The sequence below is a fragment of the Christiangramia aestuarii genome (assembly GCF_009735585.1).
In the GTDB taxonomy this organism is placed as follows: Bacteria; Bacteroidota; Bacteroidia; order Flavobacteriales; family Flavobacteriaceae; genus Christiangramia; species Christiangramia aestuarii.
Genome location: NZ_VJVW01000001.1, coordinates 1 through 115,343, shown reverse-complemented (window position 1 = coordinate 115,343; position 115,343 = coordinate 1). Strand labels below are relative to the sequence as shown.

The 115,343-nt window shown below is 41.4% G+C and carries 94 protein-coding genes (1 of these 94 running past the window's edge); 51 read left to right on the top strand and 43 right to left on the bottom strand.

The genetic code is table 11. The annotated features are described in order from the left end of the window. The 4 genes from FLP08_RS00465 to thrC all read left to right on the top strand — a co-directional run. Positions 1–561 carry the 3' portion of a magnesium chelatase gene (locus FLP08_RS00465; protein WP_156272928.1) on the top strand. 903 nt of this gene lie to the left of the window's left edge, so the window shows 561 of its 1,464 coding nt (coding positions 904–1,464); its start codon lies off the left edge, out of view; it ends in the stop codon at positions 559–561. A 331-nt stretch (positions 562–892) separates the two neighbouring features. Continuing rightward, positions 893–3,340, top strand: a complete 2,448-nt coding sequence (thrA, locus tag FLP08_RS00460; RefSeq protein ID WP_156272926.1) for a bifunctional aspartate kinase/homoserine dehydrogenase I — start codon at positions 893–895, stop codon at positions 3,338–3,340. Between the two features lie 4 nt (positions 3,341–3,344). Further along, entirely contained in the window at positions 3,345–4,265 is a 921-nt protein-coding gene (locus FLP08_RS00455) for a homoserine kinase (protein ID WP_156272924.1), read from the top strand. A 77-nt stretch (positions 4,266–4,342) separates the two neighbouring features. Further along, entirely contained in the window at positions 4,343–5,638 is a 1,296-nt protein-coding gene (thrC, locus tag FLP08_RS00450) for a threonine synthase (protein ID WP_156272922.1), read from the top strand. Positions 5,639–5,644: 6 nt separating this feature from the next. Here thrC and FLP08_RS00445 read toward each other — a convergent pair whose 3' ends face one another. From FLP08_RS00445 to proC, 7 genes are all read right to left on the bottom strand, one after another. Beyond that, the gene (locus FLP08_RS00445; protein ID WP_156272920.1) at positions 5,645–7,135 is read right to left on the bottom strand and encodes a S10 family peptidase; all 1,491 of its coding nucleotides are present in this window, start codon (positions 7,133–7,135) and stop codon (positions 5,645–5,647) included. 27 nt (positions 7,136–7,162) lie between these two features. After that, entirely contained in the window at positions 7,163–8,833 is a 1,671-nt protein-coding gene (locus FLP08_RS00440) for an ABC1 kinase family protein (protein ID WP_156272918.1), read from the bottom strand. 48 nt (positions 8,834–8,881) lie between these two features. Further along, the gene (locus FLP08_RS00435) at positions 8,882–10,885 is read right to left on the bottom strand and encodes a monovalent cation:proton antiporter family protein (protein WP_156272916.1); all 2,004 of its coding nucleotides are present in this window, start codon (positions 10,883–10,885) and stop codon (positions 8,882–8,884) included. Between the two features lie 120 nt (positions 10,886–11,005). Then, positions 11,006–12,877: a M61 family metallopeptidase gene (locus tag FLP08_RS00430; RefSeq protein WP_156272914.1), complete on the bottom strand. Its 1,872-nt coding sequence runs from the start codon at positions 12,875–12,877 to the stop codon at positions 11,006–11,008. Positions 12,878–12,980: 103 nt separating this feature from the next. Further along, a complete protein-coding gene (locus FLP08_RS00425; protein WP_156272912.1) occupies positions 12,981–14,180 on the bottom strand; it encodes a glutamate-5-semialdehyde dehydrogenase in 1,200 nt (399 codons plus the stop codon). A gap of 35 nt (positions 14,181–14,215) precedes the next feature. Further along, the gene (gene proB, locus FLP08_RS00420) at positions 14,216–14,989 is read right to left on the bottom strand and encodes a glutamate 5-kinase (protein WP_156272910.1); all 774 of its coding nucleotides are present in this window, start codon (positions 14,987–14,989) and stop codon (positions 14,216–14,218) included. Positions 14,990–15,030: 41 nt separating this feature from the next. Continuing rightward, positions 15,031–15,837, bottom strand: coding sequence for a pyrroline-5-carboxylate reductase (proC, locus tag FLP08_RS00415; protein WP_156272908.1), 807 nt, complete (start codon positions 15,835–15,837; stop codon positions 15,031–15,033). 614 nt (positions 15,838–16,451) lie between these two features. Between proC and FLP08_RS00410 the strand changes: the two genes are divergently transcribed. The 4 genes from FLP08_RS00410 (at position 16,452) to FLP08_RS00395 (ending at position 23,498) form a co-directional block, all read left to right on the top strand. Beyond that, positions 16,452–20,117: a CheR family methyltransferase gene (locus FLP08_RS00410; RefSeq protein ID WP_156272906.1), complete on the top strand. Its 3,666-nt coding sequence runs from the start codon at positions 16,452–16,454 to the stop codon at positions 20,115–20,117. Positions 20,118–20,120: 3 nt separating this feature from the next. After that, on the top strand, positions 20,121–22,331 hold the full coding sequence (locus tag FLP08_RS00405) for an ATP-binding protein (protein ID WP_156272904.1): 2,211 nt from the start codon (positions 20,121–20,123) through the stop codon (positions 22,329–22,331). A gap of 68 nt (positions 22,332–22,399) precedes the next feature. Further along, positions 22,400–22,966, top strand: a complete 567-nt coding sequence (locus FLP08_RS00400) for a response regulator (RefSeq protein ID WP_156272902.1) — start codon at positions 22,400–22,402, stop codon at positions 22,964–22,966. Further along, positions 22,941–23,498: a biliverdin-producing heme oxygenase gene (locus tag FLP08_RS00395; RefSeq protein ID WP_238388422.1), complete on the top strand. Its 558-nt coding sequence runs from the start codon at positions 22,941–22,943 to the stop codon at positions 23,496–23,498. Before FLP08_RS00400 ends, FLP08_RS00395 begins: the two co-directional genes overlap by 26 nt. Here FLP08_RS00395 and FLP08_RS00390 read toward each other — a convergent pair. Beyond that, positions 23,495–24,067: a pseudouridine synthase gene (locus FLP08_RS00390; RefSeq protein WP_156272900.1), complete on the bottom strand. Its 573-nt coding sequence runs from the start codon at positions 24,065–24,067 to the stop codon at positions 23,495–23,497. The genes FLP08_RS00395 and FLP08_RS00390 overlap by 4 nt on opposite strands. Before the next feature lie 58 nt (positions 24,068–24,125). Then, positions 24,126–26,276 carry a M3 family metallopeptidase gene (locus FLP08_RS00385; protein WP_156272898.1) on the bottom strand — a complete coding sequence of 717 codons (2,151 nt, stop codon included), beginning with the start codon at positions 26,274–26,276 and terminating at the stop codon, positions 24,126–24,128. A 440-nt stretch (positions 26,277–26,716) separates the two neighbouring features. Here FLP08_RS00385 and wrbA point away from each other — a divergent pair, with 440 nt between their 5' ends. Then, the gene (gene wrbA / locus FLP08_RS00380) at positions 26,717–27,319 is read left to right on the top strand and encodes an NAD(P)H:quinone oxidoreductase (RefSeq protein ID WP_156272896.1); all 603 of its coding nucleotides are present in this window, start codon (positions 26,717–26,719) and stop codon (positions 27,317–27,319) included. Between the two features lie 27 nt (positions 27,320–27,346). Here wrbA and FLP08_RS00375 read toward each other — a convergent pair whose 3' ends face one another. Then, the gene (locus FLP08_RS00375; protein WP_156272894.1) at positions 27,347–28,393 is read right to left on the bottom strand and encodes a helix-turn-helix transcriptional regulator; all 1,047 of its coding nucleotides are present in this window, start codon (positions 28,391–28,393) and stop codon (positions 27,347–27,349) included. Positions 28,394–28,697: 304 nt separating this feature from the next. Here FLP08_RS00375 and FLP08_RS16450 point away from each other — a divergent pair, with 304 nt between their 5' ends. Beyond that, positions 28,698–33,710 carry a GEVED domain-containing protein gene (locus tag FLP08_RS16450; protein WP_156272893.1) on the top strand — a complete coding sequence of 1,671 codons (5,013 nt, stop codon included), beginning with the start codon at positions 28,698–28,700 and terminating at the stop codon, positions 33,708–33,710. Positions 33,711–34,078: 368 nt separating this feature from the next. After that, positions 34,079–36,895 carry a MopE-related protein gene (locus FLP08_RS00365; RefSeq protein WP_156272891.1) on the top strand — a complete coding sequence of 939 codons (2,817 nt, stop codon included), beginning with the start codon at positions 34,079–34,081 and terminating at the stop codon, positions 36,893–36,895. Between the two features lie 59 nt (positions 36,896–36,954). Here FLP08_RS00365 and FLP08_RS00360 read toward each other — a convergent pair whose 3' ends face one another. Both FLP08_RS00360 and FLP08_RS00355 read right to left on the bottom strand, forming a co-directional pair. Continuing rightward, positions 36,955–39,513: an ABC transporter permease gene (locus FLP08_RS00360; RefSeq protein WP_238388421.1), complete on the bottom strand. Its 2,559-nt coding sequence runs from the start codon at positions 39,511–39,513 to the stop codon at positions 36,955–36,957. Between the two features lie 2 nt (positions 39,514–39,515). Continuing rightward, entirely contained in the window at positions 39,516–40,196 is a 681-nt protein-coding gene (locus tag FLP08_RS00355) for an ABC transporter ATP-binding protein (RefSeq protein ID WP_156272889.1), read from the bottom strand. Positions 40,197–40,267: 71 nt separating this feature from the next. Here FLP08_RS00355 and FLP08_RS00350 point away from each other — a divergent pair, with 71 nt between their 5' ends. Continuing rightward, entirely contained in the window at positions 40,268–40,951 is a 684-nt protein-coding gene (locus FLP08_RS00350; RefSeq protein WP_156272887.1) for an arylesterase, read from the top strand. A 57-nt stretch (positions 40,952–41,008) separates the two neighbouring features. On the opposite strand, the gene FLP08_RS00345 is transcribed toward FLP08_RS00350, so the two are convergent. The 6 genes from FLP08_RS00345 to FLP08_RS00320 form a co-directional block, all read right to left on the bottom strand. Further along, complete coding sequence (locus FLP08_RS00345) at positions 41,009–42,331, bottom strand: DUF5723 family protein (RefSeq protein WP_156272885.1); 1,323 nt, start codon at positions 42,329–42,331, stop codon at positions 41,009–41,011. Between the two features lie 86 nt (positions 42,332–42,417). Continuing rightward, positions 42,418–42,822 (bottom strand): hypothetical protein, encoded by a 405-nt coding sequence (locus FLP08_RS00340; protein ID WP_156272883.1) that lies wholly within the window; start codon positions 42,820–42,822, stop codon positions 42,418–42,420. After that, entirely contained in the window at positions 42,819–43,313 is a 495-nt protein-coding gene (locus FLP08_RS00335) for a hypothetical protein (RefSeq protein WP_156272881.1), read from the bottom strand. Before FLP08_RS00335 ends, FLP08_RS00340 begins: the two co-directional genes overlap by 4 nt. Positions 43,314–43,498: 185 nt before the next feature. Next, complete coding sequence (locus tag FLP08_RS00330) at positions 43,499–45,163, bottom strand: dipeptidyl-peptidase 3 family protein (RefSeq protein ID WP_156272879.1); 1,665 nt, start codon at positions 45,161–45,163, stop codon at positions 43,499–43,501. A 99-nt stretch (positions 45,164–45,262) separates the two neighbouring features. After that, on the bottom strand, positions 45,263–45,739 hold the full coding sequence (locus FLP08_RS00325; RefSeq protein WP_156272877.1) for an META domain-containing protein: 477 nt from the start codon (positions 45,737–45,739) through the stop codon (positions 45,263–45,265). 117 nt (positions 45,740–45,856) lie between these two features. Then, positions 45,857–46,264 carry a DUF2541 family protein gene (locus FLP08_RS00320; protein ID WP_156272875.1) on the bottom strand — a complete coding sequence of 136 codons (408 nt, stop codon included), beginning with the start codon at positions 46,262–46,264 and terminating at the stop codon, positions 45,857–45,859. 265 nt (positions 46,265–46,529) lie between these two features. Here FLP08_RS00320 and FLP08_RS00315 point away from each other — a divergent pair, with 265 nt between their 5' ends. Genes FLP08_RS00315 through FLP08_RS00300 form a run of 4 tightly spaced genes read left to right on the top strand, consistent with a single transcriptional unit; the run spans position 46,530 to position 51,608 of the window. Further along, on the top strand, positions 46,530–47,216 hold the full coding sequence (locus FLP08_RS00315) for a TetR family transcriptional regulator (protein WP_162430861.1): 687 nt from the start codon (positions 46,530–46,532) through the stop codon (positions 47,214–47,216). Further along, a complete protein-coding gene (locus FLP08_RS00310) occupies positions 47,206–48,867 on the top strand; it encodes a peptidase domain-containing ABC transporter (RefSeq protein WP_156272873.1) in 1,662 nt (553 codons plus the stop codon). The genes FLP08_RS00315 and FLP08_RS00310 overlap by 11 nt, the downstream gene beginning before the upstream one ends. Positions 48,868–48,870: 3 nt before the next feature. Further along, a complete protein-coding gene (locus FLP08_RS00305) occupies positions 48,871–50,223 on the top strand; it encodes an HlyD family secretion protein (RefSeq protein WP_156272871.1) in 1,353 nt (450 codons plus the stop codon). Next, on the top strand, positions 50,220–51,608 hold the full coding sequence (locus tag FLP08_RS00300; RefSeq protein WP_156272869.1) for a TolC family protein: 1,389 nt from the start codon (positions 50,220–50,222) through the stop codon (positions 51,606–51,608). Before FLP08_RS00305 ends, FLP08_RS00300 begins: the two co-directional genes overlap by 4 nt. 66 nt (positions 51,609–51,674) lie before the next feature. Here the strand turns inward: FLP08_RS00300 and FLP08_RS00295 are convergent, their stop codons facing one another. Continuing rightward, positions 51,675–52,016 (bottom strand): rhodanese-like domain-containing protein, encoded by a 342-nt coding sequence (locus FLP08_RS00295; protein WP_156272867.1) that lies wholly within the window; start codon positions 52,014–52,016, stop codon positions 51,675–51,677. Positions 52,017–52,134: 118 nt separating this feature from the next. Between FLP08_RS00295 and FLP08_RS00290 the strand changes: the two genes are divergently transcribed. Next, complete coding sequence (locus FLP08_RS00290) at positions 52,135–52,722, top strand: class I SAM-dependent methyltransferase (RefSeq protein ID WP_156272865.1); 588 nt, start codon at positions 52,135–52,137, stop codon at positions 52,720–52,722. A gap of 44 nt (positions 52,723–52,766) precedes the next feature. Here FLP08_RS00290 and FLP08_RS00285 read toward each other — a convergent pair whose 3' ends face one another. Continuing rightward, a complete protein-coding gene (locus FLP08_RS00285) occupies positions 52,767–54,173 on the bottom strand; it encodes an MBL fold metallo-hydrolase (RefSeq protein ID WP_156272863.1) in 1,407 nt (468 codons plus the stop codon). A gap of 259 nt (positions 54,174–54,432) precedes the next feature. Here FLP08_RS00285 and FLP08_RS00280 point away from each other — a divergent pair, with 259 nt between their 5' ends. Together FLP08_RS00280 and FLP08_RS00275 are read left to right on the top strand one after the other, a co-directional pair. Continuing rightward, positions 54,433–55,050: a TlpA disulfide reductase family protein gene (locus FLP08_RS00280; RefSeq protein WP_156272861.1), complete on the top strand. Its 618-nt coding sequence runs from the start codon at positions 54,433–54,435 to the stop codon at positions 55,048–55,050. A 16-nt stretch (positions 55,051–55,066) separates the two neighbouring features. Beyond that, positions 55,067–55,672: a thioredoxin family protein gene (locus tag FLP08_RS00275; RefSeq protein WP_156272859.1), complete on the top strand. Its 606-nt coding sequence runs from the start codon at positions 55,067–55,069 to the stop codon at positions 55,670–55,672. A 112-nt stretch (positions 55,673–55,784) separates the two neighbouring features. Here FLP08_RS00275 and FLP08_RS00270 read toward each other — a convergent pair whose 3' ends face one another. Both FLP08_RS00270 and FLP08_RS00265 read right to left on the bottom strand, forming a co-directional pair. Further along, positions 55,785–57,164 (bottom strand): S41 family peptidase, encoded by a 1,380-nt coding sequence (locus FLP08_RS00270; RefSeq protein WP_156272857.1) that lies wholly within the window; start codon positions 57,162–57,164, stop codon positions 55,785–55,787. 163 nt (positions 57,165–57,327) lie between these two features. Continuing rightward, the gene (locus FLP08_RS00265) at positions 57,328–59,043 is read right to left on the bottom strand and encodes an amidohydrolase (protein WP_156272855.1); all 1,716 of its coding nucleotides are present in this window, start codon (positions 59,041–59,043) and stop codon (positions 57,328–57,330) included. 574 nt (positions 59,044–59,617) lie between these two features. Between FLP08_RS00265 and FLP08_RS00260 the strand changes: the two genes are divergently transcribed. From FLP08_RS00260 to FLP08_RS00240, 5 genes are all read left to right on the top strand, one after another. Next, positions 59,618–62,617: a SusC/RagA family TonB-linked outer membrane protein gene (locus tag FLP08_RS00260; protein WP_156272853.1), complete on the top strand. Its 3,000-nt coding sequence runs from the start codon at positions 59,618–59,620 to the stop codon at positions 62,615–62,617. A 9-nt stretch (positions 62,618–62,626) separates the two neighbouring features. Further along, the gene (locus FLP08_RS00255; protein ID WP_156272851.1) at positions 62,627–63,967 is read left to right on the top strand and encodes a RagB/SusD family nutrient uptake outer membrane protein; all 1,341 of its coding nucleotides are present in this window, start codon (positions 62,627–62,629) and stop codon (positions 63,965–63,967) included. Positions 63,968–64,106: 139 nt separating this feature from the next. Continuing rightward, entirely contained in the window at positions 64,107–65,054 is a 948-nt protein-coding gene (locus FLP08_RS00250; RefSeq protein WP_156272849.1) for an isoaspartyl peptidase/L-asparaginase family protein, read from the top strand. Between the two features lie 26 nt (positions 65,055–65,080). After that, on the top strand, positions 65,081–65,983 hold the full coding sequence (locus FLP08_RS00245) for a cyanophycinase (RefSeq protein WP_238388420.1): 903 nt from the start codon (positions 65,081–65,083) through the stop codon (positions 65,981–65,983). Between the two features lie 4 nt (positions 65,984–65,987). After that, positions 65,988–67,376: a YfcC family protein gene (locus FLP08_RS00240; RefSeq protein WP_156272847.1), complete on the top strand. Its 1,389-nt coding sequence runs from the start codon at positions 65,988–65,990 to the stop codon at positions 67,374–67,376. Here the strand turns inward: FLP08_RS00240 and FLP08_RS00235 are convergent. After that, positions 67,358–67,921 (bottom strand): dihydrofolate reductase family protein, encoded by a 564-nt coding sequence (locus FLP08_RS00235; protein ID WP_156272845.1) that lies wholly within the window; start codon positions 67,919–67,921, stop codon positions 67,358–67,360. The two genes, FLP08_RS00240 and FLP08_RS00235, sit on opposite strands and share 19 nt — an antisense overlap. Positions 67,922–67,964: 43 nt before the next feature. Next, positions 67,965–68,813, bottom strand: coding sequence for a TolB family protein (locus FLP08_RS00230; protein WP_156272843.1), 849 nt, complete (start codon positions 68,811–68,813; stop codon positions 67,965–67,967). Between the two features lie 189 nt (positions 68,814–69,002). Here FLP08_RS00230 and FLP08_RS00225 point away from each other — a divergent pair, with 189 nt between their 5' ends. Together FLP08_RS00225 and FLP08_RS00220 are read left to right on the top strand one after the other, a co-directional pair. Beyond that, positions 69,003–69,149 carry a hypothetical protein gene (locus FLP08_RS00225; protein ID WP_156272841.1) on the top strand — a complete coding sequence of 49 codons (147 nt, stop codon included), beginning with the start codon at positions 69,003–69,005 and terminating at the stop codon, positions 69,147–69,149. 27 nt (positions 69,150–69,176) lie between these two features. After that, positions 69,177–70,454: a protoporphyrinogen/coproporphyrinogen oxidase gene (locus tag FLP08_RS00220; protein WP_156272839.1), complete on the top strand. Its 1,278-nt coding sequence runs from the start codon at positions 69,177–69,179 to the stop codon at positions 70,452–70,454. A gap of 7 nt (positions 70,455–70,461) precedes the next feature. Here the strand turns inward: FLP08_RS00220 and FLP08_RS00215 are convergent, their stop codons facing one another. Further along, positions 70,462–70,725, bottom strand: coding sequence for a hypothetical protein (locus FLP08_RS00215; RefSeq protein WP_156272837.1), 264 nt, complete (start codon positions 70,723–70,725; stop codon positions 70,462–70,464). Positions 70,726–70,828: 103 nt separating this feature from the next. Here FLP08_RS00215 and FLP08_RS00210 point away from each other — a divergent pair, with 103 nt between their 5' ends. The 3 genes from FLP08_RS00210 to FLP08_RS00200 are packed head-to-tail and all read left to right on the top strand — an operon-like array spanning position 70,829 to position 72,240. Further along, positions 70,829–71,347 carry a DUF2975 domain-containing protein gene (locus FLP08_RS00210; protein ID WP_156272835.1) on the top strand — a complete coding sequence of 173 codons (519 nt, stop codon included), beginning with the start codon at positions 70,829–70,831 and terminating at the stop codon, positions 71,345–71,347. Positions 71,348–71,350: 3 nt separating this feature from the next. Then, complete coding sequence (locus FLP08_RS00205; RefSeq protein ID WP_156272833.1) at positions 71,351–71,554, top strand: helix-turn-helix domain-containing protein; 204 nt, start codon at positions 71,351–71,353, stop codon at positions 71,552–71,554. Between the two features lie 11 nt (positions 71,555–71,565). Further along, positions 71,566–72,240 (top strand): DUF6624 domain-containing protein, encoded by a 675-nt coding sequence (locus tag FLP08_RS00200; RefSeq protein ID WP_156272831.1) that lies wholly within the window; start codon positions 71,566–71,568, stop codon positions 72,238–72,240. A 28-nt stretch (positions 72,241–72,268) separates the two neighbouring features. Here the strand turns inward: FLP08_RS00200 and FLP08_RS00195 are convergent, their stop codons facing one another. From FLP08_RS00195 to FLP08_RS00175, 5 genes are all read right to left on the bottom strand, one after another. Next, positions 72,269–73,252, bottom strand: a complete 984-nt coding sequence (locus FLP08_RS00195) for an NADP-dependent oxidoreductase (RefSeq protein ID WP_156272829.1) — start codon at positions 73,250–73,252, stop codon at positions 72,269–72,271. A 263-nt stretch (positions 73,253–73,515) separates the two neighbouring features. Further along, positions 73,516–73,689 carry a Lacal_2735 family protein gene (locus FLP08_RS00190; protein WP_156272827.1) on the bottom strand — a complete coding sequence of 58 codons (174 nt, stop codon included), beginning with the start codon at positions 73,687–73,689 and terminating at the stop codon, positions 73,516–73,518. Between the two features lie 190 nt (positions 73,690–73,879). Beyond that, positions 73,880–74,557 (bottom strand): type 1 glutamine amidotransferase domain-containing protein, encoded by a 678-nt coding sequence (locus FLP08_RS00185; protein ID WP_156274275.1) that lies wholly within the window; start codon positions 74,555–74,557, stop codon positions 73,880–73,882. Positions 74,558–74,714: 157 nt separating this feature from the next. After that, complete coding sequence (locus FLP08_RS00180) at positions 74,715–75,713, bottom strand: NADP-dependent oxidoreductase (RefSeq protein ID WP_238388419.1); 999 nt, start codon at positions 75,711–75,713, stop codon at positions 74,715–74,717. Positions 75,714–75,718: 5 nt separating this feature from the next. After that, positions 75,719–76,303 (bottom strand): TetR/AcrR family transcriptional regulator, encoded by a 585-nt coding sequence (locus FLP08_RS00175; RefSeq protein ID WP_156272822.1) that lies wholly within the window; start codon positions 76,301–76,303, stop codon positions 75,719–75,721. Between the two features lie 445 nt (positions 76,304–76,748). Between FLP08_RS00175 and FLP08_RS00170 the strand changes: the two genes are divergently transcribed. Both FLP08_RS00170 and FLP08_RS00165 read left to right on the top strand, forming a co-directional pair. Then, positions 76,749–79,379, top strand: coding sequence for a PAS domain-containing sensor histidine kinase (locus FLP08_RS00170; RefSeq protein WP_156272820.1), 2,631 nt, complete (start codon positions 76,749–76,751; stop codon positions 79,377–79,379). Between the two features lies 1 nt (position 79,380). Next, complete coding sequence (locus FLP08_RS00165; RefSeq protein ID WP_156272819.1) at positions 79,381–79,755, top strand: response regulator transcription factor; 375 nt, start codon at positions 79,381–79,383, stop codon at positions 79,753–79,755. Between the two features lie 39 nt (positions 79,756–79,794). On the opposite strand, the gene FLP08_RS00160 is transcribed toward FLP08_RS00165, so the two are convergent. Both FLP08_RS00160 and FLP08_RS00155 read right to left on the bottom strand, forming a co-directional pair. Beyond that, entirely contained in the window at positions 79,795–80,145 is a 351-nt protein-coding gene (locus tag FLP08_RS00160; protein WP_156272818.1) for a DUF2200 domain-containing protein, read from the bottom strand. Next, on the bottom strand, positions 80,142–80,591 hold the full coding sequence (locus FLP08_RS00155) for a hypothetical protein (RefSeq protein WP_156272816.1): 450 nt from the start codon (positions 80,589–80,591) through the stop codon (positions 80,142–80,144). The genes FLP08_RS00160 and FLP08_RS00155 overlap by 4 nt, the downstream gene beginning before the upstream one ends. 142 nt (positions 80,592–80,733) lie before the next feature. On the opposite strand from FLP08_RS00155, the gene FLP08_RS00150 reads away from it, so the two are divergent. Further along, complete coding sequence (locus tag FLP08_RS00150; RefSeq protein WP_156272814.1) at positions 80,734–81,498, top strand: hypothetical protein; 765 nt, start codon at positions 80,734–80,736, stop codon at positions 81,496–81,498. A gap of 120 nt (positions 81,499–81,618) precedes the next feature. Here the strand turns inward: FLP08_RS00150 and ppsA are convergent, their stop codons facing one another. Next, on the bottom strand, positions 81,619–84,063 hold the full coding sequence (gene ppsA, locus FLP08_RS00145) for a phosphoenolpyruvate synthase (protein WP_156272812.1): 2,445 nt from the start codon (positions 84,061–84,063) through the stop codon (positions 81,619–81,621). 595 nt (positions 84,064–84,658) lie between these two features. Further along, on the bottom strand, positions 84,659–86,521 hold the full coding sequence (locus FLP08_RS00140; protein ID WP_156272810.1) for a PLP-dependent aminotransferase family protein: 1,863 nt from the start codon (positions 86,519–86,521) through the stop codon (positions 84,659–84,661). Positions 86,522–86,816: 295 nt separating this feature from the next. Between FLP08_RS00140 and FLP08_RS00135 the strand changes: the two genes are divergently transcribed. Further along, the gene (locus tag FLP08_RS00135; protein ID WP_162430859.1) at positions 86,817–87,905 is read left to right on the top strand and encodes a ScyD/ScyE family protein; all 1,089 of its coding nucleotides are present in this window, start codon (positions 86,817–86,819) and stop codon (positions 87,903–87,905) included. A 175-nt stretch (positions 87,906–88,080) separates the two neighbouring features. Here FLP08_RS00135 and FLP08_RS00130 read toward each other — a convergent pair whose 3' ends face one another. Both FLP08_RS00130 and FLP08_RS00125 read right to left on the bottom strand, forming a co-directional pair. Beyond that, positions 88,081–88,740, bottom strand: coding sequence for a hypothetical protein (locus FLP08_RS00130; RefSeq protein WP_156272806.1), 660 nt, complete (start codon positions 88,738–88,740; stop codon positions 88,081–88,083). 46 nt (positions 88,741–88,786) lie between these two features. Further along, positions 88,787–89,143: a hypothetical protein gene (locus FLP08_RS00125; protein WP_156272804.1), complete on the bottom strand. Its 357-nt coding sequence runs from the start codon at positions 89,141–89,143 to the stop codon at positions 88,787–88,789. Between the two features lie 468 nt (positions 89,144–89,611). Here FLP08_RS00125 and FLP08_RS00120 point away from each other — a divergent pair, with 468 nt between their 5' ends. The 18 genes from FLP08_RS00120 (at position 89,612) to FLP08_RS00035 (ending at position 107,561) form a co-directional block, all read left to right on the top strand. Then, a complete protein-coding gene (locus FLP08_RS00120) occupies positions 89,612–90,988 on the top strand; it encodes an MFS transporter (RefSeq protein WP_156272802.1) in 1,377 nt (458 codons plus the stop codon). A 236-nt stretch (positions 90,989–91,224) separates the two neighbouring features. Beyond that, a complete protein-coding gene (locus tag FLP08_RS00115) occupies positions 91,225–91,446 on the top strand; it encodes a CDGSH iron-sulfur domain-containing protein (RefSeq protein WP_156272800.1) in 222 nt (73 codons plus the stop codon). Between the two features lie 93 nt (positions 91,447–91,539). Then, a complete protein-coding gene (locus FLP08_RS00110; RefSeq protein WP_156272798.1) occupies positions 91,540–92,004 on the top strand; it encodes a (2Fe-2S)-binding protein in 465 nt (154 codons plus the stop codon). Between the two features lie 26 nt (positions 92,005–92,030). Then, positions 92,031–94,307: a xanthine dehydrogenase family protein molybdopterin-binding subunit gene (locus tag FLP08_RS00105; RefSeq protein ID WP_156272796.1), complete on the top strand. Its 2,277-nt coding sequence runs from the start codon at positions 92,031–92,033 to the stop codon at positions 94,305–94,307. A gap of 15 nt (positions 94,308–94,322) precedes the next feature. Next, entirely contained in the window at positions 94,323–94,661 is a 339-nt protein-coding gene (locus tag FLP08_RS00100) for a winged helix-turn-helix domain-containing protein (protein WP_156272794.1), read from the top strand. 73 nt (positions 94,662–94,734) lie between these two features. Next, complete coding sequence (locus FLP08_RS00095) at positions 94,735–95,889, top strand: cysteine desulfurase family protein (protein WP_156272792.1); 1,155 nt, start codon at positions 94,735–94,737, stop codon at positions 95,887–95,889. Next, entirely contained in the window at positions 95,886–97,049 is a 1,164-nt protein-coding gene (locus tag FLP08_RS00090) for an XdhC family protein (RefSeq protein WP_156272790.1), read from the top strand. The genes FLP08_RS00095 and FLP08_RS00090 overlap by 4 nt, the downstream gene beginning before the upstream one ends. 63 nt (positions 97,050–97,112) lie before the next feature. After that, positions 97,113–97,736 carry a nucleotidyltransferase family protein gene (locus FLP08_RS00085; RefSeq protein WP_238388418.1) on the top strand — a complete coding sequence of 208 codons (624 nt, stop codon included), beginning with the start codon at positions 97,113–97,115 and terminating at the stop codon, positions 97,734–97,736. After that, positions 97,733–97,969 carry a MoaD/ThiS family protein gene (locus tag FLP08_RS00080; RefSeq protein WP_156272784.1) on the top strand — a complete coding sequence of 79 codons (237 nt, stop codon included), beginning with the start codon at positions 97,733–97,735 and terminating at the stop codon, positions 97,967–97,969. The genes FLP08_RS00085 and FLP08_RS00080 overlap by 4 nt, the downstream gene beginning before the upstream one ends. Continuing rightward, the gene (locus FLP08_RS00075; protein WP_156272782.1) at positions 97,969–98,979 is read left to right on the top strand and encodes a HesA/MoeB/ThiF family protein; all 1,011 of its coding nucleotides are present in this window, start codon (positions 97,969–97,971) and stop codon (positions 98,977–98,979) included. Before FLP08_RS00080 ends, FLP08_RS00075 begins: the two co-directional genes overlap by 1 nt. A gap of 151 nt (positions 98,980–99,130) precedes the next feature. Further along, positions 99,131–99,574 carry a molybdenum cofactor biosynthesis protein MoaE gene (locus tag FLP08_RS00070; protein ID WP_156272780.1) on the top strand — a complete coding sequence of 148 codons (444 nt, stop codon included), beginning with the start codon at positions 99,131–99,133 and terminating at the stop codon, positions 99,572–99,574. Then, complete coding sequence (gene moaCB, locus FLP08_RS00065) at positions 99,575–100,471, top strand: bifunctional molybdenum cofactor biosynthesis protein MoaC/MoaB (RefSeq protein ID WP_156272778.1); 897 nt, start codon at positions 99,575–99,577, stop codon at positions 100,469–100,471. Continuing rightward, positions 100,464–101,456, top strand: coding sequence for a GTP 3',8-cyclase MoaA (gene moaA / locus FLP08_RS00060; protein ID WP_156272776.1), 993 nt, complete (start codon positions 100,464–100,466; stop codon positions 101,454–101,456). Before moaCB ends, moaA begins: the two co-directional genes overlap by 8 nt. Continuing rightward, positions 101,456–102,622 carry a molybdopterin molybdotransferase MoeA gene (locus tag FLP08_RS00055; protein WP_156272774.1) on the top strand — a complete coding sequence of 389 codons (1,167 nt, stop codon included), beginning with the start codon at positions 101,456–101,458 and terminating at the stop codon, positions 102,620–102,622. Before moaA ends, FLP08_RS00055 begins: the two co-directional genes overlap by 1 nt. A 1-nt stretch (position 102,623) precedes the next feature. Next, on the top strand, positions 102,624–103,379 hold the full coding sequence (locus tag FLP08_RS00050; RefSeq protein WP_156272772.1) for a sulfite exporter TauE/SafE family protein: 756 nt from the start codon (positions 102,624–102,626) through the stop codon (positions 103,377–103,379). A 154-nt stretch (positions 103,380–103,533) separates the two neighbouring features. Continuing rightward, positions 103,534–104,334 (top strand): 2Fe-2S iron-sulfur cluster-binding protein, encoded by an 801-nt coding sequence (locus tag FLP08_RS00045; protein WP_156272770.1) that lies wholly within the window; start codon positions 103,534–103,536, stop codon positions 104,332–104,334. A gap of 30 nt (positions 104,335–104,364) precedes the next feature. After that, positions 104,365–105,351 (top strand): FAD binding domain-containing protein, encoded by a 987-nt coding sequence (locus tag FLP08_RS00040; RefSeq protein WP_156272768.1) that lies wholly within the window; start codon positions 104,365–104,367, stop codon positions 105,349–105,351. A 26-nt stretch (positions 105,352–105,377) separates the two neighbouring features. Beyond that, on the top strand, positions 105,378–107,561 hold the full coding sequence (locus tag FLP08_RS00035; RefSeq protein WP_156272766.1) for a xanthine dehydrogenase family protein molybdopterin-binding subunit: 2,184 nt from the start codon (positions 105,378–105,380) through the stop codon (positions 107,559–107,561). Positions 107,562–107,621: 60 nt separating this feature from the next. On the opposite strand, the gene FLP08_RS00030 is transcribed toward FLP08_RS00035, so the two are convergent. The 7 genes from FLP08_RS00030 to FLP08_RS16320 all read right to left on the bottom strand — a co-directional run. Further along, positions 107,622–107,990: a hypothetical protein gene (locus FLP08_RS00030; RefSeq protein ID WP_238388417.1), complete on the bottom strand. Its 369-nt coding sequence runs from the start codon at positions 107,988–107,990 to the stop codon at positions 107,622–107,624. Between the two features lie 16 nt (positions 107,991–108,006). After that, positions 108,007–108,642, bottom strand: coding sequence for an NAD(P)-dependent oxidoreductase (locus FLP08_RS00025; RefSeq protein ID WP_156272764.1), 636 nt, complete (start codon positions 108,640–108,642; stop codon positions 108,007–108,009). Between the two features lie 250 nt (positions 108,643–108,892). Further along, positions 108,893–109,429, bottom strand: coding sequence for a hypothetical protein (locus tag FLP08_RS00020; RefSeq protein WP_156272762.1), 537 nt, complete (start codon positions 109,427–109,429; stop codon positions 108,893–108,895). A gap of 198 nt (positions 109,430–109,627) precedes the next feature. Then, positions 109,628–111,580: a helix-turn-helix domain-containing protein gene (locus tag FLP08_RS00015; RefSeq protein WP_156272760.1), complete on the bottom strand. Its 1,953-nt coding sequence runs from the start codon at positions 111,578–111,580 to the stop codon at positions 109,628–109,630. A 394-nt stretch (positions 111,581–111,974) separates the two neighbouring features. Next, complete coding sequence (locus tag FLP08_RS00010; RefSeq protein WP_156272758.1) at positions 111,975–112,388, bottom strand: VOC family protein; 414 nt, start codon at positions 112,386–112,388, stop codon at positions 111,975–111,977. A 148-nt stretch (positions 112,389–112,536) separates the two neighbouring features. After that, positions 112,537–112,932: a VOC family protein gene (locus FLP08_RS00005; RefSeq protein WP_156272756.1), complete on the bottom strand. Its 396-nt coding sequence runs from the start codon at positions 112,930–112,932 to the stop codon at positions 112,537–112,539. A 393-nt stretch (positions 112,933–113,325) separates the two neighbouring features. Then, positions 113,326–115,343, bottom strand: a 2,018-nt coding sequence (locus FLP08_RS16320; protein ID WP_162430857.1) for a T9SS type A sorting domain-containing protein, incomplete at its 5' end; no start/stop codon positions are given.

Genomic DNA, 115,343 nt, shown 5'->3' with positions numbered 1-115,343 from the left:
CATAAAAGTGGGGTGAGTGCGAGGATGAGCATTACCGCTTTCGAAAATTTACTGAGTACAGCCGAACGAAGGGCTATTAAGAATGGGGAAGAAGATACCTTGCTGAGATTTGGTGATTTTCTGGGAGTGATACCATCCATCACCGGTAAGGTAGAGCTTGTTTATGAAGGCGAGCAGGAGGGTGCCGCATTTGTGGCGCTACAATTGATCGGGGATGCGGTAAAATCTCTGTTCCCTAATTATTTCCCTAAGATCGAAAAATTACAAAAGCCCGATGCCACCACTCCTTACGACGACCTGGTAGAGTGGTTCTTTGAGAGTTCCGGTTTTGAACTGCCAGACGATCTTCCCGATTCCGAATACAAGGAAAAACTGGATTCGATTAAACCGCTGAATGAGCTCATCGACAAATATCAGCCGGAGCTTGAAGCCAGGGATAAATATTTCATGAAGGAGTTCTTGCTTTGGGCACTTGTTGAGTTTAAGAAACTGAGCAAGCAACGATTTTCTAAAGGCCTGCAGTTTAAGGATCTTTATGGAAGCTATATAAGCGGATTATAAATTAAAATTATTAATCTATTAATAAACAGCCCGATAAATTCAATTATCGGGCTGTTTTATTGATATTTATTGCCAGATCAATAAATTTTTAGCCTAATATTCGAAAAAGTTTTGCCGGTAATTTAATTTGAATAACTTTAAAAAAGTTTTCAGTCAAAATCGTGAAAGGACTTCAAAAAAATATCATTACAGCTGCCGGAAATATTTCTTTCCGCATGACTGCTATGGTAATCACGATTACAGGGATTACCCCGTTGGGGGTCTAGCTATATAATTTCCGTCCGTACACCTGTATTTTAAATTCATATAAACTTTTTAAACAATTTCAGTTATGTATATCCTGAAATTTGGTGGCTCTTCTTTAGCCACTTCAGACCGAATAAAACTTGTTGCGCAGATAGTTCAGGAACACCTCAAAAAAGATGCGGTTATTTCCGTTTTTTCAGCATTTGGAGGCGTTACCAACGATCTTCTTTTAATGGCCGAACTGGCGGCAAAAGAAGATCTTAGCTATAAGGAGATCCTTGAGAAAAATGAAAAACGTCATTTGGAGGTCATCCGTGAACTAATTCCAGTGACCGCTCAAAGCGCAATTCTAAGTAAGGTGAAGAATCAGTTCAACCGGCTGGAAACCCTATATGAAGGGGTTTACCTTTTAAATGAACTTTCAGATAAAACCCGGCATGTGGTTTCAGGGTTCGGGGAAATTCTAAGTTCGCTCATCATTGCAGAATATTTTAAAAGTCTTAAACTCGACAGCCTGTTTACAGATTCCCGGGAACTTATTGTGTGTAAAAATTCCAACGAGAAAGTGCTGGTTAACTATGAGCTCACCAATAATAATCTGAAGGATTTTTTTGCCCAAAACAAAGCCGATTTCTATATAGTTCCGGGGTTCGTGGCTAAGAACGAACAGGGAGTTCCCAGTACCCTGGGTAGGGGCGGTTCAGATTTTACCGCGGCTATCATTGCAGGTGCTCTAGACCTGGATAAGGTCCTTATTTATACCGATGTGAACGGAATGTTCACGGCTAATCCCAATCTGGTTCCGCATGCCTATTCACTAAAGGATATTTCTTATGAAGAAGCGATGGAACTATCACATTTCGGGGCCAAGGTCCTTTATCCTCCTACCTTGCAGCCTCTTCTAGACAAAAATATCGAGATTCATATTAAGAATACTTTCGAGCCAGATCAACCCGGGACAGTGGTCTCTAAATCAAGCCAGAAGAACTTTCGCTGGGTTACGGGTATCACCCATATAGATTCCATCAGGCTGCTGAATATTGAAGGGAGTGGCATGGTAGGGATTCCTGGATTTTCCAAGCGCTTTTTCGAGGTCCTGTTCCTGGAACATATAAACGTGGTTTTGATCACCCAGGCTTCTTCAGAACACAGTATATGTATTGCGGTGAAGGCCGATGAGGCTGAAAAAGCCAAGGAAGCTCTGGACGAAGCTTTCCAGGCCGAGATAGCTTTTAAAAAGATAAAACCGGTGGAAATAGAAGACAATGTTTCTATCATCGCGCTGGTAGGCGACAGGATGAAAAGTCATCATGGCTTGAGTGGAAAGATGTTCAGCGCCCTGGGAAATAATAACATTAATATTAGGGCCATAGCTCAAGGATCTTCTGAAAGAAATATTTCCGCCGTGATCGCCAAAAAAGATGTCACCAAAGCATTAAACACTCTCCACGAACAATTTTTTGAAGTACCCTCAAAAGAACTGAACCTGTTCATTACCGGCGTGGGTAATGTGGGAAGTAAACTCATAGACCAGTTAAAGAAACAGGAATCCTATCTGCTGGAAAAGCTTAGGTTAAAAGTTCGGGTACTTGGGCTTTCCAATTCTCGTAAAATGTATTTCAATGAAGATGGTATAGACCTGGCCAACTGGAAAGATCTTCTGGACAAGGGTGAAAAGGCCAATAAAGAAGAGTTTTTCAGCAGGGTGAAAAAGTACAATTTGCGCAACAGTATTTTTGTGGATAATACGGCAAGTCCTGAAATTTCAGAATGGTACAAGGAATATTTGGCAAATTCTATTGCGGTAGTTACCTGTAATAAGATCGCCTGCGCAGATGCTTATGAGAATTACGAAAACCTGCAGAACCTGGCTCGCGAATACGGTGCTTCATTTTTGTATGAGACTAATGTAGGAGCAGGTCTGCCTATTATAGATACTTTACAAAATCTTGTGGCTTCGGGGGATCGAATCAGGAAAATACAGGCAGTACTTTCCGGAAGCCTGAATTTTGTTTTCAATAATTATAACGCTTCAGAACCATTCTATAAGGTGGTGGAAAAGGCCATGGAAGAAGGTTATACTGAACCCGACCCTAAGATCGATCTTAGCGGGGTAGATGTTGCCAGGAAGATCCTTATCCTGGCCAGGGAAACTGGAAGCAAGCTGGAACTTAATGATATTGAACGTGAAGACTTTCTTTCCCAGGAAAGTCTGAATTCAAAAAATAACGAGGAGTTCTTTGAGCTGCTTGAAAAGGATGAAGCACATTTTCAGCAAATTTATAAGGAAGCTGAAGAGAATGATTGCGAACTTAAGTATGTGGCACAGCTGGAAGAAGGTAAAGCTAAAGTCGGGCTTCAAAAAGTGGATGCCCAGCATCCTTTTGCCAATCTAAGCGGTAGCGATAATATAGTCCTTTTCTATACAGACAGGTATGCTGAACAACCTCTCATTGTGAAGGGAGCCGGAGCAGGTGCCGAGGTGACAGCCTCAGGTATTTTTGCCGACATCATAAGAATAGGAAAAAAATAGGCTCATGGATGAAATGAAAGTTTTTGCACCGGCCACTGTGGCTAATCTTTCCTGTGGCTTCGATGTGCTGGGTTGCTGCCTGGATACAGTGGGAGACGAAATGAAAATCAGTAAAAATGATCTCGGGCAGGTCAGGATCACAAAAATTACCGGGCAGGACCTGCCCATGGAAGCCGATAACAACGTGGCGGGGGTAGCAGTAAAAGCGCTTCTGAAAGATCTAAAGTCTGGCCAGGGATTCGATATCGAGATAGATAAAAGAATAAAACCTGGTAGCGGAATTGGTAGCAGTGCAGCCAGTTCTGCCGGTGCGGTTTTCGCGGTAAATAGATTACTTGGGGAGCCCTATACCAGCAAGGAGCTTATTTCTTTCGCCATGCAGGGGGAGTTTCTGGCCAGCGGCAATGCCCATGCAGATAATGTGGCTCCGGCTCTCCTTGGCGGCTTTAGCCTGGTGAGGAGTTACTGTCCCCTGGAAGTGCTTAGCCTGCCAGTGCCTTCAGAATTAAGAATGGTGGTCTTGCACCCGCTCATCGAAATTAAGACCAGGGATTCCCGGTCTATCATTAAACAGAATATCAGCCTGAAATCTGCTATCAACCAGTGGGGTAATCTGGGTGCACTGGTAAGCGCCCTTTATACTGAGGATTACGATCTCCTTGGCAGAAGTTTAAAGGATGAGATCGTTGAACCTGTACGTTCTATACTCATTCCTTACTTTAATGAGCTTGATAAACTCAGTAAGAAGAATGGAGCCCTGGGCTTTGGCATTTCAGGTTCCGGCCCTTCGGTTTTCGCCTTGTGTCGGGGAGATGAGAATGCAGAAAATGTAAAAGCCGCCATACAGGACTATTATTCCAAAAAAGAAATAAATTTTGAACTTCACCTCTCAGGTATCAATAAATCTGGCGTCAGGATTATATAAGGGAACTAAATCTCAATTCAATAATTAAAATATCTTGAAACAGGTTTTCACGGTGATACGCAAATTAGAAATACGAAATGAAATATTTCAGTCTTAATAAAAGGAAACATACCAGCAATTTTGAAGATGCAGTAGTAAGAGGGCTGGCGCCAGATAAAGGATTGTATTTCCCGGAAAGGATCGCCCGGCTACCAGATTCATTTTTTGCAAACCTGGATAAAATGGACAAGTATGAGATCGCTTTTCAGGCAATAAAAGAATATGTGGGGGAGGAGATCCCTACCTCTGAGTTGCAAAAGATCATAGAGGAAACCCTCGATTTCGACTTCCCGATAACGCCTGTCGAAAATAATGTGGCAAGCCTAGAATTGTTTCATGGTCCCACCCTGGCCTTTAAGGATGTAGGGGCAAGATTCATGGCCGGGAGTTTAGGCTACTTTATCAAAAAAGGGAATTTAGGTAAGATCACCGTTCTGGTAGCTACGTCTGGCGATACAGGCGGAGCCGTGGCGAATGGATTTCTGGGAGTAGAGGGAATAGATGTAATGATCCTCTATCCTAAAGGAAAGGTGAGCGAGATACAAGAAAAGCAACTTACTACCCTGGGCAAGAATATTACCGCGATAGAGGTGAACGGGTTTTTTGATGACTGCCAGGCCATGGTCAAAAAAGCATTTTTAGATGAAGAGATCACCGGGCAGAGAAAACTTACCTCGGCAAATTCTATCAATCTTGCCCGGTGGTTACCCCAAATGTTCTATTACTTTCTCGCCTATCAGCAACTAATGGAAAAAGAGCAGGAACTGGTATTTTCGGTGCCGAGCGGAAATTTTGGAAATATTTGTGCCGGCATGCTGGCCAGGGAAATGGGGTTACCCATAGATCATTTCGTTGCAGCCAATAATGCTAACGATACGGTCGTGGATTATATGAAAACCAGGGAGTATAAGTCAAAACCTAGTGTGCCCACCATCTCCAATGCCATGGATGTCGGCGATCCCAGTAACTTTATTAGGGTGCTGGAGCTTTTTAACCGGGAGTATACTTCTTTGGAAAAAGCCTTATCTGCCTATACTTATGATGATAGAACTACAAGGAAAGCCATCGAAAAGGTATATTCAGAAAGCGGATACATTATGGACCCGCATGGAGCCGTGGGATATCTGGGATTGAAAGAATACCTGGAGAAGGAGAAGAATGCTTTCGGAGTCTTTCTGGAGACTGCTCATCCGGTAAAATTCCTGGATACGGTAGAAGAGGTGATAGGAGATAAAGTGGAAATTCCGCCGGCCATCCAGAGCCTGTTTAATAAAAAGAAAAAATCCCTCCAGATCGATAATTATGAAGATCTAAAGGGATTCCTTTTGAGTTAGTTATTATTAATATTTGGCGGGCTCATTTTCCTTAGGCAGGCTGTTCGCAATGAATTCCCTTAAGTCATCATTGGCTTTCTTAAGATCTTCACTGCGCAGGTACATCATGTGGCCGCTGCGGTAACCTTTGAAGCTCAAACGGTCTTTCATTTTTCCGCTTGGGTCAAGCTGCCACATCGAATATTTGGCGTTAAAATAGGTAGTAGCACCATCAAAATAACCTGACTGTATCATCACATCAAGATTTTTATTTTGTGCCATGGCCTGTCTTAGATTCTCTCCGGTATTATTACCACTTCGGTCCCACGGATGAACCGGGCCGAACATATTGTATTTTAGATCGGTCTTGAAATTAAGTTCTTCTCTTATATAATGGTTTATAGCCGGGGTAAAGGAATGCAGCCACGAGGTAAGTTCCACATTATAGTCGGGATTATCTCCGGCCTCTTTTGCATCCAGGCCTCTGTATCTTGAGTCCAGGCGTCCAACGGTAAAACCACCTTCTTCTCTTAGCAGGTCTTTCCAGAAATACCTGAAAGGCACCTCCAGGTTGTTCTGAAGGATCACTTTTTTATCTATTCCGGAATAGTAAGACATTTTTTCAGCGATCTCCTGTTTTTTTGAGTCTTCCATAAAACCTCCTTTTACTAAGGCAGGCAGGAGTTCGTTAACGGTATATTCTTCCACCTCGGGGAGCAACTCCTCAAGGTCCTTTTTTTGTAACTCGGCAGGAAGCGCGTTATGATACCATGCGGCCGCTGCGAAATAAGGAAGCCTGTTCGCTACTTCAACCGGGCCTTCGCGATCCAGCCCTATCTCTGTTGGAGAAACCAGGATCACCCCATTAAGATACATCCACTGGCTGTTCTGTAATTCCAGGGCAAGTCCTGAAACCCTTGTGGTACCATAACTTTCACCAATAAGATACTTTGGAGACAACCACCTGTTCTTTCTAGTCACAAAGGTATTTATCCATTCCGCAAGGTATTTGATATCTGCGTTTACCCCGAAGAACTTTTCGCGGTCCACTTTGCCTTCTTCATTTGGGATGGCTCTGGAATAACCTGTGTTAACAGGGTTCACAAATACGATATCGGCAACATCAAGAATAGAGTGGGGATTGTCCTTGATTCCGTATGGCTGAACAGGGAAACCTTCATCATCGATCTTCAGGACCCTCGGGCCGGTATAGGCAATATGCATCCAAACCGAAGCCGAACCGGGGCCTCCATTAAAGGAAATTACCAGGGGCCGATTTTCGGTGTTTTTTACCCCATTACGGGTGTAGTAAGTATAAAAAAGGCTGGCAATTGGTTCCCGATCTTCGTTCCATAATGGCATAGTACCGGTTTCGGCAGTGTAGTCTACAGATTTCCCATTAATATTCACTGAATGCTGCGTGGTAACCGTAGTATCCATTGGGATCTCGATCTGTTGAGCATTTAAATTAAGAAGGGGAATCAATCCAAGGATAAATAATAAGGAGAATTTCTTCATTCTATTTTGGTTATTCTGGGTTTGAAATTAATTTTTATTGTTGAGGTTTTCGTCCCTGAAAATGATCACATAGCTGAGGACGATGGCACCTGCCGCGGCCAGAAGAAAGAACAGCATCGCAAGGCCTGGATAGCCGAAAATAGTGAAATCTGAAGGTACCTGCATAAGCATGGCGGCACCAACGATCATGGCCGCGATGATAAGGCCCAGGGTAATCCTGTTGGCTACCTTCTGGAAGCCGTCAGTTACCCGTTTTTCGTCTATGGCATCTATCTTTATCTTAAGCTCATTATTGGCCAGGTTTTCTGAAATACGGTTCATACGCTCCGGCATCTTTTCAATAAAATGCTTGGATTCTATAAGCGTTCCGAAGAAATTTTCCGGTTTCAGTTCTTCAAGCATCTTTTTGCGCATGATCTCATGCACATTTCTCTGGATGGCCGCCCGTAGGTCGAATTCAGGATCGAGCATAGCCACGATCTGGTCCAGGTTAAGAAGTATCTTTCCGAGAATGTTGATCTCTACCGGGAGTTTGATATGGGTGGTTACCGCAAGCCTGTTAAGCTGAATAAGTATCCTTCCAGTTTGCAGATCTTTGGCGCGACTATTCTCACTTTCCATGATCACGTCGCTAACGGTTTTTGCAAACTGTTTTTTCTGGGAATCCTCGTTAAGCTCACTTATCTTAAGAAGTACCTGAGCGGTTTTCTCTCCATTACTACGGCTAATGGCTAGTAGTAATTCTATTAGATTCTCTTGTAATTGTGGAGTGAACCTCGCCACCATTCCAAGGTCGATGAGGGCGATCTTATTGCTCTCAGTGAATTTGATATTGCCGGGATGAGGATCTGCGTGGGCAAAACCATCATTGATAATCTGCTGCAGATAAGCTTCCACCAGGTCTTCGACAAGTTCAGAAAAGTCGTTTTCCATCTGACGGAGTGGTGAAAGAGAGGTGATCTTTTTACCACCTACAAACTCCATGGTGAGCACCCTGGTCTTGCTGTAATCATCTACCGGGGCAGGGATAAGCAAATGTTCGTATTGCTTTAGATTCTTTTTAAGGGTCTTGAGGTTCTGGGCTTCTTTTTTATAATCCAGCTCGTTAATAAGAATTCTCCTGAGCTCTGCAAATACTTCATCTACCGCATAGGTCTGGGCAGTTTCCAGGTGTTTTACAGCCATTGCCGTCATTTCATCCAGAGTTTCCAGGTCTTCCATGAACTGTTTTACGATACCGGGCCTTTGAACCTTTACCGCTACGGGTTTTCCTGAATTAAGTTCGGCCCTGTGTACCTGACCAATCGATGCACTGGCCAGTGGTTTTTCTTCGAAGACCTTAAAAGCTTTAGATATCTTGGTTCCCAGTTCTTCCTCGATGATCTCTTTGATTTCTTCGAAAGGGACCGGGGTTACATTGTCCTGAAGATTTGCCAGTGCCTGTAGGTATTCGTCTGGTAGTAGATCTGGACGGGTAGAAAGCAGCTGCCCAAGTTTTATATAGGTTGGTCCCATCGCTTTCAGGTCTTCTACAAGTTCATCTGGCGTCTGGTCGAACTGGTGCTCTTTATCCTCCTCGGAAAGTCCACCCTCGAATGCCACAGAACTGGTCTGGCGGAACAGATCACTGTTCCAGTATTTCAGCATAAAACGAATGAACTTATAATATCTTCTGATCTTATCTGGCGTATTGCTCATTAATCACGATAAATGGTTAGGGTTCTAAAATTAAAAAATTAAGCGACACTAAAAGGTAAGCTGGTTGTTTAAATGATTTATATTATTAGGATGCCCAAAAACATATAATAGGTCACCTTGCTGTATGATGGTGTCTGGCGCTATCTCTGTAAGATACCTGCGATCGCGGTGAATGGCCAGGACTGTCACCCTGAAATTCTTTCCAATACCCGATTCCTGGATCGTTTTTCCTACGATCTGGCGGTTATCCCGCTGAACTTTTAGAGTAACGATCTCCCGGTTCGGAATGTTCAGGTGCTGCAGGGCAGGGGAGTGCGGACTTTTTTTCATCGATGTCAGCATCTCATAATCTGATGATCGTATCTGGTTGATGAATTCCTGGATCTCATCGAAGGGGACAAGGTATTTTTTTAGCACCCTGGTAAAAATCTCAATGGAGGTTTCAAACTCCTCAGGCACTACCTCGTCTGCACCCAGTCGCATGGCGTCTTCCATGTCTTTAACATACTTGGTCCTTACGATTACGGTAGCGGTCTGGGTAAATTGCCTCACCGTGGTGAGCATTTTACGGGTGGCATCCACATCTGAAATAGCGATCACGATTACCCTGGCTTCCTGCACATGTGCATGTTTGAGTATGGTCGCCTGGGTTGCATCCCCAAAAATTATAGGCTCGTTATTCTTCTTAGCCTTTTCAAAACTCTCAGGGCTGGTGTCTATGATCACATAAGGGATTTCGGCCTTTCGTGCAGCCTTGGCAATATTGCTACCGTTAATTCCGTAGCCGATAAGGATAAGGTGGTCGTGCAGGTTTTCTTCAGAAAACTCTTCCTCTGCCTGTGAGCTCTTTTTGATGTTTTCCAGCCTTCTTCTTACCTGGGAGGGGATTGGAGCTTTTAAAAGAGTGTAGGTGATCTTTGGTGCGGCAGAAATCAGGAATGGGGTTATACCCATGGTGATGATCGAGATTGCCAGGAAATATTGGTAAACATTCTCTGGAATGATCCCATTTTCTTTTCCTACTCCAGAAAGTAATAGCGAGAATTCTCCCACTTGGAACAGGCTGAAAAGAGCCAGAAACACGGTCCTGGGTGGATATCTCAGGATCACTACGGTGCCTCCCACCACGAGCATTTTTAATAATATAACTCCAATAACCAGCAGGATGATATTCAGAATATTACTGATGAAAAATTCTAAGTTCAATAAGGTTCCTACCGAAATAAAGAAAAAACTTATAAAGATCTCCCGGAAAGGCAGCACGTTCGCCGTTGCCTGGTGGCTGTAATCTGATTCAGAAATAATAAGGCCAGCGAAAAAGGCTCCCAAAGCAAGGGAAAGGCCGACCGTTGAGGTTAGCCAGGCCACGCTAAAGCAGAAAACCACCACCGTTAATATGAATAGTTCCTGGTTCTTGGTTTTAACTACCCAGCCAAAGATCTTCGGCGCGACATAGCGGGCAAGGATATAAACGATCACCAGGACCAGTAAGATCTTTATGGCCATAATTGCTATCGTGGACAAAATGTTTGGGGTTTCCCCGGCTAGAAGCGGGGTAAATAGCATCATTGGAACTACAATGATATCCTGGAAAATAAGTATCCCCAGACCTATCTTGCCATGTGGAGTGGAGATCTCGCCTTTTTCCTGGAGCAATTTGAGCACAATCGCGGTACTACTCAAACTAAAAAGGAAACCCAGGAAAATAGAGGTGTTTAGCGGAAGCCCAAGAAAACTCGAAATACCTGCAGTGATAAGAATGGTCCCGCCTACCTGCAGGCCTCCACCTAGGAATATGATCTTTTTTATTGAGGCCAGACCCTTCAGGGAAAGCTCGATCCCGATCACGAACAGTAAAAATATGATCCCAATCTCCGAAAGCAATTCTACTTCGTGCTGTGAACTTATAAGATTAAAGGCATGTGGGCCCGCAATGATTCCTGCAATAAGAAATCCTAGTATAGCCGGTAGTTTCAAGCGGGTAAACGCCAGGATTATCACGATAGATAATCCTAAAATTATAACTATATCCTGAAGGATAGGGATTTCCATAGACTGGTTGGTTTTTACTGATTTTAAAGATAATAAGTTAAGTAAGCTTTAGAACATCTGAATATAAAAAAAGCGGCAGGATTTCCTGCCGCTTTAATATTATAATAACTATCGAAGCTCTTAGCCTTTCAACCAGGCGTTGCGAAGCTCGATCTGATCTGAATCTGCATTTTGCATTTCGGCATATGTTTTTTCCATAGCCTGTGGTGTGGAAACCTTTCCTTCCAGTTTGATCTCTTCCCCATCTCTTTTCACGGTCATGCTGATATCATCGCCTTCTTCCCAGCCCTGGCTGGCCATGATAAGATCGTAAACATTCTGGATGGTATATTCGGTACCGTTCACAGATTTCAGGGTGTCACCACCTTTGACTCCAAAATCCTGTAAGAAAGAATTCAGCTCGATATTCGGGCGGAAAATGATTTCCATGGTTTGCTGGTTAGCCGTAATATAAGGAGTTTGACCTTTGATGAAGAAACCTACCTCGGTCATTACTTCTTTCTCTTCCAGCCCTACTTTAGCGAAAAATTCATCATAAGGAATCGGGGTAGGACCGCTTACATAAGTATCGAAGAATTCCTGAATCTCAGGATAAGTAAGCTCTACGATCACCGGGATAAGCTCATCATCATTAAAAGGTTTATCTTTCCCGTACTTCGCATTCAGCTTTTTCATAAGATCAAGTATCCCCATTTTGCCTCCGCTGAGCTCTCTTAAACGGATATCCAGAGCCATCCCGATAAGTGCACCCTTCTGATAAACGTTGTAATAACTATCCTTATACTCATCTTCAAGGATGTTCTTGCTCATTACTGTAAATGGTACAGTATCATCAAATCTTTTAGAAGTGTTGATCTTCTCAACCATCCTGTTATAGAATTCCTGGTTGTTGATAAGTCCCTGGTTCACCTGGAAAAGGTTAGCGAAATATTCGGTAACCCCTTCATACATCCATAGGTGTTGCGACATTTTAGGATCGTTATAATCAAAATAATGAACTTCGTTAGAGTGAATACCAAGAGGGGTTATAATATGGAAGAATTCGTGAGACACGATATCGGTCATACTTTTATCCAGCGCACTGGCTTCCATGGATTCTGGCATAACCACCACAGTAGAGGTGTGGTGCTCCAGAGCTCCAAAGTTACCGGCATTACCTTCGCCTGGAGAATCTGAAAGGTAGACCAGGATGGCATATTTATCTGTGCTGTTAATATCACCAAGGAATTTTTTCTGAGCGCGGATCATTTTCTCCATTCCCGGTTTCAAGCTTTCTGCCGAATGCTTTTCGTTTGGAGAGTAAACGCTAAGCAGTACCTGCATGTCCTGTACCATGAAACTGGTGGTGTCTGGGCTTGAGTACATGATCGGGTTGTCTATCACCTCGAAATACCTGTCCAGGTTATATACATCGGTTTTTGTTCCTTTTTCTCCGTCTATAGTGTTATCTACAGTAAGGGCAGTACCCGCGATAAGATCTGCCGGCCTTTCGATTTCCAGGCGGAATTCCTTTTCTTTCATTTTATCGAAATAGCCCACGAAACCATGAAGGTTCAATAAGAAATTCTCATCCTTCAGAATGTTGGTTCCGGCCATGGAGTAAACTCCTCCTTCATTTTCCCAGTCGAAAGAATCGTTCACCTGGTACATTACCTTATCCAGGTCCTTGGCGTTGGCAATGGTGTAACTATTATCGTCCAGCTTGGTAACGGGCATTTCATTGCCTTTATAATCCAGGGCCTTGAAACCTTCGGTGAACTTACCGTAATTATCTTCAGAATAAGTGCCGGGAACGGTCTTTGGAATATTGAAAGTTGTGCTTTCTACGGTAAATTTGTCTGGGTCTACAGTGACCCAAACTTTATCATTTTCTACATCAACCAGGTTGATGCTGGCTACTACCGGCTGTTCCGGGGCGGGTGTGGTTACATTTTGAGTTTTACAGGCGAACAGCATTGAGGCTGCTGCCACTCCTAAAATCATTTTTTTCATACAATAATGGTCTTTAGTGATATTAGACAACATTTAATTTAAAATGTTACAAATAAAAAAGGCGCCCCGAAGAACGCCTTTAAATTTATATAAAATTAAATGATTATACTCTCACATGGCCTTCACCAAGCACATAATATTTATTGGTCACCAATTGTTTTAGTCCAAGTGGTCCTCTATGGTGAAGTTTGTCTGTAGAAATCGCCAGTTCGGCTCCAACTCCCATTTGTCCACCATCGGTGAAACGGGTAGATGCATTATGGTATACAGCGGCACTGTCTACCTGCTCCATAAAGGTTAGTGCCTCATCTTTATCTTTAGTGATAATAGAAGCAGAATGTCCTCCGGAATATTTATTAATCTTATCGATGGCCGCGTCTAATCCGGCTATTGCGCCTATCACGATCTTCATCGCAAGAAATTCCTCATACCAGGTATCTTCTGAAGGAACTTTTTCCAGGTCTGGTAGTACTTTGGAAACATCTTCGTCTACAAGAACATTTACCGCATTATCCTTGAATAGCTGGTAAAGCTCTTTGACCTTGGCATCAAAATTAGCAATATTTTTATCAACTAATACCTTATCCAGTGCATTACAACCAGAGATCTTGTCAATCTTGGCATTCAGCATTACTTTTTTAGCTACTTCAAAATCGGCATTTTTAGAAACATATAGGAAATTGTTTCCTCTACCACTAACCAGTACTGCACCGGTAGCGTGCTCTTTTACAAATCCGATCAGTCTTTCCCCACCACGTGGAACTATAAGGTCTAATTGTACCGGTGGATTTTTAAGGAATTCCTGAGTCTCATTTCTGTCCATATGTAGTAACTCGATCCAGTCCTTTTCCAAGCCGTTCTCCTTTAGGGCCTCGTGCCAGCACTCCTCAAGGATCTTATTACTGTTAATTGCTTCCTTACCACCTTTCAGATAGATCTTGTTATTGGCTTTAAAAGCAAGAACCGCGGCCTCGATAGTTACATCTGGTCTGGATTCATATATGATAAGAATATTTCCAAAAGGAGCGGTCTTATTGGTAATGTCAAGACCTGTATCCAACTTACGGTGTTCTATTACCTGGCCAACCGGATCATCCTGTTCCATAACTTCTCTTACAGAACGAATCATATCATCTACTTTCTTATCATCTACTACCAACCTGTCGTATAAAGCCTGGTCGTCTCTGCTAAAAGCATCCTGATCTTTCTTATTAGCGGCAATAATTTCTTCTCGTCTTTTGTCCAGGATATTCATCATGGACTTAAGTACGTTATTTTTGGTTTCAGATTTTATCAACTTCATTTTCTTCGTTTCTTTAGTTTGTTAATTATGTTTTCTTAAGAGGTAAATTTGGTACCTACTGGTTTTCCTGCCATAATATCCAGAATCACATCTTCACGTTTACCATTAGCGATATAAGTGGTAATGTTCTTGGAAGCAGTTCCCTTGGCGATCTTGATCTTGGATTCCATACCACCCCGGCCTTCGCCTTCACCTTTGTCTGACTCCTGAACGTATTTTTCAACATTCTCATCAACCTGAACCTTATTCAGTTTTTCTGAATCGTCATCTTCAGGATGGCCGGTATAAAGCCCGTCGGTATCACTAAGAATGATCAGCTTTTCAGCTCCAATAAGTTCAGCAACCAGGCTTGCCAGTTCGTCATTATCAGAGAACATAGACATGGTCACCGAAACGGCGTCATCTTCGTTCGCGATAGGAATGATCCCTTCAGAAAGCAGGGATTCATAACAATTGATCATGTTCTCACGATGGATTCCCGGGCTAAAATCACGCTTAGTAGCTAGCACCTGGGCACATCTCATTCCGTAATCGTGGAAGATACTATAGTAATGTCTCATCATACGTGGTTGACCTACTGATGAGTATACCTGTCTACGTTTACTATCGTCCTCAATACTAATTTCACCAAGGATCTCTTTTCCTGCGATTGCAGAACCTGATGAAACAAGTACTACCAGTATGTCTTCTTCATACAAGGTAGCGATCTGTCTAACCAGGCTTTTAAGCACAGGTCCTAAAATTCTATTGTCTTTATTGGTCATTACATTAGTACCGACCTTTACAACAATTCTTCTTTTATTATCCATTTTAGAGTGTTTATCTAATTATTGAATATTATTGAATAGGCTTATTTTTCTTCTCCAAGTTCTACTGCGCGATCAAAAGCGGCATAAGCTGCTTCCTTGATCAATTCCTTCACGTTATTATCGTCCATGGAATCAAGGGCTGCCCGGGTGGTTCCTCCTTTAGAGGCTACACGGTCCATCCAGGTGTCTGGAGAAAGATCGTTCTGGTTGAAAAGTTCTACGGCTCCTTCAAAGGTCTGACTTACCAGCACCTTAGAATCGTTCTTGGAGAATCCCATTTTACGTGCTGCTTCCAGCATAGAGTTCATAAAATAGAACACATAAGCTGGTCCACTACCAGAAATTCCGGTAGAAGCATCTATATAATTTTCGTTTTCAACGTGAATGGATTCACCGGTAGTGTCCAGAAGGTTGCGCACCATTAATAGTTCTACCCTGGAAACTTCTTTAGATTCGGTATAAGAGGTAACTCCTTTTCCTACCTGGGCGGGAAGGTTAGGCATAGCTCTTACAACTTTTCTTACTCCAAGGCCTTCCTGGATCTTACCTATAGTTACACCGGCCATTAAGGATACAAAGATCTGTTCCTTATTGACCATAGATTTCATTTCTTCAAAAAGATCATCACAGTGGTAGGGTTTAACAGCTACGAATACCATATCTGCCTGGGGCAGGCAATCTTCCAGAGATTCATATACGTCGAAATGGTCAAGATCTCTCAACCTTGCGATCACATCTGCAGATTTATCGAAAACCATAAGGTTTCTTCGATTAAGCATCGCAGATTGCGCCATTCCTTCGGCATAAGTTAATCCCATGTTTCCTGCTCCAATAACTAGTGTCTTCATTTTTGTTTTTTTGGTTCAAATTGGTTTGGCCTTGTGCCAAATGATTCTCGCCCTTAATTGGACAAAGACCGTGCGACAAAGCCAAAACGATTAGTTAGCACTTATTTTGGACCAATAATTTAGCTTGAAATTGTGGAAGCTTTCATTAAGAAAAACATAAATTCCTCTAAAATATCTTAAACAGAAAGCTTTTTTAGGCTTCTATTACTTAAACATTAGATTGAATCTTTATCAGGTTGATGAATTTAATGATCTGAAATTGAGGATACCATATTCCCGGATTTTTGAAGAATTTTAAGGAAAAAGATGAAATCTTAAAATATTGTTATTTATAATTTAAGTTTCTTAATAAATCTAAATCTTTGCAGAAATGGCAAATCTCTGTAATTATGTCAGGTTTTACAGATTTGCAGAGATAGAATGATTTTAAGTAAGTTAATTTTTGGCACGAATTTCCCTCTACTGAAGTCGAAATGACGGAATCCCTAGAAAATGCTGCTATTTGTCGCAATATTTGTTCGAAAAGTAGTATTGTTTCCGGCAGAAATTATTTATAATTATCGATTCCCAATAGTCTGTTAGATTATTGCAGTAATAACCTACTACTCAGATTAATGAAAAGTACCAAAGAGAGTTCTACAGCTGAGTCTGTACACCAAGAAAATGTTGACCAAACCAGGATTATAGCAGTTGGCGCCAGTGCCGGTGGACTGGAGGCCCTTAAGGCCTTTTTCAAAAATATTCCTGCCGGTGATAACAATGCCTACGTAGTGATCCAGCATTTATCTCCCGATTATAAAAGTATGATGGGGGAACTTCTTAAAAAGAATACCAGGTTACCCATTGTCCAGATCACCGATAAGATGGAGGTGAAGCCTGGACATGTTTATTTAATCCCACCCGCCAATAACCTTATACTGGATGGGAATACCCTTAAACTTACCGAAAAGCCCAATAACCAGACACTGAACCTTCCTATAGATATGTTCTTTGAATCTATGGCAGAGCAGCGCAGAGGTAAGTCTATAGGTATAGTGCTTAGTGGTACAGGTAGTGATGGTACAAGAGGAGTAAGGGCGATCAAAGAGAATGACGGAATGGTGATGGTACAGGAGCCAACCGAGGCTAAATTTGATGGGATGCCTAAAAGCGCCATCAATACCGGGTTGGTAGATTACATACTTCCTGTGGAAAAAATGGGTGAAGAATTGAAGGAATTTATTTCGGCACCGCCGATCTTTCACTTTGAAGATGGTGATGTAAAATATGACGAAAAGGAACTTAACAAGATCCTTAACTATATAGATGAGAAGGCAGGCCTTGATTTCAGGGAATATAAATATGCTACCCTGGCCAGGAGAATTGCCAGAAGGGTGAATATCTGCAAGTGTAAGAACCTTAGTGAATATTACGAATTTCTAAAATCTGATGAAGAAGAGGTAGAGATACTTTACCGGGAATTCCTTATCGGGGTTACCAAATTCTTCAGAGACGAAAAGGTTTGGGAAAAACTCAAGAAAGATGTTTTTCCTAAAATGATCAGTGAAAAAGAAAACGGGGATACCCTTAAGGTATGGGATGTTGGATGTAGTACCGGTGAAGAGGCTTATTCTTTTGCCATGTGCCTGCATGAAGAAATGGAAAATCAGGAAAAGGATCTGGAGATCAAGATCTTCGCTACAGATATTTCCCAACCACACCTGGATATTGGTAGTAAAGGGATCTATCCTGAAAGTATCGTGGCAGATGTTTCCAAAGACCTACTTTTAAAATATTTTTTAAGTAAAACAAACTCTTACCAGGTTTCTGAAAAACTGAGAAGAGCCGTTATATTTTCGAAACACAATATTATCAAGAACCCACCTTTCAGTAATATGGATATGGTGGTGTGTAGAAATCTTTTGATCTATTTCCAGAACAGTATCCAGAAGAAAGCGATGAACATGCTGCATTACGCCCTTAAAAAGGACGGAGTTCTGGTACTTGGTACCAGTGAAAGTGTGCAGAGCCACAAGGAGAACTTTGCCGAAATAGACAGGAGATGGAAGATTTTTAAAAACATTATGCCCAGCACGCGTATCAAGAATGGCATTAGCCATGCTGCGGCTAGCGGCGGCATGAATGCCAGCCTGCTGGAAAACAAGGCAGAAACCGAAAGGACCAGGTATAGGTCTAGCCATGCCAATCCTATCAAGCAAAAGCTTCAGAACGAGCTAAATGAAACCATCCTCGAACAATTCGGGGGAGCTTCGGTTTTTGTAGATTCAGATTATAATATACTTCAGGCGGTTGGTGAATTCAGAAAATATGCCAACTTGCCTACCAGCGGTTTTTCTATAAACTTGCTGGACATGCTTGGGAACGACCTTAAATATATTGTTCAGAGTACCTTTAATAAGGCTTATAAGGATAAGAAAAGGGTTGTTTATCGCGATATAGTGATCAATAAGAATGGTAACAAGATTGGTGCAGATATCGTGATCAAGCCATTCACCGACCACAGCCTGGAAGGGGAAACCAATTATGTGATCACCTTTATTGAAAAGGAACTCAATTTTGAGGAGGCCGAAGAGGTGGCAAAAATTAGCCCTTCTAACCAGACCAAAGAATATGTAGCCAGCCTGGAAAATGAGCTGAAGCGCACTAAAGAAGATCTGCAGACCTCGCTGGAGGAGATCGAAACCAGCAACGAGGAACTTCAGGCAGCGAACGAAGAGCTACTCGCCTCGAACGAGGAGCTGCAAAGTACCAATGAGGAGCTGCAGAGCGTTAACGAGGAAATCAACACGGTAAATGCAGAGAATATTCAGAAGATGGACGACCTGGCTGCTTTGAACGCAGACATGAACAACCTTCTGAAAAGTACCGATATTGGGGTGATCTTCCTGGATTCAGAATTCAAGATCAGGAAATTCACACCGGCGATCAAGAAACATTTCAGCCTTATTAATGGAGACATTGGAAGGCCCATAGATAATTTCACCAATAGTTTTGGTCTTACAAGGAAGAGAAGCTTTATAGACAGGTGTCAGAAAGTGCTTGAGACAGGAAGGATCCTGGAAAAACATATAGTTTCCAGGGAAGGCAAGAACTATTTGCAGCGTATTAGTCCTTACATGGATTCCAATAACAAGATCAATGGCGTGGTGATCTCCTTTATAGATATTGAAAGTATACAGAAATCGAAGGAGAAACTTATTGCCAGTGAAAAGAGGTTTAAATCTTTCTATGAGGATGATCCGGTGCTTCACGTAAGCGTGGATCCAAAGAGCCTGAAGATCGTGCAATGTAACCGTAAAGCAGTACAAAAGCTTGGTTATGATAATAAGGAAGACCTTATTGGTAAACCTATCCACGAGTTATTCGACAGGGATTCGCAATTAAAGGCGATGAAGCTAAAAAGCAATATTGAGAAATCTGGTGAGCTTATCAACCTTGAACAGAAAATGGTCACCAAGAAAGGCAGGATCCTGCCGGTGATCTTGAATGCTACCGCAGAGAAGGATGAGCACGATGAGATCCTTACCATCAGGTATACCTGCGTGGATATTTCGGCACTTAAGACCGCACAGGAGCAGTTAAGGGAGCAGAAGAACGACCTTGAGCGCGCAAACCGTGACCTGGAGCAGTTCGTTTCCATCTGTTCTCATGACCTTCAGGAGCCACTGGCTACCATTAAATTTGGTAGTGACGTACTCGGGAAGATGTACGCCAGCCAGCTGGACGAAAAGGGAGAGAATTATATCAAGTATATCAAGAACGCTTCAGACAGGCTTTCGGCACAGATACGTGCCTTGCTGGAGCATTCCAGGATTGGTAAGAACGGGGAAAAGACCCTGGTGGATACCAAGGAGATCGTTGAGGTTGTGAAGTATGACCTGGGTAAGAGTATCAAGGATACCAATGCCAAGATACATACTGGCGCACTTCCAAAACTTAAAGGTTATGAAGTCGAGCTAAGGTTATTATTCCAGAACCTTATTAGCAACGCTATAAAATATGTGCCTAAAGACAGGTCTCCGGAGATAAGGATCTCGGCTTACAAGGAAGACCAGTACTGGGTGTTCTCGATCATGGATAACGGTGTTGGAATTTCCCAGGAAGATCAGCGCAATATTTTCACTATTTTCAATAGAGTCCCCGGAAATGAAGATATGGATGGAACCGGAGTTGGGCTCGCTCATGTAGAAAAGATCGTACTCTTGCATGAGGGAAGTATCTGGGTAGATTCACAGGAAGGGGTGGGGAGTACCTTCTATTTCAAATTAAAAGCAGAATAATAGATGCCCCAAACCAGTTATCCCGATAAAGTAGACATCTCCAATTGCGATAAAGAACCTATTCATATCATTGGTAAGTCCCAGGCTCATGGAGTGATAGTGGCATGTGATAAGAATTCACTTGAGATCACCCAGATAGGTGAGAACGCGGGTGAATTCTTCGGAATAGCATATGAGGAATTGCTTGGTAAACCAATTAGTTATCTGGTGCCGGAAAGCTTTTCTTCTACGCTTAAAGGGCTTGACACCTTCAGGCAAATGCCAGAAGTGAGCCAGGTAGAGATCAATAATATTCAGTTTATCGCGATTCCCCATATTTCTGGGGAAAGCCTTATCATAGACTTTGAACCGGCCAAAGAGACCAGGAATGCATTCAAATATCAAAGGGAGCTTTCAAACATTCTGAACAATCTTTCGGCTTCAAAGACACCGGAAGATCTTTGTGCAGATGCGGCAAGGATCACGAGGAAGATCTTCGGCTATGATCGGGTAATGGTCTATAAGTTCGACGAGGAATGGAATGGCGAGGTCATCGCCGAAGAAAAGGACGATAAATTTGAAAGCTGGCTGGGATTGCATTATCCTGCCAGTGATATCCCGAAACAATCCCGGGAACTCTTTTTAAAACATAAAGTAAGGATCATTGGGGATGTTAATTACAACCCGGTACCTATCGTTCCGGAAATTTCTCCTATCAACGGGGAACCACTGGACCTTTCAAGGTCTGAACTTCGGGGAGTTTCTCCCATACATATAGAATACCTGCAGAATATGAAGGTAGGTGCTTCTTTAACCGCTGCGCTTATCAGTAATGGTAAGTTATGGGGATTACTGGCCTGTCACCACTATTCTGCGAAGATCATCGATTATTACCACAGGCAGACCTGTGAATTCCTTACCCAGATCTTTTCCAACGAACTGAGTCTTAAGGAGACCAACAGGTATATTAATAAGCTTGAAGAATGGGGCAAGATCAGGGACGACCTGGTCAACCAAATCGAGGTAGACGGAAAGATCAAAAAAGGGCTTACCGATAAAAAGGTCCTTTTTACCGAGCTGATGGATTGTGAAGGAGGAGCATTGTTCCTGAATGGAAAACTGCGCGTAATTGGAAAAACTCCTTCAAAAGAGCAGGTGAAAAGCCTGTGTCTGGATTTCCTGGCTCAGCGTGAGGAGACGGTTTATTTTACCAAAAGCCTTTCTAAATTCTATCCGCCGGCCATTGAATATATCGATACTGCCTCAGGAATATTAAGCATCAAGCTGGGAAGAAGCAATAAGGATTTTCTTTTATGGTTCAGGCCGGAGGTGATCCAGAAAGTGAACTGGGGAGGAAACCCGGATAAGAAGGCCAGTTACGATGAGGAAAAGCAAAGGATCGCTCCAAGGAAATCCTTTGAAAAGTGGACCCAGGAATTAACCGGGGTTTCCAATGCCTGGATGGATTACCAGATTAGTGCTGCCGATGCCATCAGGGAAAGTTTAAGCAGTATCATTCTCGAAAAGCAGAAGCTGAAGATCGATAAACTGAACCGTCAGCTAATGGAAGCCCATGATGAACTGGAATTGTTCAGCCAGGGGCTGTCGCACGATCTTAAAGCACCACTTAGGGGAATAAATGGTTATGCTCATATCCTTAAGGAAGATCACTTCCACAGCCTTGAAAAATCTGGGCAGAAGGCCGTGGATACCATTCTAAGCTCTACCGAAGAAATGGGGGAGCTGATAGATAATATACTTTCATTCGCCGGGGTTTCCGGTGAGAGTATCAACAAGAATATTTTCTCGGTAAATCACCTGCTGGAAGACATCCTGGAAACCATTAATATGGATTCAAATTACCCCAGGACTTCTATAGAACTGGACAAAGACCTGCCGCGAATGATGGCCGATAAAAGGATGATCACCCAGGTGTGGTCTAACCTTATTACCAACGCTCTTAAATATTCTGAAAAGGAAGAAAAACCGGTTATAAAAATAGGATCTACCGTCATTGATAACAGGACAACCTATTATGTTAGCGATAACGGCATTGGTTTCGATCCAAAATACAGCGAAGAGATCTTCGAGCTGTTTTCAAGATTTTCCGGAGATAATTTTAAGGGAACCGGGATGGGACTTGCCATCGTGAAAAAGATCATAGAAAAGCATAACGGAAAGATCTGGGCAGAAAGCGAAAAGGGCATGGGCTCTACCTTCTATTTTTATGTTTAACAATCAAAAATTGTGAGTTAGGAGCCTTTGTAATACTTTCGTATACCTTTTTAACTTTCGTTAATCTAATGATCAATACATCTCTCAGAATATTATTAGTAGAGGACCATGAGACCGATGCTGACCTTATCCAAAGACAGATAAAAAAAGTAGTGAAGTCACCAGAGATCGAGGTGACAGATAATCTTGATGACTGTAAGGAAATCCTGTTGAATTTTGCGCCAGATGTGGTGCTTTCAGATTATAATTTACCTAATTGTACCGGCCTTGATGTAATGCACCTGGTAAAGGAGCATGACGAGAATATCGCTTTTATCTTTATCACGGGTACCATCAACGATGAGGAATTGGCCGCCAATACCATTCTGAACGGAGCTTCTGGCTATATTCTGAAAAAGCACATGAATTATCTTTCAGAAAAACTGGAGCCATTATTAAAAAAGGTGGTTATCAACATGGTGGCGCGCGACGATCTGAGAGAGCGTATCCGCAATAATAAGATCACGGTGAACCAGATCTATGATTACCTGGACAAGATCAATGCAGATAATGCTGAACACCAGCAGAACATCGAGAAGATCAAGAATGCCATAAATCAATTTAAGATAGATGATGAAGATACTAACCAGGCTTAGAGAAGAAACGGCTGAATTGCATAAGGCGCTGGAAGGAGAAAACCTGGCAAATAAGATCATGGACCATTCTATAAGCCGGGAAGAATACCGCAATCTGCTTTTTCAGAATTATATCGCCTATAAAAAGGCGGAAACAGAGATCGCAAAATACCTGCCCGTAAAAACTGAAAAAACTGCCAAGCTCAGCACCGATCTTGAAGTTTTAGGAGTGAAAGACCAGGGACCAGTTCTTGATTTCTCCTGTAACAATGAAGCTGAAGCTATCGGCGCGGCCTACGTGATAGAAGGATCTGCAATGGGTGGGCTGCTGATTGGGAAAGAGATCAAGGATTGTGATTCGCTTACCGGATTGCCAGACCAGGTTTTCTTTAGCGGAACCCGGGACAGTATGAAAGGCTGGAACGAATATCTTAAATTTTTACGATCACGCGAATTTACCGATGCTGAAATAGATGCTGCTGCCTCTAAGGCCAAAGAAACATTTTTATTGTTTGAGCGCGCCTTCCAGGTAGAACTTAGCGGTACTGTTTAAAGGTCGACCTTAGTTAATTCCCGTACTTCACCGGCATCCATATTTTCAAGTTCTTCATTTCCTATTCTAACTCTTACCAGTCGTAAGGTAGGAAAGCCTACTGCTGCGGTCATTTTCTTGACCTGGCGGAATTTACCTTCCGTAAGGCTAATGCTTATCCAGCTGGTAGGGCCATGGCGTTCATCCCTTATTTTTTTTGCCCTTTCAGGAAATACAGGTCTGTCTGCAAGTTCTTTCACCTTGCATTCCAGGGTTTGATAAGCCTTACCGTAAATACTTATTTCGACTCCTTTCTGTAATTTATTTATCGCTTCCCCGGTGATCCTGCCATCTACCTGCACGTAATATTCTTTTTCGCTATTCCCGGCAGTTATCTTAGTGCTCAGCTTTCCATTGGTGGTTAACAATAGCAGGCCTTCAGAATCTTTATCCAGTCTGCCCACAGCCATAACCCCATCAGGAAAATCGTAAAGTTCTCCCAGCAATTTAAACTTACCGGCATTTTTTTGATTGGTCACGAACTGGCTTAAATATCCGTAAGGTTTATAGATCTTGTAATGTCTGTGCATGGGCCGAAAATAAAAAATGCCCTGAAAATTCAGGGCATTTTAGTGAGGTATTTAAGATCTACTCAATATCTTTTTCCGGAACTGGGAATCCGCGATCCCGCATCAGGGCGTCGATCTCTGCATCCCTTCCGCGGAACTTTCTATAGGCTTCTGCCGGGTCCATTGCGTTTCTAGGAGCAAAGAGGTATTTCACTAGTTTGCGGGCCACCTCTTTATCATAAAAACCACCAGGAGCTTCTTTAAAAGCTTCTGCAGCATCTGAAGTAAGCACATCTGCCCACAAATATCCATAGTAACCAGTGGCATAGCCTTCGCCTGAAAATACATGTCCAAAATGTGGGGTACGGTGACGCATTACGATCTCCTCTGGCATATTGAGTTCCTTAAAGGTTTCCCTTTCAAAACTATCGGGATCTATTTTAGAAGGATCGGTAGTATGGAATTTCATATCCATAATGGCCGAGGCCAGGAATTCGGTAGTTGCAAAGCCCTGGTTGAAGGTGGATGCCTTTTTGATCTTTTTCACCAGTTCGTCAGGGATCACTTCATCGGTCTTATAATGTCTCAGGAACTGGTTGATCACCTTATCTGTAGATAACCATCTTTCCAGTAACTGCGACTGGAATTCGGTGTAATCGCGAACCCCGCTATTTAGGGCAGGATATTCAATGTCTGCAGAAAGGAAATGCAGGGCATGTCCAAATTCATGGAAAAAGGTCTCTGCATCATCCCATGAAACCAGTACAGGTTCTCCCGGCGCCGGTTCGATGAAATTGGAATTGTTGGAGGCCAGCACCGGTTTTTCACCTTCCAGTTCAGAATAACTGCGATAGGTGGTCGCCCAGGCACCAGATCTTTTTCCCTGTCTCGCGTAAGGATCAAGATACCACAGCCCAACGATCTCTCCGGTATTCTTATCGAATACTTCCCATACCTTCACATCTTCATGGAAGACAGGTACGCTACCTTCCTCAACGGGTTTAAATTCAAAATTGAACAATTCCCCGGCAGTAAAGAAAAGGGCTTCAGTTAGATTTCCTAATTCCAGGTATTGTTTTACCTCTTCACTATCCAGGTCATACTTCTCTTTTCTTACCTTTTCAGCATAGAACCTGTAATCCCAGGGTTTTATAGTAATATCGGCTCCCTCGGCATTTGCGATCTCCTGCATGTCCTTAACCTCTTCTTCCACACGGGCAAGAGCTGCAGGCCAGACCTTCATCATCAGGTCCATCGCGTTCTCCGGATTTTTCGCCATCCTGTTCTGAAGTCTCCACTGTGCATAATTGTCATAACCCAGCAATTCCACTCTCTCATCGCGCAATTCGAGGATCTTTTTAACGATCTCGTTATTATCGTATTCATCGCCGTTGTCTCCACGAGAATAGTAGTTGTTCCAAACCTTTTCTCTTAATTCCCTTTCTGTGGAATAGGTAAGGAAAGGATCCATGGAAGATCTCGTATTGGTAACAGCATATTTTCCCTCCTTACCGCGCTCGGCCGCCGCCTGGGCTGCCGACTTTATATAAGATTCGGGAAGTCCGCCCAGCTGATCCTCATCAAGATAGATCACATAATTTTCCTCATCTGCAAGCACATTGCTGGAAAATTTGGTGTAAAGGGCTGAAAGTTCCTTGTTGATCTCAGCATACCGCTCCTTGGCTTCCTTATCAAGGTTGGCGCCCTGCATGGCAAAATCTTCATAGATAAGCTCCAGGGTTCTTTGTTTTGCTGCGGAAAGTGGTTCTTTTTGTGAATTCTCGTATACGGTCTTTATTCTTTGAAACAGTTTTTCATTCTGGTTTATTTTAGACTGGAATTCCGAAATTTCTGGAGCTAGCTCTTTTTGTACTTCCCTGAATTCGGGAGTTGAAATATTGCTGCTGTAGATGCCATAATAGGTGAAGGCACGATCCAGTTCTTCTCCCGCCAGTTCTAAAGGGATGATGGTATTTTCAAAGTTTGGAGCTTCCGGATTGCTGGTTATTTTTTCAATATCGGCCAGGTGAAGTTCCATTCCTTTTCTTATCGCAGGTTTTACCAGGTCTACTTTCATTTTGTCGAAAGCAGGAACACCTTCGTAAGGTCCAGTCCATTCAGCTAATAAGGGGTTATCCATAGATTTTTTTTCATTTTCCTGAGCATTGGCATAGCCTACGATCGTAACTAATGCAAAGACGCTCAGGCCTCTTTTTATTTTAGGGTTCATTAAATTTGGTTTTTTGATAATGGGCCTGAATATACGAACTATTCAGGGTTTTTCCATGAAGTTGGAAATTGAAAATAACACCTGTTGAAACCAATTTTCTACAGGAAGTTTTAAAAGAAAAAAATGAAAATCTGGCGTATTGGTTGGCTAATTCAAATCGAGCGAAAGCGCCCCAGGTTGTTAGAAAAGTCCATAAAGGATTGCTCCTAAAAACCGTTCATTAAATTGATCGATGAACAACAACACCAGATTTTCATTTATTGATGAATCGATACAGTTAAATTACTGAATTGTAATGCAGTAGGTAAGGGGATAAATACCCTTTTTTAAATTTTTCCATGGTAATATTTATTTCACCTCTGATATTCTTCAATAAAAATTAGAAAAATTTTAATGAATGTTCGATTTTAATCTTCTTATATTGAAGAAAAACAACCAAAATGGGAAAAAAATTAAATTTAGCGATCATTTACTATAGCGCAACCGGCACCAACCACCAAATGGCAGAATGGGCCAGGGAAGCTGCGGAAGATGAGGATGTAGAAGTTCGGTTTAAAAAGATCAGGGAAACAGCACCTGATTCAGCGATCGAACAAAATGACAAATGGAAAAAACACCTCGAGGCCACCAAAGATATTCCGGTAGCAGAGCAGGATGATCTTGATTGGGCACATGCCATCATATTCAGCTCTCCAACCCGATATGGAAACCTTAGTTCACAATTCAAATCCTTTATAGACGCAACCGGACCGCTGTGGAGCAAGGGGAAATTGGTGAATAAAGTGGTAAGTGCTATGACCAGCGCGCAAAACGCACATGGAGGACAGGAATCAACCTTGCTGTCCCTTTATAAATCTATGTTTCACTGGGGAGCAATAGTGGCTGCTCCTGGATATACAGATGAGATCATGTTTAAGATGGGTGGTAATCCTTACGGGGTAAGCGTTAGTGCCGGTGGTGAAGAACTGAATGATAACAGCAAAAAGGCTATTCACCATCAGGTAAAAAGGACCATCGAAATAGCAAAAAAGCTTAATTCTTAAAATTTGAATTTTCTTCTAAAAGGCGGATTATTTTTCCGCCTTATCCTCTTTTAATTTTTGACTGATCGGTTTTCTGGAAAGGACCTTACGAGGTGAGATACCATACTTTTCCTTGAATATCTTAGAAAAATAACTTCGGCTGGAAAGTCCCAGTTCATACACTACCTCGCTCACGTTTTTATTGCCTGTGGAGAGGATGTTCAGGGCCCTGGTAAGGCGTATATCCCTTATATACTCATTAACCGTTTTGCCGAAGATCACCTGGAAGCCTTCCTGAAGTTTATTGGTGTTCACGCCGGCGATTTTAGACAGGTCATTCACAGTGCCGGTATTGGAAATGTTGGCATCAATATATTCCACGGCGGTTTCTATTGCTTTCATGTCTTTATCCTTAAGGCGCTTTTTGTCCTGGTTCTCATCGTTCCTTTTAAAACGTGTAAGCATAAAGCTGAGTATCTCCAGAGCTTTCGCTCCTATGAAATTGATACGAGGAAAACCGGTAACCTCAGTATTTCTTATTTCCTTAATGCTTTCGGCCGTTCTCAGGCTGAAGCTGGCCCTTTCAGAGATCCTTTTAGTAGCTTCAGTATCGCTGAAAAGTTCATAAAAAATAGGTTCCAGTTCCTTCAGGTCAAAAGAGAAATATTGCTGAAACTTTAATCGGTCGATCTCCAGGTAACAAATAACTACCTCTTTTTCTTCCGGAATGAGTAGATTATGAGTTTCTGAGTCTTTGGGAGCAGCGATCAAATATTCGTGCTCATGGACGGTTTCCCGTTCCTCGAACTGTCCAAAACTACTGTCTATCTTTCCTTCCACACAATATAGGAACCTAATGGGCCTTACCTGCAGGTGGGAAAGTCTCAGCTGAGTATCATCCTTGAATTTTACATGGTAGGTGTGAAGTCCTATCCCGTTGGGAAAATTTATCACCTTAATGTTGCCTTCTCCTTTTGAGGCAGGAATATTAAGGTTAAACTCTCCAAGGTGTTCGGTATAAATGGTGCCAAAATGGTTGGCTAGTTCAGGTATAATGTCATCTACATCATTTAGATCTAAATGGTAGGTATTCATCTTCTGGTCGATTAATTGGTGTTAAACCTCATAAAAATACGGTTAGCTCTAAACTTTTGCATAAAAAGGAGAGTTAAACTTATACTAAATCAAAAAATTTAGCTGTAACCGGAGAAGGTTCTGCCGGATTAAGGGAAAACCCTTATAGAGAATTCCAATAATTGAATATATATTGTTTATCATTAATCTGCTTTCCCGGCTAGGGGTTACCCTTACCTGAAATTATCCCTTTTTCTACCGCAAGGTTTGTTGCTTTAAAACCTTTACCACGAAAATTTTTCTGACTGATTAAAAACCTGGCCATATGAATTCTTTTTACTCTTTTTTCCGTATTAGCCCCCAAAAACTATTAGTCCTAATTTTTTATTTTGTTGGATTAGGATTGTTTGCACAAGCTCCGATAAATTTAAATGCTCCGGGTTCTCAAATTTCGGATGAAATTAATGTTGGGCCACCAAATAATTTACCCATTTTAAAAATGGCTAAAAGGGCTCGCCCTTTTATACTGAATCCTGAAATAAAAAATCATTCGAGATTATCTGTAGGTGATGAAATTCAATTAGGATTGTTTAAAAATAAAAACTTCACTGCTGTTATAGAAAAAAAGAGCACAGATGTAAATGGCGTTACAAGCCTAACTTTAAAATTAATAAATTATAAGTATGCCTATGCCATCATTAGTATTTCTGAGGATTCATACTTTGTTACCGTTGATATACCAACCTTGGATGAAAAATATGCTACTAGAAAAAAACGAAACAGTCAGGAAGCATATTTGATCGAAATTGATGTAGAGAATATTGAAGACCAGAAATGCGGAAATACAGGATTTGATTATAAGACTTCAATAAAATCTAGTGAAAAAATTCAGGATTTTCAAAAACTGGTAGATCCAACGGAAACCTGCCTTACCCTACCCAATACTTCCGATCCCGCTATTATTGATGTCTTGGTTGTTTATACTCCGGCAGCTAAAGCCTGGGCCGACTCAAATGATGGAGGTATAGATATCACCATCGCATCTGCCATCACTCAAGCCAACGAAATTTCTACTAATAATTCACTTGGAATTCTTTTTCAACTGGTTCATTCTACTCAAGTAGATTATACAGAAGTTAGTGCAGGTACAGATCTTAGTGCTCTACGAAGTAGTACAGATACAGGTCCGAACTCGATAAATGAGGTACATGATTTACGTAAAACATATAATGCTGATCTAGTATCTATGTTTACTGATTTGACCGGGGATGGTATTGGTGGTATTGCCAACCTATGTACTTCACGTTATGGTCAACCTCAAAAAGGCTTCTCTAATGTTAAAGTTAGAAATGCAAATTCTATATATACTTTTATCCATGAACTTTCACATAATATGGGGGCAGATCATTATTATGAACAAGCTTCTTTTCCCGGGCCTACCAATTGGATTGATTGGCCCGAAAATACCTGGTCTAGTGGTTATAGGGATCAGGAAACTGGTACAGCAGGAGGAGATTTTAGAACCATCATGACCTATTCCGATGGTCTACCTGGGCCCGTTATACCCTTTTTATCAGATCCATCCATAACTTATACAGGTACTCCAGAAAGTGATGACCCTGAGGGTGATCTGATTGGTGATCCAGTTAAAGCAGACAATGCCCGTACTTTATTAGAAATGAAGCATGAGGTTTCTAGATATAGTGATGCTATTCAATATTGTTTGGCCGGAGAACAGCAACTTGTTGGTCAAAACGTAGACTACATTTCTAATGTGTCCATGGGAGATATAAATCATAGTTCAATCGGAAGTTTTTATTCCGATCTTTCTTCTTTGGCAACTTGTATAGATCCTGGGGATACCCAAACCTTAACAGCTGTTATAGTTGGTGCTTCTTCCTCAGCTTATTTGGCAGTATGGATAGACTGGAACAATGATAAAATTTTCGACTCAAGTGAGTTGGAATATCACTCCGATCCAGGTATTGCTGAACATTCCGTTAATATTACTGCACCATTAGGCTACTCTGCCGGGGAAAAACGTATGAGAATTCGTTATTATAAAACGAGTTCGGGCAGCGATCCAGAATGGATTCCAGGTAACCTAGACCCCTGCGGATTTTTTGCCATAGGTGAGGTAGAAGATTATACCATTCAGTTAGGGGAAGGAATTCCCTGCGATAGTAATTCCATTCCACAAAACTTAACCGCGCAGGATATAAGCGAAAGTGGGGCTACCATTTCCTGGAATCCCGAATCTGGAGTGGACTATTATGAACTTCAATATCGGGAATTAGGAGAAACTAATTGGACTACGATTTCAAATATTGTATTCCCCTTTCAACAAATAACTGGATTAAATGATACAACAGACTATGAGGTTCAGGTGCGAAGTATTTGTTCTGAAACTCCTACCGCTTATTCAAGTATCTTGCAATTCACTACAGATATTAGTTATTGTGATGCAGGAGCAACCAGTACCCAATTTGAAAAAATCTCGAATGTTAGTTTTAATACCATAAATAATACATTTTCATCTACCTCTGGTTATGAAGATTTCACCAATAGTATTACAGATGTTGAATTGGGAGCTACCTATAATTTTTCAGCTTCTTTCGATGGTCAATCATATTCATCGGATCAAGTACTGGTATGGATTGACTTTAATCAGGATGGGGATTTTGTAGATGTTGGAGAAGAGGTATTAGTAACCTCTCTTAAAGTCTCTCCCTGGGAGGGTAGTATAACCATACCTGCGACAGCATCACTTGGTAAAACTACGATGCGAATAAGGCTGCATGATGCTAGTGATGGTCCAAATACCACACCTTGTGGAGATTCAACCTATGGCCAGGTCGAAGATTATTCTGTTAATCTTGTTGAGCCGACACCGTGTACGGCAGGTGAAATACCAACAAATTTTGTTGTTTCAAGTATAAATGGAATAATTGTAACTACTTGGTGGGATACACAAACAGGAATTGACTACTACGAACTTCGATATAGACCAGTAGGCGATTCTCAGTGGGTATCTGTGTCAAACCTATTAGAGCCGTCTTATGAGATTAAAAATCTTGATGAACTTACAGAGTATGAAGCACAAATAAGATCGATATGCTCTGGGAGTCCCTCTGCATTCAGTAGCACTTTAACTTTCACTACAGGTATTCTAGAATATTGTGATTCAAGTATAGGATCGGCAGAGAATGTTTATATAAGCAGAGTTGAGTTCAATACTTTGAATAATTCCTCAACGAATGAAAATGGCGGATATTCAGATTTCACCAATTTGGAGACGAGTGTGCAAATAGGGAATACTTATACCTTAACAATTGAAAGAGAGACTACCACCAATTCAGGTTTAAGTTATGGCGTTTATATTGATTTTAATCGAAATGGTGTTTTTGATTTACCGGATGAGCAAGTTGTGGCAGAAGTAATTGCTTCAAATCCATACTCTTTAGATATATTGATTCCGCAGGATGCGGTTACCGGTAAAAGATTAATGCGGGTAAGTGGAATAAACGCTGCGGGGGTTCCGCAACCCTGTGGAGTGTATAGTAATTATTCTGGCGAGGTAGAAGACTATACTGTAAATCTAATCGAGTCTTGCGAAACTCCTACTCTTTATTATACGGACAGTGATGGAGATAGCTTTGGGGATATTAATGACTTAGGTACTTCTTTCTGCAGCGATCCCGGTGAAGGCTGGAGTCCTAACAATACTGATTGTAATGATGATAATTTTGAAATAAATCCGAATACAGTTTGGTATCTGGATCTGGATAGTGATGGCTTTGGAATTAATGAATCACAAACAAATGTTGTAAGCTGTGAACAACCGCAGGGAAGTTATTCTTTAACAGCTGGGGATAATTGTCCTAATACCGCAAATCCAGATCAATCTGATATTGATGAAGATTTACTTGGTGATGTTTGTGACAATTGTCCTGAAATTTCAAATTTTAATCAACTTGATGATGATCAGGATGGTGTAGGAAATTCTTGTGACCTCTGTCCTGGATYTGATGATCTTGCTGATGCCGATGGGGATGGTGTACCTGATGGCTGTGATGATTGTCCAAATGATGGTAACAAAACCGATSCTGGTACTTGTGGTTGTGGTGTATCAGATACTGATAGTGATGGTGATGGTATTCCAGATTGTAATGACCTCTGTCCTGGATCTGATGATCTTKCTGATRCCGATGGAGATAGTATCCCTGACGGCTGTGATATATGTTTAGGCTTTGATGATAGAATCGACACAGATGGAGATAGTGTACCTGATGGTTGTGATAACTGTCCAGCAGATGCCAATCCAACTCAGGCTGATGCCGATGGGGATGGAATTGGGGATGTTTGTGATACTACAGAGGAAACCGACTCAGATCAAGATGGTATCTTAGATGATCAAGATAATTGCATCAATACTCCTAATCCTTCACAGGAAGATTTTGATGGTGATGGATTTGGTGACGCATGCGATACAGATGATGATAATGATGGGGTCTTGGATGAGGACGATTGTGATCCCTTAAATGTTAATGTTGGTGCGGCGACTGTTACTTACTACGTAGATAATGATTTTGACGGCTACGGTGATCAAAATGATGCGGGAGAAAAATACTGTATAGATCCAGGATTCGGTTTTAGCCTGAATAATTCCGATTGTAATGACTCAGAAGATACAATTTATCCTGGAGCTTTTGAGGTTCGTGGAGATGGTATAGATCAAGATTGTGATGGGGAGGATACTCCTTTGGATTGTATCGGTACCGATGTTTTGAACATTATGGAAGTATGTTCAGATAAGGAAAATATGAGTCGTTGGCTAGTCAATAACCCTGCCTCCTGTACTGTTCTAATAAACTGGCAGGTTAGGAAGTATAAAAATGCTGATGGTATAGGCTCTTTCTTTGCTTTACCAGGAGATAACTATTTCTATAGCCCCAATAATCCTAAGGGAATAACCCAGGTTGTTATTTATTGGAAAGATAGTAAAGGAAAAGAGAAAAAGAGAACCATGACATCTACTGGCTGTTACACAAAATCAACTTTATCATTATCCTCTACATCCTATCAGTTAACGGTTTCGCCGAATCCCTTAGAGCCAGATGGGTTATGGTTGAAATTCTCTGATAGAGGAATTGATGAATTATTTACTATACGTGTATATGATCTTTATGGTCGTCAATTAGATACGATAAAGCTTGAAGTGAGTAAAGATGGAGGTGAGTATTATTGGCCTCTGGATCATAGCGGTTGGGAACAGGGAGTATATGTTCTAAGAGCAAAAAGTGAATCACAGGAATATCAAATAAAGCTATTGAAGTAGCAATCTGGATTAATAATCATAGCCTAATCTTTATTGATTGGGCTATGATTATAAAAATAACTATATCCTTTTTAAGTAATAGCGGAGTTTTTGATCTGCGAAAACTGTTTAACTAATAATTCCTTTTTGAATTATCCTTTTTGATATTCCTCTTTTCCATGAATACCAAATTATAATTCTGGTTATTAAGCCTTTAGGATTCTGATGAATTTACTGTATAAAAACTTGAATAAAGCGTAAACTTCTATATATCAGATAAATAGGGTGTTTTCCCCCTTGATTGCTAAGAAGTTATAATTTATATTACAGCATATTATTTTATCCCTAAACGTTTGAACTTAACTGTAATTAATTAAAAAATAATCGTCATGGGGAAACTTTACAAATTTTTAATTTTTTTTTCGATCCTACTAATTCCGCTATTAGGTTTCGAGTTAAATGCACAGGCAACATATACCGTTACGAGCACGGAAGATTTTCCAGATTTTGACCTGGAAGATAATCTCTGTGCAGATGTAAATGGAAATTGTACCCTTAGAGCTGCGATCGAAAATGCTAATAAAACGAAAGAGCCGGATAATATTTTTTTCAATATTCCTGGAGAAGGAATTAAAACTATTTCTTTGGTGGAGAATTTACCTCCTATTACGGAAACTATTTTATTGGATGCAACTACTCAGCCAGGGTATACCTGGTCCACTCCTAAGATCGTTTTGAGTGGTAAGAACCTTGAATTGATAAAATGGGATCAAGACCAGCCCAGGGAATTAATTCCTCAGGGTTTCCTTCTTACAGGTAACAGTTCTGGTAGTTCGATAAAAGGTTTTGTAATCGGAGGATTCGGATTATTAATTGAAGATAATAATGGTGAAGTAGCTGAATATTATCTGGGAATTGGAATTCAGGCCGTTAATTCCGGAAGTCATACCATTCAATCAAATTTTATTGGAGTTCAAGCAGATGGCTTAACTCCATTCCAAAATGCGTTTGGGATTATATTTGGTAGTGAAGATGGTTTCAATGACTCTCAGAACAATCTCATTGGAGGAAATAACCCGGATGAAGCTAACGTGGTTGGTGGTAGCTGGCGAACCAGTATTTTCTTTGGTTATAAAAGCGGTGAAAGCGAGGTTCGGGGAAATTATGTAGGAATTGGTATTGATGGAATTACTACTCTTAATAATCGGACGGGAATCGGAGTATCATATCCTTCTTATAATAATATTATTGATGGAAATTTAATTTCCGGGAATAATGTTGGCTTACATATAATTGGGAAAAACAATACGGTTATCAATAACGTTGTGGGGCTGAACAAAACTAAAGATTTAGCAGTGCCGAATTTATACGGTATAGGAATTACTAATACAAATAATATAATTGGAGAAGCTGGAAGCAAAAACCTTATTTCTGGTAATGATGTAGCTATTCACTTATATTCGGAATCGATTAATTCCCCAGCAGAAAATAATTTGATCCAATACAACTTTATAGGGACTGATGAAGATGGTATCTTTAGTATTCCGAATAGAGAAGGCCTTGAGATCTATGGACGGGGATGTTATAATAACCGAATATCAGATAATGTAATTTCCGGTAATTCAGGTAATGGTATTAATATCTGGAATCAAGCTAATAATAATTTCATCGTAAGTAACTATATAGGATTAAATATTGGGAAGGATGCGCTTGGGAATAAGCAATCAGGTATTCGAATTGACGGATATGATAATAAAATAGGTGGCGAGTCACCTGATGAACAGAACTACATTGCTTATAATGCCAAAGCGATATCCATGGTAAATTCGATTAAAGTGACTAATAATCAAATTTCACAGAACAGTGTTTTTAATAATGGATTTGGTATAGATCTCGGTGAGGATAATATAACCGAAAACGATATTAGGGATGCTGATGATGGCCCTAACAATCTTCAAAATTATCCTGATCTCATTGTAGCCGATTTTTCTTCAAATCTTATGAATATTGAATTGAAATTTGAAAGCGATCCGGCCTACTCAGCATACCCAATTAAAATTCAGTTGTTTAAAAGTGACGGAAACAGGCAGGGCAAAAAATATATTGGTGAATTTCAATTAAACGAATCTGATCTTCCTAAAGGTAAAAAATCATTAGTTAAAAGCTTTGAACTTATGGCGGATCATCAATTAAATTCAGGAGATCTAATCCTCTCCACCGCAACCGATGCTAATGGCAACACTTCAGAATTTAGTGCTGAAATCGCTGTCACGGGGAGTGAAGCCTGTATACCTGAAGTATTTTATGCCGATGTTGATGGCGACGGACTTGGAGACCTGGCTAATAGCATTCAGGAATGTTCTGCTCCTGAAGGTTTTGTTTCAAATTCCGACGATTGTGACGATACAGATGCGGAAATAGGCGCTTTGGAAGTCTGGTATTTAGATAGCGATACCGATGGCTATGGAGATCCTTCAATTTCGATTGAAGATTGTTTACAGCCAAATGGTTATGTCAGGGATAATACCGATTGTGATGATTCTAATTCTTTGGTTTTTCCTGGTGCTTTGGATGATTCTGTAGACGGAATTGATCAGGATTGTGATGGAACAGACGGACCTATTTCCGCTTGTCAGGGTAGCGATCAACTTCAGGTATCTGAAGTCTGTTCAACTAATTCGAACGTTTATTGGGAAATCACTAACCTATCCAGTTGTAATGTTGATGGTAGATGGGAATTAAGAAAATCTTCTTCAACAGGAGCATCATCCGGCAGTTTCTCACTAACACCGGCAGAAAGTATCGAAGTTGTTAGTGGCACCATTAGTAAAGGTAAAACCCAAATCGTAGTATATTGGAATGATAGCAATGGTTTGGAAACAAGTATAAGTCAGAATGCTTCTGGAATTGAATGTTCTGGGGCAAAGACCATTTTAAGCACTGCTACTTCAGACCTTATTATTTCTCCAAATCCTATTGCTGATGATAGAATTAGATTGTTTTTTACTCAACCTATTTCAGCAGGAATTCTTGAAGTGAAAATCTACTCAACTTCGGGTAACATGGTCTATCAGGAAAGTAGGGAGGTTCCAGCACCAACAAATGAAATAACGGTGGAGATTGATCATTCTTCTTGGCTAGAAGGAGTTTACATATTAAACGCTGAAATAAACGGGGTCAATCACCAAATTCAGTTTATAAAATAGAGGCTTAACTTTTTATTACTTAACTGAAAGCTTGGTCAATATTGACCAGGCTTTTATTATTAACTCATTTGCTTCCTCAAAACAACCAGCGGCGGACTCATGATCACACCCAAGCTGTTTCCAAGGCCTATCCCCATGACCAGGAGAATTATTCCGGGCAGCAGGACCAGGAAGGGCACCCAGGATGGGACAAAGCTTGTTTCAAAAACGAAATAGCCTAAAAGCTGGCTGCTTATTAGGGATAATAAAATTCCCGACAATGCGCCTAATATTCCCAGGTAGAGGTATTCAAGGGCAAGGATCTTCAAGATCTGTTCACTTTTGGCTCCCAGGGTTCGCAGGAGAACGCTTTCTCTTATCCGTTGATATTTACTGGTACGCACAGCACCTATTAAGACAATTATACCTGTAAGTATACTGAAGAAGGCCATAAAGTTAATAAGCCAGGAGATTTTGTTGAGAATCTTTTCTATTAGAGTCAATACCTGGCGCAGATCAATGATGGTAAGATTAGGGAAGCTCTGTACCAGGCTTTGCTGCAACAGCGCAGAGGTTTTCTCGTTGGGCACCTTGGTAGTGAGTACGCGAAATTGTGGTGCCTCTTCCAGTACGCCGGTAGGGAACACAATGGAAAAATTAAGTTGCATCCTACTCCAGTCCACCGCCCTGATGCTTTGCACCACAGTGTTCAGTAAAACTCCCTGCACATTAAAACTTACCTCGTCACCCACCTTAACCTGGGCGTCTTCAGCAAAATTATTGCTTACCGAAATGGGAACAGGTCCGGTCCCTGGATTTGAAGCTGTCCATTCTCCCTCTTCCAATACTTCTGATGAGATTAGGCTATCCCGGTAGGTGGTCCTGAATTCATGTTGCAGGATCCAGCCGTTTACTTGGGAAGTAGAATCTTCCCTGATCTCTGAAACAGGCCTTCCTTTCAGGCTTTCCACCCGCATACTTACGATCGGGATATTTTCCAGGACCGGTAATTCCTGTTCTTTAATGGTTTCGGCTACTGCTAGCTGTTGATCTGTTTGAACATCCAGCAGGATCATATTAGGGCTTTTAGCCTGTTCGTCCAGTGATGCCTGGGCTAGCAATAGGTCTTTGGTAAAATATAGGGTGCTAATAAGGAAAGTACCTATCCCAATAGCGAGGACGAGGATCAAAGTCTGGTTCTGTGGCCTAAAAAGATTTAATAGGCTCTGCCGCGGAATAAAACCCCAGCTGTTCGGGAAATATTTTTTGATCGCCTTCATAAAGAGGTTAGCAACCCCGGCAAGTAGGGAAAAACTAATGATGATCCCCAGCACGAAAAATATGGAGTATTTCCAGTCTTCCAGAAGCCAGAAGGCGAATAGGAAAATAAACAAAAAGATACCGGCCAATACCAGGAATCCCGAGAGACCGGTTCTTCTGCTTTCATTGTCCTGCGCCCTGAGGGTATGTAAGGGAGAGACATAAAGGGTGCCCATAAGTGGATACAGGGCAAATAGTACAGACATTAGAATTCCCAGTAAGATTCCCAAAAAAATAACCCTGAAATCGAATGAAATTTGTACATCTACCGGCAGGATATCCTCAAGTAATAACGGGAATAATTGCTGCAGGCCAAGCCCCAAAAGGGTTCCGGCTATACCGCCGATAAGGCCTATCATCGCAATTTGGATAAGGTAGATAAGAAAACTTTGCTTTTTTGTGGCCCCCAGACACTTAAGAACCGCAATTGAGCGAAGTTTCTCTTTGATATATATATGGATGGCGCTGGCAATACCTATACAGCCAAGAAGCAGGGCAATGAAAGCTACCAGGTTCAGGAATTTCCCGAAATTCTCATAACGTCTTCCCAGGCGCTCGCTGGTAGATTTATGGGTGTCCAGGTCGGCTTTGTTTGCGTCAAGGACGGGATCCAGTTTTTGGTCAAATTTCTCAAGGTCCAATCCCGGCTCTGCGGTGAAATAATAGTTGTAGCCTATCCGGCTTCCTACCTGAACAAGGCCCGTTTTTTCAATAAATGAATGTGGGATAATAACCGGTGGGGCTATAGAACTGAAAAGCGAAGAGCTTCCCGGAACCGATTTCAAGGCCCCTGCAACCGGAAGGGTCACTTTACCTATTTTGATCTCATCTCCAGGTACAATACCTAGTTGCAGCATTACCGTGGCATCCAGCAAGGCAGCACCTTTCTGCTGGTAATCCCTTGCTGCAGCCGCAGGTTCGGTTTCTATCTCTCCATAAAATGGAAAATTTCCTTCAATGCCGCGAACCCTTACCAGTTTTGTTACTTCTTTCCCGGGAAATGCTGCCATGGAAGCAAAACTGATCTCGCGGGCATCCGGACCGCCAAGGGAATCCATGATGGATAAAACCTTTTCGTTGGGTTCCTGATCACTGTCTATGATATAATCTGCACCCATCAGGGATTTTGACTGAAGGGCTATATTTTCTTTCAGATTGTTGCTGAAGGATTGAATGGAGACTACCGCGGCGATCCCTAATACAATGGAGGCCATGAAAAGGGCCAGTTTCTTGCTGCTGGCCTTCCCATCCCGGATGGCCATTTTTAAAAGCCAGCCAGTACCTGCCTTTGAAGAGTTTCGAGAATTAGTATCTGGCATGTTTAAACATTTAGGGTTTCCATAACTTTACCACCTTTCAGCCTTAAAATGCGCTGTGTCTTCCTGGCCAGTTCCATATCATGGGTAACAATAACCAGGGTAGTACCAGATTCTTCATTTAATTCGATAAGCAGCTCGACCACTTTTTTTCCGGTTTCTTCATCCAGGTTTCCTGTGGGCTCGTCGGCAAAGAGTATTTCCGGGCGGTTGCTAAAGGCACGGGCAAGAGCAACACGTTGCTGTTCGCCACCAGACAGTTGAGAAGGGTAGTGGTGTATCCTGTCTCCCAGGCCAACCTTCTCCAAAAGGACCTTAGCCTCCTTAACTGCATTTTTATCTCCTCTCAATTCCAGGGGGACCGAAACATTTTCTAGGGCAGTAAGCGTCGGGATAAGCTGGAAATCCTGGAAAACGAAACCTACTTTCTTATTCCTCAAGATTGCCCGCTGGTCTTCGTTAAGTCCATTAATAAGAGTCCCACAAAGTTCGATGCTACCCGAATCCGGCTGGTCCAGGCCGGCACACAGTCCTAAAAGCGTGGTTTTCCCACTGCCCGAAGGCCCCACTATGGCAAAAGTTTCTCTTTCCTGAATATCAAAACTGATATCCTCCAGCACTGTAAGTTCCTTGGAACCGCTGTGGTAGCTTTTCTTCAGGTTTTGAACGCTTAATATTTTTGCCATCTTATTACTTTTAGGTTTCTTTATCAATACAAACAAAATAAAGAAATGATTTCAATAAAATCTACTGAACCATGAGAAGCTTCACATTGTTTTTATCATTGTTTATGTTCCTGTTCCTTACTTCCTGTGCGAATTCTTCGAAAAAAGAAGAAGCTGAAGAAAACACCCAGGATACGGCTACCAATGAAGTTGGAGAAAAGAAAAAAGTGATTCTTTTCTTTGGGGACAGCCTAACCGCCGGTTATGGCCTGGAACAGGAAGAAGCTTTCCCGGCCATCATTCAGGAGAAAATAGACTCTTTAGGATTTTCCTACCAGGTGGTGAATGCCGGCCTGAGCGGTGAAACAACCTCTGGGGGTAAAAACAGAATAGACTGGGTGCTTAAACAAAACGTGGATATTTTTATACTGGAGCTTGGAGCCAATGATGGTTTACGCGGTATTCCTTTGGAAGAAACCAGGAATAATTTGCAGGAGATCATTGATTTTGTAAGAAAGAAGAACCCGGATATCGAGATCATCCTAGCAGGCATGCAGATCCCACCGAATATGGGGCAGGATTATACCACCGAGTTCAGGAATATCTTCCCGGAACTTGCTGAAAAAAATGATGTACACCTGGTACCATTTCTACTTGAGGGTGTAGCCGGCGATCCTGAACTCAACCAGGAAGATGGCATACATCCAACTGCAGAAGGACAGGAGATTTTGGCCAATAATGTATGGCAGGTACTGGATGATATTGTAAAAAAATAAAAGGCACCTGTAGAAGATGCCTTTTCTGGTGAATATTAGCAAACCAAAGGATGAGTTTTACTGGTAAATGGGCACTTTAAGTCCAAAATATAAATCCGTGGTCTTACTGGAATCAGACAAAAGATTGGTGATTAGCGATGCTGAGCCCACGGTTAGTGGCCCAATCCTGAACCCCGCGCCGGCAGACAAGCCATTATGCTGCCGTATCCCAACCGGCAGGTAAAAACTAAAGATCCTGGTTTCAAACCTTGGCGTTAAGGTTATGGTATTTATAAGCCTGTTCGAGGCTTCCTTATCGCTTGCGATCATTGAGAAGGAACCATTCAAACTTAAATAAACACGCCGGGTGAAATTATAATCTGCCACGAAGTGTATGGCAGTGGGTAGGTTTATCTTACTGGTAATAACCTGCTCGGTTCCCTCGTAATTTTCTTCCAGGTCATTTTCAATAGAATTATTATTAAAATTATCGGTATCTACGCTATTATTCATATCATATGTAGTAAGCGTGGTCTCATCGTAGGAGATTTTTCCAAGGTCGGTTATGGAAAGACCTAATTTGAATTTATACTTATTATCTTTTTTCGACAGGGAATCCAGGCCGCTATCATTCCTGTATTCATAGGTGAAACCAATGTCTCCACCAAAACCGGAAGTTGTATTTTCGAAGTCTATCTCATTTGTATCAAAACCAGTAGACATACCATAGTTCAATGTTCCCGTGGTAGATAAAAGATGATTGGCGGCATCATAGTTGCCACTCAATTGCGGAGTATCTGCGAAGACCGTACCAGCTCCCAGAAGATATTTCAGGGTGATACCCCCTTTAAGGAAATGGGTTTCTTTATCCAGAAGGATTCTCCCGTAAGTAAGACCGAATTCTCCCCAGGCATGCACGGTGCCTGTAAAATCTCTCATTTCAAAATCAAAATCTTCCGAATCATCGAAGTCATCAGAAAGACTTTCGTAAAGTGTACCATTGATGCTGTTTAAGTTAAGGAATGTCCGCACCCGGGTAGTAATCCCTAAACTATGCTTTGGAGACAGGTTGAACATAAAGGAAGGACCCAGTATATCCACATTCAGGAAGAAATTGTTGTCTTGTTCAGGATATTTCTGCAGGTACTCATCAAAATTAAAACCATCATCAAAATCACTAATACTTGAAAAGTCTATCGCAAAATAATCACTTCCGCCGAAAACGCTAATGGAGTTGATATTGATATCGGTACGCATTCTGCTATCCACTACCGAGGAGGGATTTAAGATTATACCGTGCACCCCGCTGTAATTGTCTATACTATGCCCAATATAGGACTGGGCGTTTGCGCTTAGACTTCCCACAATGAGCAGCAAACAAACAAAAAGTACCTTCTTCATTATCTGATTATTAAACTTTTATAAATTTAACTATCAGGGAAAGGGAAGTAAATACCCAGCGCAGGGTATATTTGTAGATCAGATTATCAGTTTTTGAATAAAGCAGGGATTTTTCCTAGCTGAAAAATTCCGCAAACAGCAGCCAGGGAGATTGCTGCCGTTGTTCCCAGGCTTCCGCCAAAACCTTCAAAAAAGGTCCCGGTAACCAAAAAAATAAAAGAAAAGAAGAGGCCGGCCACACCAATGATCCAGTACTTTTTGATGATTCTGGAACTGGCCATACCGATGAACGATGCTCCCATGGCTATTACCGGGATCGTATTAGTAAGTTCCGCATTCAAAAGCTCAGGAAAAAAATGGAAGAAGGCGGCGGTTAACACCGAAACTCCTGCTGAGGCCATTACACCTCCCAATTGTAATCTATTGTTCAAATAGAATGTGAGCAGGGCAAATAAAATTCCTGATATTAATATGACCGTAATATCTATCATGAGGCCAGGTAAATTAGTAAGGAAACCAGGCAAACTCCACCAAAGGCTATGCTTCCCAGTTTACCGCCAAAACCATTTAGGGTACTTTTTGAGATTACCAGCAGCAAACCGCTAAACAAACCTGCGGCCATTATAAAACCATAACCTCCTGCGACCAGCGGAGAGGTCATTCCAGCAAAGGCCCCGCAGTAAACGGCTACAGGAAGTTCCCGGAGTATATCAGATCTTCGGTTAATGAAAGGTAGGAATGAACTAAATAAGCCTGTTATTCCCGCAGCAAGTACCACTCCGATGTCTAAACTCACATTAAGCCAGTAAGTAACAAGTGCACCAATTCCGGTAAATATTACCAGGATGAGATCTTCGAATTTCAATTCGCTTTTTTCAGATTTGAAATTGGCCGCATAGAATAGGGCCACAAGGAATAGGATCGTCACCAGCAAAAAAACGGAGATAGGAGTAGGCCAGTTTTCCAGAATGGCTATCCCCAAGAAAGAAAGGTGTAGGAGCAGCAATATGCTTACCGGGATCTTTTTAATGAAACTTCGCAGAACTGTTTGTTAATTTTAGGATACTAAATGCCCTGCAAAAATGGGTCAAAATTATGGGAATACCTGAAAGAAAAGTTCTTTCTGTTGGGAAAGAAAAAGGCCGGGAAAGATTCCCGGCCTATGTTTTACAGGCCTAAAACAGAGGTGCCCTGCTCAAAGACTATATCCACTGGAATATTCTTTTCTGATAGCTTATCCAGGGAGGTTTGCAGATCGGCGTCGATCTGTCCAGATTCATTTAATAATCTGCCCGTGCCTTCATAATCGCCATCACCCTGCAAAACCAGGATGTCGTTAGAAAGCGCATCTATGGCTTCCCTGAACCTTGCTTCATCAACTTTATATAATCCTTCTCCGTTTTGAGTGAAAGCACCTTTGTCCCTGAAATAATTAAACCTTACCATATTCGCCTTTCCGTGAGCACTGGAAGCGCCAAAACGAATGGAGCGGAAAATACTTGCCAGGAAGGTTACATAATAATCTTTTAGTTCCACATCTTTCAATTCACCTTTGTCATGAAGCTTGGTGATCATATAGATCCCCAGAACGTCTGCCTTTCCTTCTTCCAGGGCGCCGGCATGTTCTTTAAGAGCTTCTCTCACGGTACCTTTCCCGTTAATCGTATTCTTTATCCCCAGGCCATGGGCTACCTCATGAAACATGGTATTGGCAAAAAAGGCATTAAAACTTATATTTTTCCGCTGTTCCGGTACAATCAGGTTTTCAGAAATAGGGATCAGGATCTTGTCATATTTAGCCTTCATGGCATTTTTTAATTGCAGCCTGCGACTACCATATTCGGCCTGTACCTTTTCATCATTAGGCAGGTTAATGGCAATGGTCTTACTGCCTGCATTGCAATCGCCGGCATAATAGACCACGTCGTAAGCGTTCAGATCCGATTCGGTTCCCGGGCTGTCCTTTTTGTATTTGGCATCTACCGGAAGTTCTGACTGTAGCATCGGCAGGAAAGAAACATACCTGGCCAGGCGCTCGCTCCATTCTTTATCTTTAATAAGCACATAAGATTCGTAGGCTGCTTTGAAACCGAAAAGGCGGTCTTCATAGGTCTCTATAGGGCCGGTGACCATGTCTATGGAATTGTTCTTCATTTGCATCCAGGCCACATCACTTTCATAATATTTATCACTAAGGAAAGCCTCGGCTCTCAGGTTAAGATATTTTTTGAAACCGGGATCTTCCGCCATTTCTGCCGCTTGTTTGAGGAGGTCTGAAGCTTTTTTCAGCTTTTCCGGAAACATTTCGTGATACCAGACTGCTTTAAGTTTCGAGTTTTCATCCCGGCGAATGAAGGTGTAGAGACTTTGCTTGTTTTCTAAATCGGCATTATTGAACCCCTCTTTGGTCATGTCTGCCGGGTAAAAGTTCGCCGCCTGTGGTTTTGGGCCATATTCTTTTATAAATGGTTCAAGGTTGTTCAGCCTGTCCCAGGGCCCGTAATTAATATTCACATATTCCGAAGTCATATCCTGAAGTTTAGGCATCAGGCTATCCTGCCCGCCAAAAGCCTGGTACCAGAACAGGTCATCTGTGATTTTGGCTACTTCGATAAGCAGGGGAATCATTTTTTTCTGATTTTCAGAAAGGCCTGAGAGGTCGCTTTCTAACCTGACCTCTGCGTACTGGTTTACCAGTTTGCTGATGTCCTTATCATCGCTTACCATTGAGGTATCCTTAGATTCAGGTTTGTTATCTTCTTGTTTATTATCCTTACAGCTGCCAAGGACCAGGAGACAAAGTAGTAATAAAGAGATGCTGAGTTTATTCATATTGTTGGTTTTTAATTAAGTAGATATAAAATTAAACTTTTCTACTTAACTATTTTTATGAATTCACTCAGGCTGAAAAAGATAAAAATGAATGGCTTTCTAATCTTCCTGCACCCTCTGCAAACGCATCACTGCCATATCGCCGGTAATTAAATTCAGGGTTTGCCCACGGTCTGTAACCGAATAGGTATTTACCCTTTGCAAGGTTTTCATAAAGGATTCTTCCCCGGTCATATCAGGACACATTTTTTTGGTGAGAGCGATGGCCTCGTCCAGGATAAACTCCTTGCCTTCAATGCTCACCTTTCCACTAAAATTATTACAACCAGTAGTTCCGGAGATCTGCCCCTTATCTGCATCAATGATCAGGCTTGGCTTAATTCTGGGAAAAAGGGAATCCATTGGTTTAGGCATGGCCGCTAAATAATTCACTTCCCAGCGACCATTAATAAGCTTTGCTTTTTGTGATGAGGTCATAAGCTTTTGTTCTTCTTTAGGTTTTGATTCCCCGTTTTCCTTACAGGAAAAAGAAATGAGCCCGGCAAGGAGAAGGCCAATGATGAATAAACTTTTCATTCGGTATGATTTAGATATTATGGTAATTTACAGTAATTGGACCAGATTCAATGAGCCTTGTGATTTTCCTGAAAATTTCGGAATTTCTTAAATTTACCAGGTTTTTTTCTTCATTAATTAATCTTCATCCCGGTCTTTCTTACCCAGGATTTCCACCTTCGCCCTTTTTGTAAGTACCACGTTGCCCTTGGAATCATAATCAAGTTCGATGCGCTTCACCTTGTCATCCTTGTCTGGAACTGCAAATGCAGTAGAAGACATGCCTTTGGTAAGTATACCCACGCCGCGAGCGTCATATTCTTTTTCCTTCCCGCCTTCCATGACGATCTTTATTTTTTTTAATTGAACGGTACCCTGGACACATTTGATTTTGATCTTATCTACGGTTCGTTCGTTTCCGGTAAGGGTCACCTTGTCTGTTTCTCCCTTAAAAGCCACATTCTTTTCAGCCAGTTTTTTCCAGTTATCGTTCTGGGCAATTCCTGAAAAGCCGGTTAAGAATATTAAAATGATTAGATATTTCATAATGTACAAGTTTGAATGATATGATGTAAGTGTCTTAAAAATAGTCAATTAAGCTGGATGAATGCTCCTGATTAATTCAGGTTTAACTAAAAAAAAGAAAAGTCTTCTTGTTGAGGATTTTGAAGTTTTAGACGGGTCAAATATTTTTTAAATGTTTGATATACAGAGCTAAGAGGCTTTAAAATACTTTTACAAGAGTTAATTAACTGCTAAAATTTGAAATAGTGATAGTAATACTATTAGTTTTGTTGGAAATACTATTACTGTGGACCAGGTTTTTAAGAATGTAAAGATTTCCGTGAATACCGAGTTGTACCTCAAGGATCCGGAGTCTACTCCCTTAGGGAAAAATATTATCGGGCAGGGGATCCTGCTTATCGATAAGGTAGGCTTCGAAAAGTTTACCTTTAAAAAATTAGGAGCAGAGATAAACTCAAACGAAAGCTCAATTTACAGGTATTTTGAGAATAAGCATAAATACTTGCTTTACATTACCAACTGGTTCTGGGGCTGGAAGGAACTTCAGCTAACCATGATGACCCTCGGAATAAACGACCCATTCAAAAAACTGCTGAAAGGCATTGAGGTCATGGCTCATCCGGTAGTCGAAGATATGAGATTTAAACATATCAACGAGGTGGCCCTGAACAATATCATTATCAATGAATCTTCAAAATCTTATCTAACCAAAAAGGTAGACGAAGAGAACAAGCACGGCCATTTTGTTATCTATAAAAGGCTGGTTTCCCGTATTAGTGAGATGATAAGCGCAGTAGATCCAGGTTATGAATATCCTTTCAGCCTGGCCACGACCATTATTGATGGTTCCATCCACCAGCATTTTATAAACCAGCATTTTTCGTCTATTACAGACCAAAGAGCCGAAAACTCTCCGGCCGGATATTTCGAAAATATGGTTTCTAACTTATTAAAAAAGACAAATGAAAGATAAATTATCTCCTTTCCAAAGATTTGTAGGCCTCCTGAAACTTGAGCGAAAGGATTTCCTCCAGATATTCTATTATGCCATTTTTGCGGGATTGGTAAGCCTTTCGGTACCACTTGGTATCCAGGCGATCGTAAACCTTATGCAGGGTGCCAGGATATCTACGAGCTGGTTCGTGCTGGTGATCGTGGTTACCCTGGGTGTTGGCTTCGTGGGGATCTTACAGTTAATGCAGATAAGGATTCTTGAAAATGTACAGCAAAAGATATTTACCCGAGCTTCCTTCGAATTTACCTACCGGTTTCCTAAGATCAGGACACGTGAACTAAAGAACTTTTATCCGCCAGAACTGGCCAACAGGTTTTTTGATGTGCTTATCATACAGAAAGGCCTTTCCAAAGTGATCATTGATTTTCCGGCAGCCCTGGTACAGGTGTTTTTTGGTCTTATCCTGCTATCATTATACCATCCATTTTTTATAATCTATGGTATCCTGTTAGTAGTGATCATGTACATAGGTTTTAAGATCACCGGGAAAAAAGGACTTGACGCCAGTATGGAAGAATCGAAATACAAATACCGGATAGCACACTGGATACAAGAAGTAGCGCGTACCCTCATTAGTTTTAAAATTTCAGGCCGTACAAACCTGGCCATTAATAAAAACGATCGCATGCTTAGCGATTATCTTGATGCGAGGGAATCTCATTTCCAGGTTCTACGCATACAATTCGTGCAACTTATCATATTTAAAGTACTTGTAACAGCAGGACTTCTGGCCATTGGTGGAATACTTGTTCTAAATCAACAAATGAACATCGGGCAATTCGTTGCGGCAGAGATCATCATTCTTTTGATCATCGGTTCGGTTGAGAAAATCATCCTGGGAGTAGAATCGTTTTACGATATTCTGACTTCTTTGGAAAAAATGGGGCAGGTAGTAGATAAGGAACTGGAAGATCAAACTGGAGAAGAGCCCTTTGAAATGGGTGAACCCCTTACTATCGAACTTAACGGGGTGCAATACCATGGTTTTGATGGAAAGAAAATCATCAAGAGCCTTGAACTCCGTATAAACCCCGGAGATAAGATCCTATTAAAAGGAGAGAATGGTGCCGGGAAATCTACTCTCTTAAAGCTGATCGCTGGTCTTATTCAGCCTAGTGTGGGCGAAATCTTTATCAATGATATTTCCATAGAGACCATTAAACTGAGTCACTATCGCTCCATGATCGGTCAGTCTATAAGCGAAGAGTCTCCCTTTGAAGGTAGCATCCTTGAGAATATTACTTTGGGAGATGAGCAGATCCCAAAACAGGATATACAATGGGCTTTAGAAAAGACCGGACTTATAGATTTTGTGAAAAAACAGCCTAAAGGTTTGAATACCATGATCTATCCGGAGGGGATTCAAATGCCTTATTCAGTCTCCAAGAAGATCATTCTTGCTCGTGGGATCGTTAAGAAACCATCTATACTCATCCTGAACGATCCATTAGATCAACTGGATGATGATGAAGAAAGCAGGATCCTGGAATTTCTTTTCAGTGAAGAGAATAGTTGGACTATCGTAGTGGCCAGCAAGGATCCAAAATGGGAAAAATACTGTAACCGCCTTTTGAGAATTGAGAAGGGCAAGATCAAATCTAAAGACTAGGAAATGCTGAATATAACTAGAAATAGCCTGCACGAGAAGGTAGACCTGAGGCAATATGAATCGGGCAAGAAAGTTTTTGCGGAAAGAAACCAGAAATATTTCAACCGTTTTTTAATTGTTTTCGCTGTTATCCTGGTGATCGTGCTTTTTCTTCCATGGACCCAGACCGTGGCCGGGAAAGGTTATGTTACGACCTTGACTCCAGACCAGCGCCCGCAAACCATACAATCTCCAATCCCCGGAAGGATAGAGAAATGGTACATTCGGGAGGGTGATTTCGTGGAAAAGGGAGATACTTTACTACATATTTCGGAGATCAAAAGCGAATATTTTGATCCTAAGCTGGTAGATAGGACGGGTGACCAGATAAGGGTCAAGGAAAGTTCACAGAAGTCTTACGAAGAAAAAATAAGGTTTCTTACCAATCAGGTAGGCGCCCTGCAGCAGGAAAAAGAGCTGAAAATAGACCAGGCTAAGAACAAGTTGAAACAGAGCAGGTTAAAATACCGCAGTGACAGTATAGATCTGCAGGCTGCAGAGACCAATCTGGAGATCGCCAGGTCTCAGTTTAACCGGGCACAAACCCTGAACGAGGAAGGCCTGAAGTCTACGCAGGATCTGGAAAATGCTCGCTTGAAACTACAGGAAGCCCAGGCCAAGAAAGTAGCTCAGGAGAACAAGCTGCTGGCTTCTGAAAACGAGATCATCAATGCCGAGATAGAGCTGAACAGGATACAGGCAGAGTATGCTGAAAAGATCTCCAAAACCCAGAGTGAAAGGTCTACCGCAGAGAGTTCCATGTTTCAAAACCAGGCAGATATCAGTAAGCTGGAAACCTCTTATTCTAATTATGAAACCCGGCGGGACATGTATTTTATACGTGCCCCTCAATCTGGATATATAAACAAGGCCATAAAGGCCGGGATAGGAGAGAGCTTTAAAGAGGGCGAACCCCTGGTGAGCATCATGCCGGCGAATTATGAACTTGCCGTAGAAACTTATGTAGACCCGATCGATATGCCGCTTTTGCATGTGGGAGAAAGTGTAAGGGTACAATTTGATGGCTGGCCTGCGATCGTTTTTAGCGGATGGCCAAACAGTTCTTACGGTACTTTTGGTGCTAGGATCGTGGCTATAGAGAATTTTATAAGCCCTAACGGAAAATACCGTGTATTGCTGGCTCCAGACGAGGAAGACCATGAATGGCCTACCGAGATCAAGATCGGTTCTGGTGCTTCCACATTAGCCTTGCTGGAAGATGTTCCAATCTGGTACGAACTCTGGCGACAGCTAAATGGCTTCCCACCAAATTATTATACTCCCGAAGAATCAGGAAATATGGCAGAGAAGAAATGAGAAGAATAGAATTATTCATATTACTGTTTTGTCTTCAGCCGGTTTTCGTTTTAGCTCAGGATAGTTTACGCCTGGATTTTAACGAGTACATGGCAATTGTCAAGAAGTACCATCCGCTAGTAAAACAGGCTGGGCTGGTGACCGAAGAGGGTGATTTCAAGCTAATGAAAGCCCGTGGAAATTTTGATCCCAAGGTCGAGGCAGACCTTTCTGAAAAGGAATATAAGTCTACCGAATATTATAACCTGTTCAATGCGGCCTTTAAGATACCTACCTATTACGGGCTGGAGCTGAACGCAAAATATGAATCGAATTCCGGAACTTACCTGAATCCGCAGAATACCGTGCCGGAGGACGGACTTTATTCTGCCGGAATTTCTCTGGATATCACAAACGGGTTATTCCTTAGCGAGCGGATGTCTGCCTTAAAACAGGCCAAAATATATCGGGATCAGTCAGTCGTGAAAAGGGATATCATGACCGCAGAGGTTCTTTACCAGGCTGCCTTAACCTATTTCGAATGGTATACTGCTTTCCAGGAGTATGCCCTTTATAACAGCTTTGTAAACAATGCTGAATTTCGGTTGATATCGGTTAAGAAGCAATTTGCAGCGGGGGATAAACCTGCGGTAGATACTCTTGAGGCCAATATTGCCTATGAGAATCGTCAGGTGCAATTGCAGCTGGCTGAACTTGACTACCGGAAGGCCAGTCTTAAACTTGCCAATTTTCTCTGGACAGAGAATAATGTTCCCCTGGAGTTAACCGGACAGGTGATTCCTGTAGAGAATTTGCTTGAACAGGTGAACGAGCTATGGCTGGAAGATGAGCTTGCTGCTACCGAAAATGTGACCGATAATCCGAAACTGAGGTTTTTGAGGTATGACCTCGATATGCTGGAAGTTGAGAAAAGGCTCAAGGCTAACAGGCTCTTGCCAGATTTGGATCTTACTTATAATTTCCTGACGGAACAACCCGAGGAATGGCAGCAATTGAATAGGGATGATTATAAGTTCGGTATCAAATTCAGCCTGCCGCTTTTTATGAGAAAAGAGCGTGGAGAACTGCAGATCGCTAAGCTAGCGCTTGAGAATTCGCGATATGAACTTATGAACTCGATACAGGAAATCTCAAATAAATTGCAAATCCTGGAAACCGAAATAATCTCCTACCGTGACCAGCGGGAAAAGATTCGAAAACTGGCCAGTGACTATGGGCTTTTAGTACAGGCAGAACAGCGAAAGTTCGAACTGGGGGATAGTTCTCTTTTCCTGGTAAATAACCGTGAAAATTCATTCATTTCGGCAAGGATGAAAGAGATCGAGATCACAATTAAATTCCTAAAAAGCCGGGCAGAGCTGAAAAAGCTGACAGCAACCTTCTAAGCCTTAACATTAGGCTCGAGATTTATGAGTTGGTCTTTTCAGCAAATAATAGGCTTTGATCTATTTTTAATAATTTGAAAATCCACCTTTCAGGTCATAGGTCTTCTCAAAACCCATTTTTTTCATCATACTGGCGGCATTTCTGCTTCGCCCTCCTGAGTGGCAATAAACGTAAACCGGTTCACATTTGTCCAGTTTTTCCAGACCAGCCCTGAATTGCTGCTGGTTGAAGAAATCCAGGTTTACAGCATTTTGCATCGCACCCTGTTTAAATTCCCGTGGAGTGCGAACATCAATCAACTGAACTTTATTTGAGTTTATGGCGGTTTTGAATTCTTCAGCAGACAGCAATTGAATGTTATCATCCTGCTGAGAACTCGTACCAAATATTGTGCTTAATAGAGACATTAGGAGAATAATTTGTTTCATGCGATAAAAGTATGGATCAATTTAGAGTTGGAAAGTAACCTTGGTTACCGAATGATAGTGGCGAATTTAATTTAACTTGGGATCATATTCAAAACAAATGGAATTTCAGCAGACTTTGGATCTTTTTGGGGATGTGGATATCTACGTGATAGATCAGATCCTGAAAGGCCGGTATAAAAAGGATGATAAGATCCTGGATGCCGGCTGCGGAAGTGGTCGCAACCTAAAATGGTTCTATAAGAACGGATTCAAAATAAGCGGGATAGATCTTGATGAAAAAAGACTAGGAATTGCACGAAATCTATATCCTGATGCTGCCTCAAATTTTATAAAGGGAGAGCTTGGGAACTTACCATATCCTGAAAACGAGTTTGATCATATTCTCTGCTGTGCAGTGCTTCATTTTGCTGAAAATAAAGATCATTTTTTACAAATGTTCTCTGAGCTTATCAGGGTTTTGAAGCCAGGAGGAAGTCTTCTTATCAGGGTAGCTTCAGATATTGGCCTGGATGGAGAAAAGCCCAATGTTCAGGATCCTGTGAACGATAGAAAAGCTGGTTTTTATATCACCCGCGATCTGATTTCAGAATTGATGGAAATCCATCAGCTTGATCTCCTGGAACCGGTGAAGACTACCAATGTACAGGATATCCGGGCGATGACTACGCTTGTTTTCCGGAAATAAAAAAGGCGACATTTCTGCCGCCTTTGAATCTATTGAGTTTTGTATTATTTCAAGGTTGAAGGACATACATAATCGGTGGTTTCAACTCCTGCCTCTTTCATGGCTTTGAATCCGCCCTGTACATCAACCAGGTTGTGTATTCCACGGCTCTTCAGGATCGAGGCCGCGATCATACTTCGGTAACCACCTGCGCAGTGTACGTAGAAAGTTTCATCTTCAGGATACTCTGCTAAATGCTCGTTGATCTCAGAAAGAGAGGTATGCTTAGCATCCTTCACATGTTCTGCCTGCCATTCTCCGGGTTTACGTACGTCGAATACAGGAGCATCTTTAGCTTCCTCCTTAAATTCTGAAGCAGGTATGGATCGCACTGAGTCTGTTTCTTTCCCGGCTTTCTCCCAGGATTCGAAACCGCCTTCCAGGTATCCAAGCGTATTGTCAAAACCTACTCGTGAAAGTCGGGTGATCGCTTCTTCTATCCGGACTTCGTTGCCAATGAGCAGGATAGGCTGCTGCACATCCTTAATAAGATCACCCACCCATGGGGCGAAACTTCCATCAAGGCCAATAAAGATCGAGCCTGGAATGTGAACTTTGGCAAACTCAGACTGGTGCCTGATGTCCAGCATGACCGCCCCGGTTTCGTTCGCGGCTGTTTCAAAAGCCTCAGGGCCTAGCGCGCTATGCCCGGTTTTCATTACCTCTTCAATATCCTTATAACCCTCCTTGTTCAGCTTAACGTTCATAGGGAAATAGGCCGGGGGAGGAAGAAGACCGTCGGTCACTTCTTTCACGAATTCCTCTTTGGTCATATCTGCCCTCAGGGCATAGTTCATCTTTTTCTGGTTACCCAGTGTATCCACGGTTTCCTTCATCATGTTCTTTCCACAGGCTGAACCTGCGCCATGTGCCGGGTAAACGGTAATGTCATCTGCCAGGGGCATGATCTTGTTGCGAAGACTGTCAAAAAGAATGCCTGCAAGTTCATCTTGGGTCATGCTGGCCGCCTTCTGGGCAAGGTCAGGACGTCCCACATCGCCGAGGAATAATGTATCTCCCGTAAACAGGGCATGATCCTTTCCGTCCTTATCTTTCAGTAAGTAGGTAGTGCTCTCCATGGTATGCCCTGGAGTGTGCAATGCTACAAAAGTGAGCTCTCCAAGTTTGAATTCCTGCCCATCTTCAGCAATAATAGCTTTAAAATTCGGGTTGGCGTTTGGTCCATAGATTATGGGTGCTCCGGTCTTTTCAGAAAGTGTCACGTGGCCCGAAACAAAATCGGCGTGAAAATGGGTTTCGAAGATATACTTGATCTTTGCCCCGGCTTCGGTGGCCTTGTCGATATAAGGCTGGACTTCACGAAGCGGATCGATGATCGCTACTTCTCCATTACTTTCGATATAATATGCGCCCTGAGCCAGGCAACCGGTATAGATTTGTTCAATTTTCATAAGCTTCAATTTTCCCTGATCCAAATATGCAGATCAGAATGATGACTACAAAAGTAGGCCATGACATTTTATCAAAAAGTAACAAATATCACATTTCTGGAAGTTTTCTAGCAATCATAAGGCCTGGAATGTGAAATTTAAATTCGTTCCTACCTGGATTTTAGTCTTAAGAAAACTGATTTCCTTAACCTGGCTGGTATTTTTTGAAATTTATTAGAGCCTGATAATTAAATTATTGCGTAAATTCAATCCGCTTTAAATGGATCAAAACATGAACTTCAGGATTAGCGAAAAGATCTTCAGTAATTATCTCAGTTTTCTAATCGGAAGCTTCAGTCTTTTGGCTATCCTGGCCTGTAAGGAAAATAAGGATAGGGGACAGGAAGATATTTCCGCGGAGCTTTCAGAAGAATCCAAAGCTAACAGAAAATGGCCTGAACCCTCTTCAACGATGGAAGGAATAGCCATTTATGAGAATTTTGAAGACCTGGAACCTGTTTTTCACCTGGAAAACGACACTACTTATGTGATCAATTTCTGGGCGACCTGGTGCAAACCCTGCATCAAGGAACTGCCTTATTTTGAAGCGGTCGACTCCATCTATTCAGATAAAAAACTGAAAGTAGTATTGGTAAGCCTTGATTTTCCGAAGCAAATAGAGGATAAGCTTGTGCCGTTCGTGAGAGAAAAGAAACTGAACTCAAAGGTGTTGGTTTTGCTGGATGGCAAGTACAATAACTGGATCGATAAGGTTTCAGAAGACTGGAGCGGGGCGATCCCGGCAACTTATATTTACAAGGGAGAGCAGACTAAACTGATAGGCACGTCCTTCGAGAACCTGGCGCAAATAGAGAAAGAGATCAAGGAATTTTTATAACATAAAACATAAGATTATGAGCAAGTTAATTTTAGTCCTGGCAGGAATTTTATTCTTTGCAATGGCCCAACCCATCAATGGCATTGAAATAGGGGACAAGGCACCCGATTTTAAATTGAAGAATATCGATGGCAGGGAATACAAATTTGATAATATAAAGGATGCCAACGGGAACGAACCGAAAGGCTACATCGTGGTTTTTACCTGCAATACCTGTCCTTACGCCATTGCGAACGAACAACGCCTTATAGACCTTCATAATAATTATGCTCCTAAAGGGTACCCGGTAGTGGCCATTCAGCCAAATGATCCAGCGGTGCAGCCAGGAGATAGTTTCCAGGCCATGAAAGAGAATGCGCAAGAAAAAGGCTTTCCTTTCTTATATCTCCTAGATGAAGGGCAGGAAATTTACCCAAAATATGGAGCTACCCGCACCCCGGAGATCTTTTTAGTAGATGCCAACCGAATATTAAGGTACCATGGCGCCATAGATGATAGTGTACGCGATGAGGATGGTGTAGAGCAGAAATTCGTGGAAGATGCAATAGAGGCCATGGAAAATGGAAAACAGCCGGAGCCGTCAACTACGAAGGCAGTAGGCTGCAGTATCAAGACAGCTTAAACATTCAATATATATTAAAAGGGCTAACGGCATTGCTGTTAGCTTTTTTTATTTTGGATTATCCAGGCGAAATTTTCAATATTAAAATCCTAAGTCGGAACTGATATTAGTTTTACTCATTTTGAAGTTTCTGTAGCAATCCGTTTAAAATTTCATCATTTTCATCAAGCAGATAATCCTTGATAAATATATCTGGAATTACTCCTTCTTCAGCGGTGCTTCCGTTAACCCGGATGATCCTTCCCTTGGATACCTGAACAGTGGTCCCGGTATTTGGTAACTGGAAATAGAACACCGAGGCGTAAAGTGATGGATAATCACCGGTTTCCTCGCCCACAATGGTTCCAAAATCATAATCCTGGATCTGTGCAGCAGTAACTGCAGATTGGGAATGTGATTGCCTGTTAATTAATACAAAAACATCACCTTTAAAGCGCTTAGCTTCTGGTTGAGGCTTAAAGGCTTCAAATTTATAAGGATAGATCTCATCATTTTTATGAACTAAAACCTCTCTCCAGAAAGGCTGCGTGGTATCCCTTTCCTTCCGAACCTGGTCTTTTAGCAACTGACTTGACTTCAGGCTAAAATTAGATGTCCAAAGGAAGGGTCTATCGGCAATATAAGAAACAAGGTAATCGCTGAAGGAATCGTCACCTCCGGCATTGTTCCTTAAATCGATGATCAAATTCTCAATTTCAGCCTCCTGTATACGCGTAAAAGAAGAGTCAATAAAAGATTGGTAGATTTCAGTATCACCTCCAAAGTTGCCGGGATTTAAAAATGCCGTAGATCCTAGAAAACGAAGTTCCATTTTTGAGCTTAGTATCTCTTCGCGCTTCATTTCATAGTCTTCGATCGCTTCTATTGCTGACAAATTTAAAGTTTTCCGTTCGCCATTGCTGAGTACCTCAATCTTGAAATTATCCTTTTCGCCAAATACCTGCCAGTAATATCGGGGAAAGGAAAACATCTCTAACTTGGCATTTTTGAAGTAGGTTCTTTCAGCTGAAATTTGCGGATAGATTTTAGTTAAAATCTCTTGTATGGGAACATCATCAATAGCTACAACCTGAGTACCCGGAGATATAGTTTGATTGGACCAGTTCTTTCTTACCAGCGTCCTGTCACCTTCAATAGCGAGTTCCAATGGAAATAGCTTACCGCCGGCGGAAGCGAATTCTATATAAGACTGGCCCGGGAATCCTATTTCAGTATGACCATTTTGTGCAGAGGAAGTAAGCTGCTGCAGTATGGTCGTAGCTTCCAGAAGGCTTAATGAATCTTTGTTAATGGATGTTTTTAAATGATTATGTACATCGTCATATTGGGCTTCCGGGGTATACGCAAATAGGTTATAATGTGATTCCTTTAATGCTTTATATAGATAATCAAGATCCTGAATTACTTCGGTCTTTGAAAACATCTTTGAGGACTGTGCTGAAAGCTGAAGCGAAAATGCAAGGCATATCAGTAACAGGTTTCTTTTTATCATGATACCAGGTTTATAGTCACAAGATAATGACGATGTTTTAAATAAGCTGTTGCAAAAAGAATTAGCTTCCTGGAGCTGCTTTCCTGGACTAATGATACATTTTGATAATTATCGAATTTTTCCAAAAGAAGATCGAAGGATTTTTTTTTGATAAGAACTTTTGCTAGTACAGTGATTGCTCTCTTTTATAAACCGATTTCCCCTCTTTGATCGTTTCCAGCACCAGGATATCCTTGATGTTTTCAGGATCTACCTTTAATGGATTTTGATCCAGGATGACCATGTCTGCCAACTTTCCTTTTTCTAGTGTCCCCTTTTTATCTTCTTCAAAATGCTGGTAACCGCTCCAGGCTGTAATCGCCTTTATAGCCTCATAAGGTGTAAGCCTTTCTTTTTCGCCAATTACGGCTCCAGATCTTGAGGTACGATCCACCGCAGTCCAGACTACTCGCATTAAATTGGGTAAAGCTACCGGGGCGTCGGAATGTATGGTCACTTTCATTCCCTTGTTCAAAGCGGTACGCATCGGGCTAATTTTGTTCCCAAGAGAATCCCCAATGATCTGCTTATGCCAGTCTCCCCAGTAAAAAGTATGTAAAGGAAAAAGAGAACCAATGACCCTCATTTCACTGAAATCTTCCAGCTGGTCTTCCCGAACGTATTGACCGTGTATCAACACAAAACGCCTGTCTTCGTTCCCGTATTCTTGAAGTAGGGGTTTTAAAGTTCTTATCATTTGATCCATGGCGGCATCTCCGTTGGCATGCGTGAGAGTTTGCCAGTTATTTTGTAATGCCTTTCGATAAATATCGGTCACCTCTTCATCATTGGGGATCGCGGGATATCCTGAATAATCTTTTGCGGCTCCGTCTGGTGGAAGCAGGTAGGGCTGGGTTCTCCAGGCAGTTCTTCCCTGTGGGGAACCATCCAGGGTTAACTTCATTCCGCCAAATCTAAAATGATTATTATAAGTTTTAGAATACCAGTCGGTGGAAAGGTATTTGTCTGCCATGATGTAATCTACATAACTCACCACATCAAGTTTTAGTTTACCGGCTTCAGCCAGGCTCATTAGTTGATCGGCATTTTGCATGGTCCTTCCTTCCTGGGCTGTGGTATAACCATAGGATAGAGCCATCTCCTGGCCGGCATCGAAAAAGCGTTGTGCAGCCTCAGGTGTCGCTGGCATGAGGGCGACCATCATATTAGGAATTGCAGCCAGTTCTTCCAGTACGCCATTGGGCTCATTTGATCCTTGCATGTGCCTGATTATTCCTCCCTCTGGATCTTCAGTTTCAGAAGTAATTCCTAATTCTTCAAGACCTTTAGAATTAACAACTGCAAAATGGCCGGAAATATGGATAATCATTATCGGGAATTCAGTCGTGACCTTGTCCAGGTCCTCCTTAGTGGGAAATCGCTTTTCATCTATTACCGAATCGTCGAAGCCCATCCCGAATATCCATCCAGTCAATTTTCGGTTTTCAGGAGTGTTCCAGGCTCTAAGTTCTTCAATCATCGACGGAATATTATCGGCTTTCCCATCAGGTGACGGCAGTAGGTTTACACCAATTGCCTGGGTCGCGAAATTGCTAAAATGAGCGTGTCCGTCGATCAAACCAGGTAATAGTGTTTTTCCTTTAAGATCTACTTCAGAATAATCGTCTCCTGCCTGTTTTTTCGCTTCTTCGAGACTACCCACAAAAAGAATCTTGCCATCGGCTTCTACTAAAGCTTCAGCATAATCAGGATTTTCCCCGGCCATTGTGAGGATATCGCCACCATAATAAATAGTAGTTTGTGAGTTTGTTGTTTGCGCAATGACCATTGAGGCAAAAAAATAGAGCGGAACAAGTAAATAGGATCTTAAGATGTGCATAGCTTGAGAATTTGCGGGAGGGCTTTAAGTTTCTGAAAAACAACTATTTGAAAATACGAAAATTTTTGCATTATTTCATTTTCGCGATTTCTCGGTAAAACGATCTTTCAGAATATAATTTTCTAAGCTTTTGGGAAGATCCTTATTTAAAATTTTGATTATTAAGAATATTTTATACTTTTATGAACAGTTAAAAACCAAATTAGCTTGAAAAGCAGTTTTTCAATATCGGTAATTAAATGTAAGCCTTTTACACTTCTTGGGCTGCAGCCGATATTTGATTGCTAGAACCCTTTCCCGAATTTTATCGCTTTAAGATCGGTTCAATTTCTTGAGACCGGATTATAATTTCAATTTTTCTAATTTAATTATAAGCCATGTTCAATTTTAATTCCTTTAAATATTTTATCTGCTGTAAACCATTGACCTTAATGGGACTTCAGCCGATATTCGATTGCTAGACAATTTCATTTTTTAAAACCACCTTACTGTTTTTTTGGAGATCTACTATAACTCTTCTAGAAAAACGGCAGGGGCAGTAGATTCCTATTAGTATTAATCAATTAAACTAAAAATGAAATTTTCTAAACAATTTTTTATATACCTCATTTTCTTTAGCTGCGTCGCCACGGGCTTTGCACAGAGAAATATTACCGGTACTGTTACTGCTGAAGATACCGGGGAACCATTACTGGGCGCGAATGTTCTTGTTCCAGAATCAAGCATGGGGGTTGTGACCGATTTTGATGGTAATTTTGCCATAGATGTACCTGAAGGCACAGAAGCCCTGGAAGTATCCTTTGTGGGGTACCAGTCTAAAACCATAACTCTTACCGATGCTACTTCCTACCAGGTGAGTCTATCGGCAGACCAGACCCTGGATGAGGTGGTCATCGTTGGTTATGGAACCCAGGAAGAAAAGGATGTTAGTAGTAGTATCCAGACCATAGATACCGAAGAGATAGGAAAAACACCGGCAGCGAGTTTCGAATCGGCCCTGCAGGGACAGACTCCTGGGGTGAATATTTCTTCATCTTCCGCAACACCGGGAGCTGCCATTAATGTGAATATCAGGGGAGTTTCTTCCATCTCTGCAAGTAGCCAGCCGCTATTCATTGTAGATGGTGTGCCACTTGTTTCCAGGAATAATTCAGCTTTGAATAGTAATATTCAGCCAACAAACCCTTTGGCAGATATTAACCCAAATGATATTAAAACCATTACCATTTTAAAAGATGCCGCCGCGGCTTCTATCTACGGTTCGCGTGGTGCTAACGGGGTGGTTTTGATCACTACTAAAAGAGGTAAATCGGGAAGGACTTTGGTAAATGTTGGTTATTATACCGGTTTTTCTACCATTACCAATACTCCTGATCTTGTAGGTCCGAACCGTTTCAAGGAATTCTTTAATACGGCTGCGGAATTCGACGGGCTGGGGGAAGATTATTTCGACTGGATCGATACGTCCAACGGTGTTAGTACCAATATCTATGACGAGATCTTCAGGACAGGGATCACACAGAATGTAGACGTGAGTGCTCGTGGAGGTTCAGATAAGACTCGTTTTTTCATTAGTGGAAACTATTTTAATCAGAAAGGTATACAGATTGGGCAGGAGTTCGATCGTTTAAGTACGAGACTTAACCTGGATCATGATATAAATGATAAAGTAAAGATCGGAACCACCATGTTCGTGAATCGCAGTGTACATGACCGTACGATCAACGAAAATGACGAATACGGGGTGATCATCAATGCTCAGGGTTGGGATCCAACTGCTCCTATCCGAGATGAGAATGGAGAATATACCAATCCTTTTAGTTACAATACCTGGTGGCCGCTGGAAAACCCGGTTTTAATTGCTGAAGAATACATCAATGATTCCCGCAGTACCCGTTTCCAGGCTTCCGCTTTTGCTGAATGGGAAATAACTGACGGCCTTACTTTTAAATCTATGTTCTCTTCAGATTATTCCAATTTTGTAGAGGAATCCTTTGTTCCGGCGGGAACAAATAAGTCTGATGACGGAGAGGCTATTTTCGCTACTTATGAAGAAACTACCTGGCAGTTAGAAAATACCCTGAATTATAACAGGACTTTCGCTGAAAAGCATGACCTGGACCTGTTGGCGGGATGGACCCTGCAGGAAACCAAGGCCCAGTTCTCAGACCAGGCAGGGGTAGGTTTTGCTACAAATAACACCACAAGTATTTCTGCGGCGAGTACAATTATCAATAGTACTTCCGGGAAGAACCAGTTCGGTTTACAGTCATTCTTTGGAAGAGCTAACTACTCTTTTGATAATCGATATATTTTCGCTTTTACCCTTAGAGCCGACGGTTCTTCACGGTTTGGGGAAGATAACCAGTACGGCTATTTCCCTTCAGGATCTGTTGCCTGGAGAGTGAATGAAGAAGATTTCTTTGATTCGGAATCTGTTTCAAATTTCAAGATCAGAGGAAGTTACGGGATCACCGGAAACCAGGAAATATCATCTAACTGGGTAGGAACTTATTCTTTAACTGCTGGTTATAACAATAGGCCAGGGATCGCACCGGCCAGGCTTGAAAATTCCGACCTGGGCTGGGAAAAGACGAAACAGCTAAACATCGGGCTGGATCTTGGTTTCTTCGACCAGAGACTTCGTATCACAGCCGATTATTTTAACAAGCAAACCGAAGATCTGCTGCTGAGTGCAGGAGTATCTGGGTTAACAGGATTCAGCAGTGTCTTTCAGAATATTGGAGAGATCGAGAATAACGGATTTGAATTCAGTCTGAATGCAAATGTTATCCAGGGTGAGGATTTTAACTGGAATTCAGGTTTCAATTTCTCTCTTCTGAATAATGAGATAAAAACCCTGCTCAACAACAACGAGATCGTGGGAAGAAACCATATTCTTAGCGAAGGGGAATCGGTAAGTACTTTATTCCTGATAAAATATGAAGGCGTAGATCCTCAAACCGGGGATGCTTTGTTCGAAGATTTGAACAACGATGGGGTGATAGACTTTGATGATCGCCAGGTTGTAGGCAGCGCATTACCCGATTATTTTGGTGGATGGTTAAATACAGTTTCTTATAAAAATTTCAGTTTAACGGCGAATGTGCAGTTCTCTGGGGGTAACAAGATCTTTAACCAGAGTAGACATGCCTATGAGAATTTCGGATTTACCAGAAGTGGAATTCCATATGGAAACATCAGCGAAAGAGTTTATGATAATTACTGGAGAGAGCCGGGACAGCAAACAGATGTGCCGAGGCCTTCCACAGAATCTGGACAATTGCAGAGGTTTAGCACACAATTCCTGGAAGACGGTGATTTCATCAGGTTGAGAACTTTGAGGCTGGAGTATGACCTGCCGGGTGATTTTGTAGATAGCCTGGGGATGGGAAGACTTAACTTCTATGTTCAGGGTCAGAACCTGGTTACCATCACAGATTATTTAGGTTTCGATCCTGAAGTATCTACGAATACTTCTAACCAAACAGACCTAAACATTTTACAGGGTGAAGATTTTGGTACCCTGGGACAGGCCCGTACCATCACCATTGGATTAAATGCTTCATTTTAAAAAACGATTATGAAAAGAATAAATAAAATATTAGCAATAACTCTACTCCTGGGATTAAGTGTTGGGTGTAGTGATGTTCTGGAAGTTGAACTGGACGACGAAATTCGTTCTACCGAGGCGATCAATGATGCGATATCATTACAATCTGCCGTAACGGGACTATATAGTGTAGCCCAGTCTGGCACCTATTATGGAGGTGAATTTATCATGGCCCAGGATCTAACCGGTGGAATTGCAGACGCTACGGGATTCCGTGAAAGATTCGCGCAACTTGATAACGCCCAGGTTCCTGCTTCCAGTATTTACCTGGAAAGTGCCTGGGTAGATGCCTATGCGCTTGTAAATTCAAGTAACCTGATCCTCGAAAAGATCGAAGAGCTGCAGTTAGACGATCCCGAGTCAATGGGTGCTGCGCATTTTTTCAGAGCCTTAGGACTTTTCGATGCTCTAAGACAATTCGGAGAATACAGAAATATGAGTTCTGAATTCGGGGTTCCGGTTTTTACAGAGTATGTAGATAACAGCACTGCCCTGGGAATTGGAAGATCATCGGTTGCTGAATCTTACAATCAGATCATTTCAGATCTCGAGACTGCAGAATCGCTTATGGAATATACCGGGGAAAGATTCCTTGTTTCCAAAGCCACTGCGGAAGCACTGCTGGCAAGAGTTCATTTGTATGCAGGAAATTACGAGGAAGCAGAAGCTTATGCCACCCTGGTGCTGGACAATCCTGACTATAGACTAAATGACGATTATAACGAGATCTATGAAAATGAAGGCTCTGATGAGGCCATCTGGGAATTGCAATTCACTGAAACCGATGGAAATAATCTTACTGAATATTTTTCAGTTTCTCCGCCGGAAGTATCGGCAAGTTATGAAGACTTTTATGCTGATATAGCTGCAGATGATGACCCAAGAGGAGATCTTTACTACGATGATGGTCGGGTTGTTTTCGTAGATAAATATGGAGTTAATGATGCCACCGTAGATGGTAATACCATCATGTTCAGGCTTTCTGAAATTTACCTTATAAGGGCTGAAGCTCGCGCAAGACAGGGTAACCTGGACCTTGCGTTGGAAGATCTTAATATGGTAAGGACGAGGTCTCTTCCTTCCATGCCAATAGAGGCTGAAGACGTAGCAGATTTTGAATCATTTGTAGATGTTCTGCTAGAAGAAAGGGCACGTGAACTTGCTTTTGAAGGTCATCGCTGGTTTGATATCGTAAGACTGGGAAGAGCTGAGGAAGTTTTAGGGATAGAGTCTTTCAGGACCGTATATCCAATTCCGCAAAGGGAGATCACCATCTCTGGAGGAACCCTGGTTCAGAATCCAGGTTACTAGTTGTAAGTGTTTGATTGATTAGTGGTCTTAGCTGGGAGTTCGTGTTTGAATTACTGCCAAACTCCCAGTCCTGGACCATTTGATCTATTGCTAACTTTTGGCAGAATCTCTTCTGCAGTTTAATCAATTATTGAATTTAATGACAAAGAATAAAAAATATACCCTTTGCATTCATGGGGGTGCGGGGGTCATAGAAAAGTCCAATCTTTCAGAAAAGGAAAAAGCCCTTATTCTGAATGATCTGGATAAAAGCCTCAAGGCCGGAGAAAAGATACTGGCCGGTGGAGGCTCGGCTATAGAGGCTGTACAGGAAGCGGTAGTAGCCCTGGAAAACAGTCATCACTTCAATGCGGGCAAAGGAGCCGTGTACTCCAGGAACGGCAAGCACCTCCTGGAAGCTTCGATTATGGATGGCTCCAATCTTAAGGCCGGAGCTCTGGCGAACAGTGAACGCATTAAGAATCCTATTAGGTTCGCCAAAACGCTGCTGGACCGGGACGATATAATCATGATCGCCGGGAAGGAAGCCGATGAGCTTGCAGAAAGCCTGGAACACGAAATGGTAGAGAATTCATGGTTTGATACTCCTTTCAGGGAGCAGCAATGGAAACAGGCAAAAGCCTTAAAATCTGATGAAACCTTCCTGGACCATTCTAATTTTAAAAAAGGAACTGTAGGCGCTGTGGCGATGGACAGTCACGGGAATCTCGCGGCAGCTACATCTACCGGAGGCATGACCAATAAGATGGAAGGCCGCATAGGTGATTCTGCGATCATTGGCAGTGGTACCTACGCCCAGAACAGGACCTGCGCCGTTTCCTGCACGGGGATCGGGGAATTCTTTATCAGGGCCACGGTCGCTTCTTATGTTTCGAATTTGATGGAATTCGCCGGCCTGAGCCTGGAAGAAGCTTCAGAAAAAGCTATTCATGAACATCATGGAAAGCTTGGAGGTGACGGCGGTTTGATCGCGGTTGATTCTGAAGGAAGAGTGGCCATGCCTTATAACTCTGCAGGGATGTACCGTGGGGTGCTTACAGAAAAGGAAAAAAATATTTACATATGGAATGAAGAGGAAAAGCTTTAATTTTCCTCTTTTCTTATTGAAAAACTATGAAATTATTAAGATTTACAGGATTGCTGCTTATTACGATTATGGCCTTATCCTGCGATGATAAAAAAAAGACTGATGAAATTTTCCAGGATATTGAAGCGACTACTGCTTCTAAAAATTTAAATGAGGGAAAACTCTTTATTATTGGTGGAGGAAAGCGTCCTCCAGAACTCGTTCAAAAGCTTATTGATGTTAGCGATTTGAAAGAATCCAATTATATAGTTATCCTGCCCATGGCCAGTGCTGAACCCGATTCGGCAGTCTATTATGCGGCCCAACAATTCACCGAGCTTGGGATAGAAAAAGACAGGATCAAAGGCTTTAATTTTGAAAAGAACAGGCAGAACGTAGAGCAGCTCGATTCGCTTTCAAAAGCCGGGCTTATATATATTTCCGGAGGGGACCAGAACAGGTTTATGGAGGTTGTACTCAATTCTCCAATTGCAGATGCAATTAAATCGGCTTACCGCAATGGAGCAACCATTGCCGGGACCAGTGCCGGGGCGGCGGTGATGAGCAAAAAAATGATCACAGGAGACGAATTCAAACATACTGAATACACCGGAGATTTCAGAACTATAGAGTCTGAAAATATTGAATTAAAAGAAGGCCTGGGGCTGCTGGAAAATGCCATTGTAGACCAGCATTTTATTCAGCGAATGCGTATGAACAGGCTTATAAGTACTGCTATTGAAAATCCTGAAGAAATTTCCATAGGAATAGATGAATCTACGGCGATCCTGGTAGAAGGGGACAGCGTAGAGGTTCTTGGGGTTTCACAGGTAATCGTGCTTAAAAATAAGGATGAAAATAAAACGGTAAAGAACGGATTATTGGGAACAAGAGGTCTTGACCTGAGCGTGATCCTACCGGGAGAAAAATTCTCATTGATCAACAAGTAGCCTTATGAGCAAAACAAGAAAATTCCCTGATACCATTGCGATCATATTAGGCATCTCACTGGTCTTTATCATTCTTACCTGGATCATTCCGGCCGGAGAATTTGAGCGGGAAATCGTGGATGGTACCGAAATGATCGTCGCAGGATCCTATGAAAAGCTAGAAGCGAATCCGCAGGGGATAGGCGCATTTTTAAGTGCGCCTATCAAAGGATTTATTTCAGCTGCTTTTGTGATAGGATTTGTTTTTCTTGTAGGTGGAGCATTTTCCCTGATCAATGCTACCGGGGCTATTAATGCCGGATTGTTTAACGTAATAAAATTTGCAGAAAGAAATCCCCAGTATAAACACTGGATCGTACCCATACTTACGGTCTTGTTCTCACTCGCCGGGGCTACCTTTGGGATGAGCGAGGAAATACTTGTTTTTGTATTGATCACCATCCCACTGGCAAATGCACTTGGATACGATGCCATTATAGGAGCGGGGATTCCGGTAATTGGAACCGGAGTTGGTTTTGCTGGTGCCATCACCAATCCTTTCACCATTGGCATTGCCCAGGGAATTGCCCAGGTGCCTTTATTTGGCGGAATGGAATACCGCCTGGTCGTATGGGTTGTACTAACCCTTATTGCTGCAATAGCCTTATACAGATACTCCCGAAAGATCGAAAAAGATCCAAAGAACAGCCTGCTTGCAGGGATGGATATTAAAATGGATGAATCCCTTAAAATGACTGATTTTCCAGAATTGAACAACAGGCGTAAGATCATTCTTTATGGCCTGTTGTTTACCCTGGGATTACTTATCTATGGAGTGAACACTTATGGCTGGTATATCAATGAGATCGCAGCTCTTTTTATAGGTCTTTCTATTTTTGCTGCTGTGGTCTACCGGATTTCAGTTTCAAGGGCTATCGAGGCCTTTGTAGATGGAGCTAAGGATATGATGAAGGCAGCGCTTATTATTGGGCTGGCCAAGGGTCTTTTGATCATTGCTGAAGATGGGCTGATCATAGATACCATGTTACATTCTGTTGCCAGTATTGCCGTGGATACTCCAAAGTATTTATCAGCGGGCTTGATGTTTCTCTTCCAATGTAGCCTTAATTTCTTTATTCCCTCTGGATCTGGCCAGGCGGCGCTTACCATGCCCATTATGGCTCCCTTAAGCGATGTACTTGGAATTGGCCGTCAGATAGCCGTGCTCGCTTTTCAAATGGGGGATGGGCTTACCAATATAATAGTTCCAACCAGCGGAGTGACCATGGGAGTATTATCTATTGCAAAGATTCCTTATAACACCTGGCTTAAGTGGGCATTTCCTATTGTGCTAATTCTTATCCTGGTTTCCATGCTTTTATTGCTGCCACCGCTTTATCTATTTGAATGGTAAGATTCTTTAATTTTAGTTCTTTTCCTTCGGAAATGGTTCTGAACCACCTGCTCCAGGAATATCCTGGTCGAAATACATTCAAAATCCAATTTTTTCGGGAGGTCCTGAAAAAGGCGAATACCATCACCCAGTAAAACTGGGATGATTGTAATGCAAATTTCTTCAATAAGATCCTCCTTCAGAAAGCTTTGGATGGTCTTTCCACCGTCTATATATAGATCATTGTACCCTTTCGCATGAATATCCTTCAACACTTTTTTCAGGGGACCATTAAGGATTTCGACCTTACCTTCAAGTGAGTCTGGAACTTCAGTAAGGCTATGGCTTAACACGTAAACCGGTTTCTGGTAAGGCCAATCCATATCGAAGCCACATACGGTTTCAAAGGTATTTCGGCCCATCATGATGGCATCAATGCCCGCCATGAATTCAGAATATCCCATATCTGTTTGATCCGGGTTGGGGATGGAATGCAGCCAGTCTATGCCGCCATTCTTATCGGCGATGTATCCGTCCAGGCTGGTGGCGATAAATACTTTATTCATGGTATTAGAAGTTCTATTAATTGTAGGAATAAGCCAGATCTAACTACTTTTTAAATATTCTTGGGTCTCCGTCGAAAGCATTATCCTGGGTAAGCCTGGAAGTCCTTTTCGTCTTCAAATTATAAGAATAGATCTCCCAGTTTCCATCCATGTTACTCCCAAAGTAAATATTATTGCCATCTGCTGAAAATCTTGCAATAAGTTCCGTAGCGGCGGAGTTGGTGATATTGGTAAGTTTTCCTGAATGAAGGTCCATGATCAAAATGTCCTGGTTCTTAGCTTCGAATTTATCTGAACTAAAAACAAGTAATCGACCATCTGGAGATATTTCCCCACGCTCATCATTAGAATCGAAATTGGTTAAAAGACTCAGGCTTTTTGTTTCCAGATTTAATTGATAGACATCATTATTTCCCCTCGCGTTATTGGTGAAAATGAGCTTTTTCCCATCATAATTCCAGCTTTGATACCGCGATGTTCCTTCCAGTTCCTCGGTAAGGTTAGTAGTTTCATCTTTTTCAGGATCATAAAGGGATATATCCTTCTGGCAACTGTATAATTGCAAGTTTGAGGTGGGGGAGTACAACACATTCTTATCATCAAGTGAACAATTCTTCGGCTGAGGTATCTCCCATTCTTCACCAGTGGAAATTTTCAGCCTTATTCTTGAGATCTCATCTTTCTGTCTCAAAAATGAAATTTGGTCTTCAGTAATCCAAACCGGACTCCATTCTTCAAATTCGCTTTTTGTCAACTGATCCAGCTCGCTTCCATCACCATTCATCATAAATATATCGGAATTCCCATTTCGCGAGGATGAAAACAATAAGCGTTCCTGAGATTGTTGGTTTAATAGGAATAGTGCAATACTAATTAGAATGAATTTTCTCATCTATAGAATTTTAAAATTCTTCACTGGTCAAATGCAGGTTAATGAGTTGGTAGGAATTCTCAAGTTAATCAATTTAACCGAAAGTTTTTTTCTTGTTTGCTGGGAATCAGGGCTGTTAATTATATTTTAATTGTTTAATCTATATGAATAAATATTAAACAAAATAGTATCTTTAAAAGAAAAAAGATTATGGACACTTATCACAAAAATACCAGGGAAAGTTTCGTTTTGGCCGATATGCATTACGATGGGGTCTATTTTGATGCCAAGATCCTGAAATCATTGAAGAATAAAGTGACGAACCAGATCATAGACCAGGAAGAAAAGAAGGCTTAAAGTTCAAAACCAGTTTAAAGAGGTTTAATGGATAAAAAGGATTATAAGATTCATATCATTGGAGCAGGATTGAGCGGACTAATCGCCGCAAAAGTACTTGAGGATAAAGGTTACCATCCACAAATTTTTGAAGCTTCAGACGAGGTTGGAGGAAGGATCCGAACCGATGAGGTTGATGGCTACAGGCTGGATAGAGGCTTCCAGGTTTTGCTTTCGGAATATCCTAAGGTGAAACAATACCTTGATCTGGAAAACCTGAATGTAGTGGAGCTCATTCCCGGAGCCGAAATCTTTAAGAACGGAAAAATCAGTCGAATTGGTGATCCTACCCGTGATGCATCTTTATTATTTTCCAGCGCCTTTTCAGGCGTAGCCAGTATTTCAGATAAATGGAAGATATTTCGTCTTTACCTCGATCTTAAGAAAAAAGATTTACACGAGATCTTCGAGGAACCCGAAACCACAACTCTTGACTACTTGAATAAAAAGGGTTTTTCAGAGAAAGTGATCCAGAATTTTTTCCGGCCTTTTTTTAGTGGTATTTTTCTGGAGCCTGAACTTAAGACTTCATCGCGAATGTTCCGGTTCGTATTCAAAATGTTCGGGGAAGGCAAGGCACTGATTCCAAAGAAAGGAATGGGGGAGATTGGTCGCCAACTGGCTGAAGAACTTATACATACTCAAATTCACTTTAATTCTCCAGTGGAAAAAGTGAGCGATTCAGAAATAATTCTGAAGGATGGAAGCAGGGTACAAAGTCATTTCACAATTATTGCGACCGAGGCCGCACCTTTGGTGGATAATCTCAGGAACCAGCAAATGCCCTGGAATAGCTGCCATTGTTTTTATTTTACAACCAGGGTTGAAAGGATCAAAGGTCGAATGATCGGACTGGTCGCAGATGAATCGGCCATCATAAACAATATTTTCTACCATAGTTCCATCGAAAAAAAGGTATTTATCGAGCACCTGATCTCAGTAACCGTAGTAAAACCAACAGAACTTGATAAGGATGCGCTGGAATCCAGGATCCGAAAAGAATTAAAAGAGCTGTGTGATATTGAAGCTGAAAAACTGGTTGGGCATTATCATATTAAACAGGCTCTGCCGGATATCAGGCCATTGCAATACGAGATCATGCCTACCGAAACCAGGTTGAATAATCGCATTTTCCTGGCCGGTGACCAATTGCTGAACGGGTCTCAGAATGCCGCTATGCTTTCCGGGGAACGCGCAGCCCTTGGATTGATAGGAGTCTTGGAAGGCGGAGCCGTAACAGCCGAGCTTACCAGCGAATATCTCTAATTGCAGATTAGAGATTAGGTCCTGTCAGAAGAAAACTCGGTAAGTTCTTCCAGTTGATTTTAACCCTGTATTTCCAGCCGACTACCTCGGTATGATTTCTTCCGAAGTTTGTTTGAACTTCCAGTTCGTATATATCCGTTTCATATTCCTTGGTCACATCATCATAGATATTCTGGGCAAATTTGGTCCACTCATCCATGGTGTCGATGGAAGATTTAGTGAACTCACTTCTCATCTTTCTGGCATAAATCTTTAATAGATTAAATTTCACCAGTGCCCTTGTTAATTTTCGAGTAAAAATTTATTTAATACAATAAAAAATTATTGTTTTTCGATAAAAATTAATAATATTGTACTTCAGAATAGGACTTGAAATGAATAACAGAATTCTTAAAATTACCGCTCTATTAGCCAGGTTCATGCAGGCCGGGTATGCTTTATTGATCCTTTTTTTCCTTTACCTGGGAATAAGTTCATTTTTTAACTGGCCTTTACCGGAATCTGTTGGAGCCAACTCCTGGTTGAAATTGAACTTTTCGGCTGATGAAGAGATAATCGACAGCTCATTTAACCGGGTTTTCTTTTCGGTGCAAAGCATAGGCATTTACCTATTATTTATCCTCACTCTTCAGGCTCTTGTTAAGGTCATTTCTTCTATAAAAAGTTTGAATGCTTTTAGGAAAGAATCAATAGCCGAGTTCAGGAAAATTGGGATGTTTATATTCCTGGTATTCTTAATTGGAGCTGTAAAGCTGAGTTATATCAACAATAGTTTGAGTATCGAATTCTCACCAGATCTTGAATATCTGTTAATCGCTTTATTAAGCTGGGTGATCGCTGAAGTTTTTAAGGAAGGAAATAGACTTTGGGAGGAAAACGAACTAACCATTTAAGCCATGCCAATAATTGTAAATCTTGATGTAATGATGGCCCGGCGAAAAATGCGTTCTAAAGACCTGGCAGAAAAACTAGGGATCACTGAGGCTAACCTTTCCATCCTGAAGACCGGGAAAGCGAAAGCTGTCAGGTTCAGCACGCTGGAGGCAATTTGTGAAGTACTGGAGTGTCAGCCTGGCGATATACTGGAATACCAAAAATAAAACTAAGAGATATGAAAAGATTTAGAATTTTGAAAAACCACCTGATTTTAGCCATTTTGTTGATCAGCTTTTCCTGCAATGCCCAGGTTAAGGATTGCGAAGTTGCAGAGCTTGACAATGAATTAATTAAAAGAGGAGAGGAGGATCAGGCCGTCAGGGAGGAAGTGATCCCGGTTGCAATGGAATATCAGAAGACCGGAAAAGGAGCCTTTAAAATGATTCGACTGGTAGCCAAACAAAACAGAGTGGATAAAAAGAACCAGAAGTTCGTGGCCAAAATGATAGAAAAATGTGGCTGGCCAAATGAACTATCCTCTGAATCTCATAATGCTATTTACCTGATCATCCAGCATTCCGACCTGGAATTCATCGATAAATATATTGGGCAGGTAAAGGAGAAGGCAATTGCTGGCCTGCTGGATAAGGATGATTACGCCACCATGTTAGATAGAAAACTAATGTACGAGGGGAAAGCACAATTATTTGGCACCCAGACTTTCCAGGCAGAAGATAAGGTAAACCTGGTTTGGCCAATAGCCGATGTCGAAAACCTCGCCGCCAGAAGGGATTCGGTTTCGCTTCCCAGTATGGAAGAGTACTTCGCCCTGGCGAAAAAGGAATATGACGTCGATATGAGATGGGATAAATCCCTAAGCCTTGAAGAGGCAAAGGAAATGAAAGAGTAAGCCTGTATTAGTTAGCCGACCATGCTCTTCAATCTATCCTTACGATCACTTTTCCCTGGGCCCTGCCGGTAGCCAGGTATTCAAAAGCCTGTATGGCATCATCAAAAGGATAGATAAGGTCCACGACCGGTCTAATTTTTCTTTCATCTACCATTTCGGAAATCTGGTCTAATTGATCTGCTCTGGGTTGCATCCAGGTAAATTTATAAGAGGCAGACTTTTTATCTATCAGTTTTTGAAGTTGTTCCGGTAATTGGTAATCCTGCATTCCCATTTGCTTGGCAGTTTCCTCATCTGGTGGACCAACGATACTGGTAACCTTTCCACCTTCCTGGATAACTTCAAAAGCTTCGAAGGTATAATCCTCACCCAGGGTGTCAAATACTATATCCAGATTCTTGGCTACCTCCATATAATTCTCTTCCTTATAATTTATAACTCTATCGGCACCCAGGGCTTTTACCCACTCCACATTTTTCCCGCTTGTGGTTGTGTAGACAACGGCTCCCTTAGCTTTGGCATACTGAATTGCAAAACTCCCCACACCTCCGGAACCAGCGTGGATAAGGATCCGGTCATTTTGTTTTAATCCCACTTTCTTAAGAGCTTGGATTGCAGTTAGGCCAACCAGGGGTAGGGAGGCTGCCTTTTCGAAATTTATGCTGTCTGGTTTGGAAGCCATAACTTCACTGTCTACGGCTACAAATTCAGCCAGGGTTCCCATGTATTCCTGGGGTACCCTGCCATACACAAGGTCACCAACCTCGAACTTTTTGACCGAATCTCCTATTTCAACTACCTCTCCGCTTACATCATACCCGGGGGTAACCGGAAGATCCAGGTCCAGTACCTGCTTCAAATTACCTTCCACAATTTTATAATCTATGGGATTAAGCGAAGCTGCTTTTACAGCTATCAAAATTTCGTTTGCTGAAATTTCTGGTTTTTTAAGCTTGGCGAATTTCAGGCTTTCCTTTAGTTCACCATACTGGATAATTTGAAGAGCTCTCATTGGTGTCTATTTTTAATTTGGAAGATCAGGGAAGTTCCCTTTTCTCCAACTTTAGTTTATATCTAAGTAAGTTGGCCAAAGTATTTTAATTTATAGTTGAGTTTTTGTTAAATCCCTTAGAGTAAAAACCTAAATTTTGATGCTGCCAAGCAGGTAAGTTGAAGTTAAATCCAGATGAAAATAAGGTATTAAAAGCCTATAGCCTCAGGTTTTTAAAACTTAGGTCATAGGTATAAATTTAATTTAGATGGAGACTTTTTCCTTTACTTGGATGCTTTGATCTTATCGATCTCCTTTAAGACCTCATTGGCCTCGTACATTTTTTCATCGCTTAAACTGCGATTACTGGTCGATAATCGATGAGCTTCTTCAAGTAAATTCCTGTACTTTATTTCCAGTTTTTCAACTTCCGATTTCTTTTTAAATAATCCGAACATAGCTTTTTGTTTAAAGATATGATTTTCAGTCGTCAAAAGAGTTGAATGGAGAATATTGTTCAAAAAATTAGCATGATAATGATCTGAACATTTATCCTAAAAGCACTTCAATTCAGCTGAAAAACCAGAATTTTTAAATAAAAAAAGCCCGTATCCTTGAGATACGGGCTTGTATGAATAATCTAAAATTTTATTTTAAGGCTTCGTATAATTCTTCAGCAACCTTGCTCGAAGATGCAGGATTCTGTCCGGTGATAAGGTTTCCATCCTTTACCACGTGTACGTTCCAGTCATCTGCCTTGGAATAGATTCCTCCATTCTTTTTCAGCATATCTTCCACAAGGAAAGGAACCACCTCTGTTAATTGTACCGCTTCTTCTTCAGAATTGGTGAAACCGGTCACTTTCTTTCCTTTTACCAAAGGCTCACCATTTGCCGCCTTTACTTCTTTAAGGGCTGCCGGGGCATGGCAAACAAACGCAATAGGTTTGTCCTGTGAATTAAAAGTTTCGATTAACTTCTGGGAAGTCTTATCGTTGGCAAGGTCCCAAAGCGGTCCGTGACCTCCCGGATAGAATACGGCATCGAAATCTTCCGCCTTCATATCACTTAGTTTATGAGTGTTATTGATCACCTTTTGTGCAGCTTCATCCTTTTTGAAACGTTTGGTATCCTCGGTTTGAGCATCCTCTGTATCACTGCTTGGATCTATGGGAGCTTTACCACCTTTTGGGGTAGCCACACTAACTTCCACACCTTTGTCTATAAGATCGTAATAAGGTGCCGCGAATTCTTCTATCCAGAATCCGGTCTTGTTGCCTGTGTCTCCCAGTTCGTCATGGGAGGTTAATACGAATAATACTTTCATGTCATTTTTTGTTTTAAGGTTATTGTTAATTTCTTCTTTGTTATGTTCCTGTGCATTTAGGTTAAGCGCTGTAATAGCCAGGGCGAACATTAGAATTGTCTTTTTTCTGAACAGTTCTTTTATTGAATCTTTCAATTCGTGCATTTATCTTAATTGTTTAAATTTTTACGATCATTTTACCTTTATTCTTTCCATCGAATAGTTCAAGGAATGCCTTCGGAATATTATCAAAACCTTCCCTTATGGTTTCGGTATATTTTAGTTTACCCTCGTTTAGCCACTGGGTCAATTGCCTGATTCCTTCCGGGTGCTTATCGGCATAATCGAATACGATGAATCCCTGCATAAGTGAACTCTTCTTCACCAGGAACGGTTGTACGCTGATGCTTTTAGGGATCTCGGTATTGTTGTAAACCGAAATGGCTCCGCAGTTTATTGTACGGGAGAATTTATTGATATTGAACAGGGCAGCCTCAGAGATCTCCCCGCCTACATTATCAAAATATACGTCTACCCCGTCTGGACATGCCTCGGCAATAGCTTTGGTCATATTTTCAGTGGTCTTATAGTTGATCCCGGCGTCGAAACCAAATTCAGATTTAAGCATTTCGATCTTTTCATCGGTACCGGCGATGCCAACGACCCTAAGGCCAAGGATCTTTCCTATCTGGCCAACCACACTTCCTACGGCGCCAGCTGCACCTGAAACCAACAGGGTTTCTCCTTCTTTAGGTTTTCCAATCTCGGTGAGTCCTAGGTAGGCAGTTAGTCCGGTCATCCCCAGGATACCCAGGTAAGCCGAAAGCGGGGCTTTTTCAGGATCGACTTTGTGAAGTCCGTCTGCCTTCGCAACCTGGGATTCTTTCCAGTCCAGGGTTCCGGAAACGAAATCTCCTTTACTGAAGTCCTTATTCTTTGATTCTATAACTTCAGCAATAATGCCTGATTCTATAGGCTTACCTACTTCAAATGGAGGAATATACGAGGGAGCATCGCTCATTCGTCCTCTTAGGTATGGGTCTACCGAAACATAGCGGGTTTTTAAAAGAAGTTCTCCGTCCTGTAACGAGCAAACTTCAGTTTTATCAAATTCAAAGTCTGATATCTCGGGTCTTCCCTTTGGTCGGTTCTTTAGTTTGATTACTCTTGTATCCATAGCTTTCATTTTTGATTTTTAATAGAATTCCATGCCATTTCATAAGCTTCTTCAATATGCTGCTGGCTGAGTTCGTAAATATTCCTTTCCTGCATGTTCATTAGAAATGCGATAGGATAGATACTGAAGGCATAGAGCAAATAGGGAGAAACCGCTTTAATGCTACCATTTTTTATTCCCCGGTCCCAAAGGTCCAGCAAAGGCTGTAAATGTTTTAAACCTTCCTGTCGACCCTTCTCATCGATAATAGGAGAATTGTCGCATTGCGATAAGAACATTGCCTCTTCCACTTTATTGAGCTTAAAATCGGCTATATTTTTCCAGATCTTTTCGAAACCTTTCTCCACGCTCATTTCTTCGGAATAATCCTTAAAGGCATATTCACTAAAGGCAGCTTTTACCTCGACATATACCTGGTCTACCAGGTCCTGCTTGTTCTCAAAATACAGGTAGATCGTGCCGGGAGAGACTTCAGCCATTTTAGCGATCCTGGACATGGGGGCAGCATGAAAACCATTATTGTTCACCAGTTTTATGGTAGCTTTCACGAGGGCTTCCCTTTTCTTTTTGCTTTTTGAAACTTTATCCATAGTTCGAAATCTGGCGCAAATTTAAATAAAAATGAACGTTCATTCAGTTTTGTACATGGCTTTAGTTTTTATTTAACTTCAAGCAGGGAATTCTGTTAATATTGAAAGGTCAGCAGCTTTGGCAGATTTTTTAAACTGAGCACTGCAATTCATTTTTGGAATAGGTAAATAATCATTTTATTATCAGAGTTTTTCCTTCGGTCTGCACTTAGATCGATTTATCTGAATTAGGGAATTTGTAAAATACCGGTTAGAAATTTGGAGTAACCTGATGCCTCCAAATCTTAATCTTTACCCAAACAATGGTACAGATCTTAATTATTTGATTTTCTTTTACATATATTGAATTTCTACCTTTTCGGGATTTAAAGCTCTGGGAAGGTATTTATCGATTAAATAGATTACATTTAGCCTTTATTATTAACAGAATTGCCAGCCTTAATATATGATTAGATCTTCTGAAAATTCAGAAAATAAACTACCCAAACAAATCGCTAAAAAGGACCTTGCCAGGGCGATCGCCAGCTCGGCACAGGAAGCTTACCTGGTATTGGACGGGGAGCTGAATTATATAGAGGCCAATGCACAATTCTTACATACTTTCCAGTTTCAGGATAAGGCAAAAGCGATCTCTGAAATTAATCATGGGGATGGAATTTTCAATGATCTGAAAGATCTGTTAGCCGGGAAACTAAGCCTACATAAGAATATTGAAAATTCAGAAATAAGTATAAAAAGTACACACAGGTCTTTCGGTAGATTTAAGGTCAATGCCAGTAAAACCCAGGATCCGGAATTGATCCTGGTTTCCTTTTCCGCAGTCTCCAAAGATGAAGACGAAAACCTGGAAAATTTTAATGATATTTTTTCCCAGGCTCCGGCAATGATGTGCGTACTACGCGGACCCGAGCATGTTTTTGAAAAGGTGAACAAGAACTACTTTAATGTAGTAGGGCAAAGGGATATTCTGGGTAAACCGGTTAGGGAAGCTTTGCCGGAACTTGAGGGACAGGGATTTTACGAGATGCTCGATGGGGTATATAATTCTGGAAAGGCGTTTATTGGGAACGAGATCCCGGTAAAACTGCAGTCTGATACCGACCAATCTGAAAATTCTTTCCTGGATTTCGTTTACCAGCCTATTTTCGATTCCAATAAGGAGGTAAAAGGAATTTTTGTCCACGCGATAGACATTACCGAAAAGGTACTCGCAAAACGTCGGCTTGAACAAAGCGAGAACGACCTGAGAAATGTTATAGATGCCGTCCCGGCAATAATCTGGATCACGGGCGCCGATGGCCTGAACAATTACCTTAACCAAAAGTGGTTCGAATTCACGGGACAGTCTGCCGGAGTTGTGAAAAATTTTGGCTGGTTAGAGGCAGTACATCCAGAAGATCGGGATAGGGTTAAGCGAGAATTCAAGAAAGCCAGTAATGAAAGGCTGGTATTTCATGAGAGTTTCAGGTTAAGAAACAAGGAAGGAGAATATCGCTGGGTGCTGGATACCGGAAGTCCCAAATTCAATGCAGAAGGTAAGTACGAGGGAATGATCGGTATGGTGATAGATATCAACGAAGAGAAGCAGAAAGAGCGTTTGATCAGCGAAAAGGAACACAGGATAAGATCTATTATCGAGGAGGCCGATGTGGCTACCGCCCTGTATACCGGAAAGGAGATGAGGATCGCCATGGCCAACGACGCCATGGTCAACCTTTGGGGGAAAGATAAATCGGTCATTGGGACCACCTTGCATGAAGCACTTCCAGAGCTGGAGGGACAGCCCTTCCACGATCTTTTACAAGGTGTGTATGCGACCGGGGAGACCTACTGGGGTAAGGAAGACCCGGTAGACCTGATGATAGACAATAAATTACAAACGGGATATTTCAATTTCACTTATAAGGCCCTGCGCAACGAGAACGGCGAGATCTACGGCATCCTGAATATGGCCATAGATGTTTCTGAAATGGTTCGGTCTAAGGAACAGCTAAAAGACAGCGAATCCAAATACAGGCAGATGGCCGACCTTATGCCCGAGAAGGTCTGTAATATCGATGCCAGTGGAAAGCTGATCTACTTTAACCAGGGATGGCTGGAATTCACCGGGCTTTCTAAAAAAGACTTTGAAACCAAAAATCTCGAGGATTTCATCCATCCTTCAGAAAAGGAAGAATTCCTGGAAAGCTGGCAACAATCTCTTAAGACCGGGAAAGATTTTGAAATGGAGGTACGCTTCCTGAATAAAAAAGGAAAATACAGGTGGCACCTTAACCGGGCTGAAGCCATTTTCGACGATAATGGCAATATTCAGATCTGGATCTGTATGGCCACCGAGATACAGAAGATCAAGGCAGAGGAGAAGCGAAAAGAAGACTTCCTGAAACTGGTGAGCCATGAGCTTAAAACACCCGTCACCTCTATCAAGGGATACGTACAGCTTTTGCTTAATTTGCTTAAAAAGAAAAAGGATGGAGAATTATCTGGAATTCCATTGGAAACCTCCCTGCAACGTATAGACCAGCAGGTGGTAAGGTTAACCAGGCTCATTTCAGAAATGCTTGACCTTTCCCGTATCGAAAAGAACAAACTGGTGCTTCAGAAAGAGAATTTCAGCATCAACGAGCTGGTTACCGAAACCATACAGGATATTAGTTATACCAATTCTGAATACAATATCAGGATCGAGGAAGATCACCAGGCCAGAATTTATGCCGACAGGGACAGGATAGGCCAGGTGCTTATCAACCTGGTGACCAATGCCATTAAATATTCTCCGCAGAACCAGGATATAAAGGTGAGGATCCATAAAAGCGGCAAGAATAAGGTGGCAGTAAGTGTGATCGACTCGGGTATGGGTATAGATAAGGAGAATCAAAAGAAGATCTTTAAAAGGTTCTACCGTATAGATTTTAAGAACGAGGATACTTATTCAGGCTTCGGAATTGGCCTTTACCTGGCTAACGAGATCATGAAAAGACACAAGGGTAAGATCAGCCTGGAAAGCGAAAAAGGAAAAGGATCTATATTCACCTTTAGTCTTGATGAGGCTTCCAACCACCTTCAAAGTAATTAGCATGGCAGAAGTACTGAAAATACTGGTTATCGACGACGACGCTGGGATAGGCCATATGATGCAGATGGTACTGGAGTTCTCGGGTTATGAGGTGAGCGTGACCGAAAAACCTAACGAGGCCGAGCAGCTTATATCCGAAAAGGAGGCAGACCTGGTGATCCTGGACATGCTCATTTCTGGGGTTAATGGGATAGACGTTTGCAAGAGGATCAGGAAAAATGAAGATCCCGCAATCGCAAAAGTACCTATCCTGATGATGTCTGCCTTATACAATGCCGGCGTAAAATGTAAAAAAGCCGGTGCCAACGATTTTATCGCCAAGCCTTTTGAAATGGATGAGCTTACCCAACGCGTGGAAGGCCTGATGAAAGATTGATCCTTTAGAAATAAAAATTTCAGGAAAACTTCTCCCTGACTATTTTCTTAAAATACTTTCCATCTTTTTACCCCTGGCCAGCTCATCAACGAGTTTATCCATATATCTTATTTTTTGCATCAGTTCTTCTTCGATATCTTCTACCCTATAACCGCAGATAAGACCTGTGATCTTAGAGGCATTGGGATTCATTTGGGGAGCATTGGCGAAAAAGCTCTCGAAATCTGTTTTGTTCTCTATCTCTTTTTCCAGGCCCTGCTGGGAGTAACCGGTAAGCCACTTTATTACGGTATCTACATCTTCCTTGCTACGTCCCTTTTTCTCGACTTTGGTTATATAATGCGGATATACACTGGCAAATGACATTTTATATACTCGTGAATTGTTCATGCTTTATTTGGTTTAAGGGCATCTTTCAGCCTACCTTTGTTTATTTTTTTAAAATGGTTCATTATGTCGAATACATCTTCTTCAGCCGATTCCCAGGTTTCATTCATGTATTCGAAGGTATAGGTGTATTCCTGGTCGCAGCAATTAATTTCGACCAGAAGTTTATCCTTTTCCCTGAAATTAAGAGGGACATCAAAGGCATCCACTTCGTTCAGCCTTTCAGAAATAATCGCTGCATTCATGAAGAAATCGGGGTCGAGGAATTTCGTTGGAACCTTGGGTTCGCCCATAAAGGTTTCCAGCTTTTCTCCCTGGTAGCGATACAGTACCCAGAAATTCTTCAATTTTCTTTTCTCACCCCGGGCACAACTGCAAAATTTGATCTTATCTGAAATGCTGCACATAGCTATGCTGTTTAAACTGCATATAAGGTAAAGTTTTTCCATTTAAAGTGCTATTGGCATTCCTGAAGGAATATTTCAGAAATAGATATAGGTGATAAGATAGTCGCATGGTTTTTAAAAGTCTGAGGATCAATAAGCGAATATGCTTATTTTTATTCAGGTCAAATTTTTAATCTAGGATCTTATGAAGGTTTCCGCTAAATCAAATTTCAGGTTTTCAAATTTCGCTGCACTCGGCCTGATTGCATTAAGTATAATTTCCCCGGTTCTGAATGCACAGGATATTCAAACCAGAACAATAACATTCGATAAGGGAGAAAGCAGTGCGATCATCGAAGCAAATATTACCGGCTACGAGATCATAGATTACCTGTTGAATGTGAAGAAGGGTCAGGAGATGAAGGTGAGCCTGACCACCGATAATACGGCGAATTATTTCAATATCATGGAGCCGGAAGAGGAGTATGTGGCCATATTCAATGGCTCCATAAATGAAAATAGCTTTGAAGGTGTTCTGGAAAGGTCGGGGGATTATCGCATAAGGGTCTACCTGATGCGAAGTGCCGCCCGGCGCAACGAGACCGCTAATTTCAGGCTGGAGATCGAAGTTGGTTCAATTGTTAACGGCGATCTGCCCGAAGATGCGCTGGTAGGCGGAACGAATTTTAATGCCACCGGAAAAGTTCCCTGCCTGATATCTAGGGATGGGCAGCAGGAAAACTGTGATTTTGGAGTTATTCGAAAAGCCAATCTCGGGTCAGAGGTTCACATTCGCAAACCCGATGGCAGGAAAAGGATCATTTTTTTCGAGAATGGCGAAGCTGCAGGCTATGATCGGAGTGAGGCCGATCCAGGTGAATTGAAAAGCTCTAAACAAGGAGACCTGTACATCATTCGAATAGGCGAGGAGCTGTATAAGATTCCCGGAGTTGTAATTTTTGGCGGTTAGTAAATCTGTTTCAGATTATACCTTTATTGACCGGATTTTCGAGATCAGGCATAAAAGTTTGAAATTGATGAATAGCCCTGGAAGGGCCATCCATCAATTAAATTTCCAATTGAGCCTGAATCAGGAAGGCTCAGCATAGGCCCTGGTCTTGGAAACCGATTCCTGCTTCATTTCTTGTTCAATCTTGTAAACCGCTTTAATGGTTTTCAGCATGGAATCTGGGGTTACCGATATGCTATCTATTCCCTGTTGTACCAGGAACTGGGCAAAGTCTGGATGATCTGATGGTCCTTGTCCGCAAATTCCAACCTTGGTATTGGTTTTTTTAGCTGCCTTGATGAGGTTGCTGATAGACCTTTTTACGGCAGGGTTTCTCTCGTCATAAATATTAGCTACCAGCGACGAATCCCTGTCCAGTCCCAGCGTTAATTGGGTTAGGTCATTGGAGCCAATGGAGAATCCGTCTACATGTTCACCAAATTCTTCAGCCATCAGGATGTTCGAAGGCAGTTCGGCCATCAGGTAGACCTGCAAGCCCTCCCGGCCTCTTTCCAGCCCGTATTTCTTCATAACTGCATAAACCTTGTTCAATTCCTCGACAGTCCTGCAAAAAGGGATCATTATGGTAATATTGGTCAGACCCATTTCCTCTCTCACCTTTTTAATTGCCTTGCACTCCAGGCCGAAGGCTTCTTCGTATTCTTTTGAATAATACCTCGAGGCACCTCTCCAGCCGATCATTGGATTTTCCTCTTTTGGTTCAAAATAACTGCCCCCAAGTAGATTGAAATATTCGTTCGATTTAAAATCTGAAAGCCTGACTATAGCCTGTTTAGGATAAAAGGCAGAAGCGATCTTGGCGATACCATAGGAAAGTCGGTTAATGAAAAAATCCTCCTCACTCTCAAAACCTCGGGTAAGCTTATTGATCTTTTCGGACAGGGCCTTATCCTTCAGTTCTGTATGCTGCATCAGGGCGAGGGGATGGACCTGGATAAAATTATTGATAATGAACTCTTCCCTGGCGAGGCCAATTCCCGAATTCGGTACCCGGGCGAATTTAAAGGCCAGGTCTGGTGAGGCTACGTTTAGCATAATAGGGGTTTCCGGCAGGTCCAGCTTGTCCAGCTCTGTTCTCTGGGTCTCAAAGGGCACCAGCCCCTCGTAGGCCTTTCCGGCATCTCCTTCAGCGCAGGAAACCGTAATATCTTCTCCATCCTGCAACAGCTCGGTCCCATTCTCGGTTCCTACGATCGCGGGGACGCCCATCTCCCGGGCAACGATCGCCGCGTGGCAGGTCCTTCCGCCTTTATTGGTGATGATGGCAGAAGCCTTTTTCATTACAGGTTCCCAGTCGGGATCGGTCATCTCCGTAACCAGCACATCTCCTTTTTTGAAATCTTCAAAACTGGCATCCAGGGAAATCATCTTTTTGACCTTACCCTGGCCAATCTTATCCCCCACAGCGATACCGGTAAGGCGCACCGGAGCCTGGACCGATCTATCTATCTTATATTCTACCAGGGCATTGTCCCGGTTCCTGGAGTGTATGGTTTCCGGGCGGGCCTGCACGATAAATAACTCGCCGGTAAGCCCGTCTACGGCCCATTCGATGTCCATGGGGCACCAGTTATTTTTCAGTTCACAATAATAATCCTCGATGATACAGATCCACTCAGCCAGTTTTAGCACCTGCTCCTCGCTGAGGCAGAATTGATTTTGCTCTCCCGGTTTAACCTCCACCGTTTCAACCAGTTTCCCCGGCTCGGTGGCATAAACCATTTTTTCAGACTTGCGGCCCAGTTTCTTTTCGATAATAGATTTATATCCTTCTTTTAAAGTTGGCTTGAAAACCAGGAACTCATCTGGCGAAACTGTACCCTGAACTACGCTTTCGCCAAGACCATAGGAGCCATTTATCAGGATCACATCCCGGAAGCCACTTTCAGTGTCAAGTGAAAAAGCAACGCCCGAAGATGCCAGGTCTGATCTTACCATTTTCTGCACACAAACCGAAAGTTCTACCTCAAAGTGATCAAAACCAAAATTATTCCGGTAGGAAATTGCCCGGTCTGTAAACAAGGATGCGAAACAATTTCTTACTGCCTCCAGGATCTGTTCCGGCCCCTTGACATTCAGAAAGGTTTCCTGCTGCCCGGCAAAGGAAGCATCGGGAAGATCTTCGGCGGTCGCCGAGGACCTTACGGCCACATCTGTATTATCATGCCCGTATTTTTGAGATAAATTCTTATAGTTTTCCTGGATCTGCTGTCTTATATGCTCAGGCCAGGTTCCCTTCCTAATTATTTGCCGAATCTGTTCTCCCGCATTCTTTAGGGAAAGGAGATCATCCTTTTTCATTTGTTCAATTATATCCCTGATTTCCTGGTCCAGGTTATTATGCTCAATGAATTCCCGATAGGCATGGACGGTAAGGGCAAAACCGCCGGGAATATTTACCCCGAGTTTTTCAAGGTTTCTGATCATTTGTCCCAGTGAAGCATTCTTTCCACCAACCAGGGCCAGGTCGCTTAACTGGACTTCAGATAAATCAACGATGTACATTTAATTTAAGTTTAGGTTATTTGAAACATACCAAAGGTCCGGCTATGGCAAAGGCTCTTCTATCCAGCATAAAACGGGAAGAATGAATTTTCTGAAATAGACAGGAAAGACAGATGGCAGATTTATTAATTAGTTTGGCGAAAGTTAATTAAGATTGGCCGGGAGAGAAATTAAAAGATTGCCAATATTCGTTAAAATACTGTTGTTTTTAGAGAATAATATAAAATCAGGGTCAAAAAAATTTTTAAAATTGAATAATCATCATTTTAAGTTGATAATATGATGATGTTAATAACTGTATTTATTACAAGTAATTATTTATAACGGTGTAGACTGAAAAAAGATATGAGGTAATTCAGGAACGACAATTCTAAATTCAATTCCGAAATTAAGTATAGGCTTTTCCGGTTTCTAGCAAACAATCAATTAATTGATCAGGTAAATGGAATCATAAGCCATAGGAGAAGGGAAATGAGTAGATCTTAGGTGAAGGCACTATCTATTACTAAGTTGGAGCAATCTGAATAAATAAAAAAACAACCATCTACCTATGGAATTGCAAGGGAGATGGTTGTTCAACTTTAAGATTCTGAATTTATACAGTTTCAGGAGTTTCTATTTCCTCCACGAAATCTGAAAATACCTGCTTGTGCAATTCCAGGTCCAGGTCTGGCGAAACCGAAACCCTGGCGATATAATCCTTATCGTCTTCCCGGGTAGTTCCCTGGGTAGAGGTCGCCGGGATGGTCCAGTAACAACCTTTCAACTGCCCGTAACTCACGCAGTATTTACTTTCGTTCGGGATGCGGGAGATCATCATATTTATCAGTTTATTGTTCAGGGCTCTTTTATTGGTTTCCCTCTCTTCGGCAGTTTCGCCTTTAGTAGGAAGGTCCAGCGAGAAAACAGAAGGGGTAAAGCCCTGCTCAGCCAGTTCTTCGGAAACAAAATTGATCTTAGCCTCCGGCAGCTTTTCCTCGATAAAGCTTACAAACTCGCGGGTGTTCTTGTAGGCATCTTTTATCCTCTGGTTCATAGATGGCAATTGTTCAGCAAGAATCTTTACCTGTAGTTTAGTAGCTTCATTATCACAAAGGCTCAGGTGTTTGTCTATCTTTTCCAAAAGGTCTTTGGCTTTCGCATTAGCTACACAATAACCGGCGGTACATTTTCCTCCGCTAGGGAATTTGGATCCACTAACATAAGAAATGGTCCTTACCGATGAAAGTATCCCATCCTCACCACAAAACTGAACATTGGGACAAAAGGTCTGGTCCAGGATAAATACAGGATCTATCGCCTTTTTACCTTTGGGTGTTTTACGTACCTTGGTAAGGGCCTGTCGTAGTTTTTCCAGGTCTGGGACTTCCACCCTTGGGTTAGTAGGGATCTCTGCGATGATATAAGGCACGGCGTCTTCACTGGCTACTCTGTCCAGCACCTGGTCTGTACTTTGTACCATATTATTATCACGATCTACCGGAAGGTCCATGATCTCAACATTATCTATGCATGCAGCAACCCTGCGCGCCTGGTCGTTAGTACCGCCATAACAATTTGGAGGAACAATGATATAAATGGTCTTACCGGGATGCTTCTGTAAAGCCTCATCGATTAGCCCCATCATGATCCCATATTGAACTGAAAGTCCACAGGAGCCTAGCAGCACTTTCGAACTGGTAGCTGTGATCTCGTTCACTGAGCCTTTTACCTTTGCGAGGTCTGCTGAATAATTTGTTTCCTCGCGCGATATTTCTGATTTTCCAACTAGTTTTTGCAGCAAAGTATAACAGTCTGCCGGGGTCATGGCGATGCTTTCCCTTCTTCTTACATGCTGGATCTCGGCGACATATTCATCACTATCTGAAGTATTCACTATAATCAAACTTCCAAGTTCGGCCTGCTGACTTAGGTAAAAATCGATATTCGGATTCAGCGTGAGTCGGTTAGGGTCATCATCCTGGGAAATATAGAGGGTGCTACCTTCAAATTCTGAAATATCTTCCGGTTTCCCTACCTGCCTTAGTTCAAAATCATATCCATACACCTTTTTAAGGCTTTCAAAATCCAGGCCTTCAGGTTTTTCACCCGAGAAGCAGATCTGGGTTTTTCTTTTAGCGAACAGGTTCTTTCGAAGTACCGCCAGTACAGGCATCACTTTGGAAGAAAAACTGATCACATCATCGGCCTTTAAATTATTCATGTTGGCGATGGCCCATTCCAGTACGGTGGACAAGGGATGACCAAGGCGAATATAATCGAAGGCGGAAGGCAATTCGCTTAAAGCGGCTTTCCGGGCATTATTTTCTTTATATAGTTCTTCAAATCGCTGCAGGAACTCGGTTTTCGCGAGGGATTCATTATAAATATCCAGTCGGTGAGTGGTTAATTTCAACCAGTCTGAAGGCATGTTTTCCAGTACCTTTTCAATATGTAATCTTACATTCTGCTCTTTCATATTCTTCATTTATGATCGGGCGGGAATATAGATGATTTTAGGAATAATTGAAAGCCCTTTTGATTGTTTTACACATTGAAGAATTCAGCAAAATTTATGGGAAGAAAGCGGAATAAATTCATGAGATTTTATCTTTAATTCCTGAATTAGCGAAGAGATACTTCTATTAATTTTAATATCTTTACAAAATTGAAAATCAGAGTTTTAAGTTAATTTTTTTGGACCCTATCTTTCCTTCGGAATTGCACCTTGTATGTTAATGGGATTTATTATCAACCAGTTAAATCTTATTATCATGAAAAAATTTTCGATTTCCTGGGTTTTACTATTCCTGATCGTTTTTCTTTCCGGATGTAATACCGACAAGCTGGAAACAGAAACTCCCGTGGAGTATGATTATTCAGCAAAAAGCACCCCCGCATTTTTAAAGGCTCCGGCAGTCCAGTTCGATGGATTACTTTTCGACCTGGCCGCAGCGCCAAATGATCTTTTTATCGCAGATGCCAGTAAAGGGATCATTTCTCTTTATGGTACCACCGAGGTAAGCCTGGAAGGAGCCGTTTCGGTCGCCCCGGTAGGAATGTCTTCCATGTGGGCGGTGACCTGGCCTTTAGGTGATTCTGAAATGGATACCGGGCAGGGATTGCACCAGATCAAAAATAAAAAGACCAAAAAACTTGCGAATCTTTTTGAGTTTGAAGCAAACAATAACCCCGATGGGCAGGACATTAATTCCAATCCTTATTCGGTCAGCGCTTTCAATGCTAATTTTGCTATTGTTGCCGATGCGGGCGCAAATGACCTCCTGAAGATTGATAATAAAGGCAATATTGAAGTGGTCGCTGTGTTTCCATTGGAAATGGTATCCACCGAGAATGTAAAAAATCTTTTAGGTTGCCCGAATCCCGCGCCTCCCTGTGGTGCTCCGGCTATGATCCCTGCGCAACCGGTTCCCACCTCGGTAGTAATGGGCCCTGATGGCTATTATTATGTTGGAGAATTAAAAGGGTTTCCGGCTCCTCTAGATGAATCAAATATCTGGAAAATTGCTCCCGATGCTTCCGGAGCAATCTGTGGCTCCAGTCCCGACTGTGTGAAAGCCTTCGATGGTGGATTTACCTCTATCATAGACCTGGCCTTTAGTGAAGACGGTAGACTTTTTGTAGCCGAGTTTGACGCTCTTAGCTGGTTCGCTGTAGAAGTCGTGGGAACAGTAACTGGCGGGAACATCAAAGCCTGTAATACCGAAACCATGGAATGCGAAACCATTGCCACCGGGATTCCGCTATTAACTGCCATAAGTTTCGATAAAGATGGAAACCTCTGGGCTATTAAAAATGGTCTTATCCCCGGGCAGGCCGAAGTCTTTAAAGTAGATTATTAATCAGGTAAAATAAAATGATAAAAAAACGGGAATAAGCGAGGCTTTTCCCGTTTTTTAATGATTTTTTATATTATTATGATCCGGGCGTTTCTCCAGGAAAAACCTGTTAATTGAATTTATAGCTTCTTATAGATCCTTCTTTTGTGAAATCCCAAAATTCAGAAACAATGATCAATTATTCTTCGACGAAATCAATTTCAATAAGGTAATAATGGGGTATGTTGAATTCATTTCCGAATTTTTCGGGATCGATCTCAGATTGGGCCACCCTGCAATAGGAACCGGACCCGTCAGGATTTCTGCTGGGAGTGATAACCGACATGATATGAAAGGGTCTGTTCACATCTTCTTTTAAAGTTTCCCGGGCTCCAAAGAAATCCTTGGCCACATATCTTCCATTATCATGAGTCGTTGGAAAATAGGATTGTTTGCTTCCAAATCTATTACCCTTTATCCAGACCTTGATGTTTTCCTGCCCCACCTTGCTTAAAAGTTTGAAAGAGGTTTGAGATGAATCAATTTTAAAATGGCTGTTCCCACGTTCATCGAATAGCGTTGAAGTATTGATGAGTTCACCGTTAAGAAATTCTTTCATTTTTAGAACAAAATATTTCCCCTGAATGGCTTCGCCCTTAAAGAAAAATTCAGTCTGATTGATATTCTCAAACTGAAAAAGGGTTTGCATGTCCGGATCTTCGACGCCGGTTTTAATAGATACATCTATCATAGAAGATTTTGCCGGCACTATAGTTCCAGGATTAGAATTTTCTAAAGTGCTGTTCTGGGCGTGGCCAATAAATGATAAAAGCAGGCCGAATAGTAGTAGGTTTTTCATAAGATAAATTTTGATAATTATGATCCGGGGGGTACTCCGGGAATATTTATTTTAGGGATTCTTCCAGTTTGGTAAGGATTCGTCTTGCCCGAATTTTTAAAGAATCTAATTCTGAAGTTTTTCCGGTTACTACGAATTTGAAATCATCGATATTCGAAGAATTGAGCTTAATACTTCGATCGAGTTCGAAGCTTAGATTAATTTCCGTTTCAGGAGAATTATTTTGGAAAATTGAATCAAAAGAATTCCAGTCAAAATCTTTCAGCTCGCTTAATTCATGTGTTTTAATATTGAGATTGGTAATTGAGATTTCTGGCTTGACTTTTTCTTCAGACTTGGTTTGAGCACCTAGACTGGTAACGGAAGCAATGCAGAGAATTGGGAATAGATGTTTTAATTTCATATTTAGTAGATTATAAGTTGCTGAATGGTTTTGAGATTGTTTATGGTTAATTAGGTATAACTTTCTTCAAGTATTTTAAGATTTTTCCAGTAAACCTTCGGCTCAAAAGAAGCTTCCCTGCTAAAATATTCAATTATAAACAACTTACGGTCTTGTCTAAAAATATCTTTTGAATAAGCCCGGTTTTAAAATTCAGCAGTAAAGAAATTTACTCTTCTCAGCAGATATAAATTTGAAAAATGCATGAAATATATGTGTATATTGTATTCGTAATTAATCAGTTACCAATAGCCCTGCTGATCTGAACATTTTCTTTTTCCCGGAAGTCAGCTGTTCCTGCTGTAAATATTCTTAAACAGCAGTAAAGTGACTTACTTCAACTTATCGCTATTATTTATTGCCAGCAGCCTAAAGATCCGGTCCAGCGCCGGAAGGAATTTTATTTAATAACCCAGAAATATCATCTCTATGAATCTTCCGGAAAACAGGGTAAAAAGGGTAGAGTTAGCGCATTTAAAAAGAAACAAGTACCTGGCTGAGAATGCCATCCTAAGGTATCTCGTTTTCGCCGCTTTATATATTTCAGAAGGTATTCCTATTGGCATCACCTTTTTTGCGATCCCGGCCTGGCTGGCTATGAACAATATTCCCGCTGTCGAAATTGCTACCTATACCGCCGTGATCATTATCCCCTGGACCTTTAAACTTGTGGTGGCTCCCATAATGGACAGGTATACCTTACTTTCCATGGGCAGGAAAAGACCCTGGATCCTAATGGGGCAGATTGGGCTTTTTATAAGTGTCTTTTCAATGGGCTTTACGAATGATCCGCTGAACAACCTGCAGATCCTGACAGTATTCGGATTTATCATTAGTTTTTTTGGCGTTATGCAGGATATAGCCATAGATGGAATGGCCGTAGAAATTATCCCCAAGGAGCAACAGGCCAGGGCTAACGGCATCATGTGGGGTTCACGTATTATCGGTCAGTCACTGGCCCTGGTGATTGGCACTGCCCTCATCAATACGGTAGGTTTTACCAACGCAGTAACTTCGCTATCATTCCTGGTCATTCTGTTATTACTGGTTCCTCTTTACTTCAGGGAACATCGCGGTGAAAAGATGCTTCCCTGGACCAAAGGAAAGGCTTCAAGCGTAACTAAGAGCACCCACGTGGCCAACTGGAAGGAGCTTATCGGAAACCTGAAAAAATGCACGCTTCTTTCCGCCAGCTTATTGCTATGCCTGGGTATCTTTTTATTCGGAACCATAGCCGGAATGGTAGATGTATTATTACCCATCTTTACCGTTCAGCAATTGGAATGGACCAATACCGCCTATTCCCAGGTGTACTCAGCTTCTACCATTACCGCCGGTTTCATCGGGATCTTTATAGGTGGATTTGTGATAGACCTGCTGGGGACTAAAAGGATGATCTTATATCTTTTGACCGCCCTTTTCATTAGCTTTATCGTTTTCATTTTATTATCTGGTTCCTGGCAGAACAATACAGTGGTTTTTGGCTTTGTGATAATTTATTACCTGCTGTATACCCTGGCCACTATTGCTACCCTTGCTTTGGGAATGAAACTCTGCTGGCAGAAGGTTTCTGCCTCTCAATTCACTATTTATATGACCCTTAATAACTTGGGGGTTTCTTTTGGAGCCTGGCTGCTCGGGAAACTGACCTTGAATTATGACTGGCCTGTAATCATTACCTGTATCGCCATATTTCCCCTATTATCGTTTTTCATTTTTAGAAGTATTAAACTGGAAGAACACTTAGGTCAAATTGCCGGTTTATCCAGGAAGAAGGCGCTAAGGGAAGAAACTGTGCTTGATTAGATTTTTTAATTTAATATCAATTAAATATTACCTGAGTTGTTCTTCGGAATTCTTTCTTTTAATTGGTCTGCATAGTAGGCCATTATTTTTCTCCCGGTAAGAAAGGTATTATCGATATGTTACCATGGAAAATACCGGTTTAGATCACCTCCCATATTTGTAATACCGAACCAAATATTTAAAGAAATTTTGAATTTTTTGCACGTATCTTCGTGCTTTAACAAAAACTGAAAAAAATGAGTAAAGCAAAATTAACCGTATTGAGTAACGGATCTTTAAAAGTGGAAGGCGATTTTGAGATCGTGGATAAAAATGGGAATAATTACGATTTAGGCGGAAGAGAACTGGTTTCTTTATGCCGTTGCGGACTTTCTAGTAACAAACCCTTTTGTGACGGATCTCACCGAAACCATTTTGAACATCAGGCTGAAGCATTCGACCTTCCTCCTAAGAAGTAAGCTCTATACCTTTTAAGCTCAACTATACCTAATTCTCTTTTTCATAAATACTTTAAGATTTTATCCGTATTTTAAAGGACTAAAATTATAACCATGGCAGAATTCACGATAACTATCAACGGAAAAAAGCAGACCCTAGATGTAGATCCAACTACTCCTTTGCTTTGGGTTTTAAGAGACCATCTCAAAATGGTTGGAACAAAATATGGCTGCGGAATTGCCCAATGTGGTGCCTGTACAGTGCATTTTAATGGTTCTGCCGTGAGATCATGCCAGTTGCCCATTTCATCGGCTGCCGGTAACGAAATAACGACTATCGAAGGACTTTCTGAAAACGGGGATCATCCCGTGCAAAAGGCCTGGCTGGAACATGATGTTCCCCAGTGCGGTTATTGCCAGGCAGGACAGATCATGTCGGCTTCAGCTTTGCTGAAAAAGAATCCGAGTCCTAGCGATGAAGAAATTGAAAATGCCATGAACGGAAATATTTGCCGCTGCGGAACCTATACCAGAATTAAGGCTGCTATCAAATCAGCTTCAGATTCCCAAATAGCCTAATCTTAGTTGAATTTAAATCGAGAAAAATGAGTAAAGTAAAAACAGGAATAGGCAGAAGATCTTTTATAAAAAGCGTTGGAGTTGCCAGTGGTGGATTGATCATCGGTTTCAACTGGCTGGCCTGTAAAAGAGCTACAGAAGAAGGTGGAGAAGAAATGGCCATGCAAATGCCAGATGAGTGGTTCGAGCTTAACGGTTATCTGAAGATAGGCGATAATGGAATTGTAACGATCTATTCTCCAAATCCTGAAATTGGTCAGAACGTAAAGACCTCCATGCCCATGATCGTGGCCGAAGAGCTTGACGTGGACTGGAATAATGTCATCGTAGAACAGGCGCCATTAAATACTGATATTTTCACCAGGCAGCTTGCCGGTGGTAGTCAGTCCATCCGTCAGGGATGGGAATCTTTGAGAACCGCTGGAGCGACAGCCAGACAAATGCTTCTTACTGCTGCAGCGAAACAATGGGAAGTTCCGGTTTCAGAACTAACTGTTGAAGAAGGAGTGATAAAACATAAAGGAAGCGATAAGACCATGGGATATGGCGAGATCGCGAAAGCCGCCGCCCAGGTTGAAGTTCCGGAAGAAGTGGAATTAAAGGATAATGACAATTTCAAAATAATAGGTACTTCCCGAAAGAATGTAGACGCGAAGAAAATTGTGACCGGTCAGCCACTTTATGGTCTGGATACTTATAAAGACGGAATGCTCATCGCGATGCTGGTACAACCACCTGCATTCGGGATGGAATTCAAATCAATGGATGCCGAAAAGGTAAAAGAAATGCCCGGTATCGTTGACGTTTTTACCATAGACACCTATCCGGAAGATATGGAAAAAGAATGGAGCGATGTAGCAGCTTTTTCAAAACTGGTTGTTGTGGTAGGTGAATCTACCTGGCAGGTAATGCAGGCTAAGAAAGAATTAAAGGTAGAATGGGACCTGAATCCAAAATTGACCGAACAGATACAGATTCTGGAAAAATCTGCTGGAATGGCCGGAGCTACCGGACTTGAAAGCAGTGATATTCATAATACGCTGATGGCTGAGGTCGGGGAGAAAAAATCTGAAGTGGTAAGAAAGGATGGTGAACCAGAAAAAGCATTTAAAAATGCCGCCCGCGTGATCGAGCGTTCTTATACCTGCCCATTCCTTGCGCATAACTGTATGGAACCTATGAACTTTTTCGCCGATGTAACCGGTGACAAGGCCTTATTGTTAGGACCTATTCAAACTCCTGAATATGCTGAAAAGAGTGTAAATAAACGCCTTGGCTTCGATCTCGAAGATATCGATATACAGATGACGAGAATGGGAGGCGGTTTTGGCCGTAGACTTTATGGTCACTTCCTGGTGGAAGCTGCCGTGATCTCTCAGAAAATGGGAAAACCGATCAAACTGGTTTATTCCCGTGAAGATGATATGACCAACGGGGTATATCGCCCGGCGTACCATGTGAAATATCGTGCGGCGCTGGATGTGAACAATAAACTAACTGCTTTTCATGTAAATGCCGGAGGAATTCCGGAAAGTCCACTTTTCGCCAATCGTTTTCCTGCAGGAGCTATCGACAATTATCTTGCAGAAAGCTGGAGTCTTGAATCAAATATTTCAACGGGAGCTTTCAGAGCTCCACGTTCTAATTTTATTGCGGGGGCAGAGCAGTCATTTTTAGATGAACTGGCAGAGGAAATGGGGCAGGATCCAATTCAGTTTAGACTGGATATGCTAAAACGCGCAGAATCAGATCCTGTTGGAGAAGAGAATGATTACGATGCTAAAAGATACGCTGGTGTTCTTCAGGTCGCCAGGGATAGGTCTGGTTGGAACAATGGCAGTTCTAGTCAGAGTCGCGGAGTTTCGGCTTATTACTGCCATAATTCTTACGTGGCGCAGATCCTTGACCTGACTCTAGAAAAAAATGAACCTTTGATAGATAAGGTCACCTGTGTGGTAGATTGCGGAATCGTGGTGAATCCGGATGCCGCTAAAAATATGGTGGAAGGTGGAACGGTTGATGGAATTGGTCATGCGCTATATAGCGAAATGACTTTTAAAGATGGAGCACCGCAAAAAAGTAATTTTGACACTTATAATTTAATACGTCATAAGCAGGCGCCGAAAAAGATCGATGTGCATTTTATAGATAATGGTATAGATCCTACCGGATTGGGAGAGCCACCATTTCCACCCGTTCAGGGAGCTTTGGCTAATGCTCTTTATAAAGCGACCGGAAAGAGGTTTTATAAACAACCTTTTATCAATGAATTGAAAAATGCGGGTAGTGATTTGAAAACCTAACAGATCCTTTCAATTATGAAAAAGATCAAAGTTAAATGCTGGGTTGAAGATGAGGGAGAGAAATTTTATGGACCTGGACCTAATGAACTTTTGAAAAGGATTCAGGAAGAAGGCTCTCTTTCCAGGGCGGCTACAAAGATGGGAATGTCTTATAAAAAAGCCTGGGAATTGGTGCAGAGGTTGAATCAGCATGCTGAGGAACCTTTGGTCATTCTGAAAAAAGGAGGTCAGCACGGTGGAGGAGCAGAAGTCACTCCACAGGGTTTCGAAATAATGCGAGAGTTCGAGAATTTACAGAGAAAGATCGATGAAGTGGTAGACCAGCAAACCGATCTTATCAAAGTTTTAAAATAAAAATCTAAGGCTTTGGAAATTCCTGAGCCTTAAAATTTAAATTGCGATATATACGTATATACATAACGCTTAAATGGCAGTAAAAAAGAAAATATACCTGGATTATAATGCAACCACACCAGCTGATCAACGGGTGGTTGAAGCGATGTTGCCTTATTTTACCGAGAAATTCGGGAATGCCAGTAGTGATCATGTTTTTGGGTGGGATAGCAATGAAGCTGTAGAATATTCCAGGGAACAGATCGCCAGGTTGGTTAACTGTAAACCAACTGGCATCACTTTTACTTCCGGTGCCACCGAAGCGGCGAATCTGGCGCTTTTCGGATTTTGTAAAGCGAATCAATCAAAAGGTAAGCACATTATCTCCTGTAGAACAGAGCATAAAGCCATTCTAGATACTTTAAAAGTTCTGGAAAATGATGGTTTTGAAGTCACTTATCTGCATGTGGATTCAGAGGGAAACATTGATCTGCAAGAATTAGAAAATTCTATTACTTCAGAAACGATTCTTGTATGCCTCATGCTGGCAAATAATGAAACAGGCCTAATTCATCCCATGCATGACATTGAAAAAATTGTTCATTCAAAAGGGGCGAAGTTAATGAGTGATATCACCCAGGCTGTGGGTAAAATACCTGTTGACCTCAAAGCTCTGGATCTTGATATAGCGATCTTCTCTTCTCATAAGATCTACGGACCAAAAGGCGTTGGCGCATTATATATCAATAAGAAAAATGAGATCGAAATTGAACCTCAGGTTTTTGGAGGCGGACAGGAAAAAGGGATGCGCCCGGGAACTTTGAATGTTCCGGGTATCGTAGGATTTGGAAAGGCTGCCGAAATTGCTTTTTCTGAAATGGAAGAAGAGTCGACAAGGATCTCTAAACTTAGAGATAAACTAGAAGGACTTTTAAAGGAATCAGGTTCTTGTAATATCAATTCCAGGACTTCTGATCGGTTACCAAATACGAGCAATATCTCCTTTGAGAATATTGACGGTAACCAACTTATCAGAAAATTGAATAGCCTGGCGGTTTCACGTGGGTCGGCCTGTACAGCTAATACTATTGAACCTTCCCATGTTTTAAAAGCAATGGGCCTAAGCGATGAACAGGCATTATCTTCTTTACGGATCAGTTTAGGAATAAATACAAGTCTTTCAGAGATCGAATTCGCAGCCGAGGAAATTAATAAGACTGTGAACCAGTTAAAAAGAGCAATGGTATGAGAGAACTGGATGCCATTATAAATCAATATGAACTTCTGAAAAATGAAGGGACGCAAAGCGTTCTTGCTACCGTGGTTCATGTGGAGGGATCATCCTATCGTAGAGCCGGTGCACGAATGCTGGTTGATGAATTCGGGAATATCACAGGAGCTATAAGTGGCGGATGCCTGGAAGGAGATGCGCTGCGAAAGGCACTGCACGCTATGTACCAGCAGAAAAACAAACTCATCACTTATGATACCAGTGATGAAGATGACGCGATAATTGGAGCGCAATTAGGATGTAACGGAATTATTCAGGTGCTGTTTGAGTCTTTAAATTATCAGGACCAAATGAATCCATGCGAATTGCTGAAAAAGGTGATTGCTCAAAAAGATCCTTTGGCAATTGTCGTTCAGTTCAATCTGGATAAAATCAAAGAGCAGTATGGAACTTCCATGATAATTGATGAAAAATCAACTTTTTGGGGTAAGAAACCGGAACAAGAATTACTGGAACAAATTCTGGAACAATCTCAATTGGTTTTAAAGGAAAACCAATCGGTTTTCGCGGAGCTATCATTACATAAAGAGACTAGTCATATTTTTATTCAGATTTATCAGCCTCCGGTAAAACTTATTATTGTAGGAGCCGGGAATGATGCCCAGATCCTTGCGCAACAAGCCGATCTGCTAGGCTGGGATGTGATCGTGACCGATGGCAGGCCCACTCACGCTAATAAAGAACGATTTACCAGTTCCTGCCAGGTGATCGTTTCAAAACCCGGGGAAACACTGGAAAATATAGAAATAGATCAGCGAAGTTGTTTTGTGCTGATGAGTCATAATTATAATTACGATCTCGCAGTTTTAAAACTATTGCTTGATGAACAGAAGATACCTTACATCGGGCTCCTTGGTCCATTAAAGAAATATCAGAGAATGCTGGATGATCTCAAGGAGGGAGGATTTGAATTAAAAGATGAGATTCTGAAAAAGATCCATGCTCCGGTAGGACTGGAAATTGGAGCGGAAACACCGGCAGAGATCGGACTTTCGATCTTATCTGAAATCCAATCGGTGCTAACAGGAAAAACTGCCAGACCTCTAAAAGAGAAGTCTACACCAATTCATGAAAAGAAAGATAACCAATTTAAAAAAGTTAACGTCAAGCTGAACTAGTTTCAGCTTCTCATTTTTATTGATAGTTAAGTATATGAGATCCTGAAATAAATTCAGGATGACATGATTCTAAAAAGTTTGATCAGAAATAATAAAATAGGAGTTGTGATTCTTGCTGCCGGTTCTTCGAGTCGGCTGGGGTATCCTAAGCAATTGGTGGAGTTCGAAGGGAAACCAATGCTGCAGCATATTATAGATGTGGCAGGTTCTTTTGAGTTTGAAACTGAGGTGCTGGTCCTTGGTGCCGGTGCAGAAGAGATAAAAGAAAAGATCGAACCGGGAAAGTTTGAAATCCTTTTAAATGAAAACTGGCAGGAGGGAATGGCTTCAAGTATCAGGACAGGTCTGGAGAGGTCTCTGGAAAAGGAAAAAGATCTGGAACATTTACTTATTCTGCTCTCCGATCAACCGTTTGTGAGTGAGGAACGAATTGAAGCCTTGATAAAGGAACAATTAGATGGGAACAGTGAGGCTACTTTTTCAGAATATGACGGAGATGTTGGTGTTCCTGCGATTTTTTCAAGTTCTGTATTTCCCTATTTGAAAGAACTGAAAGGAGATCACGGAGCAAAAAAACTGGTCTATGATAAGAAAATCCAATTCCGGACGGTAAAATTTGAAAAAGGGAATTTTGATGTGGATACTAAAGACGATGTGGAATTATTAAAGAAGTTAGAGAAGGAATGAAAGTAACTGTAAAATATTTTGGAATGATCGCTGAATCTGCGGGTAGAACCGATGAGGTTCTGGATGTTGTTTCAGGAACATCGGCTATCGAGCTGAAAGATCAGCAGGTTCAGAAATACCAGATTCAGGATCCCGAATCTGTACAACTGGCGGTGAACCAGAATTTAGATAACAAAGTAGAATTAAATGAAGGCGATGAGGTGGCATTTTTGCCTCCATTCGCAGGAGGATAATGAGATACGACCGACAAATAAAATTAGATGAGGTTGGAGTTTCTGGTCAGGAAAAACTCCGCAATGCCAGTGTACTTATTGTTGGCGTTGGCGGACTGGGTTGTCCTGCCGCGCAATATCTCGTTGGCGCAGGAATTGGCAGGCTCGGGCTTATAGATCACGACCGTGTATCACTTTCAAATCTTCATCGACAGTTATTGTTTACTGAGGAGGATCTGGGAAAATCAAAAGCTGTGGTTTCAAAATCAAGACTTCAGCAGATCAATTCAGAAGTAGAAATTGATGTTTTTGAAGAACCTTTGAGTTTAGATAATGCGGAAAACCTATTTCAACTTTATGATATCATCCTTGATGGTACCGATAATTTTGAAACAAAATATTTGATCAATGATGCTTGTATTCTAACTGAAAAACCTTGGGTCTATGCTTCGATCTATAAAAATGAAGGGCAGCTTTCGGTATTTAATTTTCAGGACGGACCTTCTTACCGATGCCTTTTTCCGAAGACTACCAGGCAGAATATAAGTTGTGAAGCAACCGGAGTGCTTGGGGTTACCCCGGGGATCCTGGGAACCATGCAGGCCGCTGAAGTTTTAAAAATGATTTTTGGTGCCGGAAATGTACTTTCGGGGAAATTGAAACTGATAAATATTCTATCTGGACAGGATCAACTTTTAACTATTTCAAAGCGAGTAGAGGAGATCGAAAAGATCAAAAATGAAGGTATTATTCCTGTGAGGGTAGAATGCAAAATTTCTGACGAGACAAAACTCTACCTCGATATCCGGGAAATATTCGAACAACCAAGGGTCAATTCTGGGAAAGTTCTTCAAATACCGCTTAGTGAGCTGGAAGACCGTTTAGAAGAAATTCCGAAGCAGGAAGAGGTTCTGGTTTTTTGCCAGTCGGGAAAAAGAAGTAAAAAAGTAGTGGATTTATTAAAAGCACAATTCGAATTCAATAATCTTATAAATGTTGAAGGAGGAGTTGAAACAATAATTGATGGTTAAAATGAAATCCTGAACCAATTTCTGGGGGACATTAAGAAAGCACTACGTCATGCTGAACTCGTTTCAGCATCTAATAGAAGTTAATATAATCATCAGACCCTGAAATAAATTCAGGGTGACGATAAATGAGTATGAGGTTAAATAGAATTTAATGGATAAGAAAAAACCGATAAAAGTATTTGTTCAGGGCGCCATTCCGCCGGAAAAGATCGCTAACTCAATTGCGAATCACCAGTCCAAAACCAATATTGGAGCACATAGTATTTTTCTGGGCCAGATCCGCGCAGATGAAATTGATGGGAAAACAGTGAGCGCCATAAATTATTCAGCCTATGAAGAAATGGCTGAAAATGTTTTTCATGAGATCAGGGAAGCGGCATTTTCGAAATTCGACATTACCTGCGCGCATATTTATCATAGCCTGGGTGAGGTGAAAACCGGGGAAATTTGTCTTTTTGTTTTCACTTCTTCGGCGCACAGAAAGGTTGCTATAGAGGCCTGTAACTATTTTGTTGAAGAAATTAAGGCCAATGTGCCCATTTTCGGAAAAGAAATTTTCGAAGATGAAACTCATCAATGGAAAGTGAATAAATAGATGGTTGATATAACGCATAAGATAACTACGCTTCGGGAAGCTACCGCCATTGCGGTGGTACGGACTTCCAGCGAAGAGACAATTCAAGCGATCAGGGAAAATAATGTTCCGAAAGGGAATGTATTTGAAATGGCTAAAGCCGCAGGATTACTGGGAGTGAAGAAAACACCTGAGTTGCTTCCGGACTGTCATCCGCTGCCTATCGAGTATACCGGAATTGATTACGAAATTAACGGACTCGAGATACAGATCTCGGTAACAGTTAAGACGATCTACAAGACCGGAGTTGAGGTGGAGGCAATGCACGGTGCCAGTATTGTAGCGCTTACGATGTATGATATGCTGAAACCTATCGATAAGAATGTGGAGATAGGGACCATCCGGCTTCAGAATAAAAAAGGTGGGAAATCATCTTTTAAAGTCAATTCTGAAGGTCTTAATGCGCAAATTGTGGTTTGTTCAGATACTATTTCAAAAGGTCAGGGAGAAGATAAAGCCGGAAAGGCGATCGCTTCAAAACTGAAAGAACAGGGAATTGAATCTGAAATCATCATTATTCCCGATGAAGCCGAAGAAATAAGATCGGCTTTGAAAAATGCGGGAACAGATATGGTCATTTTCACCGGAGGGACGGGAGTTGGCCCTCGTGATGTAACTCCGGAAACTATAGAACCCTTGCTGGATCTAAAATTGAAAGGCGTGGAGGAGCAAATGAGAAATTATGGTCAGCAGCGGATGCCATATGCGATGTTATCAAGGTCTGTAGCCGGGATAATGAACGGAAAAGTGGTACTGGCATTGCCAGGATCAACCAAAGGAGCTGCAGAATGCATGGATGCTATATTTCCGCATGTATTGCACGTTTTTAAAGTGATAGAAGGAAAGAGACATGATTGAAGAAAAGAAGAAAATAGTAGATAATTTTGGACGGCCGCATACCTATCTCAGGATCTCCCTGACCGACAGGTGTAATCTTCGTTGCTTTTACTGCATGCCGGAAGAAGGGATCGAACTCATGGAGAAATCCAATATCATGACTCTGGAAGAGATCATTGATCTGGCGAGGACTTTCCGTGATCTGGGGGTGGATACGATCCGTCTCACCGGCGGGGAGCCTTTGGTACGGAAGAATTTCGGATACCTGGTAGAGGAACTCGCAAAACTGGGAGTCACTTTAAAAATCACCACTAATGGGATCATGCTGGATAAATACCTGGATCTTTTTCAGAAGATTGGCTTAAAAAAGATCAATCTGAGTTTGGATACACTGGATAAAGCAAAGTCGGTATTTATAACCAAGCGTGATTATTTTGACCGGATCTGGAAGAATATTCAGCAGGCTTTAGAGATGGATATGGAAGTCAAAATGAATATTGTGCTTATTAAAGGTGTCAATGACAATGAGATCAATGATTTTATAGAGCTTACCAAAAATAAAAAGCTGACAGTCAAATTTATCGAGTTCATGCCTTTTAAGGGCAATAAGTGGGACTGGAGCAAGGGTGTTTCGGAACAGGAAATTCTTAATATAGTTTCTGAAAAATTTGGAAAAATTGAGGAATTAAAAAACCCGAAACATAGTACATCTAATAATTTTAAGGTGGAAGGGCATATGGGAAGTTTTTCCATCGTGAGTACTATTACCAATCCGTTCTGTTCTGAGTGCAATAGAATTCGGGTTACGGCCGACGGGAAATTGAAGAACTGCCTTTTTGCCAATTCTGAAACCGACCTACTTACTCCGCTTAGAAATGGTGAGGAGATGGACAATATTATCATCAACGCGATCAAAACCAAGAAATATTCCCGGGATGGAATGGATGTGAAAATGGATCCCGAGCATTACGAAAAGAACAGGTCAATGATATCAATAGGAGGCTAATGGTAACAATCGAAGAAGCTTTAAAGATCATTCAGGATCAATCTGTAAATCTGAAAACTGAAAACCGGCATCTTGAGGATTGTCTCGGATTTTCCCTTTCCGAAAATATTACTGCTCCATTTGATATGCCTTCATTCGACAATTCCGCGATGGATGGTTATGCTCTCTGTGGGATTTATAAAGTATATAAAATTGTAGGGGAAGTTGCTGCCGGCGATATGAGTGAGATAGCATTGAAAGAAGGGGAGGCCGTTCGCATCTTTACCGGGGCTAAAACTCCTGAAAAAACTACCGCAGTGATAATGCAGGAAAAGGTCTCTGTTCATGGAGATAAACTAATTCTTGAGACAGAACCAAAAGAAGGGCAGTGTATTCGCAGAAAAGGAGAAGAATTGAAAGAAGGTCAGCTTGTTTTTGAAAAAGGCTACAGTATTAGTCCTGCCGGGATAGGTTTGATCGGCAGCCTGGGAATTGAAAAAGTTGAGGTCTTTAAAAAGCCGGTCATAAATTTAATTACTACCGGGAATGAATTGATTCAGCCCGGAAAGCCAAAAGGAGAAGGTCAGATATATGAATCCAATAGCTATGCCCTTGCTGCTGCCTGTGAGAATTTCGGTTTTCACTGTCAGGATAAGAAACAGATCGAAGATGATTTTGAAGCTATAAAATCAGGAATCAAAGAATCCCTTGAAACAGTAGATGTACTGATCCTTTCGGGTGGAATTTCCGTTGGGGATTATGATTTTGTAAAACAGGCGCTGGAAGAAAATGGAGTAGAGGAACAATTCTACAAAGTTTTTCAGAAACCGGGAAAACCGCTGTATTTTGGAAAGAAAGAAGATAAGTTTGTATTTGCCTTACCGGGAAACCCTGCATCTTCGCTTAGTTGTTTTTATGTTTATGTGCTGCCTTTTCTTTTTCAGTTAGGTGGCTCAGATAAAAAGGGTCTAGGTAGATATTCCTTTCCAATTTCGCATGATTTTGAGAACAGAGGAGACCGGCCTTCATTTTTAAAGGCGAAGATCAATGATTCTCATGTGGAAATTTTGAACGGGCAGGGTTCTTCGATGATACAATCGATGGCACTAGAGAATGCCCTTGCATATATTGATGCTGAAACTTCGGTGAAAAAAGGGGATCTTATTGAATGTCTTCTAATTTCATAATATGCCCTTAGAATACCTCCCAATCGTCTTTTTCCTGATTGCTTTATTCTACAGTTCTGTTGGTTTCGGAGGTGGGTCCAGTTACCTGGCAATTCTTAGCCTTGTGATAGCCGATTTCTACGAAATACGCTCCACAGCCCTTATCCTGAATATTTGTGTGGTTACGATAGGCACCATCATTTATATTAAAAATGGAGTTCTAAAACCAAAACTGATCTGGCCATTTTTTGTTCTAAGTATTCCTATGGCGTATTTGGGAGCACAGATTAAGCTTTCACAAACCATATTTTTCCTCATCCTGGGAAGTGCCCTGGTTTTAGCCGGTATTTTTATGAGCTTAAGATTTGTAAAAGGTAAACTTGAATCTCAGGAATTCTCTAAACCTAAAAAATTACTTCTTGGAGGTAGTATAGGTTTGCTCTCCGGTATATCGGGAATTGGCGGAGGTATTTTCCTGTCTCCGGTATTAATTCTTCTGAAATGGAAGGATCCCAGGATCATCGCTTCGCTGGCTTCGGTTTTTATTCTGGTGAATTCTGTAGCAGGACTCATAGGCCTGAATGTCGCCGGAACTTTTCGACTGGATCTTGATCTTGTAATAAAACTTATTATCGCAGTAGTACTAGGCGGAAGCCTGGGCTCATATCTTTCCAATAAGAAGTTCAACCTGAAATTTCTGGGAATCCTTACCGCCATTCTTGTTTTTTATGTAGGCATAAGACTTATACTTTTAAACGGATTCGGAATCAGGATATAACTTCCAACATCTTAAAAGTCCTAATTGTTTGAAGATCAATAAGATTTTTAACGCGGTCTCTCCAAATATTCTTTCTGATTAACATAATACTAACGCTTTACAAGATTTTAATCTTTAATTTTAGGAGCCTACTTACTTCCCTAATACGTTTTTTATGAAAGATATTGATAAATGGAAAAAGAACGCTGATCTAGAGAATCTCAGCGATGACGAAAAAATGATCCTTGACGAAATGGGGTTGAGTGGGAGTTCCCGGAGAAAATTCTTAAAACAGGTTTCTGCAGCCAGTTTAAGTATCTGGGCTTCTTCATATTTTACTTCAGAATTATTTGCCAGCAATATGAAAGATCTTCCAGATAATCCACAAGTACTACTTAACGAAGTTAAAGTGAATCTTAGGGTAAATGAAATGGTAAAACCATTGACCTTAGACTCCAGAATGAGTCTGCTTGATGCCTTAAGAGAAAGACTGGCTCTTACCGGAACCAAAAAGGGATGTGATCATGGTCAATGTGGTGCATGTACGGTGATAATTGACGGAAAGCGGAATCTTTCCTGTTTAACTTTAGCGGCAACCTGCGAAGGCAAGGAGATCACTACCGTTGAAGGTCTTGTTAAGCATGGAGAGATGCACCCTATGCAAAAAGCCTTTTTAAAACATGACGGATTCCAGTGCGGTTACTGTACGCCGGGACAGATCTGTTCTTCCGTAGCCTTATTAGAAGAAGCTAAAAATGGAGAAGCCAGTTATGTGACGGAAGATCTCAAAAAAATAGAGGAAAATTTAAACCTTTCCGAGGAAGAGATCAGGGAAAGAATGTCAGGTAATATATGCCGTTGCGGTGCCTATAATAATATTGTTCAGGCCTTTAAAGAAGTTCATTCCGGAGATGATGAGATGCCAACCTGGGAGTTCGCTACCCAGGAACAAATGGAAAAAGCTAAAAAAGCCTAGACCTTAGAATTAACTTTAATTGAACTGAACATGAGACCATTCACCTATACAAGTGCAACAAATAAGGAACAGGCGCTAAAGGCTACCACTAAAACTTCACATTATCTCGCCGGAGGAACTAACCTGGTAGACCTAATGAAAGAAGATGTAGAGCGGCCAGACCAGTTAATAGACGTAAACAAGCTTGGCTATAAAAAGATCACCAAAAACGATAAGGGTGGATTAAGCCTGGGAGCCATGCTTAGTAATTCTGAAACTGCGAATCATCCAGACATTAGAAAGCAATATCCACTGCTTAGTATGGCGATGCTTTCTGCAGCTACTGCCCAGATAAGGAATATGGCTAGTAACGGCGGAAATTTATTACAGCGCACGCGCTGTCCATATTTTTTCGAGACCTCCATGCCTTGTAATAAAAGGCAACCCGGCTCCGGATGTGGCGCTTTGAACGGAATGAATTCCCTGCACGCTATTTTTGGTTATAGTGATAGTTGTATTGCTACCAACCCTTCAGATATGTGTGTAGCTCTGGCTGCACTGGGTGCTACGGTAGAAGTCGAGCAACCCGGAGGTTCATCCAGAATGATAGAATTTACAGATTTTCACCGTTTGCCGGGAGATAAGCCCGAGAAGGACACTAATCTGGAAGAAGGTGAATTGATCATGGCTATTCACCTTAGCGAACCCGTATTTGCAGATCACTATTACTATTTTAAGATCCGGGAGCGATCCAGTTATGCTTTTGCTTTGATTTCGGTTGCGGCCGGACTTCAGGTAAAAAGCGGAACTATCACTAAGGCAGGTTTGGCCATGGGCGGTGTTGCTCATAAGCCATGGAAACTTTATGATTCTGAAGAATTTCTGAAAGGTAAAAAACCTAACCAGTCCAACTTTGAGCAGGCGGCAGAGATCGCAATGAAAGACGCCAAACCATTTGAAGCTAATAAATGGAAAGTAGATATGGGTAAAAAAGCAATTGTAAGAGCACTTACCCAAGCATTCGAAAGAGAAGTATAGTCCAACCTCAAAATCAAAAAATCATTATGAATACAGTAAAAGAATCGGGAGTTGGGCAAGCCATAGATAGAGTAGAAGGCCATCTTAAAGTTACAGGAAAGGCTAAATATGCTTCTGAATTTCCAGTAGAGAATAAAGTTTATGCACAGGGTATCAACAGTACGATCGCTAAAGGAGAGATCGTTTCTATAGATACTTCTCAAGCCGAAAAACAGGACGGAGTTCTAAAAGTTATCACCTATAAGAATGCTGAAAAACTTAAGACCTTCGATAAAGAAATGACCGCTATTGGAACAGATAGCATTGCACCGGTATTACAGAGCAATAAAGTAAATTATTACGGTGAATATGTGGGACTGGTGGTTGCCGAAACTTTTGAACAGGCACAATATGCGGCACGTTTAGTAAAATTTGAATATAAAAAAGATCCTTCGGCCGTGATTAAATTTGAGGAGTCGAGATCTAAAGCCTATACCCCAAATAATGGATCTAATTATTCCCGCGGGGATATGCAGAAAGGCCTTTCCGAAGCAGATATGGTGGTAGAGCAAACTTATAATACCCCTATTGAGCATCATCATCCTATGGAATTGCATGCGATCATCGCCTCCTGGGAAAATGGAAAGGTAATGGCCTACGCGAGCCAGCAGATGGTGGATGATGCCACGATCGCTATTTCTTCTACCTTTCAAATTCCGAAAAAGGATGTCCGGGTAGTTTCAGCATTTGTTGGTGGAGGCTTCGGCTCAAAACTGAATCTTGAGCGGCATGCGATCATGGCGGTTATGGCTGCTAAAATAGTAGGCAGACCGGTACAGGTTACGGTTACCAGGACGCAGATGTTTACGAATACGGGTATGCGTCAGCAAAATGAGCAAAAGATGCGGATTGGAGCTAAAAATGACGGTACGCTAACTGCGCTTTCTCATGAAACTCTCTCCCATACCTCTACAAACATGGAATACCAGGAGCCCTGCGGAATGGTTTCAAAAATGCTTTATAATGTGCCCAATAACGAGGTAACCTATAAGCTGATTCCCATGAATATTCAAACGCCTTTCGCGATGAGAGCACCGGGCGAAGCCACGGGAAGTTTTGCTTTGGAATCGGCAATGGATGAAATGGCCTGGAAACTGAAGATGGACCCGATAGATTTCCGGATAAAAAATGATACGCAGACAGACCTTCATGAAAACCGACCTTTTTCATCGAGACTTCTTGTGGAATGTTTAAGGATAGGAGCAGATAAATTTGGCTGGAAAGATCGAAAGATGGAGCCCGGAACTAACAGAAAGGGCAACTGGCTTATTGGTTATGGCGTGAGCGCTGCTTCCAGAAATTCACCATATCAAAAAACATATTCCAAAGTAATTCTAGACCTGGAAGATGATGGGAAAGTACATGCTACCATACAAATGGATGGGACAGATATCGGTACCGGTAGTTATACTATTATTGCTCAAACCGCATCAGAATATTTAAATATACCGGTTGAACAGGTAAGTGTTGAGCTAGGAGATTCCAACTTCCCGGTAACTCCTGGTTCCGGTGGATCCTGGGGAGCTGCTTCTTATTGTAATGGAGCCCGTGCAGCTTGTGAAAATGCCGTAAAAGGCTTGAAAGATAATAGAAACATTCCCCAGGATGAAGACGTGGCTTTGGCTGAACTTCTGAAAAGAAACCAGATTAAAACTTTTGAAGCTGAGGGAATGGCAGAGCCATCCAAAGAATTTGAGGAATATTCGGTCTTTTCTTTCGGCGCTAACTTTTGTGAAGTTTGGGTAGATAAGGATACAGGAATGTACAGGATCAAAAGGATGGTGAACGTAGGTTCAGCAGGAAAAATTCTGAATCCTAAAACAGCTTATGGGCAGATCATTGGTGGTCTTACCATGGGTGCAGGAATGGTGATTGCTGAAAAAACACAGGTGGAGCCTAATTTCGGGAATTTTATTACCCGTTCTTTTGCAGATTATCATGTTCCGGTAAACCTAGATATGGCTAATATAGATGTGGTATTTCTACCTGAGGAAGATAAGATTGCGAACAAAATGGGTATCAAAGGGATTGGCGAATTAGGTATTACCAGTGTGGCAGCTTCTATTGCTAACGCGATATTCAACGCAACAGGAAAAAGAATGCGTGACCTGCCTATAACTCCGGAGAAATTAATTGAAGCCGAGGTAGAGGAAGGAGTAAGTTTATCATAAAACCAATAATTGGTTGGTCAGGTAGAAAGTTCCGGATTGATATTGTATTAATAATATACTTCAGGAATTCTGAATTAGCCGAAGGATTACCAGAATTATTCCTACCAGGAAGATCGAAGTGAAAATAAGCTTATTGTATTTCGCCAGCCAGTTGGGAAGGAAGATATCGAAATTGTCTTTTAGAGAGTCCGAATATTTTCTGGCAATCAGTGTTAAAGGACAAAACTTATTGAAGATCCATAATACGATACCTTCACCTATGACCATTCCTATACCGATCCAGGTAAGGGTAGTAATTTGGTTGAATACTCCAGAATATAAGATATAGAAGATAACCAGGACAAAGAACATCCAGATGATAGTATGGATCAGTTTTATCACTAGAAGTTTACCTTGATTGTTCATTTCTTTTACGTTACCTCTTTTCAATTCAAAAGATATTTTTTCAATAACTTATTCCCGGTGTTTTATGTAAATAACTGTTGTCATTTATCTGTTTCAGCATGAAGTCGGCTACATCTGTGCGGGAGATGACCCTGGTTAAAATGTAATGCCCTATATCTTCTCCATGTTTATATTTACCTGTTCTTTTTCCGCCAATAAAATGTCCGGGTCGAACAATGGTCCAATCCAGGCCGCTCTTTTTGATGATCTTTTCCTGTTTTGCTTTATCTGAAAAATAGAAATAGAGAATGAAGGGAATCACGAACAGAGTATAATAAAGTCCCAGTTTATATCTGCTTTCATTGATGCCTAAAGAGGTGATACAGATAAACCTTTTAATGTGCTGCCTTTTCATCTCGGCGATGACATTTTTGGTTCCTTCAGAGAGTATACTGGTTTTTATAATGAATTTTTTGTGTCCTAAAGCAGACAATACCGCATCCTGTCCTTTAAAAGCATTTCCAAAAGTTTCTGGTATCAGTACGTCTCCTTTTTCAATATTAAGCCTGGGATGATCAATTTTCAATTTTTCGGGCCTGCGTACCAGGGCAGTAACAAAATAGTCTTTTTCCAAAGCCTGTTTTATCAGTTCTCTGCCGGTCTTACCCGTACCACCGATGATCAGGATATTTTCCATTTCAGAATTTTTAAAAGAAGAGGCTGAATTCGAGATGAGAATGCAAGGACTTAAATAAATTTACGGCAAAACTTTAGATCATAAGCTTATCTATATTAAATGCCCAGGAAATGACCCCTAATCATTTATCCTTATTAGGTTGTTAAATGCAGTTTAATAGCGAGAAAATAATTAAAAATGCCGCAATTAAAGCGGCATTTAATATAGCGAGAGATTCATGATCTTTTGCCTGGCTTATTTTTTAATTCATTCAATACATAACCACAACATTATTGAAATTACTATCTGAACTAATTTTCAGGTTTTTTTTCTTACCATTATTCATGATCCTGATGCGGTAAGTTTTTTCGGTTGCCCTCTCAGCATCGAAATTCACGTTATAGACTACTTTTAAGAACTGGCTCTGTGGGAATTCATTCAAAACAGATTTAACCAGGTTTTTTGGAAGATTGATATTCCTGTAGCGTTCAGTAGTTTTTACAATTTTTCCATTCCAGTCGTAATCTGCCAAAAGATATCCATTGGTGGCAATGAACTTAACGCTGTAAAGCTCTTTACGGCCATCAAATTCATCTAAACTCTTTACATCAAAAGCAGCGGCTTCCCTTTCCAGGGACCGCACATCATCTGAGATCCCCGGTTCTTCTACTTTTTCAAGATAGTTGAGGTTATAACCAGAAATTTCAACGGCTTCTAATTGTACTTCTTCATTCACATTATTGGTGTCTTGTGAGAACCCAAGGCTGGTAAGACCTAAAACGAACATACCAATTACTAGCTTTTTCATGACTTATGTATTTATTAGGTTGATGATTATTGATAGGTTAAAGATGCTACAAAGGGGGAAGCACTACTTAACAGCTATGTTGTTATTGATATAAAGTTTTATTTAAAGGCTTGTGTACATAATTTAAAGACTTTCAATTATGTTGAATTTTAGGCAAATAGAGTGGAGTTTAGTTCAATTAAAGTATAAAGCTTTATACTAGTTTTTAAGATCAAATTTTCTTTCGAGATTATATTGACAATCTGGAAAACCAATCTTTTCACATAAAACTCTGTACCTGGGGTCCTCCTGAAGCATCAGCAAATTTGGATCGGTTTTTAACCAAATTAGGTCCACCTCGTGATTCTTATATGCTCTCTCCAGCCAGTAAAAGGCTTTATCGCTATTTCCCAGACGCGCATAGTAATGTGCTACAAAGACGTTAATTTCAGGCTCCCCATGATTGGCCCTTTCAATAACCTCGTTTAAATATTCTTGGGACTTTTCTTTATTATCAAGGTAATGATAGACAATAGCCAGGTGAATTACCATGGAGGCATAGCGTTTACCAGAGAGTTGTAATCCTGTTTCCAGTATATCTCTGGCCTTATGGTAATCTTTTAATGCCAGATATATATTACCAAAATGGTCGTAAATTGGTTCTGAGGTAGGAGATAGTAGAAATCCTTGCTGCATAATATTTAATGTGGAATCTATTTCTCCTTGGTGATAATAAGCATAAACCACTGGCCAATCTCTAATTAAAGGCCAGCGATTTTCTTTAAGTCTATTATTTTCGCTTTCAATTACCTCATCATATTGTCCTAGCATCAAATTCAGAAAATCTGAAAAGAAATTCTCACCTACCTTTTTTCGATACTCGGTCAATAAGGAATCGGCCGCCTCAAAATTCCATTTATAAAATTCCTGCTCAGCAAGCGTAACAATTAAACTTGTATTATCGGGTTCCAGTTCAATAGCTTTCTCAAGATATGGAGCTGCCAAACTATCTGCTTTTTGTTTACTCATATCGCCAAACCAGGTCCCCATAGTGGAATAGTTCCATGCCAGTTGTACATAAGCTTCAGCAAAAGTGGAGTCAAGTTGAATGGCCTTTTTAAAATATTTTCTTGAAGCTTCAAAACTCTTGGATGAATAGTCAGACATTATATAAACGCCCTGCAGGTAACTATTATATGCTTCCATATTTTGGGTCATTGCTCGTTGTATTTCTGCCTGTTCCTCTTTTGTAATATTGACATCCATTTTTTTGGCCACCATTTCGGCTACCTGGGCCTGTACCTTAAATATCGAATCATAAGTACCCGTATATTCCTGAGACCAGAATAGTTGGTCTGACTGGCCATCGATCAGTTGCAGATTCATTTTAATTGAATTTCCTGACTTCTGAAATCCCGATTCCAGTATATAACGAACTTCAAGTTCATCTGCGATCTCGGTTATGGTCTTTTCTTTGCCTTTATAATTCATCATCGAAGTAAGCGAAATAACCTTGTTAATGCTTCTGATTTTTGATAATCTCGAGATGATGGCAGCGGTCATGCCATCACAAAAGGCTTCATTCTCACGGCTGCCGGTCATGTTTTTAAAAGGCAGAACAGCAATGGAATTGTCGTTTTCATCCAAAGGCATTTCCATGGTATTTAAATCTTCATTTTTTGAGTCTATATATTTGTACCAACCCAGGCTCGCAAGTAAGAAAAAAATCAAGATGGCGATGAGATATATTTGGTGTTTGCTTTTTTTTGGGGAGGAAGTCGCAGGTGTTTTGGAAGAAGTTTGAATTACTTCACTACTTTCATCATGCTCAGGATTTCTGAATTTAACTTCTCCGGGAGGATATCCAAAATATTGATGAAAACAGGTATTAAAATAAGTAGGACTGCCAAATCCAACCTTATAGGCAATTTCAGAAGCTGTGGCCACATTATCCTGTAACATTTCCATTGCCTTTTTCAATCTGAACTCCCTGATAAACTGGCTGGTGGATTGCCCATTGATGGACTTTAGTTTTCTATGTAATTGGGAGCGGCTTACTCCCGCGGCAGCCGCCAACTCTCTTACCCCAAAATGTTCTTTTTCCAGATTGGCTTCAAGGATCTCGGTTAGTCTTTGAATAAACTTTTCATCTATGGATTGTTGGCCGCCCATCCTTGCATCTTGCTTAGAATATTATTTTTTCATTTTCTTCGAAATGGGACCTAACAAGTTACGGAATTTCAGGACAAATTGAGCATAAAGCAGGGGAGTTGATGACTCTAAAATTGCAGGAAAAAATGGTTTAGTGGGACGGGCCATTTATACTAAATACTTGAGCAAATAGGGGAAGAAGATATTCTGTATTATCCTTTGAAAATTATGCCTTGCCTTTTCCTATTGAGATTAGTCGTCATTATCAGGATAAAATGAATTAATCAATACAGTTCCATATAAAGTCTTAAATAGGCATGACCTTATCGGCTAAAGATGAGATAAATTCCTAAGATTAAATAATATTCGAGAGCACCATTATAACAAAGAAATGTTTTGATACTAGATTCTTACTTCATCCTCTAAATTCACTTATTTCAAATAAATGATCATCAGGATCCCGGAAAAAGCACCTGGTCTCCGCTCCACGGGTAAATGGTGGGGTAATAAAATCAGCACCTCTTTTCATTAATATTTGGTAGGACTTATTGCAGTCTTTTACTCGAATTGTGTAGGAATGGCTTACCCTATTCTTATTTTCCGGAGCTACAAATTGAGTTTCCGGTTTATCTTCTGTTGGTCCTCCTGGAGTAACAAGTAAAATCCAATTGCCTAAAAACTCAAGAACCAGGGAATCACCTCCATATTCCCGAAAAATTTTTGCTCCTAGAATATTGATGTAAAAATCTTTAGATTTTGCCAGATCTGAAACCACAAGAATTGTAGTAAGTGCTGATTCTTCAAAGGGGTTACTCTCATTTTTTTCCATGCTCAAGATTTAATGCCAAAAGGCCTCGATTATTTTAAGTATTAAAACATAGGGATGAAAGCCTGGTATTGATTTGTTATCTAGTTAATAATCTCCTTCTAAGGCTGCCGTATTTTGGTCATAGGTGTAGATGGCCACCAATTTTTAATTACAGGTCTTCTACAATTTGAATGTGATTCCCACAAGTGTCGTTGAAAATAGCAAACTTCACCGTATCCATTACAGTGGGTTTTACGCTAAACTCAACACCAAGCTTGCTAAGCCTGTCAAATTCGGCATCAACACTATCAACGTCAAATTGGGTATACGGAATACCTGCTTCAAATAAGGCATCTTGATATACTTTCGAAGGTTCAAAATGATTAGGTGCTGGTTCCAATAAAACTTCTGGTCCATCCTGCCATTCCGGTGAAACTAGTGTTAACCATCTGTTTCCACCACCTAATGGAGTATCTTTATTTATTACGAAGCCTAATTTTTCGGTATAAAATTTTGCAGCTTTCTCTTGGTCCCTCACCGGAATACTGATAAGGCTTACTTTCATCTTTGTTATTTTTAGTCAATTTACAAAGTTTAGAAATCTTGAGTAATTTTCTCTCAAGCGAAAAGGTTTAGTTATCAAGGAAACTTTTTGAAGAAATCACATTCAATACAGATTATTTCCCAATACAGAAATAAGTTTTCCCTTATTCATGGGGGTTGTGAGTATTTTAGGTACAAAAGGCCTCGGGAATTCACACGGAAATTAGCAAATCTAATTTTGAAAACTAAAATAATAAATTCACCACTAATCTCTCACCGAGCTTACGTTACAAAACATGAAAAGTTATCAAAATTCTAAATAATAGTATTTTGGTGTATTAAAGATTGAACATTGAGATATTCATTAAAATAGGTACAAGAGTTTAAACATTTATTTATTAACGAATGGCGTATGCTATTTCTTGATTATTACCTTTTCAGCTGTTTGTATACCTTGTGAAATCTTAACAATGTAAGTTGCCGCTTCAAACCTATCTCCAAAGGTGAAATCATCTGTAGGTTTACCACTTGTTTCATAAATCAGGCTTCCTGAATAACTGAATACCATTAAATATACTCGATTTTTTACATTTTCGGTTATTACTTTAACCGTAAAATAATTTTCGCTTGGATTTGGCGCTACCGAAAAGTCCAGACTTGTTTCCTGATCCAGCCTCATTGTTGAGGTTGAATTTAACTCGGTATTACCAGATTCGTCGGCCAGGCTAAATCCGCTATGGACCACAAGGTTACCTCCAGAAAGATCCATTTCTTCACTAGCGATACCGGTCCAGTTGCTGGAATACAACAATTCACCTGTGTTACCGTCGGTTAGCGTAAATGATATTGAGTCATCTGTGCCAGGCTCGCCTCTGTCGGTCATGTCAACCTTCAGTATCAGGTTTCCGCCAAGTGAAACTGGATTTAAAGGATCGGTAATATCTGTTAGATTGGATTTGGTGATAAATGTCGCCACCTGGGCATCAGGATCTGAAACATCTACTCCTAAGGACTGAACCGCATTACTTTTGATTTGGTACTTACGAACAGATCCGTCTGATTCCAGGCGTCTGAAGATCACGTTCATATGACCTTTGAGCTTGGTTCCTTTCTTGTTATATTTTACATTAAAACCAAAGTTTGTTTTCAAGCCCGGCGTAGACGCATACTCTCCTGCTGAAGCATCAGGTAGTATATGTCCACCTCCAGTAATAAAGTCACCAGTCGGTATATAAACGGTGACTACTGTTTCATCTTCCGCAAGATAATAACCATTATCAACTAATATCCTAACTGTAAAGGATTCAGAAGTATTATTACCGCTTATCTGGGCCAGCCAATCGTAGCTAACTCTTGCTGTCTTTGAGTCAGAAGGATCAATTAGATCGGTTACTGGTAGCCATCCCGAGTCGAAGGAGGTTTCATCAACACTAAATTTTATCTTAGCATTCCTGATATCTCCTTCAAAGGCATCGTATAAAGTATATGTTGAATTCGCTGTTATATCCTGGATATTAGCGCTCAATACTACCCATGCCTCGGTATCTCTTGCGGTTGGCGTTGCCTGTAAGGACTGACCAGTATAGGCTACCATTGCGTTTTCCTGGGTGATATCGAAGGCATCAGACTCAGTGCTTCCTAAATAACTTGCGTCTTCCAGGAAATCGGCTTCAACGGTATAGGTATTAGCCGGATCCTGGGTTAATTTCAGGTTGGCTGAAGCCAATCCGTTTGCATCGGTTACCGCAGTTGTAGATTGAGAGCCAATTGTAAATTTAATGATCTTACCTATAATTCCAATTCCGGATACATCATCTAATAAGGTGGCTGAAAGGCTTACATTATCAGAATATTGCTCCTGAGCGTCACCATTATAAGTAAGAGTGGTTGGTCTCTTTTTTATGGTTACAGAAGTTGTACAATCAGACGAATTGGTATTTACATCGATTGCAGTCCAGGTCATGGTATTCACACCTAATTCAAGCTGGACTCCATCCATACTGGTTCCGGCGGTATTAGTTATTCCGCCAGAGTAGGTGAGGGAGCCAATACCACAGGCATCGGTAGCGGTAGCGTCAAATTCAGTGCCTTGAACGGTGTAATAATTTTGATATGGATCAACATAGTGTTCCTGAACCGAAATACAGGCTATGTCTGGAGCTACATCATCATGGACGGTAACATTCGCCGTTGCGGAATCACTATTGCCATTGACATCGGTAACGGTCAGAGTCACCACGACCGGGTTACTGGCAATATCATTACAACCAAAAGAGTCAATATCCAATGAGTAACTGGTAATTCCACAATTGTCGGAAGAATTATTGTCGATCTCCGCCGGAGTAATAGTGGCCTGTCCATTAGCATCGAGGTACACATCGATATCCTGGGTTAATACGGTAGGAGGTACTTTATCATAGACGGTAACATTGG

Bases quoted from the DNA above. Each gene is read 5' to 3' on its own strand.
- FLP08_RS00070 (WP_156272780.1), top strand. From the start codon at position 99,131: ATGGATAAGAAAAAACCGATAAAAGTATTTGTTCAGGGCGCCATTCCG.
- FLP08_RS00115 (WP_156272800.1), top strand. From the start codon at position 91,225: ATGAGTAAAGCAAAATTAACCGTATTGAGTAACGGATCTTTAAAAGTG.
- FLP08_RS00295 (WP_156272867.1), bottom strand. From the start codon at position 52,016: ATGTCTCTATTAAGCACAATATTTGGTACGAGTTCTCAGCAGGATGAT.
- FLP08_RS00140 (WP_156272810.1), bottom strand. From the start codon at position 86,521: ATGAAAGAGCAGAATGTAAGATTACATATTGAAAAGGTACTGGAAAAC.
- FLP08_RS00180 (WP_238388419.1), bottom strand. From the start codon at position 75,713: ATGGATACAAGAGTAATCAAACTAAAGAACCGACCAAAGGGAAGACCC.
- FLP08_RS00430 (WP_156272914.1), bottom strand. From the start codon at position 12,877: ATGAAAAAAATGATTTTAGGAGTGGCAGCAGCCTCAATGCTGTTCGCC.
- FLP08_RS00355 (WP_156272889.1), bottom strand. From the start codon at position 40,196: ATGGCAAAAATATTAAGCGTTCAAAACCTGAAGAAAAGCTACCACAGC.
- FLP08_RS00330 (WP_156272879.1), bottom strand. From the start codon at position 45,163: ATGAATAAACTCAGCATCTCTTTATTACTACTTTGTCTCCTGGTCCTT.
- FLP08_RS00075 (WP_156272782.1), top strand. From the start codon at position 97,969: ATGAGATACGACCGACAAATAAAATTAGATGAGGTTGGAGTTTCTGGT.
- FLP08_RS00020 (WP_156272762.1), bottom strand. From the start codon at position 109,429: ATGAAAAAGCTAGTAATTGGTATGTTCGTTTTAGGTCTTACCAGCCTT.
- FLP08_RS00285 (WP_156272863.1), bottom strand. From the start codon at position 54,173: ATGAAAATTGAACAAATCTATACCGGTTGCCTGGCTCAGGGCGCATAT.
- moaCB (WP_156272778.1), top strand. From the start codon at position 99,575: ATGGTTGATATAACGCATAAGATAACTACGCTTCGGGAAGCTACCGCC.
- FLP08_RS00235 (WP_156272845.1), bottom strand. From the start codon at position 67,921: ATGAATAAAGTATTTATCGCCACCAGCCTGGACGGATACATCGCCGAT.
- FLP08_RS00350 (WP_156272887.1), top strand. From the start codon at position 40,268: ATGAGAAGCTTCACATTGTTTTTATCATTGTTTATGTTCCTGTTCCTT.
- FLP08_RS00390 (WP_156272900.1), bottom strand. From the start codon at position 24,067: ATGCACAGACATTACAAGATCTATAAACCTTACGGATATTTAAGCCAG.
- FLP08_RS00290 (WP_156272865.1), top strand. From the start codon at position 52,135: ATGGAATTTCAGCAGACTTTGGATCTTTTTGGGGATGTGGATATCTAC.
- FLP08_RS00100 (WP_156272794.1), top strand. From the start codon at position 94,323: ATGAAAAAGATCAAAGTTAAATGCTGGGTTGAAGATGAGGGAGAGAAA.
- FLP08_RS00205 (WP_156272833.1), top strand. From the start codon at position 71,351: ATGCCAATAATTGTAAATCTTGATGTAATGATGGCCCGGCGAAAAATG.
- FLP08_RS00250 (WP_156272849.1), top strand. From the start codon at position 64,107: ATGACAAAGAATAAAAAATATACCCTTTGCATTCATGGGGGTGCGGGG.
- FLP08_RS00110 (WP_156272798.1), top strand. From the start codon at position 91,540: ATGGCAGAATTCACGATAACTATCAACGGAAAAAAGCAGACCCTAGAT.
- FLP08_RS00045 (WP_156272770.1), top strand. From the start codon at position 103,534: ATGAAAGATATTGATAAATGGAAAAAGAACGCTGATCTAGAGAATCTC.
- FLP08_RS00385 (WP_156272898.1), bottom strand. From the start codon at position 26,276: ATGAACCCTAAAATAAAAAGAGGCCTGAGCGTCTTTGCATTAGTTACG.
- FLP08_RS00365 (WP_156272891.1), top strand. From the start codon at position 34,079: ATGGGGAAACTTTACAAATTTTTAATTTTTTTTTCGATCCTACTAATT.
- FLP08_RS00405 (WP_156272904.1), top strand. From the start codon at position 20,121: ATGCCCCAAACCAGTTATCCCGATAAAGTAGACATCTCCAATTGCGAT.
- FLP08_RS00125 (WP_156272804.1), bottom strand. From the start codon at position 89,143: ATGAAATTAAAACATCTATTCCCAATTCTCTGCATTGCTTCCGTTACC.
- FLP08_RS00090 (WP_156272790.1), top strand. From the start codon at position 95,886: ATGAGAGAACTGGATGCCATTATAAATCAATATGAACTTCTGAAAAAT.
- FLP08_RS00445 (WP_156272920.1), bottom strand. From the start codon at position 7,135: ATGAAGAAATTCTCCTTATTATTTATCCTTGGATTGATTCCCCTTCTT.
- FLP08_RS00080 (WP_156272784.1), top strand. From the start codon at position 97,733: ATGAAAGTAACTGTAAAATATTTTGGAATGATCGCTGAATCTGCGGGT.
- FLP08_RS00245 (WP_238388420.1), top strand. From the start codon at position 65,081: ATGAAATTATTAAGATTTACAGGATTGCTGCTTATTACGATTATGGCC.
- wrbA (WP_156272896.1), top strand. From the start codon at position 26,717: ATGGGAAAAAAATTAAATTTAGCGATCATTTACTATAGCGCAACCGGC.
- FLP08_RS00155 (WP_156272816.1), bottom strand. From the start codon at position 80,591: ATGGAAAAACTTTACCTTATATGCAGTTTAAACAGCATAGCTATGTGC.
- FLP08_RS00425 (WP_156272912.1), bottom strand. From the start codon at position 14,180: ATGAAGTTGATAAAATCTGAAACCAAAAATAACGTACTTAAGTCCATG.
- FLP08_RS00275 (WP_156272859.1), top strand. From the start codon at position 55,067: ATGAGCAAGTTAATTTTAGTCCTGGCAGGAATTTTATTCTTTGCAATG.
- FLP08_RS00005 (WP_156272756.1), bottom strand. From the start codon at position 112,932: ATGAAAGTAAGCCTTATCAGTATTCCGGTGAGGGACCAAGAGAAAGCT.
- FLP08_RS00015 (WP_156272760.1), bottom strand. From the start codon at position 111,580: ATGGGCGGCCAACAATCCATAGATGAAAAGTTTATTCAAAGACTAACC.
- FLP08_RS00010 (WP_156272758.1), bottom strand. From the start codon at position 112,388: ATGGAAAAAAATGAGAGTAACCCCTTTGAAGAATCAGCACTTACTACA.
- FLP08_RS00440 (WP_156272918.1), bottom strand. From the start codon at position 8,833: ATGAGCAATACGCCAGATAAGATCAGAAGATATTATAAGTTCATTCGT.
- FLP08_RS00175 (WP_156272822.1), bottom strand. From the start codon at position 76,303: ATGGATAAAGTTTCAAAAAGCAAAAAGAAAAGGGAAGCCCTCGTGAAA.
- FLP08_RS00190 (WP_156272827.1), bottom strand. From the start codon at position 73,689: ATGTTCGGATTATTTAAAAAGAAATCGGAAGTTGAAAAACTGGAAATA.
- proB (WP_156272910.1), bottom strand. From the start codon at position 14,989: ATGGATAATAAAAGAAGAATTGTTGTAAAGGTCGGTACTAATGTAATG.
- FLP08_RS00165 (WP_156272819.1), top strand. From the start codon at position 79,381: ATGGCAGAAGTACTGAAAATACTGGTTATCGACGACGACGCTGGGATA.
- FLP08_RS00300 (WP_156272869.1), top strand. From the start codon at position 50,220: ATGAGAAGAATAGAATTATTCATATTACTGTTTTGTCTTCAGCCGGTT.
- FLP08_RS00320 (WP_156272875.1), bottom strand. From the start codon at position 46,264: ATGAAATATCTAATCATTTTAATATTCTTAACCGGCTTTTCAGGAATT.
- FLP08_RS00255 (WP_156272851.1), top strand. From the start codon at position 62,627: ATGAAAAGAATAAATAAAATATTAGCAATAACTCTACTCCTGGGATTA.
- FLP08_RS00225 (WP_156272841.1), top strand. From the start codon at position 69,003: ATGGACACTTATCACAAAAATACCAGGGAAAGTTTCGTTTTGGCCGAT.
- FLP08_RS00040 (WP_156272768.1), top strand. From the start codon at position 104,365: ATGAGACCATTCACCTATACAAGTGCAACAAATAAGGAACAGGCGCTA.
- FLP08_RS00260 (WP_156272853.1), top strand. From the start codon at position 59,618: ATGAAATTTTCTAAACAATTTTTTATATACCTCATTTTCTTTAGCTGC.
- FLP08_RS00360 (WP_238388421.1), bottom strand. From the start codon at position 39,513: ATGCCAGATACTAATTCTCGAAACTCTTCAAAGGCAGGTACTGGCTGG.
- FLP08_RS00270 (WP_156272857.1), bottom strand. From the start codon at position 57,164: ATGATAAAAAGAAACCTGTTACTGATATGCCTTGCATTTTCGCTTCAG.
- FLP08_RS00185 (WP_156274275.1), bottom strand. From the start codon at position 74,557: ATGAAAGTATTATTCGTATTAACCTCCCATGACGAACTGGGAGACACA.
- thrC (WP_156272922.1), top strand. From the start codon at position 4,343: ATGAAATATTTCAGTCTTAATAAAAGGAAACATACCAGCAATTTTGAA.
- FLP08_RS00195 (WP_156272829.1), bottom strand. From the start codon at position 73,252: ATGAGAGCTCTTCAAATTATCCAGTATGGTGAACTAAAGGAAAGCCTG.
- FLP08_RS00200 (WP_156272831.1), top strand. From the start codon at position 71,566: ATGAAAAGATTTAGAATTTTGAAAAACCACCTGATTTTAGCCATTTTG.
- FLP08_RS00050 (WP_156272772.1), top strand. From the start codon at position 102,624: ATGCCCTTAGAATACCTCCCAATCGTCTTTTTCCTGATTGCTTTATTC.
- FLP08_RS00160 (WP_156272818.1), bottom strand. From the start codon at position 80,145: ATGAACAATTCACGAGTATATAAAATGTCATTTGCCAGTGTATATCCG.
- FLP08_RS00305 (WP_156272871.1), top strand. From the start codon at position 48,871: ATGCTGAATATAACTAGAAATAGCCTGCACGAGAAGGTAGACCTGAGG.
- FLP08_RS00230 (WP_156272843.1), bottom strand. From the start codon at position 68,813: ATGAGAAAATTCATTCTAATTAGTATTGCACTATTCCTATTAAACCAA.
- FLP08_RS00455 (WP_156272924.1), top strand. From the start codon at position 3,345: ATGGATGAAATGAAAGTTTTTGCACCGGCCACTGTGGCTAATCTTTCC.
- FLP08_RS00410 (WP_156272906.1), top strand. From the start codon at position 16,452: ATGAAAAGTACCAAAGAGAGTTCTACAGCTGAGTCTGTACACCAAGAA.
- FLP08_RS00105 (WP_156272796.1), top strand. From the start codon at position 92,031: ATGAGTAAAGTAAAAACAGGAATAGGCAGAAGATCTTTTATAAAAAGC.
- FLP08_RS00035 (WP_156272766.1), top strand. From the start codon at position 105,378: ATGAATACAGTAAAAGAATCGGGAGTTGGGCAAGCCATAGATAGAGTA.
- FLP08_RS00170 (WP_156272820.1), top strand. From the start codon at position 76,749: ATGATTAGATCTTCTGAAAATTCAGAAAATAAACTACCCAAACAAATC.
- moaA (WP_156272776.1), top strand. From the start codon at position 100,464: ATGATTGAAGAAAAGAAGAAAATAGTAGATAATTTTGGACGGCCGCAT.
- FLP08_RS00025 (WP_156272764.1), bottom strand. From the start codon at position 108,642: ATGGAAAATATCCTGATCATCGGTGGTACGGGTAAGACCGGCAGAGAA.
- FLP08_RS00210 (WP_156272835.1), top strand. From the start codon at position 70,829: ATGAATAACAGAATTCTTAAAATTACCGCTCTATTAGCCAGGTTCATG.
- FLP08_RS00265 (WP_156272855.1), bottom strand. From the start codon at position 59,043: ATGCACATCTTAAGATCCTATTTACTTGTTCCGCTCTATTTTTTTGCC.
- FLP08_RS00055 (WP_156272774.1), top strand. From the start codon at position 101,456: ATGGTAACAATCGAAGAAGCTTTAAAGATCATTCAGGATCAATCTGTA.
- FLP08_RS00220 (WP_156272839.1), top strand. From the start codon at position 69,177: ATGGATAAAAAGGATTATAAGATTCATATCATTGGAGCAGGATTGAGC.
- FLP08_RS00130 (WP_156272806.1), bottom strand. From the start codon at position 88,740: ATGAAAAACCTACTACTATTCGGCCTGCTTTTATCATTTATTGGCCAC.
- FLP08_RS00085 (WP_238388418.1), top strand. From the start codon at position 97,113: ATGATTCTAAAAAGTTTGATCAGAAATAATAAAATAGGAGTTGTGATT.
- FLP08_RS00280 (WP_156272861.1), top strand. From the start codon at position 54,433: ATGGATCAAAACATGAACTTCAGGATTAGCGAAAAGATCTTCAGTAAT.
- FLP08_RS00150 (WP_156272814.1), top strand. From the start codon at position 80,734: ATGAAGGTTTCCGCTAAATCAAATTTCAGGTTTTCAAATTTCGCTGCA.
- FLP08_RS00340 (WP_156272883.1), bottom strand. From the start codon at position 42,822: ATGATAGATATTACGGTCATATTAATATCAGGAATTTTATTTGCCCTG.
- FLP08_RS00120 (WP_156272802.1), top strand. From the start codon at position 89,612: ATGAATCTTCCGGAAAACAGGGTAAAAAGGGTAGAGTTAGCGCATTTA.
- ppsA (WP_156272812.1), bottom strand. From the start codon at position 84,063: ATGTACATCGTTGATTTATCTGAAGTCCAGTTAAGCGACCTGGCCCTG.
- FLP08_RS00095 (WP_156272792.1), top strand. From the start codon at position 94,735: ATGGCAGTAAAAAAGAAAATATACCTGGATTATAATGCAACCACACCA.
- FLP08_RS00435 (WP_156272916.1), bottom strand. From the start codon at position 10,885: ATGGAAATCCCTATCCTTCAGGATATAGTTATAATTTTAGGATTATCT.
- FLP08_RS00240 (WP_156272847.1), top strand. From the start codon at position 65,988: ATGAGCAAAACAAGAAAATTCCCTGATACCATTGCGATCATATTAGGC.
- FLP08_RS00135 (WP_162430859.1), top strand. From the start codon at position 86,817: ATGAAAAAATTTTCGATTTCCTGGGTTTTACTATTCCTGATCGTTTTT.
- thrA (WP_156272926.1), top strand. From the start codon at position 893: ATGTATATCCTGAAATTTGGTGGCTCTTCTTTAGCCACTTCAGACCGA.
- FLP08_RS00400 (WP_156272902.1), top strand. From the start codon at position 22,400: ATGATCAATACATCTCTCAGAATATTATTAGTAGAGGACCATGAGACC.
- FLP08_RS00310 (WP_156272873.1), top strand. From the start codon at position 47,206: ATGAAAGATAAATTATCTCCTTTCCAAAGATTTGTAGGCCTCCTGAAA.
- FLP08_RS00325 (WP_156272877.1), bottom strand. From the start codon at position 45,739: ATGAAAAGTTTATTCATCATTGGCCTTCTCCTTGCCGGGCTCATTTCT.
- FLP08_RS00375 (WP_156272894.1), bottom strand. From the start codon at position 28,393: ATGAATACCTACCATTTAGATCTAAATGATGTAGATGACATTATACCT.
- FLP08_RS00395 (WP_238388422.1), top strand. From the start codon at position 22,941: ATGATGAAGATACTAACCAGGCTTAGAGAAGAAACGGCTGAATTGCAT.
- FLP08_RS00345 (WP_156272885.1), bottom strand. From the start codon at position 42,331: ATGAAGAAGGTACTTTTTGTTTGTTTGCTGCTCATTGTGGGAAGTCTA.
- proC (WP_156272908.1), bottom strand. From the start codon at position 15,837: ATGAAGACACTAGTTATTGGAGCAGGAAACATGGGATTAACTTATGCC.